Source organism: Kribbella orskensis, from assembly GCF_004342085.1.
Lineage (GTDB): Bacteria > Actinomycetota > Actinomycetes > Propionibacteriales > Kribbellaceae > Kribbella > Kribbella orskensis.
The window spans coordinates 1-113,034 of sequence record NZ_SLWM01000010.1 but is presented as its reverse complement, the minus strand read 5'-3'; the positions used below and the strand labels follow the sequence as shown (position 1 = coordinate 113,034).

At 68.5% G+C, this 113,034-nt stretch carries 102 protein-coding genes, 7 tRNA genes, 2 pseudogenes and 1 riboswitch (1 of these 112 only partly in view); of the genes and pseudogenes, 49 read left to right on the top strand and 62 right to left on the bottom strand.

Annotation, left to right across the window (positions count from 1 at the left end):
- Positions 1–261 carry the end of a hypothetical protein gene (locus EV644_RS25340; RefSeq protein ID WP_132191219.1) on the top strand. It extends 2,733 nt beyond the left edge of the window, so 261 of the gene's 2,994 nt are visible here — the last part of the coding sequence; its start codon lies beyond the left edge, outside the window; the stop codon is at positions 259–261.
- Positions 262–335: 74 nt separating this feature from the next.
- On the opposite strand, the gene ypfJ is transcribed toward EV644_RS25340, so the two are convergent.
- The gene (ypfJ, locus tag EV644_RS25335; protein ID WP_132191218.1) at positions 336–1,238 is read right to left on the bottom strand and encodes a KPN_02809 family neutral zinc metallopeptidase; all 903 of its coding nucleotides are present in this window, start codon (positions 1,236–1,238) and stop codon (positions 336–338) included.
- Positions 1,239–1,346: 108 nt separating this feature from the next.
- Between ypfJ and abc-f the strand changes: the two genes are divergently transcribed.
- From abc-f to EV644_RS44690, 4 genes are all read left to right on the top strand, one after another.
- The gene (abc-f, locus tag EV644_RS25330; RefSeq protein ID WP_132191217.1) at positions 1,347–2,945 is read left to right on the top strand and encodes a ribosomal protection-like ABC-F family protein; all 1,599 of its coding nucleotides are present in this window, start codon (positions 1,347–1,349) and stop codon (positions 2,943–2,945) included.
- A gap of 64 nt (positions 2,946–3,009) precedes the next feature.
- The gene (locus EV644_RS25325; RefSeq protein ID WP_241998744.1) at positions 3,010–3,780 is read left to right on the top strand and encodes an enoyl-CoA hydratase/isomerase family protein; all 771 of its coding nucleotides are present in this window, start codon (positions 3,010–3,012) and stop codon (positions 3,778–3,780) included.
- Between the two features lie 129 nt (positions 3,781–3,909).
- A complete protein-coding gene (locus EV644_RS25320; protein WP_241998742.1) occupies positions 3,910–5,805 on the top strand; it encodes an ABC transporter ATP-binding protein in 1,896 nt (631 codons plus the stop codon).
- Positions 5,806–5,893: 88 nt separating this feature from the next.
- A complete protein-coding gene (locus EV644_RS44690) occupies positions 5,894–6,070 on the top strand; it encodes a hypothetical protein (RefSeq protein ID WP_158292923.1) in 177 nt (58 codons plus the stop codon).
- A gap of 132 nt (positions 6,071–6,202) precedes the next feature.
- On the opposite strand, the gene EV644_RS25315 is transcribed toward EV644_RS44690, so the two are convergent.
- A complete protein-coding gene (locus tag EV644_RS25315) occupies positions 6,203–6,703 on the bottom strand; it encodes a hypothetical protein (RefSeq protein WP_132191215.1) in 501 nt (166 codons plus the stop codon).
- A gap of 68 nt (positions 6,704–6,771) precedes the next feature.
- Here EV644_RS25315 and EV644_RS25310 point away from each other — a divergent pair, with 68 nt between their 5' ends.
- On the top strand, positions 6,772–7,845 hold the full coding sequence (locus EV644_RS25310) for an ATP-dependent DNA ligase (protein ID WP_132191214.1): 1,074 nt from the start codon (positions 6,772–6,774) through the stop codon (positions 7,843–7,845).
- Positions 7,846–8,050: 205 nt separating this feature from the next.
- Entirely contained in the window at positions 8,051–8,584 is a 534-nt protein-coding gene (locus EV644_RS25305) for an FHA domain-containing protein (RefSeq protein ID WP_132191213.1), read from the top strand.
- Between the two features lie 27 nt (positions 8,585–8,611).
- On the opposite strand, the gene EV644_RS25300 is transcribed toward EV644_RS25305, so the two are convergent.
- Positions 8,612–9,331 carry a PIN domain-containing protein gene (locus tag EV644_RS25300; RefSeq protein WP_132191212.1) on the bottom strand — a complete coding sequence of 240 codons (720 nt, stop codon included), beginning with the start codon at positions 9,329–9,331 and terminating at the stop codon, positions 8,612–8,614.
- 6 nt (positions 9,332–9,337) lie between these two features.
- The gene (locus EV644_RS25295; protein WP_158292922.1) at positions 9,338–9,703 is read right to left on the bottom strand and encodes a hypothetical protein; all 366 of its coding nucleotides are present in this window, start codon (positions 9,701–9,703) and stop codon (positions 9,338–9,340) included.
- A 388-nt stretch (positions 9,704–10,091) separates the two neighbouring features.
- On the opposite strand from EV644_RS25295, the pseudogene EV644_RS47855 reads away from it, so the two are divergent.
- Positions 10,092–10,370: pseudogene (locus EV644_RS47855) on the top strand (hypothetical protein); the annotation flags it as partial.
- 119 nt (positions 10,371–10,489) lie between these two features.
- Here the strand turns inward: EV644_RS47855 and EV644_RS25280 are convergent.
- Positions 10,490–11,464 (bottom strand): zinc-binding dehydrogenase, encoded by a 975-nt coding sequence (locus EV644_RS25280; protein ID WP_132191210.1) that lies wholly within the window; start codon positions 11,462–11,464, stop codon positions 10,490–10,492.
- 138 nt (positions 11,465–11,602) lie between these two features.
- Here EV644_RS25280 and EV644_RS25275 point away from each other — a divergent pair, with 138 nt between their 5' ends.
- Positions 11,603–12,835: an ROK family transcriptional regulator gene (locus EV644_RS25275; RefSeq protein ID WP_132191209.1), complete on the top strand. Its 1,233-nt coding sequence runs from the start codon at positions 11,603–11,605 to the stop codon at positions 12,833–12,835.
- A 64-nt stretch (positions 12,836–12,899) separates the two neighbouring features.
- Here the strand turns inward: EV644_RS25275 and EV644_RS25270 are convergent, their stop codons facing one another.
- The 6 genes from EV644_RS25270 to EV644_RS25245 form a co-directional block, all read right to left on the bottom strand.
- Positions 12,900–14,249 carry a GH1 family beta-glucosidase gene (locus EV644_RS25270; RefSeq protein WP_241998740.1) on the bottom strand — a complete coding sequence of 450 codons (1,350 nt, stop codon included), beginning with the start codon at positions 14,247–14,249 and terminating at the stop codon, positions 12,900–12,902.
- A complete protein-coding gene (locus tag EV644_RS25265; protein WP_132191208.1) occupies positions 14,246–15,199 on the bottom strand; it encodes an aldo/keto reductase in 954 nt (317 codons plus the stop codon). Before EV644_RS25265 ends, EV644_RS25270 begins: the two co-directional genes overlap by 4 nt.
- A 43-nt stretch (positions 15,200–15,242) precedes the next feature.
- Positions 15,243–16,022, bottom strand: a complete 780-nt coding sequence (locus EV644_RS25260) for a VOC family protein (protein WP_132191207.1) — start codon at positions 16,020–16,022, stop codon at positions 15,243–15,245.
- 30 nt (positions 16,023–16,052) lie between these two features.
- Entirely contained in the window at positions 16,053–16,934 is an 882-nt protein-coding gene (locus EV644_RS25255) for a carbohydrate ABC transporter permease (protein ID WP_132191206.1), read from the bottom strand.
- A complete protein-coding gene (locus EV644_RS25250; RefSeq protein WP_132191205.1) occupies positions 16,931–17,800 on the bottom strand; it encodes a carbohydrate ABC transporter permease in 870 nt (289 codons plus the stop codon). Before EV644_RS25250 ends, EV644_RS25255 begins: the two co-directional genes overlap by 4 nt.
- 103 nt (positions 17,801–17,903) lie before the next feature.
- Entirely contained in the window at positions 17,904–19,238 is a 1,335-nt protein-coding gene (locus EV644_RS25245) for an ABC transporter substrate-binding protein (RefSeq protein ID WP_132191204.1), read from the bottom strand.
- Between the two features lie 161 nt (positions 19,239–19,399).
- Here EV644_RS25245 and zapE point away from each other — a divergent pair, with 161 nt between their 5' ends.
- Positions 19,400–20,428, top strand: coding sequence for a cell division protein ZapE (gene zapE / locus EV644_RS25240; RefSeq protein WP_132191203.1), 1,029 nt, complete (start codon positions 19,400–19,402; stop codon positions 20,426–20,428).
- Positions 20,429–20,599: 171 nt separating this feature from the next.
- Positions 20,600–21,469, top strand: a complete 870-nt coding sequence (locus EV644_RS25235; RefSeq protein ID WP_132191202.1) for a polyphosphate kinase 2 family protein — start codon at positions 20,600–20,602, stop codon at positions 21,467–21,469.
- Positions 21,470–21,526: 57 nt separating this feature from the next.
- Here the strand turns inward: EV644_RS25235 and EV644_RS46530 are convergent, their stop codons facing one another.
- From EV644_RS46530 to EV644_RS25200, 8 genes are all read right to left on the bottom strand, one after another.
- Entirely contained in the window at positions 21,527–22,582 is a 1,056-nt protein-coding gene (locus EV644_RS46530) for a Clp protease N-terminal domain-containing protein (protein WP_132191201.1), read from the bottom strand.
- The gene (locus EV644_RS25225; protein ID WP_132191200.1) at positions 22,582–22,812 is read right to left on the bottom strand and encodes a ribbon-helix-helix protein, CopG family; all 231 of its coding nucleotides are present in this window, start codon (positions 22,810–22,812) and stop codon (positions 22,582–22,584) included. The genes EV644_RS46530 and EV644_RS25225 overlap by 1 nt, the downstream gene beginning before the upstream one ends.
- 123 nt (positions 22,813–22,935) lie before the next feature.
- Positions 22,936–23,730 (bottom strand): sirohydrochlorin chelatase, encoded by a 795-nt coding sequence (locus tag EV644_RS25220; RefSeq protein WP_132191199.1) that lies wholly within the window; start codon positions 23,728–23,730, stop codon positions 22,936–22,938.
- A complete protein-coding gene (locus EV644_RS25215; protein ID WP_132191198.1) occupies positions 23,727–25,016 on the bottom strand; it encodes a sulfate adenylyltransferase subunit 1 in 1,290 nt (429 codons plus the stop codon). The genes EV644_RS25220 and EV644_RS25215 overlap by 4 nt, the downstream gene beginning before the upstream one ends.
- A complete protein-coding gene (gene cysD / locus EV644_RS25210; protein ID WP_132191197.1) occupies positions 25,016–25,951 on the bottom strand; it encodes a sulfate adenylyltransferase subunit CysD in 936 nt (311 codons plus the stop codon). Before cysD ends, EV644_RS25215 begins: the two co-directional genes overlap by 1 nt.
- A complete protein-coding gene (locus EV644_RS25205) occupies positions 25,948–26,634 on the bottom strand; it encodes a phosphoadenylyl-sulfate reductase (RefSeq protein WP_132191196.1) in 687 nt (228 codons plus the stop codon). The genes cysD and EV644_RS25205 overlap by 4 nt, the downstream gene beginning before the upstream one ends.
- On the bottom strand, positions 26,631–26,780 hold the full coding sequence (locus EV644_RS45530; protein ID WP_166665480.1) for a hypothetical protein: 150 nt from the start codon (positions 26,778–26,780) through the stop codon (positions 26,631–26,633). Before EV644_RS45530 ends, EV644_RS25205 begins: the two co-directional genes overlap by 4 nt.
- A 76-nt stretch (positions 26,781–26,856) precedes the next feature.
- On the bottom strand, positions 26,857–28,545 hold the full coding sequence (locus EV644_RS25200; protein ID WP_132191195.1) for a nitrite/sulfite reductase: 1,689 nt from the start codon (positions 28,543–28,545) through the stop codon (positions 26,857–26,859).
- Between the two features lie 408 nt (positions 28,546–28,953).
- Here EV644_RS25200 and EV644_RS25195 point away from each other — a divergent pair, with 408 nt between their 5' ends.
- From EV644_RS25195 to EV644_RS25185, 3 genes are all read left to right on the top strand, one after another.
- A complete protein-coding gene (locus EV644_RS25195; protein ID WP_132191194.1) occupies positions 28,954–29,520 on the top strand; it encodes a winged helix-turn-helix domain-containing protein in 567 nt (188 codons plus the stop codon).
- 223 nt (positions 29,521–29,743) lie between these two features.
- Positions 29,744–30,319, top strand: coding sequence for an MEDS domain-containing protein (locus EV644_RS25190; protein ID WP_241998738.1), 576 nt, complete (start codon positions 29,744–29,746; stop codon positions 30,317–30,319).
- Entirely contained in the window at positions 30,316–32,013 is a 1,698-nt protein-coding gene (locus EV644_RS25185; protein ID WP_241998736.1) for a PucR family transcriptional regulator, read from the top strand. The genes EV644_RS25190 and EV644_RS25185 overlap by 4 nt, the downstream gene beginning before the upstream one ends.
- Positions 32,014–32,040: 27 nt before the next feature.
- Here EV644_RS25185 and EV644_RS25180 read toward each other — a convergent pair whose 3' ends face one another.
- Positions 32,041–33,456 (bottom strand): aldehyde dehydrogenase family protein, encoded by a 1,416-nt coding sequence (locus tag EV644_RS25180; protein ID WP_132191193.1) that lies wholly within the window; start codon positions 33,454–33,456, stop codon positions 32,041–32,043.
- Between the two features lie 33 nt (positions 33,457–33,489).
- Between EV644_RS25180 and EV644_RS25175 the strand changes: the two genes are divergently transcribed.
- The 5 genes from EV644_RS25175 (at position 33,490) to EV644_RS25155 (ending at position 39,472) form a co-directional block, all read left to right on the top strand.
- The gene (locus EV644_RS25175; protein WP_241998734.1) at positions 33,490–35,157 is read left to right on the top strand and encodes an FAD-dependent oxidoreductase; all 1,668 of its coding nucleotides are present in this window, start codon (positions 33,490–33,492) and stop codon (positions 35,155–35,157) included.
- A gap of 366 nt (positions 35,158–35,523) precedes the next feature.
- Positions 35,524–36,543 carry a ferritin family protein gene (locus EV644_RS25170; protein WP_158292921.1) on the top strand — a complete coding sequence of 340 codons (1,020 nt, stop codon included), beginning with the start codon at positions 35,524–35,526 and terminating at the stop codon, positions 36,541–36,543.
- A 14-nt stretch (positions 36,544–36,557) separates the two neighbouring features.
- Positions 36,558–36,887: an MmoB/DmpM family protein gene (locus EV644_RS25165; RefSeq protein WP_241998732.1), complete on the top strand. Its 330-nt coding sequence runs from the start codon at positions 36,558–36,560 to the stop codon at positions 36,885–36,887.
- Between the two features lie 18 nt (positions 36,888–36,905).
- A complete protein-coding gene (locus tag EV644_RS25160) occupies positions 36,906–38,405 on the top strand; it encodes a ferritin family protein (RefSeq protein WP_132191191.1) in 1,500 nt (499 codons plus the stop codon).
- A complete protein-coding gene (locus tag EV644_RS25155) occupies positions 38,402–39,472 on the top strand; it encodes an NADH:ubiquinone reductase (Na(+)-transporting) subunit F (RefSeq protein ID WP_132191190.1) in 1,071 nt (356 codons plus the stop codon). Before EV644_RS25160 ends, EV644_RS25155 begins: the two co-directional genes overlap by 4 nt.
- A 121-nt stretch (positions 39,473–39,593) precedes the next feature.
- Here the strand turns inward: EV644_RS25155 and EV644_RS45525 are convergent, their stop codons facing one another.
- The 9 genes and pseudogenes from EV644_RS45525 to EV644_RS25110 all read right to left on the bottom strand — a co-directional run bounded on the left by EV644_RS45525 (position 39,594) and on the right by EV644_RS25110 (position 49,228).
- The gene (locus EV644_RS45525; protein ID WP_199239993.1) at positions 39,594–40,151 is read right to left on the bottom strand and encodes a DUF4440 domain-containing protein; all 558 of its coding nucleotides are present in this window, start codon (positions 40,149–40,151) and stop codon (positions 39,594–39,596) included.
- A gap of 10 nt (positions 40,152–40,161) precedes the next feature.
- Positions 40,162–40,482, bottom strand: coding sequence for a helix-turn-helix transcriptional regulator (locus EV644_RS45520; protein ID WP_199239992.1), 321 nt, complete (start codon positions 40,480–40,482; stop codon positions 40,162–40,164).
- A 176-nt stretch (positions 40,483–40,658) separates the two neighbouring features.
- Positions 40,659–40,997: pseudogene (locus EV644_RS47850) on the bottom strand (DUF6597 domain-containing transcriptional factor); the annotation flags it as partial.
- Between the two features lie 173 nt (positions 40,998–41,170).
- A complete protein-coding gene (locus EV644_RS25135; protein ID WP_132191189.1) occupies positions 41,171–43,306 on the bottom strand; it encodes an MMPL family transporter in 2,136 nt (711 codons plus the stop codon).
- 387 nt (positions 43,307–43,693) lie between these two features.
- Positions 43,694–45,211 (bottom strand): lyase family protein, encoded by a 1,518-nt coding sequence (locus tag EV644_RS25130; protein WP_132191188.1) that lies wholly within the window; start codon positions 45,209–45,211, stop codon positions 43,694–43,696.
- Positions 45,208–46,182: a 1-aminocyclopropane-1-carboxylate deaminase/D-cysteine desulfhydrase gene (locus tag EV644_RS25125; protein ID WP_132191187.1), complete on the bottom strand. Its 975-nt coding sequence runs from the start codon at positions 46,180–46,182 to the stop codon at positions 45,208–45,210. Before EV644_RS25125 ends, EV644_RS25130 begins: the two co-directional genes overlap by 4 nt.
- Entirely contained in the window at positions 46,179–47,540 is a 1,362-nt protein-coding gene (gene xcbD, locus EV644_RS25120; protein WP_132191186.1) for a 3-sulfopropionylcysteine synthase XcbD, read from the bottom strand. Before xcbD ends, EV644_RS25125 begins: the two co-directional genes overlap by 4 nt.
- A complete protein-coding gene (locus EV644_RS25115) occupies positions 47,541–48,440 on the bottom strand; it encodes an XcbA family protein (RefSeq protein WP_132191185.1) in 900 nt (299 codons plus the stop codon).
- Entirely contained in the window at positions 48,437–49,228 is a 792-nt protein-coding gene (locus EV644_RS25110; RefSeq protein ID WP_242001026.1) for a phosphosulfolactate synthase, read from the bottom strand. The genes EV644_RS25115 and EV644_RS25110 overlap by 4 nt, the downstream gene beginning before the upstream one ends.
- Positions 49,229–49,370: 142 nt before the next feature.
- Between EV644_RS25110 and EV644_RS25105 the strand changes: the two genes are divergently transcribed.
- Genes EV644_RS25105 through EV644_RS25075 form a run of 7 tightly spaced genes read left to right on the top strand, consistent with a single transcriptional unit; the run spans position 49,371 to position 57,343 of the window.
- Positions 49,371–50,729: an FAD-dependent oxidoreductase gene (locus EV644_RS25105; protein ID WP_132191184.1), complete on the top strand. Its 1,359-nt coding sequence runs from the start codon at positions 49,371–49,373 to the stop codon at positions 50,727–50,729.
- A gap of 2 nt (positions 50,730–50,731) precedes the next feature.
- Positions 50,732–51,481 (top strand): SDR family NAD(P)-dependent oxidoreductase, encoded by a 750-nt coding sequence (locus EV644_RS25100; protein WP_132191183.1) that lies wholly within the window; start codon positions 50,732–50,734, stop codon positions 51,479–51,481.
- Positions 51,482–51,513: 32 nt separating this feature from the next.
- Positions 51,514–52,287: an SDR family NAD(P)-dependent oxidoreductase gene (locus EV644_RS25095; RefSeq protein WP_132191182.1), complete on the top strand. Its 774-nt coding sequence runs from the start codon at positions 51,514–51,516 to the stop codon at positions 52,285–52,287.
- A 9-nt stretch (positions 52,288–52,296) separates the two neighbouring features.
- Positions 52,297–53,217: a CoA transferase subunit A gene (locus tag EV644_RS25090; RefSeq protein WP_132191181.1), complete on the top strand. Its 921-nt coding sequence runs from the start codon at positions 52,297–52,299 to the stop codon at positions 53,215–53,217.
- Positions 53,214–54,044 (top strand): CoA-transferase subunit beta, encoded by an 831-nt coding sequence (locus EV644_RS25085; protein WP_132191180.1) that lies wholly within the window; start codon positions 53,214–53,216, stop codon positions 54,042–54,044. The genes EV644_RS25090 and EV644_RS25085 overlap by 4 nt, the downstream gene beginning before the upstream one ends.
- Complete coding sequence (locus EV644_RS25080; protein WP_132191179.1) at positions 54,032–56,170, top strand: acetate--CoA ligase family protein; 2,139 nt, start codon at positions 54,032–54,034, stop codon at positions 56,168–56,170. The genes EV644_RS25085 and EV644_RS25080 overlap by 13 nt, the downstream gene beginning before the upstream one ends.
- Before the next feature lie 60 nt (positions 56,171–56,230).
- The gene (locus tag EV644_RS25075) at positions 56,231–57,343 is read left to right on the top strand and encodes a cobalamin-independent methionine synthase II family protein (RefSeq protein ID WP_132191178.1); all 1,113 of its coding nucleotides are present in this window, start codon (positions 56,231–56,233) and stop codon (positions 57,341–57,343) included.
- Positions 57,344–57,416: 73 nt separating this feature from the next.
- Here the strand turns inward: EV644_RS25075 and EV644_RS25070 are convergent, their stop codons facing one another.
- Positions 57,417–57,893, bottom strand: a complete 477-nt coding sequence (locus EV644_RS25070; RefSeq protein ID WP_132191177.1) for a GbsR/MarR family transcriptional regulator — start codon at positions 57,891–57,893, stop codon at positions 57,417–57,419.
- 89 nt (positions 57,894–57,982) lie between these two features.
- Between EV644_RS25070 and EV644_RS25065 the strand changes: the two genes are divergently transcribed.
- Positions 57,983–58,381: a hypothetical protein gene (locus tag EV644_RS25065; RefSeq protein ID WP_132191176.1), complete on the top strand. Its 399-nt coding sequence runs from the start codon at positions 57,983–57,985 to the stop codon at positions 58,379–58,381.
- 51 nt (positions 58,382–58,432) lie between these two features.
- On the opposite strand, the gene EV644_RS25060 is transcribed toward EV644_RS25065, so the two are convergent.
- Complete coding sequence (locus EV644_RS25060; RefSeq protein WP_132191175.1) at positions 58,433–59,881, bottom strand: glycine hydroxymethyltransferase; 1,449 nt, start codon at positions 59,879–59,881, stop codon at positions 58,433–58,435.
- Between the two features lie 43 nt (positions 59,882–59,924).
- A riboswitch (ZMP/ZTP riboswitch) is annotated at positions 59,925–60,006 on the bottom strand.
- An 83-nt stretch (positions 60,007–60,089) separates the two neighbouring features.
- On the bottom strand, positions 60,090–61,715 hold the full coding sequence (locus EV644_RS25055) for an acyl-CoA dehydrogenase family protein (RefSeq protein WP_132191174.1): 1,626 nt from the start codon (positions 61,713–61,715) through the stop codon (positions 60,090–60,092).
- 18 nt (positions 61,716–61,733) lie between these two features.
- Between EV644_RS25055 and EV644_RS25050 the strand changes: the two genes are divergently transcribed.
- The 3 genes from EV644_RS25050 to EV644_RS25040 all read left to right on the top strand — a co-directional run bounded on the left by EV644_RS25050 (position 61,734) and on the right by EV644_RS25040 (position 65,051).
- Positions 61,734–63,023: a YihY/virulence factor BrkB family protein gene (locus tag EV644_RS25050; protein ID WP_132191173.1), complete on the top strand. Its 1,290-nt coding sequence runs from the start codon at positions 61,734–61,736 to the stop codon at positions 63,021–63,023.
- A gap of 162 nt (positions 63,024–63,185) precedes the next feature.
- The gene (gene rsgA / locus EV644_RS25045; protein ID WP_132191172.1) at positions 63,186–64,259 is read left to right on the top strand and encodes a ribosome small subunit-dependent GTPase A; all 1,074 of its coding nucleotides are present in this window, start codon (positions 63,186–63,188) and stop codon (positions 64,257–64,259) included.
- 48 nt (positions 64,260–64,307) lie between these two features.
- A complete protein-coding gene (locus tag EV644_RS25040) occupies positions 64,308–65,051 on the top strand; it encodes an SDR family NAD(P)-dependent oxidoreductase (RefSeq protein WP_132191171.1) in 744 nt (247 codons plus the stop codon).
- Here EV644_RS25040 and EV644_RS25035 read toward each other — a convergent pair.
- The 5 genes from EV644_RS25035 to EV644_RS25015 form a co-directional block, all read right to left on the bottom strand.
- Positions 65,036–65,560, bottom strand: a complete 525-nt coding sequence (locus EV644_RS25035; protein WP_199239991.1) for a GNAT family N-acetyltransferase — start codon at positions 65,558–65,560, stop codon at positions 65,036–65,038. The genes EV644_RS25040 and EV644_RS25035 overlap by 16 nt on opposite strands.
- Positions 65,561–65,968: 408 nt before the next feature.
- A tRNA-Val gene (locus EV644_RS25030) sits at positions 65,969–66,040 on the bottom strand.
- A 19-nt stretch (positions 66,041–66,059) separates the two neighbouring features.
- Positions 66,060–66,130: transfer RNA gene (locus tag EV644_RS25025), tRNA-Cys, on the bottom strand.
- 29 nt (positions 66,131–66,159) lie between these two features.
- Positions 66,160–66,232: transfer RNA gene (locus EV644_RS25020), tRNA-Gly, on the bottom strand.
- Positions 66,233–66,486: 254 nt separating this feature from the next.
- Positions 66,487–67,356: a sigma-70 family RNA polymerase sigma factor gene (locus EV644_RS25015; protein WP_132191169.1), complete on the bottom strand. Its 870-nt coding sequence runs from the start codon at positions 67,354–67,356 to the stop codon at positions 66,487–66,489.
- Positions 67,357–67,473: 117 nt separating this feature from the next.
- Here EV644_RS25015 and EV644_RS25010 point away from each other — a divergent pair, with 117 nt between their 5' ends.
- Complete coding sequence (locus EV644_RS25010) at positions 67,474–67,929, top strand: pyridoxamine 5'-phosphate oxidase family protein (RefSeq protein ID WP_132191168.1); 456 nt, start codon at positions 67,474–67,476, stop codon at positions 67,927–67,929.
- Between the two features lie 348 nt (positions 67,930–68,277).
- Here EV644_RS25010 and EV644_RS25005 read toward each other — a convergent pair.
- From EV644_RS25005 to EV644_RS24995, 3 genes are all read right to left on the bottom strand, one after another.
- Positions 68,278–68,349, bottom strand: a tRNA-Val gene (locus EV644_RS25005).
- Between the two features lie 19 nt (positions 68,350–68,368).
- Positions 68,369–68,439: transfer RNA gene (locus tag EV644_RS25000), tRNA-Cys, on the bottom strand.
- Positions 68,440–68,472: 33 nt separating this feature from the next.
- Positions 68,473–68,545: transfer RNA gene (locus EV644_RS24995), tRNA-Gly, on the bottom strand.
- A 212-nt stretch (positions 68,546–68,757) separates the two neighbouring features.
- On the opposite strand from EV644_RS24995, the gene EV644_RS24990 reads away from it, so the two are divergent.
- Positions 68,758–69,576 carry an aminotransferase class IV gene (locus EV644_RS24990; protein WP_132191167.1) on the top strand — a complete coding sequence of 273 codons (819 nt, stop codon included), beginning with the start codon at positions 68,758–68,760 and terminating at the stop codon, positions 69,574–69,576.
- Positions 69,577–69,700: 124 nt separating this feature from the next.
- Here EV644_RS24990 and EV644_RS24985 read toward each other — a convergent pair whose 3' ends face one another.
- Positions 69,701–70,267, bottom strand: coding sequence for a CGNR zinc finger domain-containing protein (locus EV644_RS24985; protein ID WP_132191166.1), 567 nt, complete (start codon positions 70,265–70,267; stop codon positions 69,701–69,703).
- 126 nt (positions 70,268–70,393) lie between these two features.
- Between EV644_RS24985 and EV644_RS24980 the strand changes: the two genes are divergently transcribed.
- A tRNA-Val gene (locus EV644_RS24980) sits at positions 70,394–70,465 on the top strand.
- A gap of 180 nt (positions 70,466–70,645) precedes the next feature.
- Here EV644_RS24980 and EV644_RS24975 read toward each other — a convergent pair.
- The 3 genes from EV644_RS24975 to EV644_RS24965 form a co-directional block, all read right to left on the bottom strand.
- Positions 70,646–73,015, bottom strand: a complete 2,370-nt coding sequence (locus EV644_RS24975; RefSeq protein ID WP_132191165.1) for an arylsulfatase — start codon at positions 73,013–73,015, stop codon at positions 70,646–70,648.
- Positions 73,016–73,240: 225 nt separating this feature from the next.
- Positions 73,241–74,041, bottom strand: coding sequence for an alpha/beta fold hydrolase (locus EV644_RS24970; RefSeq protein ID WP_132191164.1), 801 nt, complete (start codon positions 74,039–74,041; stop codon positions 73,241–73,243).
- Between the two features lie 26 nt (positions 74,042–74,067).
- Positions 74,068–75,555, bottom strand: a complete 1,488-nt coding sequence (locus tag EV644_RS24965) for an ArnT family glycosyltransferase (RefSeq protein ID WP_132191163.1) — start codon at positions 75,553–75,555, stop codon at positions 74,068–74,070.
- Between the two features lie 117 nt (positions 75,556–75,672).
- Here EV644_RS24965 and EV644_RS24960 point away from each other — a divergent pair, with 117 nt between their 5' ends.
- From EV644_RS24960 to EV644_RS24935, 6 genes are all read left to right on the top strand, one after another.
- On the top strand, positions 75,673–77,274 hold the full coding sequence (locus EV644_RS24960) for a LuxR family transcriptional regulator (RefSeq protein WP_132191162.1): 1,602 nt from the start codon (positions 75,673–75,675) through the stop codon (positions 77,272–77,274).
- 114 nt (positions 77,275–77,388) lie between these two features.
- Positions 77,389–78,516 (top strand): flavin-containing monooxygenase, encoded by a 1,128-nt coding sequence (locus EV644_RS24955; RefSeq protein ID WP_132191161.1) that lies wholly within the window; start codon positions 77,389–77,391, stop codon positions 78,514–78,516.
- Between the two features lie 178 nt (positions 78,517–78,694).
- Positions 78,695–79,825, top strand: a complete 1,131-nt coding sequence (locus tag EV644_RS24950; protein ID WP_132191160.1) for a GntR family transcriptional regulator — start codon at positions 78,695–78,697, stop codon at positions 79,823–79,825.
- 86 nt (positions 79,826–79,911) lie between these two features.
- Positions 79,912–81,504: a sensor histidine kinase gene (locus EV644_RS24945; protein WP_132191159.1), complete on the top strand. Its 1,593-nt coding sequence runs from the start codon at positions 79,912–79,914 to the stop codon at positions 81,502–81,504.
- The gene (locus EV644_RS24940) at positions 81,501–82,166 is read left to right on the top strand and encodes a response regulator (protein ID WP_132191158.1); all 666 of its coding nucleotides are present in this window, start codon (positions 81,501–81,503) and stop codon (positions 82,164–82,166) included. The genes EV644_RS24945 and EV644_RS24940 overlap by 4 nt, the downstream gene beginning before the upstream one ends.
- A gap of 221 nt (positions 82,167–82,387) precedes the next feature.
- Positions 82,388–83,746 carry a MinD/ParA family ATP-binding protein gene (locus tag EV644_RS24935; protein WP_132191157.1) on the top strand — a complete coding sequence of 453 codons (1,359 nt, stop codon included), beginning with the start codon at positions 82,388–82,390 and terminating at the stop codon, positions 83,744–83,746.
- A gap of 62 nt (positions 83,747–83,808) precedes the next feature.
- Here the strand turns inward: EV644_RS24935 and EV644_RS24930 are convergent, their stop codons facing one another.
- Genes EV644_RS24930 through EV644_RS24920 form a run of 3 tightly spaced genes read right to left on the bottom strand, consistent with a single transcriptional unit; the run spans position 83,809 to position 86,197 of the window.
- Positions 83,809–84,612, bottom strand: a complete 804-nt coding sequence (locus EV644_RS24930) for an ABC transporter permease (RefSeq protein WP_132191156.1) — start codon at positions 84,610–84,612, stop codon at positions 83,809–83,811.
- On the bottom strand, positions 84,609–85,262 hold the full coding sequence (locus tag EV644_RS24925; RefSeq protein ID WP_132191155.1) for a DedA family protein: 654 nt from the start codon (positions 85,260–85,262) through the stop codon (positions 84,609–84,611). The genes EV644_RS24930 and EV644_RS24925 overlap by 4 nt, the downstream gene beginning before the upstream one ends.
- Positions 85,259–86,197, bottom strand: a complete 939-nt coding sequence (locus tag EV644_RS24920; RefSeq protein ID WP_132191154.1) for an ABC transporter ATP-binding protein — start codon at positions 86,195–86,197, stop codon at positions 85,259–85,261. The genes EV644_RS24925 and EV644_RS24920 overlap by 4 nt, the downstream gene beginning before the upstream one ends.
- A gap of 263 nt (positions 86,198–86,460) precedes the next feature.
- On the opposite strand from EV644_RS24920, the gene thrS reads away from it, so the two are divergent.
- Positions 86,461–88,485, top strand: coding sequence for a threonine--tRNA ligase (thrS, locus tag EV644_RS24915; RefSeq protein WP_132191153.1), 2,025 nt, complete (start codon positions 86,461–86,463; stop codon positions 88,483–88,485).
- 149 nt (positions 88,486–88,634) lie between these two features.
- Positions 88,635–89,153 carry an HIT family protein gene (locus EV644_RS24910; protein WP_132191343.1) on the top strand — a complete coding sequence of 173 codons (519 nt, stop codon included), beginning with the start codon at positions 88,635–88,637 and terminating at the stop codon, positions 89,151–89,153.
- A 60-nt stretch (positions 89,154–89,213) separates the two neighbouring features.
- Here EV644_RS24910 and EV644_RS24905 read toward each other — a convergent pair whose 3' ends face one another.
- Both EV644_RS24905 and EV644_RS24900 read right to left on the bottom strand, forming a co-directional pair.
- Positions 89,214–89,534, bottom strand: a complete 321-nt coding sequence (locus tag EV644_RS24905; protein WP_132191152.1) for a hypothetical protein — start codon at positions 89,532–89,534, stop codon at positions 89,214–89,216.
- A gap of 22 nt (positions 89,535–89,556) precedes the next feature.
- Positions 89,557–90,717, bottom strand: coding sequence for a hypothetical protein (locus EV644_RS24900; protein ID WP_241998728.1), 1,161 nt, complete (start codon positions 90,715–90,717; stop codon positions 89,557–89,559).
- A gap of 130 nt (positions 90,718–90,847) precedes the next feature.
- Between EV644_RS24900 and pgsA the strand changes: the two genes are divergently transcribed.
- Genes pgsA through EV644_RS24885 form a run of 3 tightly spaced genes read left to right on the top strand, consistent with a single transcriptional unit; the run spans position 90,848 to position 93,597 of the window.
- Positions 90,848–91,630, top strand: a complete 783-nt coding sequence (gene pgsA, locus EV644_RS24895; protein WP_369410523.1) for a phosphatidylinositol phosphate synthase — start codon at positions 90,848–90,850, stop codon at positions 91,628–91,630.
- 3 nt (positions 91,631–91,633) lie between these two features.
- A complete protein-coding gene (locus tag EV644_RS24890) occupies positions 91,634–92,500 on the top strand; it encodes a phosphatidylinositol mannoside acyltransferase (protein ID WP_132191151.1) in 867 nt (288 codons plus the stop codon).
- Complete coding sequence (locus EV644_RS24885) at positions 92,500–93,597, top strand: glycosyltransferase family 4 protein (RefSeq protein ID WP_132191150.1); 1,098 nt, start codon at positions 92,500–92,502, stop codon at positions 93,595–93,597. Before EV644_RS24890 ends, EV644_RS24885 begins: the two co-directional genes overlap by 1 nt.
- A 3-nt stretch (positions 93,598–93,600) precedes the next feature.
- Here EV644_RS24885 and EV644_RS24880 read toward each other — a convergent pair whose 3' ends face one another.
- From EV644_RS24880 to EV644_RS24865, 4 genes are all read right to left on the bottom strand, one after another.
- The gene (locus tag EV644_RS24880; protein WP_132191149.1) at positions 93,601–93,834 is read right to left on the bottom strand and encodes an anti-sigma factor family protein; all 234 of its coding nucleotides are present in this window, start codon (positions 93,832–93,834) and stop codon (positions 93,601–93,603) included.
- Complete coding sequence (locus tag EV644_RS24875) at positions 93,831–94,460, bottom strand: RNA polymerase sigma factor (RefSeq protein WP_132191148.1); 630 nt, start codon at positions 94,458–94,460, stop codon at positions 93,831–93,833. The genes EV644_RS24880 and EV644_RS24875 overlap by 4 nt, the downstream gene beginning before the upstream one ends.
- Before the next feature lie 92 nt (positions 94,461–94,552).
- The gene (locus EV644_RS24870) at positions 94,553–95,887 is read right to left on the bottom strand and encodes an MFS transporter (protein WP_132191147.1); all 1,335 of its coding nucleotides are present in this window, start codon (positions 95,885–95,887) and stop codon (positions 94,553–94,555) included.
- A gap of 134 nt (positions 95,888–96,021) precedes the next feature.
- Positions 96,022–96,426, bottom strand: a complete 405-nt coding sequence (locus EV644_RS24865; RefSeq protein ID WP_132191146.1) for an HIT family protein — start codon at positions 96,424–96,426, stop codon at positions 96,022–96,024.
- Between the two features lie 202 nt (positions 96,427–96,628).
- Here EV644_RS24865 and EV644_RS24860 point away from each other — a divergent pair, with 202 nt between their 5' ends.
- From EV644_RS24860 to EV644_RS24850, 3 genes are read left to right on the top strand one after another with little or no spacing between them, the layout of a single operon-like run.
- Positions 96,629–97,078 carry a hypothetical protein gene (locus EV644_RS24860; RefSeq protein WP_132191145.1) on the top strand — a complete coding sequence of 150 codons (450 nt, stop codon included), beginning with the start codon at positions 96,629–96,631 and terminating at the stop codon, positions 97,076–97,078.
- Positions 97,075–97,950 (top strand): tetratricopeptide repeat protein, encoded by an 876-nt coding sequence (locus tag EV644_RS24855; RefSeq protein WP_132191144.1) that lies wholly within the window; start codon positions 97,075–97,077, stop codon positions 97,948–97,950. The genes EV644_RS24860 and EV644_RS24855 overlap by 4 nt, the downstream gene beginning before the upstream one ends.
- Complete coding sequence (locus tag EV644_RS24850) at positions 97,947–99,191, top strand: tetratricopeptide repeat protein (RefSeq protein WP_132191143.1); 1,245 nt, start codon at positions 97,947–97,949, stop codon at positions 99,189–99,191. Before EV644_RS24855 ends, EV644_RS24850 begins: the two co-directional genes overlap by 4 nt.
- Here the strand turns inward: EV644_RS24850 and ubiG are convergent.
- The 5 genes from ubiG to EV644_RS24825 all read right to left on the bottom strand — a co-directional run bounded on the left by ubiG (position 99,184) and on the right by EV644_RS24825 (position 104,999).
- Positions 99,184–100,050: a bifunctional 2-polyprenyl-6-hydroxyphenol methylase/3-demethylubiquinol 3-O-methyltransferase UbiG gene (gene ubiG, locus EV644_RS24845; RefSeq protein ID WP_132191142.1), complete on the bottom strand. Its 867-nt coding sequence runs from the start codon at positions 100,048–100,050 to the stop codon at positions 99,184–99,186. The two genes, EV644_RS24850 and ubiG, sit on opposite strands and share 8 nt — an antisense overlap.
- A 36-nt stretch (positions 100,051–100,086) precedes the next feature.
- Positions 100,087–102,222: an elongation factor G-like protein EF-G2 gene (locus EV644_RS24840; RefSeq protein WP_132191141.1), complete on the bottom strand. Its 2,136-nt coding sequence runs from the start codon at positions 102,220–102,222 to the stop codon at positions 100,087–100,089.
- Between the two features lie 397 nt (positions 102,223–102,619).
- The gene (locus tag EV644_RS24835; RefSeq protein WP_132191140.1) at positions 102,620–103,723 is read right to left on the bottom strand and encodes a response regulator receiver protein; all 1,104 of its coding nucleotides are present in this window, start codon (positions 103,721–103,723) and stop codon (positions 102,620–102,622) included.
- 160 nt (positions 103,724–103,883) lie between these two features.
- The gene (locus tag EV644_RS24830) at positions 103,884–104,378 is read right to left on the bottom strand and encodes a DUF1707 SHOCT-like domain-containing protein (RefSeq protein ID WP_132191139.1); all 495 of its coding nucleotides are present in this window, start codon (positions 104,376–104,378) and stop codon (positions 103,884–103,886) included.
- 36 nt (positions 104,379–104,414) lie between these two features.
- A complete protein-coding gene (locus EV644_RS24825; RefSeq protein WP_158292920.1) occupies positions 104,415–104,999 on the bottom strand; it encodes a winged helix-turn-helix domain-containing protein in 585 nt (194 codons plus the stop codon).
- 885 nt (positions 105,000–105,884) lie between these two features.
- On the opposite strand from EV644_RS24825, the gene EV644_RS24820 reads away from it, so the two are divergent.
- Complete coding sequence (locus EV644_RS24820; RefSeq protein ID WP_241998727.1) at positions 105,885–106,733, top strand: tyrosine-type recombinase/integrase; 849 nt, start codon at positions 105,885–105,887, stop codon at positions 106,731–106,733.
- Positions 106,734–106,768: 35 nt separating this feature from the next.
- Positions 106,769–108,664 (top strand): DUF2207 domain-containing protein, encoded by a 1,896-nt coding sequence (locus EV644_RS24815; protein ID WP_132191137.1) that lies wholly within the window; start codon positions 106,769–106,771, stop codon positions 108,662–108,664.
- A gap of 140 nt (positions 108,665–108,804) precedes the next feature.
- Here EV644_RS24815 and EV644_RS24810 read toward each other — a convergent pair whose 3' ends face one another.
- From EV644_RS24810 to EV644_RS24795, 4 genes are all read right to left on the bottom strand, one after another.
- Positions 108,805–109,332 carry a ferritin gene (locus EV644_RS24810; protein ID WP_132191136.1) on the bottom strand — a complete coding sequence of 176 codons (528 nt, stop codon included), beginning with the start codon at positions 109,330–109,332 and terminating at the stop codon, positions 108,805–108,807.
- Between the two features lie 62 nt (positions 109,333–109,394).
- On the bottom strand, positions 109,395–109,817 hold the full coding sequence (locus EV644_RS24805) for a hypothetical protein (protein ID WP_132191135.1): 423 nt from the start codon (positions 109,815–109,817) through the stop codon (positions 109,395–109,397).
- A 2-nt stretch (positions 109,818–109,819) separates the two neighbouring features.
- Positions 109,820–111,538: a DUF2264 domain-containing protein gene (locus EV644_RS24800; protein WP_241998725.1), complete on the bottom strand. Its 1,719-nt coding sequence runs from the start codon at positions 111,536–111,538 to the stop codon at positions 109,820–109,822.
- A 202-nt stretch (positions 111,539–111,740) separates the two neighbouring features.
- Entirely contained in the window at positions 111,741–112,757 is a 1,017-nt protein-coding gene (locus EV644_RS24795) for a hydroxyacid dehydrogenase (protein ID WP_132191340.1), read from the bottom strand.
- Positions 112,758–113,034 lie beyond the last annotated feature (277 nt).

Genomic DNA, 113,034 nt, shown 5'->3' with positions numbered 1-113,034 from the left:
AGCCTGCGCCACAACGACGGCAACATGGCCCGTACGGCGCTGCAGACCGGGCTGAACTTCTCCCCGGCCTCTGAGGACCTCTGGCGGGCCACGCTGCGACTGGCGGCCCACTTCGGTGTCGCCAATGACGTCACGAACGTGGCGCGCCAGATGTACGCAGCCCTCACCAAGCACGGCGGCCCCCGCGGCCCCGAGGCGGAGACCGACGCCCTGGTCGACGAACTCCTCCCCGGCTACCATCGCCCAGCCGCCGTAGCCTGATCCACACCATGAAGCGCCCGGGAGATCCATCTCCCGGGCGCCTCGTCGTCAGTACAGGTTGACTCTCGGTGACCTCAGAGAGATCTGGCTGACCAGGTGTCGCAGCTGGTCATGTCGCCTGAGTCGAGGCCGGTCTTGAACCACCTCATGCGCTGCTCGGCGGTGCCGTGGCTGAAGCTCTCGGGGTTCACCTGCCCCTGCGTCTTCTCCTGGATCCGGTCGTCACCGACGGATGCGGCGGCGTCGAGGCCGCGTGCGATGTCGTCCTCGGTCAGGCCGGTGATGAAGGTCTTGCCGCTCCTGTCCGGGACCGTCGTGGCGTGGTTGGTCCAGATGCCAGCCAGGCAGTCGGCCTGTAGCTCCGACCGCACCGAATCGGAAGTAGGGCCTTCACGGCTCTCGATCCGGCCGAGGATGCCGTACAGGTTCTGGATGTGGTGCCCGTACTCGTGGGCCACGACGTACGCTTCGGCGAAGTCGCCGCCCCTGGCGCCGAGATCGGTCTGCAGCGTCTCGAAGAAGCCCAGCTCAAGATAGACGCGCTTGTCCGGTGGGCAGTAGAACGGCCCGACCGCGGCGGTCGCGGGGCCGCAACCGGTGTTGACCGAGTTGCTGAAGACGCGCATGGGCGCCCGGGTGTACTTCTTGCCGCGTCGAGGCAGTTCGGCGGCCCAGAAGCTCTCGATCGAGTTCTGGTAGAAGACGAACCGGCAGTCCTTGTTCGCGGCGAGATCCTTGCCGGTCTCGCAGGAGCTCAGGTTGCCCGGGGCCGTGTTCTGAGCGACCGGCTCGTCACTGCCGCCTCCGCCCGGCAGGCCGCCGTTCAGCAACAGGATGACCACCAGCAGGATGATGCCGCCGATGCCGCCGCCCACCGGGATCATCCCGCCGGGGAGCAGTCCACCGCCGCCGCCACCGCTGCCACGGGTGTCTTCGACACCGCTGGTATCCAAGTCGGCGTCTGGGTTGAATTTCACAGCACATACACTAGACCGCGGTGCGGGTACAGGCCGTCTTGTGACGTGGCGTCGCCGACCCGCCCTTTTTGTTGCTCAACCCGCCGACCCTGAGGACCCCGCTCCGCCATGATCACTGTCTCCAACCTCGAGGTACGCGTCGGTGCCAGGCAACTGCTCGCGCCCGCATCCTTCCGGGTCGGTCCCGGGGACAAGGTCGGTCTGGTGGGACGGAACGGCGCCGGCAAGACGACCCTGACCAAGATCCTGGCCGGTGAGGGGCTGCCCGCGTCCGGTTCGGTCACCTCGTCGGGCGAGATCGGCTATCTCCCGCAGGATCCCCGCACCGGCGACCTCGAAATGCTGGCCCGGGACCGGATCCTGGCCGCCCGCGGCCTGGACGAGGTGGTCCGGCGGATGCGCAACGCCGAGAAGTCGATGGCCAGCGCCGACGAGAAGACCCGCGAGAAGGGCATGCGCCGGTACGAGCGGGCCGAATCGGATCTGCACGCCGCCGGTGGCTACGCGGCCGAGTCCGAGGCGGCCCGGATCGCGGCCAACCTCGGTCTGCCCGATCGGGTGCTGGGGCAACCACTGGGCACCCTGTCCGGTGGTCAGCGGCGCCGGGTCGAGCTGGCCCGGATCCTGTTCGCGCAGGCCGAGACGCTGCTGCTGGACGAGCCGACCAACCACCTGGACGCCGACTCGATCGTCTGGCTGCGGGACTTCCTCAAGGGCTATCCCGGTGGCGTGATCATGATCAGCCACGACGTGAGCCTGCTGGAGGAAACCGTCACCCGGGTCTTCCACCTGGACGCGAACCGGGCCGAGATCGACGTCTACAACGTCGGCTGGAAGGCGTACCTGACGCAGCGCGAGACCGACGAGCGGCGCCGCAAGCGCGAGCGGGCGAACGCGGAGAAGAAGGCGTCGCAACTGGTCGACCAGGCGAACAAGATGCGCGCCAAGGCGACCAAGGCGACCGCCGCCCAGCAGATGCTGAAGCGCGCCGAGAAGCTGATGGCGTCGCTCGAGGACGAGCGCGCCTCGGATCGCGTGGCGAAGATCGCCTTCCCGACTCCTGCGCCTTGTGGCAAGACTCCGCTGATGGCCAAGGAGCTGTCGAAGTCCTATGGCTCGCTGGAGATCTTCACCGACGTGGACCTGGCGATCGACCGCGGCTCGCGGGTCGTAGTACTGGGCCTGAACGGTGCCGGCAAGACCACGCTGCTGCGGGTGTTGTCGGGGATCGAGAAGTCGGACACCGGTGAGGTGATCGACGGGCACGGGCTCAAGCTCGGGTACTACGCGCAGGAGCACGAGACGCTCGACGTGAACCGGACCGTGCTGGAGAACATGAAGACCGCCGCTCCGGACCTGAACGAGACGCAGGCCCGGTCGGTGCTCGGATCGTTCCTGTTCACCGGGGACGACGCGGACAAACCGGCCCGGGTGCTCTCCGGTGGCGAGAAGACGCGGCTGGCGCTGGCGACGCTGGTCGTCTCCGCCGCGAACGTGTTGCTCCTCGACGAGCCCACCAACAACCTCGATCCCGCTTCCCGCACCGAGGTGCTGAACGCGATCCGCTCGTACGCAGGTGCGATCGTGCTGGTGACCCACGACGAGGGCGCGGTGGAGGCGCTGGAACCCGAGCGGGTGCTGCTTCTCCCGGACGGTGTCGAGGACCTGTGGACCAACGACTACGCCGACCTCGTGTCACTCGCCTGAGTGGTTTTCCACAGGTGACGATGGCCGCACGGAAAGTGGTGGCCGGTCGCGTATGTTCACTGGCATGACGGATCTTGGACTGCGGTTGACGGTGGACGGGCCGGTGGCCCGGGTGGTGCTGGACCGGCCGGAGGTGCGCAACGCGCAGACTCCCGCGATGTGGCGAGCACTGGCTGACTTCGGTACGGCGTTGCCTGCCGAGGTGCGGGTGGTCGTGGTGTCGGGGGAGGGTCCCTCGTTCTCCGCCGGGCTGGATCGCAAGCTGATCATGGGCGAGCCGGTGGACGGTGAGGAGCCGCTGCTCACCTTGGGCGCGAAGCCCGCGGCGGAGGTGCACGAGACCATCGCGGGGTTCCAGGCCGGGTTCTCCTGGCTCCGGCGGCCGGAGATCGTGAGTATCGCGGCTGTCCAGGGACACGCTGTGGGAGCGGGGTTCCAGTTGGCGCTGGCGTGCGACCTGCGGGTGGTCACGCCGGATGCGAAGTTCAGCATGCGGGAGCCCGCCTTGGGGCTGGTGCCGGACCTGGGTGGGACGCAGCCGCTGGTGCAACTCGTGGGGTACTCACGAGCGTTGGAGATCTGCGCGACGTCGCGTTGGGTCGAGGCGGACGAGGCACTGCAGTTGGGGTTGGCCAACATCGTGGTGCCGGCCGAGGAGTTGGCGGACACAGTGAAGGACCTGTCCGAGGCCCTGCTCACGCCGTTGGCTGGTGCTGTCCGGGAGACGAAGGCGCTGCTGCTCGGGGCTGCCGACCGCTCATACGAGGAGCAGTTGAAGGCCGAGCGGGAGGCTCAGACGCGGCGGCTGAGCGAACTGCTGGCGGCCTTCGGGTAGGCCATCTTCAGGCCATTTGTAAGCCCCCTGAACCCCGGTCCGGCCGGTTTTGGTCGAGGGGTGGCGGGAAGAAATGGCTGACCTCAAGTGTTGTCAAGGTTGGCGAGTTGATTGCGGGGAGGGGACTGGATGTCTTCAGGGATGCGGATGGGCGGCGGTAGCGGCGGCGCCATGAGTTGGCGACGGCAGGACGCGTCGGTCGTCGATCGGAAGCTGGCCAAAGGCACGCTGAAGCGGATCCTCCGGTTCGCCAAGCCGTTCAAGTGGCACATCTCGATCTTCTTGCTGCTGGTGGTGATCTCGGCGTTCCTGGTGATCGCCTCGCCGCTGCTGTTCAAGAAGATCGTCGACGACGGGATCTCGAAGGGAAATGCCGGTCTGGTGACCGCGCTGGCCCTGGTCGTGGCCCTGCTCGCGGTGGTCGAGGCGGCACTCGGACTGATGCAGCGCTGGTTCTCCGCGCGGATCGGTGAGGGCCTGATCTACGACCTGCGGACCAAGGTGTTCGCGCACGTCCAGCAGATGCCGGTCGCGTTCTTCACCCGCACCCAGACGGGCGCCCTCGTGTCCCGCCTCAACAACGACGTCATCGGCGCGCAGCAGGCCTTCACCTCGACGCTCTCGGGCGTCGTCTCGAACGTCATCAGCCTGATCCTCGTGGTCGGCGCGATGCTGCTGCTCAGCTGGCAGTTGACCGTGGTCGCGATCCTGCTGCTGCCGGTCTTCCTGCTTCCGGCGCGGTATCTGGGCCGGCGGCTCGCCGCTATGACCCGCGAGCAGATGCAACTCAACGCCGACATGTCCACCGCGATGACCGAGCGGTTCAGCGTCGGCGGCGCGCTGCTGGTGACTCTCTTCGGTGCCCCGGAGATCGAGAACCGTGAATTCGGCGAGCGCTCCGGCCGGGTCCGCGACCTGGGCATCCGGATCGCGATGCTGGGCCGCGTGTTCTTCACCGCGCTCACCTTGGTCGCCGCCCTGGCGACTGCCCTCGTGTACGGCGTCGGCGGCAACCTGGCCGTCCGCGAGACCCTGACGATCGGAACTCTGCTCGCGCTGGTCGCGTTGCTCGGCCGGCTGTACGGTCCGCTGACCGCGCTCTCCAACGTGCGCGTCGACGTGATGACCGCACTGGTCTCGTTCGAGCGCGTCTTCGAGGTGCTCGACCTGGAGCCGATGATCAAGGACGCTCCCGACGCCCGCGACCTTCCGCCGAACGCTTCCACCGTGACGTTCGACCACGTGTCGTTCGCGTACCCCACCGCTGAGGAGGTCTCGCTGGCGAGCCTGGAGTCGGTGGCGGTGCTGGACAAGCGAGCCTCCTCCCAGGTGCTCGAGGACATCACCTTCTCCGTGGAACCGGGCCAGATGGTTGCCCTCGTCGGCCCGTCCGGCGCCGGCAAGACCACCATCACGAACCTGGTCGCGCGGCTTTACGACGTCACTGGTGGCGGCGTACGGATCGGTGGTCAGGACGTCCGCGAGGTGACCCTCCAGTCGCTGCACGACACGATCGGGTACGTGACGCAGGACGCGCACATGTTCCACGACACGATCCGGGCGAACCTGGTCTACGCCAAGCCCGACGCCACGGACGAGGAGATGATCGAGGCGCTCCGCTCCGCACAGGTGTGGGACCTGGTCTCCTCCTTGCCGGACGGCCTCGAGACCGTCGTGGGCGACCGCGGCCACCGCCTCTCCGGCGGAGAACGCCAGCGCCTGGCCATCGCCCGGTTGCTCCTGAAGGCGCCGCGCATCGTCGTACTGGACGAGGCGACGGCCCACCTGGACTCGGAGTCCGAGGTCGCGGTACAGCGGGCGCTCGACACGGCCCTCGAAGGACGCACCTCGCTGGTCATTGCACACCGCCTCTCGACGGTCCGCAGCGCCGACCAGATCCTGGTGGTCGACCACGGCAATATCGTCGAGCGAGGCACCCACGACCAGCTCCTCGCCCTCGGCGGCGAGTACGCGGACCTCTACCACACCCAGTTCAAGGAGTCCGGCACAGCCGCGGGCGTCTAGTGCCGCTGCTTGCGCATCGACACCGCCTATCACGGGCACCTGTTTCCCATAGGCGTAGCTTTGTATTGATGTGAGGGGAGGCCCTGCCATGCTGAAGTTCGCCCTGGTCCTGGGCGCCGGCTACGGCGCCTTCAAGCTCGCCTACCACTCCGAAGACGGCACCCACTACGGCAAAGTAGGCGAACAAGGCATCCGAACCACCCTCTCCCTCCTCTTCGCCGCCCTGGCCGCCGGCATCACCTACGCCTTCCTGATCCTTCGCTAACCGGGGCCGGGTACTGGGTGCCGACGTGTTCTGCTCACGTGCTCGGGCAGGCAGGTGGGGGCTCCGGGCAACGGCTTGTACTTGGCGCTTCCGGCGGGCTTGGCGGCGGTTCAGGGGAGTGAGTGGGTGCGGTTACCTGTCGGCTTTTTGGTCGTCGTGTTCTAGGAGGTGGAGGATTGGGACGCCCAGGTGGCGGCGAGCTGAGTTGGTCCAGTCGAGGTGGAAGAACTCGGCGACGATGTGCGGTCGGGTCAGGATGATGACCTCCTGGCCGCCGACCTTCGAGACCGTCGCGGTGAGGGCGTCGATCGGGCGGTCGTGGGAGATCCCGCCCTCGGCCTGCTGACCAAGATCGCGCAGTCTCTGGATGCTCCGCCCGGTGCAGTCCTTCGCCTCGCTGTCGATCGCCTTCTGCGCCTCGGCGAGCTCGTCGCGCTGGTCGACGATCCCCGGCCCGTACAGGTCCGCGGTACCGAGTGCGCTGATCGATGCCTCGACGCCGGCTTCGGCGTTGTGGCACGGCACGAGCACGTGGTACCTGACCTGCTCCGGCATGTCCTGGTGCAGCTCGACGACGCGCTTGGCGTCGGGTTCGGTCAGTTCCTGCTCCACGAGCAGTACGACGTCATACATCTCGGTACCTCCGGTTCCTACCAGTCGGTATGCCTCCATCATGCCCCCGCGACGGGCAGAATGGCGGCATGCAGCTACCCGTGATGCCGCCGGTCAAGCCGATGCTGGCCAAGCCGGTCAAACAGATCCCGGAGGGGAACGTCAGCTTCGAGCCGAAATGGGACGGCTTCCGCTCCATCATCTTCCGCGACGGCGACGATGTGGAGATCGGCAGCCGCAACGAGAAGCCGATGACGCGCTACTTCCCCGAACTGGTCGAGGCGATCAAGGCCAACCTGCCCGAGCGCTGTGTGATCGACGGCGAGATCGTGCTGGTAGGCGAAACCGGCGACCGGCTCGACTTCGAGATGCTGCAGCAGCGGATCCACCCCGCCGCGTCGCGGGTGAAGATGCTCTCCGAGACGGTCCCTGCACGCTTCGTCGCGTTCGACCTGCTCGCGCTCGGCGACACCGACTATACGGATCGTCCGTTCTCGGAGCGCCGCGCCGCCCTGGAGAAGGCGCTGGCTCCGGCGAAGGCGCCGATCCACCTCACCCGTACGACGACCGACAACGCCACCGCGACCGAGTGGTTCCACCAGTTCGAGGGTGCCGGGCTGGACGGGGTGATCGCGAAGCCGCTGGATGGGTTGTACGAGCCGGACAAGCGGACCATGTTCAAGATCAAGCACGAGCGCACCGCGGACTGCGTGGTCGCGGGGTACCGCGTGCACAAGAGCGGCCCGAACCGGATCGGCTCGTTGCTGCTCGGCCTGTACAACGCGGAAGGCGTGCTCGCGAGCGTCGGTGTGATCGGCGCGTTCCCGCTGGCGCGCCGCGAGGAACTCTTCGAGGAGATGCAGGAACTCGTCACCGACTTCGACGACCACCCGTGGGCCTGGGCGAAACAGGAGGAGGGCAACCGCACCCCCCGCAACGCCGAAGGCAGCCGGTGGCAGGCAGGCAAGGACCTGTCCTTCATCCCGCTCCGCCCCGAGCGCGTCGTCGAGGTCCGCTACGACCATATGGAAGGTGTCCGCTTCCGCCACACCGCCCAGTTCGTCCGCTGGCGCGAGGACCGCACCCCCGAGTCCTGCACCTACGAACAACTCGAGGAACCGGTCAAGTTCGACCTCGCAGACGTCCTCTCCGCCAAATCCTGACCACTCGCTCCTTGGCGGGGATGGCCTCGGCGGCAATCCCTACGCTGCTTCGGCCTTCGCGGTGGCCGCGTCAGGGTCGCCCGGCGCCCTGCCGTGATGCTGCTCCTGGTACGTCGGACGCCCGGGGCGCGACGGCACGGAGTACGGGTGGGTTGATGACTGGCTGTGCTGGACAGTGGACCTGGGGGGAGCTGACAATCCAGGCATGACATCGACGCGGCTCGAGTTCGGGCGCCCGTCGGATGCCGAACGGGATCGGGCGCTGGCGATCCTGCGGGACGGCGCCGGCTCCGGGCGTCTCTCGCACGACACCTTTGTCCGTCGGATGAACTTCGTACTCCGCGCGCAGAGCCGCCGTGAACTCGCAGACGTCACCAACGACCTCCCGCGAGACGAACCACGCGTCGTCCAGCTCTTCCGTCAGCTGGTGGCCCGCCTTCCGCGCCTGACCACCCGAGCCCCAGCGGTACAGCTCCCCGGCCTGGTCCTGCCGCCACCCGGCTCACCCACGGTACGAATCGGCCGCGGCCCCGGCGCAACCCTCCGCCTGGCGGACCTCTCCGTCTCCCGCTTCCACGCCGAGCTCCGCCACGTCGACGACGGCTGGCTGGTCCGGGACCTGGGCTCCATGAACGGCACCCACCTCAACGGCCTCCGCCTCACCACCCCCACCCAAGTCCGCCCCGGCGACCACCTCCGCTTCGGCTCAGTCACCTACATCCTGACCGTCCCTCACTAGACCCAGCCTGGGGAGCGCCTCAGGTTTCTAGAGCTCCCTTTCGGCACCCTTGTCCTGGGCCTGCGCCGACTTGCGGGACTCCGACGCCAAGGCGGACTTGGCGGCAACCTCGCCGGGTGGCGCGATGCCGTCCAGCGCGACCTTCGCCGATCGGCTGGCCTGGAGGCTGGGGTGGGTACCGCGCTGATCGGCCGGTACCGCCTCGTTCAGGTCGTGGGCGAACCCTTTGAGGTCCTCTTGGACCGCCATCTTGTCAATCAGTTCGCGGATCGAGTTGGGCGCCCGGTCGGTCCGCGAGACCACCTCGTTCATCGCGGCGAGAACCTCGGCGGGGTCGTCGTCGAGCAAGCGGTTGAGGAACGCCGAGACCTTCTCGACGTGCATGGCGTGCTTTCCGCTGTTCGGCGGGTCGAAGTCCTTCACGTTCTCGGTCACCAGGACGACCGAGTTCGAGTGGACGGCGGCAGCCAGTACGTGTTTGTCCTTGGCATCGGCCCGCATCTCGGGCATCAGATGCTTGTATCCCGAGGTCATCGCAGGAGGGAAGGCTCTGTTCATCGTGGCCAGCCGCTTGTCGATGGCAGCCTCGGGGAGGCCTGGCGGGCGGTTCCTGCGAACTTCGTCGAGCACGTCCTGACTCCAGCGGGGCTCGAACTGCTCGCGGTAGGCGAGGGTGAGCAGGATGTCCGTGGTCAGCTGGCCACGGAGGACGTTCGCGTCGAGGAATGCCCTGCGTTTGATGGCCATCTGAGCTCAGCCGTCCGACCGGGAGCCGTCCGTGCCGTCGTCATCCCACAAGGGTTCGCTCAGCAGTTCATCCAGAGCAGCGCCGGACTGTGCTTTGAGGCGTTTCTTCAGCTCGATGGCGTCCGCGAGCAGCACCCAGTCGACGTACTGCGTGGAGCGGAACGGAATCTCACCAGCCGCGACGTACGAGCGGAAGTCGTCTCTGGCCATATCGATCGCGTCGGCGGCCTCGTCGACCGGTAACTCGGTCCGATAAGGCGTGACCTTCACCGCCAGCCCTTGCGCACGGAGTTCCTCGACGAACGCTTTCGCCTCAGCATCAGTGGTCGAGTCCGGCTGAAAGATCCGTGGTCGGCTCGGCTTGTCGTCCATGCGGGGATTCTAGGCGTTGGCGATGTCAGGGCGGCGTTGGTTGTCCACAGGGGTAGGACTGTGGGGTGGGCGGCGGGGTGGGTGTGCCACCAGGGGCGGGCGGCGGCGTTTTCGGCGATGGTCTGGGTGTAGACGTCGATGAAGGCCTGGTGGATGAGGTCGATCTCTTCCTGCGGGGTGGAGTCGGCTCGCCAGCGGAGGGCACGGCGCCAGAGGAGTGGTTGGCCGGCCAGGGGCAGGACGATCGTGCGGGGGATCGGGCGGACCGTGGGGGCGCAGAGGCTGATGCCACGGCCCGCGCCGATCAGTTGCTCGATCTCCGACGTGTCCAGGTTGGCGTAGCGGAATTCAGGACGCCGGGAGTTCATCCACCTGCCCAACGGATTCGGTGGGCGCCGAGCCACAGCAAGGCGCACCGCCAGGCCTCCTCGCCCCCGCCATCCGCCGGCCGGTCTGCAGCCCCCGGCCGGTGGCGGGGGCTCCGCCCCATCAAGTGAGGAAGTGTCCCGTGAAGAGCACAGCCGTGCGCATCGTCGCAGGTGACCAGTTCGTCCGTCGGCAGGACATCAGTGCGCCGTGGATTCTGCAGTACGTGTCCTACCAGCGCACGTACTACGACCTGCCGGTGATCGGCGGCGACTTCGTCGTCACGACCGATGCCGAGGGCAACGCCAAGAGCCTGCGGGTCGCCCAGCAGGACGTGATCAGCGTCAACCGGCACCCGGCCGGAGTGGTGTTCGGTACCCAGACCAGCCGGCTCCTACACGGCGACAGTGACTGTATTTGTCAGGGGATCAGGACGACCTTGCCGATGGTCTCGCGGTTCTCCAGGGCTCGGTGGGCGTCGGCGGCCTTCGCCAGCGGGAAGCGGGTGACCACTGGCGCCCAACGACCCTCCACCGACTCCTGGAGGGCCGCTGTCTCCAGTGCGCGGAGCTTGCGCATCAGCTTGGGGCCGATCGCCCAGGTCGCGGTGAGACCGCGGTCCATCAGGTCCTCGGTCGTCACCTGGACCGGACCGCCACCTGACCAGCCGAACATCAGGATCCGGCCGCCGACTCCCAGCAGGTCGAACGCCTTCTGCCCGTTCTCTCCGCCCACGCCGTCCAGTACTACGGTGAGCTCCCGCTCGGCCAGGTGCTCCTTGACCTGTTCAGTCCAGTCGCCGGCGGTGTAGTCGATCGCGTACTGCGCGCCGAGGTCCCGCACCTGCCTGACCTTCTCCGGGCCACCGGCGAGTCCGACAACAGTGGCTCCGACGTTGCGAGCGCTCTGGACGAAGAGGCTGCCCATCCCACCTGCGGCAGCAGTCACCAGTACTACGTCGTCCGCGCTGAGTGCGGCTTGCTCCAGAATGCCTGCGGCCGTTCTGCCGGTTCCGATGGTGGCCACCGCTGTCGCCCCGTCGAGGTGGTCCGGGATCTCGTGGAGGGACTCCACCTTCGCCACGGCCTGCTCGGCGTACCCGCCGGGGACCGGGCCGAGGTGCACCACGACGCGCTTGCCGAGCCACGCCTGATCCACGTCGGGTCCCACGGCGTCGACCGTGCCGGCGACCTCGCGGCCGGGAATCGTGGGCAACTGCGGGGGAGCGACCGGTCCACCGCCCGCAGTACCGGCGCGGAGAGCGGTGTCCAGCAGATGCACCCCGGCGGCCTCCACCGCGATCCGCACCTGCCCGGCACCGGGGACAGGGTCGAGAACCTGTTCGTACGACAGGTTCTCGGCGGGACCGAACTCGTGCAACCGCACCGCGTGCATCAGACCTCCTGCTTGATCATCGTGTCTGTAGGATGCTCGTCACGCTACGACCTCAACTTCTGTTGAGGTCAAACCTGACGTGAGCCATCCCCACTTCCTTACGTTGTGTACTAAAGTGCGGGCGGGAGGGAGTTTGCCGTGGCGAAGATCTTGAAAGGTGCGACAGCGCAGGAGACGCACAGCGCGATCCTGGACCTGATCCGGTCGAGCGGTGTGGTGACCCGGGTCGACCTGGCGGACCGGTCGGGGCTGACCGGCGCCTCGATCTCCCGGGTGGTGAAGCAGTTGCTGGCCGACGGGCTGATCATCGAGACCGGGCTGGGCGACCCCACGGGCGGTAAACGGGCCACCCTGCTGCAGTTCAACCCGCGCGCCCGGCACGCCGTGGGCATCTCGATCGACACTCCGAGCACCACCTACGTCGTCACGGACATGAACGGCCGGGTGATCGAGCAATTGTCCGCCAAGGGCATCGGCCGCGACACCCCGGCGACCGTGATCAAGAGACTGACCGCCGAGCTCGAGGACCTGATCGTCAAGACCAGCATCGAGCCCGCGACGCTCGTCGGGGTCGGCGTCGCACTGGCCGGCCGGCAGGGCGGGGGAGACCAGTTGCTGCGGGCGAACGCGAACAAGTACGCCTGGGAGCCGTTCGCCGTCCGCGACACCCTGAGCGCCGCGATCGACCACCCGATCGTCGTGGAGAACGACTCGACCTGCGCCGCGATCGGCGAGTTCTGGACCGGCCGGATCCCGTCGGCCAACGACTTCGCCACCGTCTACATGGCGGCCGGTTTCGGGCTCGGCCTGGTCACCAACGGCGACGTCTACCGCGGCTCCTCGTCGAACGTCGGGGAGATCGGGCACATGGTGCTCGACGTGAACGGCCCGGACTGCTGGTGCGGCGGCCGCGGTTGCCTGGAGGGCCTGGCCGCGCCGGCGCGGGTGGTGAGCCTGGCGGAGCAGGACAAGTCGCTGACAGCCGATCTCGGGCTGCGCGGCAGGCGTTCGGCGATCCGGTCGGACTTCGCGAGGATCGCCCGGGCGGCGGCGTCCGGGGAGCCGAGGTGTCTGGCCCTGATCGAGGAGTCGGCGACCTATCTGGCCAAGGCGCTGCTGTCGATCACCAACCTGCTGGACCTGGATCAGATCATCCTGGCCGGGCCTGGCTTCAGCGAGGCGGGCGAGATCTACGTCCGGGTGGCGTCCGCGGAGATCAACCGGCTGTCGTTCGTCCGGGCGATGCATCCGACCCGGGTGGAGCTGTCCAAGCTCGGCCCCAGCGCCGCGGCCCTCGGCGCCGCCTCACTCGTCCTGCACAGCCAACTGACCCCCCACCAGACCGCCAACCGAGGAGCCCTGAGCGGCTGACTGCGCGACCACTTCGAGTGGCCCTCAGCGGTTGATGATCCATCGCTGAGGGCCGACGCCCGAGCTAGGCCTCGAGGAAGTCGCGGAGCCAGAGTGCGCTGTTCTTGAGCTTGCGTTCCTGCGTGCTGTAGTCGACGTGGATCAGCCCGAACCGCCGGCTGAACCCCCACGACCACTCGAAGTTGTCGATCAGCGACCAGGCGAAGTAGCCCTTCAGCGGAAGGCCTTCCTCGACGACCTGCCGGGTGACCTCGAGGTGCTGTTCGAGGTACTGCTGCCGCTCGGTGTCCTCGATCCGCCCGTCCGCGGTCACCTCGTCCGGGTACGCGGACCCGTTCTCCGTGACGTACAGCGGCAACGTCGGCGCGAGGTCGTTGATCATCTTCAGCGTGTCCCGCAGGCCGCCCGGCTCGATCGGCCAGCCCATCTGCGTCTTGTCCAGCCCGGTGTCGACGGTGACGAGATTCTCGCTGCCCGGCAGGGTGCTCGGTGTCCCCGGCGCGGAGATCGGCCCGTCCGGCGCGGCCACGGTCTGCGGGCAGTAGTAGTTCACGCCGATGAAGTCCAGCGGCGACGAGATCACCGGCAGATCAGCTTCGTACTGCGCGAACCACTCCGTCATGCCGGTGTCTTCCAGCACATCCGCCGGGTACTTTCCGAGCAGCAGCGGATCCAGGAACATCCGGTTCCGGAGGCCGTCGGCTCGCCGGGCGGCATCGCGGTCGGCCTCGGAGTCCGACGCCGCGTGCACAGGCGCCGGGTTGAGCGCAATCCCCACGGTCGTCTCGGGCGAGCGGATCGCCTGGAGCGCGAGTCCGTGGCCGAGCATCAGGTGATGCACGGCCTTCAGCGCGTCGGCGCCCTCGGTCCGTCCGGGAGCGTGTTCTCCGTTCCCGTAGCCGAGGAATGCCGAGCACCACGGCTCGTTCAGCGTCATCCAGTGCTTGACCACGTCGGAGAGCGCGGCGTGCGTGATCGCCGCGTAGTCCCGGAACCGCTCGGCCGTGTCGCGGACGAGCCACCCGCCGGCGTCCTCCAGCGACTGCGGCAGATCCCAGTGATAGAGCGTCGCGTACGGCGTGACGCCGTTCTCCAGGCACGTCTCGGCCAGGCGACGGTAGAAGTCGAGTCCGGCCGGATTGGCGGCTCCGCTGCCCATCGGGATCACCCGCGGCCATGCGATGGAGAACCGGTACGCCTTCAACCCGAGGTCGGCGAGCAGCCGGATGTCCTCGGCGTACCGGTGGTAGTGGTCGTCGGCGACGTCTCCGTTCTCGCCGTCCGCGATCCGGCCCGGCGTGTGCGCGAAGGTGTCCCAGATGCTCGGCCCGCGGCCGTCCTCGGAGACCGCTCCCTCGACCTGGTACGACGCGGTGGCCGCGCCCCAGACGAATCCGTCCGGAAAGTTCGTCACGGTGTCTCCTCCAGCCAGTACTGCTTGTCGGGCATCAGTTCGGCGAGCCGGTCCGACAGGTCTGCCGGGATCTCCGTCTCCAGGGACGCGATCAGCTGGTCCACCCGCGCGGGCTTGCTGAACCCGATCACTGTGGCGCTGATGCGGGGGTTGTTCACGGAGTGCTGCAGCGCGGCGGTGACCAGGTCGATGCCGTGGTCGCGGCACGCCTTGTCCATCTCCGCGACCGCTTCGAGCAGAGCCGCGGGTGCCTCGCGGTAGCCGTACTTGGCCAAGCCGCCGGACGGGTTCGCCAGGATGCCGCCGCCGTAGATCGCGGCGTTCACCACCGCGATCCCGTCGGAGACCGCTCTCTCGATCAGCGCACCGGCACTGTGGTCGACCAGGCTCCACCGGTTGTGCACGAGCACGGCCTCGAAGCCGCCCAGGTCGAGGTACCGGGTCAGCTCCTTCGTGTTGCCGCCGGCCAGGCCGACGTGCCCGATCTCGCCCTCGTCGCGGAGCTTCATCAGGGTGTCGACCGCGTCCCGCATGCTGTCGAAGTCGTGGAACTCGGGATCGTGCAGATACACCAGCGGCAACTGGTCGAGCCCGAGCCGCTGCTTGCTCTCGGCAACACTCGCGCGGACCCGGGCGCCGGAGTAGTCCTTGCCATCGGCATCCACCTTGGTGGCGACCAGGAAGTCGTCCGGCAGCCCACCGTGCTCGGCGATCGCCTGGCCGATCCGGAGCTCGCTCTCGCCGTCGCCGTACCCGTTGGAGGTGTCGATCCACCGCAGCGGGCTGTCCAGTACCCGCCGTACGACGGCGACCGCCTCGGCCCGGGTGACGTCGTACCCGAAGACCTCGGGCATGCCGGCCAGCAGCGCGCCACCGGCGCAGACGGCGGACACCGTCAGGCCGGTGGAACCCAGCGGCCGGAGCCAGTCGTCGGTGGACGGACTCGTCATGCGCACCCCTCGCTATCGCCCTGCTGCCGCGGTGGTGCGACGTTCATACGGTAGGCCTGGCGGAGAAGGCGAACCCGTCCGGGTCGACGTATACGGTGGTGCCGTCGGGGGCGGTGGCCGCGGTCAGGTCCGGCGGCGGGTCACCGGCGAGCTCGGCGTACGCGAAACCGGCGACGTCGAGCTGCGGCGCACGCGACGACTTCTCCGCGTTGTAGGTGAAGACCTCGAGCACGGTGTCGCCGGACTTGAGGTAGCCGATGCTGAAACCGCGGGGGTCGTGCGGCTGCTCGATCGTGCCGATGAAGGAGAAGCCGAAGTTGTCCCGGTAGTACTTGTCCGTGGTCGGGCGGTCCTCGATAGTGACGGCGACGTGGTCGAACCGCGGCCGTCCGGGAACGCCGAGAGCGCGCTCCGCGGCCACTCCGTCCGGGTCCAGCACCTCGGCGTACTGCAGGTCGCCCTGGATCATCTCCAGCAGGGTGCCGTCCGGGTCGTAGAAGAAGCAGATCCGGACCTTGCCCTCGGCGTCGAGCGGGTCCAGCTTGAACTCCACTCCGCCCGCCTTGAGCACGTTGGCGCGCTCGTCGAGCCGGTCGACCTTGAAGCCGATGTGCCGGAAGCCCTTCTGCAGGTCGTCACCCACCCAGGTGCTCTGGTCCCGGCCCGCGGCGACCGCCCGGAGCTCGATGGTCGCCGTCACCGCGTCCAGGAGCGCGCTCCGCGGCGTCGCCTCGCTGACCAGCCGGAGCTCGAGGAACTTCGTGTAGTACTCGACCGAGCGCTGCACGTCGGTGCAGTTGACGACGACGTTCTTGATGGGCATGGATTCTCCGTTTCACTCAGGGGAGCGGGGTCAGCTCTTGACGGCGCCGAGCATCATCCCGGCGACGAACTGCCGCTGCATCCGGACGTAGACCACGACGACCGGGATGACGGACAGGGTGAGGCCGGCGGTGAGGGCCGGCCAGTCGGTCGAGTACTGGCCCATCAGGCTGAAGAGGACGGGCTGCAGCGGGAGCGAGTCGGTGTTGCGCAGCACGGTGTCCGCGATCAGGAACTCGTTCCAGGTCTGCAGGAACTGGAAGATCACCACCGTGGCGATTCCGGGTCGGGTGAGCGGCAGGATCACCCGGCGGAAGATGGTGAACTCGCTTCCGCCGTCGACCCGGGCGGCCTCGATCAGCTCGTCCGGCAACGTCTGGAAGAACGCCCGCATCAGGAACATCGCGAACGGCGCCGAGCCCGAGATGTACAGGATCAGCAGGCCGACCTGGGTGTCCAGCAGCCCGAACGCCTTGAGCTGCAGGTAGAGCGGGATGATCAGCGCCGTCGACGGCATCATCAGCGTCAGCAGCAACAACACGAACAGCGTGTTGCGGAACGGGAAGTCCAGCTTCGCGAAGGCGTAGCCGCTCAGGGTGGCGAAGACGAGCACGCCGATCACCGTGACCGAGGTGATCCAGACGCTGTTCCAGAAGTGCAGCGGGAACTGGATCGACGTCCACGCGGTCGAGTAGCCGGCGAAGGTGAACTTCCGCGGGAAGAACGTGCCGCCGAAGATCGTGTTCGCCTCGCGCATCGAGGTGAGCAGCATCCACACGAACGGGAACGCCATCAGCACGCAGAACGGCAGCAGCACGAACGTCGCGAAGCTCTTGCCGAGCAAGAACCTGAACGGTTTGTGGCCCACCGGCTCGGTCGGCGTCGCAGTACGAATGGTTTCTGTCGTCGTCATCGGTCCGCCCTCCTGGTCAGCCAGAGCTGGGCGATGACGGCGATCGTGCAGAGCACCATCGTCACCACACTGAACGCGCTGGCGTAGCCGAGCTGCGGGATCGACCCGGAGGTGGACCCGAACGCCAGCGAGTACAGATAAGTGCCCAGTACTTCGCTGCCGTGGTTGGGGCCGCCACCCGTCATCACGAAGATGATGTCGAACGCCTTGAACCCGTTGAGCAGCCCGAGACTGACCACCAGCCCGGTCACCACCCGCAGGCTCGGCACGGTGACGTTCCAGAACTGCTGGGACTTGTTCGCGCCGTCCACCTCGGCCGCCTCGTACAGGCTGGGATCGATGCCCTGGATGCCGGCGAAGAAGATCAGCATGTTGAAGCCGAGGCCGCCCCAGATCGACACCACGATGATGGCCGGCAGCACCGTCTTCTGGTCGGCCAGCCAGGGATGCTGCAGGGAGTCCAGCCCGATCGCGCCGAGGATCTGGTTGAGGGTGCCGATGTTCGGGTCGTAGATCAGCTTCCAGAGCACGCCGGACACGACGAACGAGACGATCCCGGGGATGAACAGGATCGTCCGCACCAGTACGCCGACGTGCTTCCAGACTGAGTTGACCAGCACCGCGATGAACAGGCCGAGGAAGGTCAGCACCACGGTGGTGACGGCGGTGTAGACCAGCGTCACGATCATCGCCCGGCGCGCCACCGGGTCGCCGAGCATCCGGCTGTAGTTGTCGAAGCCGACGAACCGCGGCGCCCCGAAGCCGCCCCAAGCGGTCAGGCTCAGGTAGGCCGTGTAGACGATCGGCCAGAGCACGAAGCCCACGAACAACGCGAACGTGGGCAGCACGAACAGGTACCCCGCCACCCGCTGCGACCTCCGCAGCGGCGACCCGAAGCGGTGAGGCTTCGTACTCCGGGGCGCCGGTGCGGGGGAGCTCGGGCGAGCGGTCAAGGTGGTCGCCACTGAATCAGCCGCCCTTCGCGTTCAGCACGGCCTGCTGCATCTCCTTCGCAACGGCCTCGGGCTGCCCGGTGCTGTCGAAGATCTTCGACAGCGGGTCGCCGGCCGCGACCGAGCCCGGCCCGAAGGGGATGTGCGGGCACCCGTCGCCGTCGAGCAGCCACGAGGTCATCTGCTTCATCACCGGCAGCTCGATCCGGCCCGCGGCGCTCTTCGTGGCCGGCATCGAGTTCGAGTCGTTCATGGTGGGGGAGTACTGGTCCGCGGAGTACAGGAACTTCAGGAACTCCAGCGCGGCGTCCTTGTTCTTGCTCGTCTCCGAGACCGCCCAGCCGGCGCCGGCCTGGTTCGCGCACCAGTGCCGCTTGCCCGCCGCGATGGCCGGCGTCTTCATCACCTTGTAGCTCTTCGCGAACGCCGCGGGGGCGTCCTTGGACAGGCCCTGCGGGGTCCACGAGCCGTTGAACAGCATCGCGGACTTGCCGGTGTAGAAGATCTGCGGAACCTGGTCGCCGCTGGTGCCCGTGGTGCCGGGCTGGAAGACGCCGCCCTTGACGATCTTCTGGTTCAGCTCGAGCGCCTGGACGACCTTGGGGTCCTCGTAGGTCAGGCCGTCCTGGAGCTGGTCGAGCTTGAGGTAGAAGGTCGGGTCGTCGGCGACCTGAGTGAGCAGCGGCAGGAAGAAGTCCAGCGAGCTGGTCGTCGGGTTGCAGCTGAGCGCCACCGGGTGTTTGCCGATGGCACGGATCTTCGCCGCCGCCGCGATCAGGTCGTCCCAGGTCTCGATCTCGTCCTCGCCGACACCGGCCTGCTTCAGCATCGCGGGGTTGTAGAACAGGCCGAACGTCTGCGCCATCCAGCCGACCGCGTACTGCTTGCCGTCCAGGGTGTACTCCTGGTTGGCGGAGTCGAAGAAGTCCTTCAGGAAGTCGTCACCGAGATCCTTCTTCAGGTCGGCCGAGATGCCGCCGGTGCCGTAGGTCAGCGCGCGCGTGTGCGGCGCGAAGATCTCCGGTACGTCGCCGCCCGCGACCGCGGCCTGCAGGGCCGGCAGGTACTGGTCGGGGGTGCCGAAGATCCGGTTCTCGATCTTGATGTTGCTGTTGGCCGCCTCGAACTTCTCGATCAGTTTGGGGAACTGATCCTCCTGGTCGCTGTACCAGGACCACATTCGGACGACGGCCTTGCCGCCGCTCGTCGTACCTCCACCGCTGTCGCTCCCTCCGCACGCCGCGAGCACCGGGCCGAGCCCGAGGGCGGCGGCCCCGCCGAGCGCCCCCTTGAGCAGGCTGCGCCGTCGGAACGGTGTGGCGGACAGGGTTGGGACTTGCCGATCACCCATGCTGACTCCTCGGTCATTCCAGCCGGCTGTGGACCCCGATAACAACTTCCTAACTGAAAGTAAGAAAGCGGTCAAGGTCACAGCGTTGTTTCCCTGTTGTTTCCATGCCTTGTCTCACTCCTCCGCGGCCGTCGGGGTCGGCGGGCTCGTAGGGTGTGGGGGTGCCGATTCGTCTGACTGAGCGCCGGCCGGAGGTCAGTCCGGATCGGTTGCTGTCGGAATGCGTACCGCCGCCGCGGTTCTCCGACGTGCGGTTCGGGACGTACCGGCCGGATCCCTCGGAGCCGAGCCAGTCGGAGGCCCTCGCAGTACTGCGGGAGCGTGGCGCGGTGCTCGCCGAACCCCGGCGAGAGCGTTCTCTGTGGTCCCGCCTGCGCGGCTCGCGTCCTGAGCCCACCGGGAAGCCCGGTCTGTACCTGGACGGTGGGTTCGGAGTGGGCAAGACGCACCTGCTGGCGTCGTTGTGGCACGAGTCGACCGGGCCGAAGATGTACTGCACCTTTGTCGAGCTGACGAACCTGGTCGGCGCGCTGGGGATGCGCCCGGCGGTCGAGGCGCTGTCGGCGTACCGGTTGATCTGTATCGACGAGTTCGAGCTCGACGATCCCGGCGACACCGTCCTGATCTCGCGGCTGCTCGGGCAGTTGGTGGAGGCCGGCGTCCAGTTGGCGGCGACCTCGAACACCCTGCCGGACAAGCTCGGCGAGGGACGGTTCCAGGCGATCGACTTCCTCCGCGAGATCCAGGGCCTCGCCGCGCACTTCGACGCACGGCGGATCGACGGGCCGGACTACCGCCATCGAGGGCTGCCGGTGGCTCCGGAGCCGTTGACCGACGAACGGGTCGAGCAGGTGACCGCGGAACTGCCCGGGGCCTCGTGTGATCACTTCGTGGATCTCTATCGGCATCTCGCGGAGTTGCACCCGAGCAAGTACGGCGCGCTGCTGGATGGGGTCGAGGCGGTCGGGATCACCGACATCCGCGAGCTGACCGACGAGAACGTCGCCCTCCGGCTGGTGGTGCTCGCCGACCGGTTGTACGACCGGGACATCCCGCTGCTGGCCGGGGGAGTGCCGCTCGATCGGATGTTCTCGCCCGACATGCTGAAGGGCGGCTACCGGAAGAAGTACCTGCGCGCTGTCTCGCGCCTGATCGCGCTGGCTCGCGAAGGGGCCGGCCAGCCGAACTGAGTGCGAGCTCGCCGGTCTCGAAGGGCTTGTGTGGGGTGTGATCGCCCTACCCGCCGGCCTTGTCGGCGCGCTGGTGATCGAGCTGGTGCTGTGGAGGCGCCGAAGGCAGCGCGTGTCGCAGTACCGGCGAACCTGCCCCGATCGGAGACCCGGATGCGGCAGGATGGGGGAATGGCGAAGAACGAGGGGTCGGACGAGGCGCGGTCGGGGAAGCTGCTGGACGAGCTCCGGGTGCCGCCCGGACCGGTCGACCTGAGCAAGTGGGACAGCCGCGCGACCACCGGATTCTCCGGCTCGAAGGACGAGGGCAAGGTCGCCCTCGACGAGCTCGGGCCCAAGATCTCGGACTACCAGGAACGCCTGTACGCCGAGGGGCGCACGGACGGTCAGCGGAGCATCCTCCTGGTCCTGCAGGGCATGGACACGTCCGGCAAGGGCGGCGTCATCCGGCACGGCGCCGGGCTGATGGATCCCCAGGGTCTGCGGATCACCTCGTTCAAGGCGCCGACTCCGGCCGAGAAGCGGCGCGGGTTCCTCTGGCGGATCAAGCAGGCTCTGCCCGAGGCGGGCTACATCGGGATCTTCGACCGCTCGCACTACGAGGACGTTCTGATCGCCCGGGTCCGCAACCTGGTCGCGCCGCCGGTGTGGAACCGCCGGTACGGGCAGATCAACGAGTTCGAGGCCGAGCTCGGGGAGTCGGGCATCACCGTGGTGAAGTGCTTCCTGCACATCTCGGCCGACGAGCAGAGGGCCCGCCTGGACGCCCGGCTGGACGACCCGACGAAGCACTGGAAGTACAACCCCAGCGACGTCGACGAGCGTGAACTCTGGCCCGCCTACAGCGAGGCCTACCAAGGCGCCCTCGAGAACTGCAACACTCCCGAGGCCCCGTGGTACGTCATCCCCAGCGACCGCAAGTGGTACCGCAACTGGGCCGTCACCAGCCTGCTCCTGGAGACCCTCCAGAACCTCGACCCGCAATGGCCCAAGGCGGACTTCGACGTCGACGGCGAGAAGGCCCGCCTCGCCGCCACCTGACCCAGTTGCAGCCGGGCACCAGTCGGCCGGTACGCCCTACTGGGGTGGCCGCGGCCTTCAGTCGTCGGGGTCGATGTCGTGGGCGCGGAGTTTCTGGCGCAGGCGGGTGATCTCCTCGTGGAGGCGTTCGTTCTCGTCGAGGATGGTGTTGAGCTCGCCGACGAGGTGGCGTCCGCGGTCGTGAGTGACCCACGTGCCGCTGTGCTGGGCGCCTTCGGTGAGGAAGCCCTGGACGGCGGCCTCGGCGCGCTTGCGCTGCTCGATCGTCTGCATCAGTTGACGTTTGAGGTGCGACAGATCCGTACCGCCTTTGACGATCGCCTGTGCCGCGAGGCCGCCACCTTCCTGGAGCAGGCCGAGGAGCAGATGCTCGGTGCCGATGCGGTCACTGCCGAGCTGGAGCGACACCTTGTGGCTCAGCTCCAGCACCTTCTTAGCCCGCGGCGTGAACGGCACGAACCCTGACGACTCGTCCTGCCCCCGCCCGACGGTCTCCTCGACGAACGTGCGCACCGCCGGCGCACTGACCCCGCAGCCGGCCAGCACCTGCGCGGCAACCCCCGTGTTCTCCTCGAGCAGACCGAGCAGCAGATGCTCGGTGCCGATGTACTGATGGTGAAGGTCCCTCGCCTGCTCCTGTGCCAGTGCGACGACCTGCCTGGCTGCGTCGCTGAACTTCTCGTACATGACGGTCTCCTCCCAGGTAGGCCCTTCCAGCGCGAAGGACGCCAACGACGCGAAGGCGAGTGGGCTGTTCAGCCGCGCTCGCAACAGCTCGGCGACTGCCGAGGATGAGGCTTCGCCGGCCCCGATCCGATCCAGCAGGTCGTCGAGCTCCTCGACCGGCTCCAATCGCAGATCGCACCCGTTCAGCGCGAGGAGCTGCAGCGTCACCGCGACGCTGACCCGGCGGTTCCACCCGCTGAACGGACACCCTCGAACCAGCCCCGACAGGAGGAGCGCCGCCGCGTCGACCAAGTCGTCCAGCTCCGCGACCTCCCGCAGTACGGCGTCCACCACATCCAGTTCCGTACTACGGATCGCCGCGGCCGGGTCGCACTCGAGCACCCGGGCCGCGACGGCCAGTACGTCGTACAGATCGAGGTGTTTCATCAGTCGTCTTCGCGGAGGCGGCGCAGTGAGCGCTCGTGCCGGGCGAGGTTCTCCTCCAGCAGCCGGCTGAATCGCTGGTCGCCGCGGCGCTGGTCGACCAGGGACGCGATCGCCTCCCGCGCCACGTCGGACACCGAACGTCCCTCGACTTCAGCCACCGTCTGCAGCCGCTCGGCCAGCTCCGGGTCCAGCCGTAACAGGATGTTCTTCGTGCCTACGTCCTTGGCCATAGATATCAAGCTATCACGCTAGCTCCACGACTGAAGCTGTCGTAAGGAGCCCGGTCAGGGCCGGAGACGCGAGAACCCCGCCGGGTCGCGTGCCGGCGGGGTTCTGCGGGTTGGTGGTGCTGGTCAGGCTGTGCGGACCAGTTCCGGGCGGAGCAGGGTGGGCCGCGGGGCGGGAGCCAGGGTGAGGAGGTCCAGGCCGGCCACGCCGTAGCGGAGCAGGACCAGGCGGGCCACCTCAGCGCTCACCCCGAGCGGGCAGGACACCGCGACAGCTCCGGCCTTGCGAGCCGTCTGCTCGGCGCGGTCCGGCAACACGCCCGGTGCCAGGAAGAACGAGCCGACAGCGACGTGACGACGCCCCTCGAGCCTCCACTGGAGAACAGCTTCGGCCGGGCTCGGCGACGCCGCGGTCGTGAAGGCGGCGGTCACCGGCAGCTTGTGCCGCTGACCCCAGAGCCGCGCGAGCCGGGTGACGGCCGCGTTCGCCTGGGTGTCGCTGGAGCCGGCGCATGCGAGCACCAGCGCGTCCAGTTCGCGAACTCGCCCGTCCTTGAGCTCGGCCCGCATCCGGCGGTCGAGCACGTCGAGCAGGGAGTCGTCGTACCCGAGGACGTCGGAGGCGATGATCCGCAAGTCCGGGAAGCGGCTGCGCGCCTCGTCGACCACGGCCGGTACGTCGACCCGGGCGTGGAAGGCGGTCGACAGCAGCAGCGGGAGGATGACGATCTCCTCGACGCCTTCCGAACTGAGCTTGTCGATCACCTGGAACGGCGTGGGCGGGCAGTGGTCGAGGAAGGAGGCTTCGATCCGCAGGTCGTCCCGCATCTCGCGCAGGCAGCTGACCAGCGAGTGGACGGTGGCGGCCGAACGCGGATCGCGGCTGCCGTGGGCGAGGATCACGAGCGCTGGAGCAGTCACAGCAGTTCCCCTTCTTCGTCGTCGATCATGCCCGCCGCCAGCGTCCACCCGTCGTGGGCGTCGATCAGCAGGAACGATCCGGTGATGTTGTTGCTGGAGTACGGATCGGCGGCCAGCGGTGCGGCGATCTTCAGTTGCACCTTGCCGATGTCGTTCAGACCGAGCCCGGTGGCGTCGATGACTCCGAGCGTGTCCAGGTCCAGGACGCCGTTGATCTTGGTGACGATGGCCTGGGCGGTAGTGGTGGTGTGCTTGATCAGCAGCCGGGCGCCGATCGCGAGCGGGCGGTCCGACAGCCAGCACACGGTGGCCGACAGCTCCCGGCGGGTGCCGGGGGAGGAGTCGGCCGCGACGATGACCGAGCCGCGGGCGACGTCGAGGTTGTCCGCGAGCCGGACCGTGACCGCCTCACCGGCGACCGCGGACGGCCGCTCGGCGACCGCGGTACCGGTCGCGCTGATGACGGCCCGATCGATACCCGCCACCGACGTACGGCGGCCGGCGGGCAGGACGATCACGTCGTCCCCGACCGAAACGGTGCCAGAGGCAACCGTCCCGGTGTAGCCGCGGTAGTCGCGGTACTCGTCATCGGTCTGCGGGCGGATCACGTACTGCACCGGGAAGCGCAGCGGCCGGGCCGAGATGTCGTCGCGGCCGGTCGCGTTCTCCAGGTACTCCAGCAGCGTCGGCCCGTCGTACCAGGAGGTGGCCGCGGAGCGCTCCACGACGTTGTCGCCGACCAGCGCGGAGACAGGGATCGCCTGGACATCTGCGATCCCGAGTTGGTCAGCGAGCTGGGAGACGTCCTTGCCGATGCCCTTGAAGACGGCCTCATCGTAGCCGACCAGGTCGATCTTGTTCACCGCCAGGACCACGTGCGGCACCCGGAGGAGACCGGCGACGGCTAGGTGCCGCCGGGTCTGCTCCAGTACTCCGTGCCGCGCGTCGACCAGGATGATCACGACGTCCGCGGTGGACGCCCCGGTCACCGTGTTCCGGGTGTACTGCACATGGCCCGGGCAGTCGGCCAGGATGAACGAGCGCTTGTCGGTCGCGAAGTACCGGTAGGCGACGTCGATCGTGATGCCCTGCTCGCGTTCGGCGCGCAGGCCGTCGGTCAGCAGGGCGAAGTCGAAGTCACCGGACCCACGGCTGGAGGAGACGTGCTGCACGTGCGCGATCTGGTCGGCGAGGATCGCCTTGCAGTCGTGCAGCAACCGGCCCACCAGAGTGGACTTGCCGTCGTCGACCGAGCCTGCTGTAGCGAGCCGCAGAAGAGTGCTCATCAGAAGTACCCCTCTCGCTTGCGGTCTTCCATCGCTGCCTCGCTGACCCGGTCGTCCGCGCGGGTGGCGCCGCGCTCGGTGAGCTCGCTGGCCGCCACCTCGACGACGACCTCGGCCGCCGACGACGCAGTACTGGCGACCGCTCCCGTGCAGGACATGTCGCCGACGGTCCGGTAGCGAACCGTCCGGCTCGTCACCGTCTCGCCCTCGCGCGGCTGCGAGTAGGGGCCGACGGCAAGCAACATGCCGTCGCGCTCGAACACGTCCCGCTCGTGCGCGTAGTAGATGCTGGGGAGAGCGATCTCCTCGCGCTCGATGTAGTTCCAGACGTCCAGCTCGGTCCAGTTCGACAGCGGGAAGACCCGGACGTGCTCGCCCGGCTTGTGCTTGCCGTTGTAGAGCGACCACAGCTCGGGGCGCTGGTTGCGCGGGTCCCACTGGCCGAACTCGTCCCGCAGGCTGAAGATCCGCTCCTTGGCGCGAGCGCGCTCCTCGTCTCGGCGGCCACCACCGAACACCGCGTCGAACCGGTGCCCGTTGATTGCGTCAAGCAACGGAACGGTCTGAAGCGGGTTGCGCGTCCCGTCGGCGCGCTCCCGCAGACGTCCGTCCGCGAGGTAGTCCTCGACCTTCGCGACCTCGAGCCGGAGCCCGAGCGCGTTGACGGTCGCGTCACGGTAGTCGAGAACCTCGGTGAAGTTGTGCCCGGTGTCGACGTGCAGCAGTGTGAACGGCACCGGCGCCGGCGCGAACGCCTTGCGGGCCAGGTGCAGCATCACGATGGAGTCCTTGCCGCCCGAGAACAGGATCACCGGCCGCTCGAACTCGGCGGCCACCTCACGAAAGACGAAGATGGACTCGCTCTCGAGGGCGTCCAGTTCGGTCACGATCGACTGGGGCGGTCGGGTGGGGGAGGAATCGAACACAGTGGTCATGTGTGCAACCCGCATTCGATCTTGCCCTGGCCGGCCCAGCGCCCACTGCGCGGGTCCTCGCCGGGAGCCACCTGCTTGGTGCACGGCTGGCACCCGATCGACGGGTAGCCGTCGTACTGCAGCAGGTTCACCAGCACGCCGTTGTCGGCGATGTAGGTGTCCAGGTCCGCCTGGGTCCAGGGGGCGATCGGGTTCAGCTTCACCATGTCGCGCTTCTCGTCGTACTCGACGACCTGGGTGTTCGCCCGGGTCGGCGCCTCCTCGCGGCGTACACCGGTGACCCAGGCCTTGTAGCCGGACAGCACCCGGTTCAGGGGCTCGACCTTGCGTAGCGCGCAGCACTGGTCGGGGTTGCTGGCGAACAGATCCTTGCCGTACTCCGCGTCCTGCTCGGCGACGGTCTGCTTCGGGGTGGCGTTGATCAGGTTGATCGGCAGCGTGGCGGCGACGGCGTCGCGGGTGCCGATGGTCTCGGCGAAGTGGTAGCCCGTGTCGAGGAAGAGAACGTCGACCCCTGGAGCCGCCTCGGCCGCCAGGTGGGGGAGTGCCCCGTCTGCCATCGATGCGGTCACCACCAGCTCGTCGCCGAAGGTCTCCCGCGCCCACGCCAGCACTTCCAGCGCCGAGGCGTCGGCTAGTCGTTCGTTCGCCTCTTCGGCGACCGTCTTCAAGTCCGTACTCATTCCACCGTCACCCGCAGTCCGATCATCTTCAGCTGGAACACCCGTGCACAGGGCCGGCACTCCCACGCGCCATGCCCCTCCTCGGAAGGACGAAGGTCCTCATCACCGCAGTACGGGCAGTACAACGGAGCGGCTCTTTCGCTCATCGGCGTCCTCCCTTCGGTCCGGGCGCCGATGAGGCACCAGATGCGCTGTACCTTCCGGTGAACTCGCTTCGCTCCTTCACTGCAAAGCTCCTTCCTCGGCACGGACGACCCATTGGGCGAACCGCTCGCCCTCGGACCGCTCTTTCAGGTAGTTCTGGGTGACGCGCTCGACGTAGTCGGCCAGCCCGTCGGAGGTGACCTTGTGGCCGCGCAGCTTGCGGCCGAAGCCGGCGTCCAGGCCGAGCCCACCGCCGAGATGGACCTGGTACCCCGGCACCTGGTTGCCGTCGGCATCGAGGACCAGCTGGCCCTTCAGGCCGATGTCGGCGACCTGGATCCGGGCGCAGGAGTTCGGGCAGCCGTTCACGTTGACGGTGATCGGCACGTCGAGCTCGGGGATGCGCTGCTCGAGCTCGTCGATCAGCTGGGCCGCGCGGGCCTTCGTCTCGACGATCGCCAGCTTGCAGAACTCGATCCCGGTGCAGGCCATCGTGTTGCGCCGCCAGGCCGACGGCCGCGCCTGGAAGCCGAGGTCGTTGAGCTCCTGGACCAGCGACTCGACCCGGGACTCCTCGACGTCGAGCACGATCAGCTTCTGTTGCGCGGTGGTCCGGATCCGGTCCGAGCCGTGCGCGGCGACCACGTCGGCCACCTTCGCCAGGGTGCTGCCGGCCACTCGGCCGACGACGGGGGCCACGCCCACGTAGTACCGGCCGTCCTTCTGCTTGTGTACGCCGACGTGATCGCCTTGTACTGCGGGGATCTCGGGCGCGGGTCCGTCGATCAGCTTGCGGCCGAGGTACTTGTCGCTCTCCAGGACCTCGCGGAACTTGTCGATGCCCCAGTCGGCCACCAGGTACTTCAGCCGGGCGCGGTTCCGCAGGCGGCGGTACCCGTAGTCCCGGAAGATGCTGACGACGCCCTTCCAGGCCAGGTGGACCTCGTCCAGCGGGATCCAGGCGCCGACGCGCTGCGCGAGCATCGGCGTGGTCGACAGGCCGCCACCGACCCAGAGATCGAATCCGGGGCCGTGCTCGGGGTGGACCACTCCGACGAAGCTGATGTCGTTGACCTCGGGCACCACGTCGTGGGACGGGTGACCGGTCATCGCGGTCTTGAACTTGCGCGGCAGGTTGGAAAACTCGGTGCTGCCGATGTACTTCTCGACGATGTCGTCGATGGCCGGCGTCGGGTCGATGATCTCGTCCGCCGCGATCCCGGCGACCGGGCTGGAGATGATGACACGCGGGACGTCACCGCAGGCCTCGGTGGTGTAGAGGCCGACGGCCTCCAGCTTCTGCCAGATCGCGGGCACGTCCTCGACTCGGATCCAGTGCAGCTGGATGTTCTGCCGGTCGGTGATGTCCGCGGTGTCGCGCGCGTAGGTGCTGGACACCTCGGCGATCACCCGCAACTGCTCGGCGCTCAGCTGGCCGCCCTCGATCCGGACCCGGAGCATGAAGTACCTGTCGTCCAGCTCCTCCGGCTCCAGCGTCGCGGTCTTGCCGCCGTCGATACCGGGCTTGCGCTGGGTGTAGAGCCCCCACCAGCGGAACCGGCCGCGCAGGTCGGCGGGGTCGATCGAGTCGAACCCCCGGTGGGCATAGATGTTCTCGATCCGGGCCCGGACGTTCAGGCCGTCGTCGTTCTTCTTGTTCTCTTCGTTCTTGTTGAGCGGCTCGCGGTAGCCGAGCGCCCACTGCCCTTCACCCTTGCCCTTGCGGGGGCGGGCGGGCTTGCGGGGAACGGAGGTGACGCCAGTCATCGGGGGCGTGTCCTTGTCCTCGAGACAGGTGCGTCCGCGTGAGGCGAGCTCGAAGCGTCGTCGATTCGATCTGGTCTGCGCGGTGCGCACCCAGCGGTGATCAGGTGATCAAGGGGCCGTCGTGCGGCCCGGCGGGGTGGCTGTCAGAACATCGAAGGACAACAGATGGCGCTGCGCATGCGACCGAGGTCGACGTGAATCCGACCTACGAGATGTGTCGAGCGGGCAGCGAGCATGGTGATAAGACTCAGCGCGATCGGCTGACAAATCAACTGCCATTCCTACATCGTGAGACGCGATCTCACGATATGGTTATGTCTACCAGTCTGCTGCTGATTCGTTCAGGCGTGATCCGTAATCGACAAGAAGTCTTGTGCAAGAATTCTTGTGAAAGCTATCGTCGCAGCCATGGCACCTGCGAACAGGCGGTCGGCGGACGCGTCCGTGGTCGCCGCGATCCATCATCCGTTGCGCCGCCGGCTGATCGACCTGCTCGGCCTCGGTGGCCCGTCGACCGCGTCCCGGCTGGCCGAGGCGACCGGCGAACTGGTCGGAAATGTGAGTCACCATCTCAAGGTTCTGGCTGCCGCGGGCGTGATCGAGGAGGCGCCCGAGCTGGCGAAGAACCGCCGCGAACGGTGGTGGCGCAGCGCCAAGGCGTCGTACTCCCGGTCTTTCGCGGACGCCGCTGGTGATCCGGCCGGTGAGCTCGTCGCGGCCACGGCCGAGGAGGCGAACCTCGCGCATCACGCGGCGAAAGTCCGCCGCTGGTTCGAGGACCGGCAGGAGTATGACGAGGCTTGGATCAGGGCCGCCTTCTCGACCGAGAGTTTGGTCACATTGATACCTTCGCGGCTCGAGGAGCTCGCTTCCCGGATCGATGAACTGATCCACGAGTACGTCGAGAGTCCCGATCAGGGGCCTGCCGCCGAGTCTGTCTTCGTCTTCGCCCACGGCGTCCCGGCCCGGCCATGAGCACCCCGGTCACCGGCAGCCGACGACTTCGCCACCTACGCCCTGACCAGCCAAACCACAGTCACCCCACCCCAGCTACGTAGAGCTGTCCTCGCAGGGCGATCTCGCACGCGTGATTCGTCCTGCGAGGTCTAGGAACCAGGTCGGCAGCTGCCTATGCTGCTGTGTCAGAGAGGCGGCGATGTCGATGATGCCCAGCTCCGTAGCTCTCGGTGTCCCCGGTGTGCAAATCGCTCCGGGCGACCACATCTGCGCCTTCTATCCGAGTCTGGCGGACCGGGACGAGATCCTCGTCCCGTACCTCAAGGAGGGCCTCAAGGCCGGAGACAAATGCGTCTGTGTGGTCGACGCCTCCGACCCCGAGCACGTGCTCGCCGCGCTGGGAGCCGACGTCGATCTGGGACCGTATCTCGGGCAGCATCAGCTCGAGGTGCAGCGATCCGACGAGACCTACCTCCAAGGTGGAGCCTTCTCCGCCGACGCGATGCTGGAATTCTGGAACCGGTCGGTCGGCGGCGCGGTGGCGGCCGGGTTCGGCTTTGCCCGCGCGGTGGGGGAGATGACCTGGGCGCTGCGGCAGATGCCGGGGGTGGAGGAGCTGGTCGGGTACGAGGCGCGGCTGAACCGCTTCCTGCCGCGGTACCCGCAGGTGATCCTGTGTCTCTACGAGCTCGACCAGTTCAGCGGCGAGGTGCTGGTCGACGTACTCAAGACGCATCCCAAGGTGCTGCTCGGGGGCATGGTGCTCGACAACCCGTACTACCTCGAGCCCGACGAGTTCCTGGCTACGCGAGCATGATGATGGAAGTTGTCGACTTCCCTCCGGTGGCCGGACCCGACGCCGAGTTGCGCGACCAGCTGTCCAATCTGCAGGGCCTGCTGATGCTCTCCATGCTGATGACGGAGAGCGGCGACGAGGACAAGATCGTGCACCTCGCGGGTTCGTCGGTGCCGTCGTTCGGCTACTCCCACCTGGTCGGCGTCTATTTCCCCGAGCGCGGCTGGGTCGCGGCGACCCAGTCGATCGCCGGCCCGACCGTTCGGGCTGGTGTGGAGAGCCAGCTCGCCGCCCTGGGCCGAAGCGGTGGCGCCGTCGCGATCCCTGGCGTTCCCTGGGCGTGGGCGTTGCCGATGCGCGGGGTGGCAGGCCACGTTGGCTACTTCGTGACCGCGGCGGCGAACGAACCCTCTACGCACGCACAGTTCCTGTGCCGGGTGCTCGCGCAGCAGACCGGGGTGGCGCTGGCGAATGCCCGCCTGCATGCCAAGGAACGGGCCACCGCCGAGGAGCTCCGGGCCGCGAACACGGCGCTCGCCGAGACGGTGCGTGCCTTGGAGCAGACCACCCAGATCCACGATCGGTTCACCCGGGTCGCGGTCGCAGGTGAGGGTCAGGAGGGCATCGCGCGGGCGGTTCACGAGCTCACCGGATTCCCCGTCGCGGTCGAGGACCGCTACGGGAATCTGCGGGCGTGGGCCGGTCCGAACCGCCCGGACCCGTATCCGAAGGATCCCCGGGCCCGCCGTGAGCAGATGCTGCGTCGCGCGCTCCGCGAGGGCGGCCCGGTTCGCGAGGGAGGTCGGCTGGTGGCGATCGCCAGCCCTGGCGCCGACGTACTCGGTGTGCTGGCGCTGGTGGACCCGGCGGGTGCGGCCGGAGATCAGGAACAGATCGCGATCGAGCACGGCGCGACGGTCCTGGCGATGGAACTGGCCCGGCTGCGAAGCCTCGCCGAAGCGGAGCTGCGGGTACGCCGGGACCTGGTGGAGGAGCTGCTCTCCGGGACGGACGAGGAGAGCGCGCTCGGCCGGGCCCAGGCGCTGGGCTACGACCTGGAGCGCCGGCACCGGGTCGTGGTGGTCGAGGGGCGTGCGCGCACCCAGCACGAGGACACGTTCTTCCATGCCGTCCGTCGTGCTGCCCGCGACGCGCACGTCGGCTCGTTGCTGGTCGCCCGGGGCGGAGCCGTCGTGGTGCTCTCGGACACGGATGTCTCCTGGGAGCGGTTCAGGACGGCCGTCCTGACCGAACTCGGTGGCGGTCGCTGCCGTGTCGGCGTGGGCGGCTGGTGCGAGAAGCCGCGCGACTTCCCGCGCTCGTACCGCGAGGCGCAGCTGGCGTTGAAGATGCAACAGAGCGCGCGGGGAGCCGATCGGGCAACGTGCTACGAGGACCTCGGCGTGTATCGGATCCTCTGCGAGGTGGAGGATCCCGACGCCATCGAACGCTTCGTCAGCCACTGGCTGGGCTCGCTGTTGCAGTATGACGCGCGGAAACATTCGGAGCTGGTGGATACCTTGTGCCGGTACCTGGAGTGCGGTGGCAGTTACGACGCCACGGCGGCCGCGCTGTCGGTGCACCGCAGCACCCTCAAGTACCGGTTGCAGCGGATCCGCGAGATCTCGGGGCACGATCTCACGGACCCGGGGACCAACTTCAACCTCCAACTCGCCACGCGCGCCTGGCAGACACTCCAGAGCCTTCGGGCCTAGGCCAGAGCCTTCGAGCTAGGCGGCGCGTCAGCGCCCGTACCGCTCCCAGTGCGCCGCGAACAACTCCTCTTCGCTGACCGGGTGCGGGGCCACCGGGCGGGAGACCCAGGTGAGGTTGACGAAGTGGCGGGCATTGACGTTCTCGGTGGTGACGTTTCCACCCCACGTACCGCAGCTGAGGCTGAGCGTGAACGGCAGGCCGTTGCGGGGACTGCCTGCCCCCTCGTTGAGGTTCTGGTTGACCAGCACGCGCGCCGTCCGGGTCCCGTTCGCGAGCGCATCGACGTGCTCGTCGCGGGTTGTCTGAATGCCGCAGGTGTGCCCGAGCCCCTGGTAACCGGTGATGGCGTTGACGAGGTCAACAGCTTTTTCGATGCCGCCGGCGTACCGGTAGGCCGCCAGTACGACTGAGAGTTTCTCTCCTGAGAACGGGTGGTCGGGTCCCGCACCGTCCTCTTCGACGATCAGGAACGTGCGGTCGGCGGGGATCGTGAAGCCGGCGAGCTCGGCGATCGTGGCTGCGGGCTTGGCGATGACATCAGGCGAGGGGATGTGCCCGCCGTTCGGCCACATCCGCTTCCGCAGCGCAGCCTTCTCCGACGGGTTGCAAAGGTAACCGCCGCCGGCGACCAGGCGGTCCAGCAAGCCGTCGTACACGCCGGCCTCGGCGACGAGTGCGTTGTCGGCGAGGCAGCTGGTGGCGTAGTCGAAGGTCTTCGCTGTCACGACGGCGGTTGCGGCGTCATCCAGGTCTGCGGTTTCGTCGACGACGTGCACCGTGTTGCCCACGCCGACGCCGTACGCCGGGGTCCCGGAGCTGTAGGCGGCCTTGACCATGGCAGCACCGCCGGTGGCAACGATGAGATCTGCCTGCCTCATCAGCTCCTGCGTCTTGGCGATCGACGGCGCAGGGAGCAGTTGCACGAGATCGGCCGGAGCGCCGACCTGAGTGCATGCCTCGCGCATGTAGTCCACGACAGCGGCCGTGGTTTCCACCGTCCGTGGATGCGGGGCGACGACGATCGCATTGCGGCCCTTGAGCGCGAGCAAGGCCTTGACCGGTGGCGTTGCGTCCGGGCCGGTGGTCGGGATGAGCGCTGCCACCACGCCGACAGGTTTGGCGATCTTCACCAGGCCGCGCTCGGGGTCCTCGGCCACGACGCCCACCGTGCGCAAGGTTCGCATGTCGGCGAGTACGCCGAGTACTCGCTTGTTGATCTTGGTGACCTTGTCGGCATAGTTGCCGAAGCCGCCCTCGTCGACCGCAAGCTTGGCCAAGGCATCCGCCCGATCGGGGCGAGCCACTGCCCAGGCCACCGCGGTGCACAGTTCGTCGACCTGCTCCTGCGTGTAGTCCGCGATCGCAGCCTGCGCGGCCCTCGCCCGGGCTACGACCAGCTCGACCTCACGCCGGATCGCTTCCTCTTTCGCCGTGTCGCTCATGGCTCAACCGTGCCGGGCGTTCGGCTCAGGCGCATGGTCCCGTGGGGTCGGGAGTGGGGCAGTAGTTCGGCTCCCGAGGACGTACCGGCGGCCGTCGGCGTCTCGCATGCTGTCGACGAAGCCGGCGAGGAGGAGAACACCATGGACCTGCACGACACCGTGCTGAGCATGGGGGAGTGGCAACGGCTGATCCACCGGGCCGAGGCGGGCGAGATCGCCGAACCGTTGGAGAACGTGCGCTACCACGACCCCACGCCGTACGACGCGATCTTTGTCGGAGGCGGTGCCGGCGGGCGCTTCGGGTCCGCTTACCTGCAGGCCCGGGGTGGTCGCCAGCTGGTGGTGGACAAGTGGCCTTTCCTGGGCGGCTCCTGCCCGCACCAGGCCTGCGTGCCGCACCATCTGTTCTCGGAGGCAGCGCGGGAGATGGACTACATGCGCTGGAACTCCGGCACGCTGTGGTTCGGCGAGTTCGACGAGAAGCGCGCCTCGATCCGGGATCTGGTCGAGTTGTTCAAGGCCGGCCGCAACAACCCGCACGCGTTCATGAACTGGCAGAGCAAGGAGCAGTTGGGGATGGAGTACATCCTCAATGCCGAGGCCGAGGTGATCGACGCCAACACCGTGGAGGTCGCAGGACGGCGCTTCACCGCTCGCAACCTGGTGCTCGGCACCGGGGCGAGCACCTACGTTCCCGACGTCCCGGGCATCGATCTGCACGGGGTGTACGACTTCGCCAGTCTGATCGAGGAACTCGACTACGAGCCGTCCCGCTGCGTGATCATCGGCGGTTCGAAGATCGCCCTCGAGTACGGCTCGTTCTTCCAGGCCGCGGGCTGCCCCACGACGATCGTCTCGCGGAGCCCGCTGATGCGCACCGCCAGCCTGCACCACGTCGACGAGGACCTGCGGACTTACGTCATCGACGGGATGCGGAAGCGCGGGATGGACATCTTCGAGGGTGCCGAGCCGCTCGAGGTGCTCGGGAACGGCAAGGTGACCGGGGTCCGGGTGCGGAGGGCCGACGGCACCGAGGTGACGCTCGACACGGATTTCGTCTTCATCGGCACGGGCGAGCGCCCCGACACAACGGCCTACGTCGATGTGCTCGGGGTGGAGGTGGACGACCGGGGCTTCATCACGGTCGACTCGCGGATGCGGACCTCGGTACCGGGGGTGTACGCGATCGGCGACCTGATCGGCGCACCGATGGAGATGTTCAAGGCGCGCAAGTGCGGCATGACCGCCGCGCGCAACATCATGGGTGAGCCGTACGAGTTCGACTTCTCCGAATACCCCGACTTCCTGCACACGACGTACGAGGTCACGTGGGTCGGCCTCACCGAGGCGGAGGCTCGGGAGCGCTACGACGATGTGGTCGTCATTCAGATGCCGCCCAAGGGCATCCGCGACGACGAGCTCGCGCTTCCCTGCGCCGAGGGGTCGATGCTGTATGCGTTCACCCGGCCCGAGCTCACCGGAATGCAGAAGTGCGTGTACGACGGCAAGACGCGTCTGCTGCTGGGCGCTCACCATGTCGGCTTCGGCGCCAAGGACGCGTTCCAGTACCTCGATCACCTGATCAGGAAGGGCATCACCATCGACGAGATGGGCGAGATGAACGAGTTGTTCCTGAACCCGGACCACTTCATCCAGCTCTCCCGGCTACGCGCCGGAAACAGCAACCTGGTCGATCTGTAGACGCCTCGGAAGGAGGCCGGTCTGCGCAGCGTGCTCGAGGCCCGGACCGGGTTGAGCCTCGCCGGTCTCGCACACCAGGGTATGCACGTGGCACCCGAGTGACGTGGACGACGACCCTCGGGTTTTGCGCGCCACCGCGCGCGGTGTGCGGTCATCGCGGCGCAGCGATTGCCGAAGCGTCATTGGCCGGTTTCCAAGAGATCAACCGTCGCCCTGAACGGACAAGGACCCGCGACGGTTTTGTCCTCACGGGACGGTGCCCGGATCCGCGAGGAAGCCTAGCGTCCAGAGTCCAGGCTTCGGGGCCTCCGTCTCGAGGCCTCCGTGGAGTCCGGCCTTCTCGGAGTGGCAGAGAGGATGCAGTCGATGACGTTGCAGACACCTCCGCTCCAGGGCAACCGTCGGTTCGTCTGGTTCACACCGGCCGGCCGGCTCCCCACCGAGTACGAGATGTTCACGATAGGCCAGCAGTCCAGCCCGTCGCAGTGGCTTCACGTCGACTGGCCGTTGCGCTTCGACGACGGTCGTCCGCCGTACACCGAGCTCTCGACGGAGGTCCGCAGCTCGGACTGGGAGGGTTTTCGCGATCCCGCCCAACTGTGGTACCGCCCCTACGTGTCCGGCACCAACCACGAGGAACAGACACTGGAGCGGCTGGTCGGCGAGGCCCTGTCCGGAGGTGTTGCGGGGGGAATCCGGACGGCGTGGGTGCAGCAGGTGCTGGAGAAGTACTACGCCGCCTGGCCGTTCGTCGAATACGGCCTGTTCATGGCCCTCTGCCACCCGATCCGGCAGGCATTGGGGGACTCGGTGATGTTCACCCTGACCTTCCAGGCCTCCGACAAGATGCGGCACCTCCAGGACATCGTCCACCTTTCCTTCGACCTCAAGGACGCTTTGCCGAGCTTCGACGACAGCGGTGCGCGCGGGGCCTGGATGACCGACCCGGCACTGGTCCCCACCCGGGAAGTGCTGGAGAAGATCATCACCACAGATGACTGGATGGAGATCGTGACCGTCATCAACCTGATCTTCGAGCCGCTCGTCGGGGACCTGATGACCACCGAGTTCCTGGCCAGATCGGCGCCCCGCAACGGAGACCCGGTCACTCCGATCATCCTCGCCGGTACCCGTCGGAACACCGCCCGGCACCGCACCGCGGCCAAGGAGTTGACCCTCGCCCTGCTCAACGACCCCGAGCACGGGACCGCGAACCGTCAGGTGTTCACCCAATGGCTCGACGCCTGGACGCCTCCTGTTGACGCCGCGGCGGAGGCCCTCTCCATAGTCTTCGACCTCCCCGGCATCGATGCCCCCGACGCCAACGAGGCACTGAAGGCGGTCCGCCAGGAGGCCGCCGAGATGCGCGCCGAGCTCGCTATCTGATCTGGAGAACCACCGTGGCTGCCACCCAAGACTTGCACGAAGCCAGAGACCGCGGCCGGGAGATGATCGGCATCACCCTGATGACCAGCGCTGACACGGAGGCGGCGGTAGCGCTGATCCGCGAGGAGCAGCCCGACGCGCGAGTTCGCTTCCGGGGGGTCTCCTACAAGATCGAGGCCGAAGGCGTGCTCGAGTTCGACATGGAGAAGCTGAGTGAGCGCCTCGGGCGCCCCATCGACACCGACATCTTCCTGGTGAACATGAGCACCTACTACGGACGCATGGACGTCTCCAACGGCAAGGTAAGCATCTACTCCGACATCCAGCCAGAGCGATTCAAGTAGCGGTTGAACGGACTCGCCATGCCCAAGAGCCTTGTGGAAGTGCACGAGAAGTCGAAGAGCTACGACTGGGAGTTCCCCGACCCGCGGCCCAAGTACCCGACCCGCTTCATCGTCCCCAAGACCGGCAAGGACCCTTTCCGGATGCTGGTGCGCGACTACGTGAAGATGGAGGAGGAGAAGGACGCCCGGACCTACGGGTTTCTCGACGGCGCCCTCCGGATGGGCGTGGCCGAGAGGACGGAGCCTCGATTCATGGAGGCGCTCAAGCTCACCCTGCCCGATCTCACCAACGCAGAGTTCCAGGCGGTCGCGGGCGTCGGCATGATCGCTCTGGGCATCCGCAACCAAGAACTTCGGCAGGGCTATTACGCACAGATGCTCGATGAGGTGCGGCACACCCAACTCGAGATGGGTCTCCGCCGCTACTACGTCGAGCACGCGCCCGACCCGGCCGGTTGGGACATCGCCCAGAGGGCCCTGTACCAGCACCCCGGTGGGCACGTGTCGTTGGCGCTGTTCCAGAACTTCAACACCGGTGACGTCATCGACTCGGTGATCAACCTCAACATCGTCGTGGAGACGGCGTACACCAACATCCTGCTGGTCGCGACGCCCGAGACCGCGGTCGCGAACGGCGACGACGCGCTGGCCACGACGTTCCTGTCCATTCAGTCCGACGAGGCCCGGCACATGGCGAACGGCTACGGCACCCTGTTCGCCGTCCTGCAGGACGAGAACAACGTGCCGCTGATCAACGAGGCTCTCGAGCGGCACTTTTGGCACACCCACCGCGGTCTGGACGCCCTGGTCGGGTGGCAGTCCGAGTACGGCGCGGTGGTGCGCCCGTGGTGTTACAAGGACATGTGGCAGGAGTGGGTGGCCGACGATTTCATCGGCTCCTACATCGACAAGCTCACCGACTTCGGCGTGGAGCCACCGACGCGGTTGGGCAAGGTAGCCGAGGATGTGCCGTGGATCCACCACAGCACGGCGCTCGCCCTGGCTGCGATCTGGCCGCTGAACTTCTGGCGGTCCGACGTGATGGGGGCCGCCGATACGGAGTGGTTCGACTCCCACTACCCCGGCTGGGCCGAGGTGTACGGTCCGTTCTGGGAAGGGCACGCCGCTATGGCGGACCCGTCCTCGGGACGGTTGATGCTCCAGGAACTCCCGTCGCTGCCTCCGTTCTGCCAGGTCTGCCAGCTGCCCTGCATCATGCCGCGACCGGACAAAAGCGAGATCCGGGTCTTCGAGTACGACGGTCGGCAGTTGGCCGTGTGCAGCGAGGGCTGCTTCTGGGCCTTCCACCGCTGGCCGCAGGCCTACTCCGGCCGCCGGAGCTTCTGGGAGCGATACCACGGCTGGGACCTCGCCGACGTCATCTTGGACCTCGGCTACGTCCGTCCGGACGGCAAGACACTGATCGGCCAGCCAAGCGTCTCGCTCGAGCGGCTCTGGACGATCGATGACATCAGGCGGATCGGCTACGAGGTGAAGGACCCGCTGGCCGCCTCATGACCTCGCTCCAGACTGCAGGCGGGCTCCCCGCCGCCGAGGAGACCGTGACGCACAGTGTGACGGTGCAGCCGTTCGCGCAGGAGATCGCGTGCGAGGAGGGCGAGACGGTCCTCGAGGCGGCCGTGCGTCAGGGGCTGTTCCTCCGTTACGGGTGCCGTCACGGCGGGTGCGGCACGTGCAAGGCTCTTCTCGCCGACGGTGAGGTGGCTACCAGCGGCTCGTCTTTCGCCCTCTCGTCTGGCGAGCGCGCCGAGGGATGGGTGCTGCTGTGCTCGTCGCGACCGGTCGCCGACTGCGTCGTCGACGTGACGTCGATGGAGCTGACAGAGGACGAGTTCCGGGCCGGTGACCAGGTCGGGACGTTCGAGGCCGAGGTCGTCGAGGTGGACGCGCTCACCCACGACATCCGCGGTCTGACCCTGCTGCTACGGGAGCCGCCGTCGATGACGTTTCGCGCGGGGCAGTTCGTCAACGTCGAGGTCCCCGGCACCACCCAGGTGCGCAGCTACTCGATCGCGAACGCCCCGCAGGACGACGGGCGGGTCGAACTGGTCATCAAGCTACTGCCCGGCGGCAGCTTCTCGGCGTATCTCGAGTCCGCGGTCGCGGTGGGGGACCGGCTGCGGTTGCACGGTCCGCTGGGCGAACTCAAGCTCCGCCTGTCGCACCGCAAGGTACTGATGGTCGCCGGCGGGTCGGGGCTGGCGCCGTTCTTGTCCATACTCCGCGACATGGAGCGTCGAGGTCGGCCCCGGGACGTGGAACTGCTGTACGGGGCGCGCCGGCGGCGAGACCTGTACCGGCTCGAAGAGATCGAGAGGTTGGCGGCGGCGATCCCCAGCCTCGTCTTCACCCCGGTCCTGTCCGACGCCGACGGGGAGGACTGGTCGGGAGAGACTGGTCTGGTCACCGAGCTGATCGCTCGCCGCTTCCCCACCATCGAGGGCTACGACGCCTACCTCGCCGGTCCCCCCGCGATGATCGAGGCGACTGTCCCACTGCTGACCGACCGCGGCGTGCGACCCGCCAACGTCAAGTTCGACGCATTCGTCCCATCTGTGCCCTGAAGACCCCAGGTCGGTTCAGCGAGTGCAGCCGGGATGAGCTACGGCCCCGAACCCGCAATTGCCCCTGATCAGGGTCGTCAAGGTGACGCTCCGGACGCCGACCACCCCACCATCGGTGGACTCATCGCGCGGCGGAGGTGAGTTGCGTCAGGATGCACCGCCAACTGCCGTCACGGCGGACGAAGACGTCGGTCGACCACTCGTCGAGCTGGAATGGGTTGCCGTCGAAGGTGCCGCTGTTGCGCACGCGTGCGATGACGACCGCGACGTCGCCGAGGACACGCGCAGAGTGCAGGTCGGAGGTCATGAAGTCGTGGGTGAGGCGGCCGGTGGCGACCGACTCGAGGAACTGCGCGCCGGGAACCACACCGTCGGCGCCGACGAAGACCCAGTCCGGGTCTGCGAAGCGGCCGATTGCGTCGGGGTCGTTGGCGACGATGGCGTCGTTCCAGTCGTCGAGCAGGGTGGCGAACGTGTCGTCATTGCCGCCGACGTGCGTCTGTCGGGTGCCTCCGGCGTTGCTCGCGGTCTCTCCGGCATAAGTTCCGAAGCTCCAGAGGTTGCCCTCGGAGTCTCGGGCGGTGAAGCCTCTCGATCCGTAGTCCTCGTCCGCCAGGCCGCGGACGATCTCGGCGTGGCCCGCGGTGGCACGCTGGAACAACGCGTCGGGGTCGGTCATGGCACCAGCGTCACCCGCGGGGGACCGCATCGTCTTGGAAAGATGGAAGCTCCTCCCCGAGCAGCTGCGACGGGGTGCAGCCGGCCAGTTCGACGAAGTCCCGGTTCAGGTGCGCTTGGTCGAAGTAGCCGCATGCGGCCGCCACCTGAGCGATGGAGATGAACGACGGCGTGGATCGAAGCATGGCCTGGGCTCGTTCGAACCTCACGACGCGCGCGGCCAGCTTCGGGCCGAGACCGAACTCGTTCCCGAACCGCCGGGCCAGGTGCTGCCGGCTCCAGCCCACCTCCTCGGCGAGCTCGCCGACCGCCGCGGTGCCCCCCGATCGCACCAACGTGCGCCACGCGTGGCGCAGCTCGGCGGCATCCGAACCTCGGTGTCGGCCCAGCGGAGCAGGACGTCGTCACACACCGCGAACCGGCCCGACCACTCCGGGACACCCTGAAGACGCTCCCATAGCTCCCAGCCGCGTCCGCCCACGACATCGACGCACTCGAGGGAGGTATCCCACAGCACCCCAGACGGCATGCCGAAAAGCGCTCGCGCACCCAGCGGGCTGAGCTCGATCGCCACGCCCTCCTGGTGGGCGCCGTAGCTGATCGTCGCGGAGCGGTCCTGGAGGCCGCTGACCACGCAGCGGTAACTGGCCGGATCCTGATGTGGGTCGGTCTGACGGATGACATCGATGGCCGGTCCGACGCTGACGATGAAGGTGAGATGCCGGGACGGCAGCCCGCGATGGGCGCCCGGCGGGAACCCGCTCAACCGGTAGCCGACGTAGCGGTCAATGAACGCGCGCAACGGTGCCGCCGGGAGCGCCGCCGCCCAATCGGAATGCCCCTGCACGACATCAGGCTACGACGCCAGGTTGCGAGCGGCAGATCGGCGAACCGGGCGGGCTGCGGCTCTCCCGGGCAGCACTCGCCGACTTCCTTCCCCATCAACGAAGCTGCAGACGGCACCTGGAGGGGCCGGGCTCCCCGCCTCGCCGACCGCTCCCCAGAGCGACCCCGGTCGGATCAGCTCTCCAGGACACGCTCCTCGTCGGGCTCCTCGACTGTGGCGGTGGCCCGGTCCCCGTGGCCGGGCCACCACGCGGCGTGCCCGATGAGTGCGGTTAGCGCCGGGGTCAAGAAGAGCGCCATCACGAACGCGGCCATGGCGATGCCGACGGAGAACGAGAAGCCCAAAGACTTGAAGAACGTGCCCTCGGCGAACATCAGCGAGGCGAAGGTGCCGGCGAGGATCAGGCCGGCGGCCGCGACCGTCGGACCGGCATGCTCGATCGCCTTGGCCGCCGCGGGCCGTGGCTCGAGCCCTCCCCGTGCCTCTTCCCGCAGGCGCGCCACCATCAAGATGTTGTAGTCGGTGCCCAACGCCACCACGAAGAGGTAGATGTAGATCGGCAGGATGAAGATCAGCCCCTGCTCTCCCAGCAGGCCTTGGAAGACCAGCACGGTCGCGCCCAGGCTGGCGGTGAAGCCGAGGCCCACCGAGACGATGAGGTAGAGCGGCGCGACGAGGCTGCGCAGCAGCAACGCCAGGATGATCATGATCAGCACTGCCGCGACCGGGAACACGACCGAGTAGTCGCGCGCCATCGCGTCGTCGAGGTCGACGAAGATCGATGTGGTGCCGCCGACGAAAGCCTCGGTCCCGTCCGGCGCGGCCGAATGCGCGGTGTCGCGCACGGGACCCTCGACGTTAGCCATCGCCGCGTCGGACGAGGGGTCGTCGGAGAGGACGACGGTGAACACCGCGACGCGGTCGGTGCGGGCGGTCAGCGCCGCCGATGCGACGCCCTCTGCGGTGCCTAGCTCGCCGGCGTACGCGCTGAGCTCGGCGTCGTCGAGCGGCTGGCCGCCTGTCGAGCGCAACAGCACCGTCGTGGGGTCGGCGGCACCACTGGGCTGGCCCTTCTGGAAGGTGATCAGCGCCTGACCCGACTCCGTCTTCTCGGTGCTGCTGTCGGAGAAGTTGAAGGTCGGGTTGAACCCGATGGCGAACAACGACAGGACGGCGAGCGACCCCGCCGAGACGACGGCGTAGCGGACCGGGTGCGCGGCAACCGACCGCCCGATGGCGCGGAACCGGGTGGCCTCGGGCTCGACCATCCACTTCTTCGACGGCCAGGAGACAACCCTTGGCCCAAGGACTGCGACGACCGCGGGAACCAGCGTCAACGCCGCGAGCACGGCCAGCGCGACCGCGATCGCCAGCGCCGGCCCGATCGAGCGGAAGATGCTCAGGGACGACAGCACCATCGCCATGAAGGCGATGATGACCGCCCCGCCGGCCGAGGCGATCGCCTCACCGGCCCGCTCGACCGAGTGGGACACCGCACCTCGACCGTCGAAGCCCAGCCGCAGGGCCTCCCTGTAACGGAAAAGGAAGAACAGGATGTAGTCGGTCCCGATGCCGAACAGCACAATGAACAAGATCACCGAAATGGAACTGTCGGCCTTGAGGTCGAACGCCTCGTTCGCCACCGCGATGAGCCCGGTGGCGGTCGTCCCGACCAGGGCGACGGTCACGATAGGCAGGGCGCACGCGATGACGCTACGGAAGATCAGCGCGAGCAGGACCACGATGAGCAACAGGGTCACGACGCTGACCACGACGAGCGCCCGCTCGGACGACTCCTGGGAGTCCAGCGACTGGGCCGCCGGGCCCGTCACGCCCGAGCGGAGGTCGGTCCCCTCAACCAGTGGCTCGAGGTCGGCGCGCAGGCTCCGGGCGTCCTCGATAGCAGCCGGGTCGAAGGCGTTCTTGCCCGGCTTGACCTGCACGAAGATCGCCTGCACCAACCCGTTGTCCGAAGCCGGGGCAGCGGCCGCAGTGCCCAGGTTGTCGTAGCCCTTGGTGTTGAGCTGCTCGGCGATGGAGGACACCTTGGCCTGGTCGTCCTCGGTCAGCTTGCTGCCATCCTCGCGGTCGAAGACCACGATCGCGCCGATCTCACCGCGCTCGGGAAAGGCTTCCTGCTGAACGGTGAGCGCCTTGACGGACTCGTAGTGCCCGGGCAGGAACTCCGACTGGTCCTGCGTGGACTGCAGGGCGGGGGCTGTCATCGCGATGACCACGGCGGCCACGATCCAGGCGGCGATGACCCACCAGCGGGCGCGGACCACGAGCTTTCCCAGAGCAGCGAACATAGTCCGAACCCTACTCATCTGATCGGCCCCGCGGACCGGAACGACACCGTGCGCGCTCGCGAACGACTCGGAGCCGCCGACTCTCCTAGCGGCGGAGGTGAGGCTGCACCACAGCCGGCACAATGCGTCAGCTGGCGCCGTACCCGTCGGGTCCGCGGTGGCGGGTATGTGCATCCGATTGAAAGTGCTCGGAACCGCCGTGGGTGTGCTCCAAGGCATGCGGGTCAGAAGTGGATGCGGCCCCACCCCACGAGCGGTGGGCCGCACCCAGGGCCCCCTCGAGGGCTGACTCGGCTCAGTAAGTCGAACTTGGTGAGGTTCGCGCCCGCTCCGTACGGCAGTGACCGCACCGCCTTCGGGTGCGAGCTCGACCCCGACGGACGGTCCTCATCGACGTCCGGCCGGAGTAGCCACCGCGAGGGCGGTGGCGATCAGGTGTGCCTCGGTCTCGCGGGCGTGGATTCGACGGATCTGCCGCCAAGCGGCGGCCTCGGCATGTCGGTGGGTCAGGGAGCGGGAGTGCTCGCGGACGCGGTCCGGGGCGCTGCCGCCGAGCACCGTGCGTCCCGCCACGATCTGCGCCGGGTCGAGGGCGTCGTGGAGGATCCGGGGATCCAGGTTCAGCGGATGGCCTAATACGTCGGTCGCGGCGCAGGTGAGGTCGTCGATGGTGAGTGTGGTGCGGTTCGAGTTGGTGGCCGTGGCCACTGCTCGGCCGACGACGCGGTAGGCGGAGCGGTAGTCGAGGGCGTGGCGGAGGACGAGTTCTTCGGCGAGGTCGGTTGCGCCGGTGAAGTGTGCGGCGGCCGCTGCGGCGAGAGCGTCTCGGTCCACCGAGAGCGTGCGCACAACCTCGGCGCCGAGGGCAACTACTCGTCGGGCGAGTTCGAGAGCTCCTGCTACCTCGCCGTACGCGTGCAGCCAGTTGTCGGTGCGGGCCGACGGGGTGAGCTGGGTGACCAGGAGGCCGGTCGCGCGGCCCACGAGGGTGCCTGCTCCGGCCCGGATCACCGCGAGCGCGTACGGGTTGCGCTTCTGCGGCATCAGCACTGAGGCGCGGCACAGTGACGCGTCCAACGTGACGTAACCGAAGCCGGGGCTGGCGAAGATCTCGAGGTCCTCGGCCAGCCTGTCGACGGTGGTCGCGGCCTGCGCCGCGGCGACCACCGCATCGGCGAGGCCGTCGGCCGCCCACATGATGTCGCGGGTATGTGCGCCCGGGCACTCGAAGCCGAGTACCTCGGCGAGACGCGAACGGTTCATCGGAACGCGGCTGCCGCCCACGCCGCCGACGCCGGCGGGGGAGCGGTCAGCCCACCGATAGGCGAGCTGCAGCCGGTCGAGGTGTCGAGCGGCCTCCTCGCCGAAGCCGCCCAGGTAGTGGCCGAAAGTCGACGACTGTGCCGGCTGAAGGTAAGTGGTGTCCGCCCAGACCGAGTCTGCGTGCGCGGCAGACTGGGCGCACACTGAATCGAGGAACCCGCCGACCGCCTCGTGCAGGTCGAGAAGGCGGTTTCGCAGGGCGAGCCGGAAGGCGATGCGCCCGGCCTCTCGCCGGGTGCGACCGGTGTGCAACCACCCGGCGACGCTTCCCAGCCGACGTTCCAGTTCACGTTCGCGGCTGTTGTACGCGTCGCCGTAAACCGGGTCGTACGGAAAGGCCTCCGCCGGCACGTCGCGCAGTTCCAGCAGAGCTGCGAGCAGGACACCCGCATCAGCAGCGGGGATGACTCCAGCCTCGTGAAGTGCGAGGACGTGGGCGAGGTCGGCCAGACCGAGCCCGTGGTGCAGGAGCGGCGCGTCAGCTGTCTCCAGTGCATAGCCGGCCTCGACCAGCTCGGGGGCAGGCCCGCTGCTGATCCGCGCCTCGGCCCCCAGATATCCGTCCGGCACAGGGCGGCTCACAGGGATCCCCTCGGTCCGGCGAACAGCGTCGGGGCGCCGCCTGTCACCAGGAACACGACCGGACCGTCGACCCTGCCTGCCCGCGCCGCGTCCACGAGGGCCGCCATGGCCTTCGCCCCGAACACCGGGTCGAGGAACACGCCCTCCGTGCGGGCGACCAGCCGGGCCGCGGCGTCACCTTCTGGCGAAGCCTGTCCGTAGCCTGGCCCCAGATACCCGCCGAGCACGGTCACACCATCGGCATCGGCGTACGGGAGGTCGAGCACCCGGGTTGCACCGTCGGCGAGCGACGTGACACGGGCGACGCACTCGTCGCCTGGACGGCTCACGCTCACCCCGACCACCTCGTACGGGCTGCGCAGCCACCGTGATGCGGCGACGAGTCCAGCCTGTGTTGCGCACGAGCCGGTGGCTAACCACAGCTGCGACGGGCTCAGGCCGTCGGCCATGAGCTGGTCGGCCAGTTCCATGCTCGCGCGCACGTAGCCAGCGGCGCCCAGTGGTGTGGCACCGCCGCGCGGCACGAGGTACGGCCGTCGCCCTGTCGCTGACAGCTCCGCCCCGAGCTTCTCGATCGCGGTGTCGACCGAGGCTCGATCGTGCTCGCCGGTGAACCGCACGTCCGCCTCCGAGAGCTCGCTGAGCAGCAAGTTTCCGGTCGGTCGGGTCGGCGATCCGTAGAAGACGAGGTACGGCGTCAGGCCGGAGCGGCGTGCCGCGAGCGCGGCGAGCATGGCCCAGTTCGACTGTGGCCCGGCCCCGGTGACGAGGCAGTCACACCCCTGGGCGAGGGCGTCGCCGAGCAGGTACTCGAGGCCGCGAACCTTGTTGCCGCCGAGTCCCAGGCCGGTCAGGTCGTCTCGCTTGAGCCACACATCGGCGCCGACCTCCGCCGACAGGCGTGGCGCGGGCAGGAGCGGCGTGGGCGCTGCGACCAGCGGTACTCGCGGCAGCGACAGGAGCTGCTTCATCGGCCAAGGCCTTTGTTGCAGGCGGCAACCACCCGATCAACGAACGCGGGTGCGACCCCAAGCGCAGCCTGCACGTCGAGGCAGCGGGCGATTTCGTCAGGGCTGAGGTGTTCGGCGATCCGGTGATCAGCGAGCAGGGCGGTCCGCAGATCGACGCCACGATTCATACCAGCGAGAGTCGCCTCATAGACGACGGTGTGGGCAGAGTGCTTGCCGATCCGATCGGCCAACGCACGCATCACCGGCTCGGACAGCACGTAGCCACCGCGTGCCCCGAGGTTCTCTCGCATCCGGTCGGTGTCTACCTCCAGCCCATCGAGGAGGCGGCACGCGAAGGCCAGGGCAGCGCCGGTGAGCAGGCATGCCTCGGGCAGGACCACCCACTCGGCCTTCCACGCCCGCCCGTCGCGCTCATGCTCGTGGACCATGCCCTCGACGGCGACCGCGGCATCGGCCCGGACGATCCGGGCCAGCGTGACAAGGTGTTCGGAGAGCTCGGGGTTGCGCTTGTGCGGCATGGTGATGCTGCCGACCTGGCCTGGGGTGAACGGCTCGCGCACCTCACCGATCTCGGGACGCTGCAGCTCGTACACCTCCTGGCCGATCTTCGCGAGGGTCCCCGTCACCATGGCCAGCAGACCGACGAACTCGGCGATGCCGTCGCGAGCGGTGATCCACGGGATATCGGGGGTGCCCAGCTCAAGCCGGCGGGCGAACTCCCCGAGCAGCGGGAGCGCGCGATCACCCCAGAACTCCATCGTTCCCAGCGCTCCGCCGAGCTGGACGACCTCGCGGCGGCCGCGGCCCTCGGCCAGCCGAACCCGATGGCGGCGCAGCTCCGCCGCCCATACCGCGGCCTTGAACCCGAAGGTGATCGGCAGCCCGGGCTGCCCGTGCGTCCGCCCGCACATCTCGGTATCGCGATGCCGCTTCGCCAGCGCCAGCGCCGCCGCCTCCGCGTGCGCGAGGTCGCGCTCGAGGATGTCGGCGACCTGTCGCATGACGAGTGCGGTCCAGGTGTCCGACACGTCCTGCACAGTGGCGCCGTAGTACACCCACTCCCGTGCTTCTTCCGGGAGGATGTTCTGGAGGCAGCGGATCAGGCCGAGCGTCGAGTGGCCGGTGGCGCGGGTCTGCTCGGCCACCTCAGCGAGGTCGAGCAGCTCGGCATCGGCATGTTTCCTGATCGCGCGTGCGGCGTCGGCGGGAACGAGGCCGACGTCAGCCTGCGCTTCGGCCAGCGCGGCCAGGATATTCAGCCAGGCCTGTATCCGCCCTTCGTCATCCAGCAGGCGATGCATCTCCGGCGTGGTCCACAGATGGCCGTACAAGACGGAGTCGACGAGGTGCGCACCCATCTAGCTCACCGTGGCCTCATCGAGCCGCGCCACCCCGGTGAGGCGGCGCAGCGCGCTCCTGATCTCGTCGAGATTCGACCCCCACGGAACGACGGCAGTGCTCCCGTCGAGCTCCATACCGCGTTCGAGCAGACAGCACTTGGCCAAGGTCGGCCCGGCATCCGACGCTCGCCGGCGAGGGCAGATGTCCACGCGCGGGGGCTCGTCGCCGTAGAAGTGGCGGTGGAACTGCAGGGATCGTTCGCACCCGATCATCAACCAGTCCTCCCGCCGCGCCGGGCGGGTGTCGAGGAACGCCACCTCGCCGCCCAGGTCCACACTCGAGCCGCGACATGGCAGCAAGTACCGCCCGGCCGGGTTGGCTGCCGCCAGGTCGCGGATGTCCACCGCGTCGAGGACGAGCTCGATCGGCGGCAGGTCCTCGTCGAAGGCAACCACCTGCTCGGCCATGGCGAACAGCTTCGGTGGTTTCGGCGGTACCACCTCGGTGACCCGGATCCGCACCGGCGCCGGCTCCCAGATGAAGTTCACGTGCTCATAGCGCCCCTGCACCACATAAGCTCGCGCGCCCGCCCGACGATGGGCGTGCGCCGCCCGAGCCAGCGCGGTGGCGTTTCCCACGTCGGTTTCCGGTGAGCTGATCGAGACCACCTGCTCCGGTACTGCGAGCACGCGCGCCTCGACCACAGGGGAGAACAGGGGATCGATGGATGCCTTGCGCACTGCGACGACAGCGGTCTCGGAGCCCTTGCGCAGGACGAGGTAGTCGGTCCGGCGGTACACCTCCCGACCCAGCAGGAACGGCACCAGATCCAGTTCGGTGAGCGGGACCTCGACCTCCTGGACGGACAAGCCGCGGTAGGGCCTGGTGATGGTGTTCGGCGCCGGGTCGGGAATCACCGCAGCGTCACCTGTCCCGTCACGGCGGTGTCCGCGCGCAGGCCGAGCCGCAAAGTCTCCAAGGGGAGTACCTCGTCGAGCGGCACGTTGCCGACGTTCACGCCCGCCCCGAGCCGACGGATCAGCCAGGTCTGCTGCGCTTTGCGGGGTGCCTCGAAGATCACCCGATCGAGTGGGAGGCGGGCGGCGATCGCGTCGACCAGTTCGGCACGCACACTGCCGTCGTCGTGGTAGAGCCCGACCGTGCCGCTCTCGCGACCTTCGGCGATCACCCAGCTGGCCCCGGCAGCCAGATCCGCCTCCATCTCGGCCAACCATTTCTCGGTCACGACCGGAGCGTGGCCGTCCTTCGCGCCGGTCTCGGCGAAGACGGTGAAGTCGTTGGCCAGCGATCGCACCAGCCCGGTCTTCTGGTCGAGTGTCATGGCCTGCAGGCCGTCGGACACCTCGATCGCGCCGACACCGATGCCCGCCGCCCAGTGGCGCAGTTCGTCGACCCGGCCCTGGGCGGCGCACACCTCGAGCAGGGTCCCGCCGAGGGACACCAGGACACCGGCCGCGTTGCACAGCGCGACGCGCTCCTTGACTGCCGGGTCTACGTAAGCGATACCCCAGCCGATCTTGAGCACGTCGATGAAGTCGCCGGCTTGGGTGAGCAGGGCCTCGAGCGCCGGCGGGGTGATGCCCTTGTCGAGTACATGCGTGAGCCCGACGCGCCGGGGTTTCTGGTCACGTTCGGGCAGATCGAGGAAGTCCGGACAGTCCCACACGGCCATACCTCCAGTCATCGGGTTCGGCTCGAAGCTAGTCCCGGGCCCGGTCGCAGTCTGTGTCCCAACCGGTCGAACTCCGCGCGATCCTTCACCCCGCCGGGCCATGGAGGCACCGGCATCCCGTCTCTAGCGTTCGAGCCAGGCAGGGAGGTGCTTGATGAGCCAGCGGCTGATAGTGGTCGGCGGCGGTGCGGCCGGGATGTCCGCCGCGTCCGCTGCCCGGCGGGTCGACCCCGCCCTGGAGATCGTGGTGCTCGAGGCGAGCGGCTACTCGGCGTACGGCATGTGTGGCCTGCCCTACTACCTGAGTGGCACGGTCGCCAGGGCGGACGCGCTGCTGGCCTACCCACCCGCGTTCTTCCGCGACGAGCGCCGGATCGACCTGCGCCTGCAAACCCGGGCGACGAGGTTGGAGCCGGACAAGCACCTCGTCCACTACCGCGAGGACGGGCATGAGCATCGGCTCGGCTATCACCGGCTGATCGTGGCGGCCGGAGGAGCCCCGTCGATCCCTCCGGTTCCGGGCCTCGGCAACAACCATGTGTTCACGGTGCGCACCCTGGAGGATGCGATCAGCCTCCGCAGTCTTCTCGACGCCGGACACGTCGGCCGGGCCCTCGTGATAGGTGCCGGCTACATCGGTCTGGAGATGGCCGAGGCACTCGCCGAGCGCGGTGTGGCCGTGACTCTGGCGGAGGCACTGCCGCGCGTGATGTCCAACCTCGATCCGCCGATCGCCGCGCTGGTCGAGGAGGAGGTACGCCGCCACGGTGTGGACCTGCGCCTCGGCGCCCGCGTCGACGCGATCCGCACCACCCCAGACGGACTCGACGCGTTGATCGACGGCAAGGTTGTCACGGTCGATGTCGTCGTGGTCGCGGCGGGCGTGCGGCCGGCGGCCGGCATCGCCGGCGACGCGGGAGCGCTCACCGGTCCGGGTGGCGCGCTCCTGGTGGACGACCGGATGGGTACCTCCCTTCCGGACGTCCTCGCCGCCGGCGACTGCATTGCGCCGTACCACCACGTGATCGGCCGACCGGCCTTCGTTCCGCTGGGACCTGCGGCGAACAAGACCGGACGGGTGGCCGGCACCGTGGCCGCGGGCGGCGACGCCCGCTTCCCCGGGATCGTGGGAACAGCGGTCGTGAAGGTGTTCGACCTCGCCGTGGCCCGCACCGGGCTGACGCTGGCTGAGGCAGAGGCTGAGAGACTGCCCGCGGTCGCCACGGATGCGCTTGGCAGATCCCGAGCCAAGTACTACCCGGGCGCCGAGGCCGTCAGCGTCCGGCTGGTGCACGAGAGTGGGGGCCGATTGCTCGGAGCACAACTCGTCGGCAGCGGAGAGGGTGTGGCCAAGCGCGTCGACGTCGTGGCCGTCGCCCTGCAGGCGGGCTTCGCCGTCGAGGACCTGCTCGCGCTCGACCTGTCCTACGCCCCACCATATGCGCCCGTCTACGAACCGATTCTGCTCGCCGCCCAGGCCGCAACGGCCCGTGGTGCGGCGGTTCCGGCCTGATCATGGCTGCCGAACAGCGGGATGCAGCAAGCGAGAGCCGGGTCGCTGTCGTCACCGGGGGCGGGTCAGGGATCGGCCGGGCCACCGCGGCGCGACTGGTGGCCGAGGGCATCCGCGTTGCCGTGCTCGACATCGGCGACGTGACGGCTGGGGACGCCAAGCTGGTACTGCGCGCCGACGTGACCGACCCGTACTCCGTGCAGTCGGCGTTCACGCAGATCGTTGACACCTTCGGCCGGATCGACGTCCTGGTGAACAACGCCGGCATCACCGGATCGGCCGAGGCGACCGTCTGCCATCAGACGCCGATCGAGGAGTGGGACCGCGTCCAGGCGGTCAACGTCCGCGGGCCGTTCCTCTGTACCCGCGCGGCGTTGCCGACGATGCTTGCCCAGGGCACCGGCCACGTGATCACCGTCGCGTCGGTGGCCGGGCTGATCGCCTTTCCGGGCCGCTGTGCGTACACCGCTTCCAAGGGCGCGGCGGTGATGTTCACCAGATCCGTCGCGGTCGATTACGCGAGCTCGGGCATCCGGGCGAACGCGGTCTGTCCCGGCATGGTCGAGACACCCATGACGAAGTGGCGCCTCGACCAGCCGGAACTGCGCGCCCAGGTGGAGTCGAAGATCCCGATGGGCCGGGTGGCACAACCCGATGAGATCGCGGACGCGATAGCGCTGCTCGCCTCGGACCGGCTCGCCTACCTGACCGGTCACACCCTCGTCCTCGACGGGGGCTGGAGTGCTCTCTGACCACCCGCTCGGACACGAAGGGACATCCGCAGATGACAGGAAGACTGGACGGCAGGGTGGCGCTGATCACCGGCGCCGGCTCGGGGATCGGCCGGGCCGCGGCCGAGCTGTTCGCCGCCGAGGGTGCAGCGGTGGCGGTGGTCGACCTGATCGCCGACGCCGCCGAGGAGACGGTAGCCAAGATCGGCGCCGACGGTGGTCGGGCCGTGGCGCTCGCGGCGAACGTGGCAGTTGCCACCGAGGTGGAGTCGGCGGTCGCCCGCGCTGTGGGTGAGTTCGGGCGGCTCGACGTGCTCTACAACAACGCGGGCGTGAATAGCGCGGGTTCGGTCGCCGATGCGACCGAGGACGACTGGGACCGCTGCTTCGCGGTCAACGCCAAGGGCACCTTCCTGTGCTCGCGCGCGGCGGTTCCGCAGCTCGAGAAGACCGGCGGTGGCGCGATCGTCAACCAGGGCTCGGTGGCCGGGCTGGTCGGCGTGCCCAACTTCGCCGCCTACTGCGCGGCGAAAGGAGCGGTTGTGGCGCTGACTCGCTCGATGGCGATCGACCTCGCGGCCCGTCGGATCCGGGTGAATGCCATCTGCCCAGGCACGGTGTTCACCCCGCTGATGGAGCCCATGCTTCGCGCCCGAGGTGACGGTGATCTTGAAGCGGGCCTGGCCAAGACGGTCGTCAAGTACCCGATCGGCCGCCTCGGTACGCCGGAGGAGATCGCCCGGGTCGCGTTGTTCCTGGCCAGTGACGACGCGTCGTTCCTGACCGGCTCGATCGTGACTGCCGACGGCGGCATGACGGCTCAGTAGGAGACCGCGATGTCATTCCATCTCGACCCCGACAAGCTGGCCGACCTCGACCGGGCGGCAGGAATGGTGGCGGACGGATCGCTTGTCGCGCTCGGCGGCGGACTGTCGGCCAGGTTACCGATGGCGCTGGTCCGCGAGCTGATCAGGCAGGGCCGGCGCGACCTGCACGTCGTCGGCTCGGCGCACGGCATCGACGTCGACCTGCTCGTGGCGGCCGGCTCGATCGCGATCTGCGAGGAGAGCTACGTCGGCTTCGAGCAGGACTTCGGGCTTGCGCCGGCCTACCGGCGGGCGGCGCAGACAGGGGCGATCGAGGTTCGCGAGAGCTGCTGCGGGACCGTGCTCGCACAGCTGCGGGCCGCGGAGTTCGGCCTGCCGTTCCTCCCGGTGCGCGGTGTGAAGGGCTCTGACATCCGGCGCCTGCACCCTGAGTACGGGGAGGTGACCTGCCCCTTCACCGGCGAGACCCTGGTGGTCGTGCCACCGCTGCGACCCGACTTCGCGCTGATCCACGCGCCGCTCGGGGATCGGCGGGGCAACCTCCACCTTGACCAGCCCTACGTGCTCGACGAGCGTTTCGCCGCCGCTTCCCGCGCCGTTGTCGCGACAGTCGAACGCATCGCCTCCAGCGAAGAGGTAGCCGCTGCAGGGGTGACCATCCCCGGGCACCTGGTAGCCGCAATTGCCGAGGTGCCGTACGGCGCACACCCGACGTCCTGCTATCCGGCCTACGCCTATGACCGTCCGCATCTCGCGCAGTACGTCGGTGCGGCCACCGCAGGGGGCGACGAACTGGCCGGCTACCTGGACCGATATGTCACCGGCGCGCCGACCGAGGACGCCTATCGCAAAGTCATCGGCGAGGAACGGCTGGCAGAGATCGGCGGTTGGTCGGCGTCCACCGAGGCGTGGAAGGAGCTGTTCCGATGAGCTTCTCGATCGACGAGTGGTTCGTTGTCTTGCTGGCCCGGACGATCCGCGACAGCGAGGTGGTCTTTCACGGCTTCGGCAGTCCGTGCGCCCAGGTGGCCATGCACGTGGCCCGGCACACCTCCGCCCGCAACATGCTGCTGGTCGAGGGCGCCACGTACGCTGTCAATCCGGATCCGCCGTTCATCCCGCCGACCGGGAACGACCTCAGCCTGCAGCGCGGAGCGTCGTACCGGATGCGCTTCGAGGAGTTCTTCGACGCCGCTCTCCGCGGTGACGTCGACCGGATGTTCCTGTCCGGCGGCCAGATCGATGCCTACGGCAACACCAACGTGACGGCGATCGGCCCGCTCGAGGCGCCGAAGGTGAAGCTCGGGGGTGGTGGTGGCGGCTGTAACCTCGCCGCCACGATCCAGCACCTGACGCTGTGGACCACCCGGCATCGCTCGGGGCGCGCGCTCGTCGAGCACTGCGACTTCGTCACGGACATGGGCCATCGCACCCCCGACGGTTCTCGCACCGAGCTCGGATACGCGGGTGCCGGGCCGGAGTGGCTGATCACCGAGCTCGGGGTCTTCGACTATGACGAGGGCGGTCGGGCCCGGCTGCGGCAGGTGTTCCCGGACGTCAGCGTCGAGCAGGTCCGGGCCGCGACCGGTTTCGAGCTGGTCGTGGCCGCGGATCTGCGGCCGGTACCGCTGCCCAGCGCGGCCGAGATCGCTGCGCTTCGAGGCGTCGACCCGCTCGGGGTACGCCGGTCGGAGTTCTCGCCCGCAGAGCTGCGGCGTACGTTCACCCATGGCGAGGGAGCCGGATGCCTGTGCTGAGAGACGGCCTGACCGCGGTTTTCGAGCCGCGGCGGGTCGCGCTGGTCGGAGCGTCCGACCAGCCAGGTAAGACCGGCGAGGTCTTCTGGCGCAATCTGTCGAGCTTTCCCGGCGAGATTGTTCCGGTCACTTCCTCGGCCGGGGCGGTCGGCGGGCAGAAGGCCTACCCGACGTTGACGGCCGTCGAGGGCGACATCGACCTGGCGGTGATCGTCGTCCCTGCCGCCGCGGTCCCCGCGGTCATCCGCGACGCGGGAGCCAAAGGGGTGTCGGCCGCGATCGTCATCAGCGGTGGGTTCGCCGAGGCCGGGCCGGAGGGGATCCGCCTCCACTATCAGCTGATGACCGCGGCGCACGCGGGCGGCGTACGGATCGTCGGGCCCAACTGCTTCGGAGTGCAGAACTGCGACCTTCCGCTCAACGCGTCGCTGGCCGCAGGCACTCCCCGAGGTGGGGGAGGGATCAGCCTCGTCACCCAGTCCGGTGCGTACGGCATGGCTATCCACTCGCTCGGTCTGGATGAGCAGATCCGCTTCGCCAAGGTTTACGCCGCCGGGAACAAGGCGGACATCGGTGATGCCGAGTTGTTGCGTTACCTCGCCGACGACCCGGCCAGCCGGACGCTCTGCTTCTTCCTCGAGTCGCTGCCTGACGGCCGCGCGTTCTTCGAGGCGGCCCGCCGCGTCACGCCCCGCAAACCGGTGATCGTCGCGAAGACCGGCCGCTCGGTCGCCGGGGTTCGCGCGGCGTGGTCGCATACCGCTGGGCTGGCCGGCAGCGAGCGCGTGTGGCGGGCCGCGTTCGAGCAGGCCGGGGTGATCCTGGCTCATTCGGGGCTGGAGATGATGGACGTCGCGCGTGCCCTCGACGCTCAGCCGCCACCCGCAGGCCGCAGGGTCGCCGTCATCACGAACTCGGGTGGCACCGGAGTCGAGCTGGCCGATCTGCTGGCCGACGAGGGACTCGAGGTGCCAGAGCTCTCAGCGATGGTGCAGGACGAGTTGCGCCCACTGCTCCCGCCGTTCGCCAGTCCGTCGAACCCGGTGGACATCACGCCGGTGTGGAGCCGGTTCGCCGAGCTGTATCCGCTGCTGGTTGATCGGCTCGCCCGTTCTGGTGAGGTCGACGCGGTGGTGCCCGTGCTGCTCCACCGTTCGGCGAGCGACGAGCGGGTCGCGGCCGGCGTGCGTAATGCGGTGGCCCGGCTGCGAGCTGATGGGGTGCTTGTACCGGTCTATGTGTGTTGGGTCGCGCCACGGGCCTCCCGCCCGAACGCCGACCTGCTCCAGTCGGGGGGAGTGCCGTGCTTCGAGTGGCCGGAACGCACGGCCCGGGCACTCGGCCACGCCGCCCGGTACGGCGAGGCTCGTGCGCGGGTCCGCTGGTCAGTTCAGGCGAAAGCTCGGGCACGGACCAGGCTGCCGCCAGGCTGGCTCGACGCCGTGGCGGGCGCGCAAGTGCTTGCTGACGCGGGGATTCCTCTGGTCGCAGGGAAGACCTGCACGAATGCCGACGAGGCCAGGGCAGCCGCCGAAGACCTCGGCTATCCCGTGGTTGCGAAGGTGCTCCACCCAGCCATCGTGCACAAGACCGAGGCGGGCGGGATTCGTACCGGCTTGCGTGATGGACAGGCGGTACAGATGGCCGCCACCGAACTGCTTGCCCTGGCTCCCGGCGCGGCGGTGCTCGTACAGCGACAAGCCACCGGCATCGAGGTCGTCATGGGCGGCCTTCGCGACCCGCAGTTCGGCCCGGTCGTGGTGGTCGGCCTCGGCGGGATCTTCGTCGAGGTGATCGACGACGTCGCCCTCTGCCTCGCTCCGATCGACGACGAAGATGCACGACATCTCCTCAGCGACTTGCGCGGCTACCCCTTGCTCACCGGGACCCGTGGCACCAGGCCCGTCGATCTCGACGCCCTCGCCGCGGTGATCCGCGCAGTCGGCGACCTGCTGGTAGCGGCACCGGAGATCGCGGAGCTCGACCTCAACCCGGTACTGGCTACGGACGGTGGCTGCGTTGCCGTGGACTGGCGAATCCTGGTCGAGAATCCGCCCGCCCAGGACGAGGAACGGGTCGGGTTTTCGCCCCGCCACGCCGGAGAATCGGCACTCCGCCCGTCGTAGCGTTCGAGCCAACCGTCACCGAGACGACCGGAGGTCGGGCTTCCGGCGAAAGGGGCAAAGATGCTAGTCGGATCGCAGGACCTGCTGCTCCCCACCACCATGGTGGGCAACTACCCGAACCCCCGCTGGTACGACGGGCACGCGTACGCCGTGTACCCCAAGGGCGAGTTCGTCTACGACGCCATCAGCCGCGAGGCCTTCGAGGACGCGGTCGGCGCCATCGTGCACGACCAGGAGGCCGCCGGGATCGATGTGATCAGCGACGGGAAGGTGTACGGCGGCGACTCGCCGTACGGCCAGATCCTCTATCACTACGTGGAACGCATGACCGGCTACAAGCTGTCGGGTCCGCCGATCGGGCTGCCGATCTACTCAACGCTCTACGCGCCGACCTGTGTCGGTGAGGTACGCCGGGAGTACCCGTTCCACCTGGCCACCCTGCGAGCGGTGCGGAAGGCAACGAAGAAGCCGGTCAAGATCTCGTACACCGGTATCCAGGTGCTCGCCGCCGCAACCAACAACCAGTACTACAAGGAGACCAAGGAGCTCGCGCTCGCCATCGCCAAGTCGTTCAACGAGGACTTCAAGGAGCTTGCCGACGCGGGCTGCGACATCATCCAGGTGGACGAGTTCGTCTGGCCCTACGGGATGGGCGACTGGGAGGTCGAAGTACTCAACACCGCTATGGAGGGTGCCGGCTGCCAGTTCTGGGTGCACACCTGCTGGGGCAACTACTCGGGCACGCCCGGGTACTTCCCCGACGACGAGGAGCGGGAGTTCGGCGCCTGGGTGCTCGACCACCGGCCGACTGCGGCGTCGGCGCCCGAGCGGGCCCACGCGATCTTTCCGAAGGTGCTCGGCGCCAACATCGACGCGCTGAACTACGAGGTCGGCCGCACCGGTCCGGACGATCTGAAACCGCTGGCGGACAACGAGTGGTCCAAGGCCTTCGTGGCCGGTGTCGTGGATGTCAAGAGCACCGTGACCGAGACCGCCGACGAGGTGGCCGACCGGATCCGCTTGGTGCTCGAGTTCGTTCCCGCCGAGCGGGTCGGCCTGACCACGGACTGCGGTCTGATCAACCTGCCCAGGATGATCGCGGCGAGCAAGCTGCGGGCGTTGGTCGACGGCGCGGCCATCGTGCGGGAGGAGTTGGCTGAGAGGGGCATGTAACTACTACGGGCGGTGACAGGGCCCGGCGAGACCGACCGCCGGGCCCGTTCGGCTGCGGTGCCGCCGATGAGGATCAGGTTTTGGCCGAGTGCTCGGCGCGCCAGTTCTTGATCATTTGGGTGAGGTCTTCTCGGATGAAGGCGAAGAAGTCGGCGGCTTCGGCGAGGCGGGCGCCGATGGGGGTTTCGGGGCCGAAGAGGTCGGCGCCGGAGCGGGTGCTGGACTCCCATTCGCCGAGGGCGTCGTTGCGGCGTTCGAGGATGGTGGCGAAGACGTCGTCGCGGATGCGGTAGTGGTCCTTGCGGGAGCCAGGGACGCGTTCGCGGGAGATGAAGGAGACCTGGAGGAGCTGGCGGACGGCGCCGGAGACGGCGGGCTGGCTGATCTGGAGGGATTCGGCGAGCTCCGCGGCGGTCATCGTGCCGGTGGGGCTGACGAGCATCCGGCCCATCACGCGGGCTGACATCGACGGGACGCCGCTGTTCACCAGGACGCCGGCGAAGCGTTCGACGAACCGGCTGACCTCCGCAGGGGTCGGATCGGGCGACATGACAGAACACTACAGGAATCAGATCTATCCCAATTATCACAGAGTTTTGATAATTTGAATTCGGCCTCGGCTGCTCGATGCCGCAGGCAATGAACGCGGGCCTCGGCGTGCTCGACCCGGATCGCGTCGGGACCGGCTCCGCCCTGCTCCAGACGTTCCGACAGGTCGGCGGCACGGTCGGGGTCGCAGTACTGGGGACCGTGCTGAACTCGGTCTACCGCAGCAACGTCGACACGGAGGGGTTGCCGGCACAGGCCGCGGACGCGGTCGACAAGGGCGTCGGCGGCGGCCTCGCGGTCGCGGAGAGGACCGGCTCGGCGGATCTGCTCGACTCGGTCCGCGACGCGTTCCTGACCAGCCTGAACACCACGATGTGGGTGTCCGCCGCAATCGCGATCGTCGGCGCAGCGCTGGCCGCGGCACTGATGCCGAAGCGGGCTGCGAAGGCTTCAGAGGAAGCCCTGATGGGGATTCCGCAGGACCGCTGAACGACGAAGCGCCCGCTCCCACGACTCGTGGAGCGGGCGCATCGCGTGCGATCAGTTCAGGTCGAGACCTGGGTACAGTGGGTGCTTGTCGAGCATTTCGGCGGAGGCGGCGTGGACCTTGTCGGCGACGCCGTCGGCGAGGACGTACTTCGCCTTCGACGCGGCGCCGGCCGACGTCGTCGTCGGGGTGACGCTCGACAGCACGTCGACCATCAGCTCGGCGACGCGGTCGAACTCGTCACCGCCGAAGCCACGGGTGGTCAGCGCCGGGGTGCCGATCCGGACGCCCGAGGTGTACCAGGCGCCGTTCGGGTCGCGGGGGATCGCGTTCCGGTTGGTGACGATGCCCGCGTCCAGCAGCGCCGACTCGGCCTGCCGGCCGGTGATGCCGTACGACGAGACGTCCAGCAGCACGAGGTGGTTCTCGGTGCCATCGGTGACGAGCTTGACGCCGCGCTTCATCAGGCCCTCCGCCAGAGTCACCGCGTTGTCCGCGACGTTCTGCGCGTAGGTCTGGAAGGACGGCTGGCGCGCCTCGGCCAGGGCGACCGCCTTCGCTGCCATCACCTGCCCGAGCGGGCCACCGAGCACCATCGGGCACCCGCGGTCGACGGCGTCGGCGTACTCCGGCTGGCACAGCACCATGCCGCCGCGCGGGCCGCGGAGCGACTTGTGCGTGGTGGTCGTGGTGACGTGGGCGTGGGGGACCGGGTCGAAGTTGCCGGTGAAGACCTTGCCCGCGACCAGGCCGGCAAAGTGCGCCATGTCGACCATCAGGGTGGCGCCGACCTCGTCCGCGATCTCCCGCATCTTGGCGAAGTCGATCTTGCGCGGGTAGGCGGAGTAGCCGGCGATCAGGATCAGCGGCTTGAACGCGCGGGCCTGCTCGGCGACCTTGTCGTAGTCCAGCAGACCGGTCTCCGGGTTGGTGCCGTACGAGCTCTGGTGGAACATCTTGCCGGAGATGTTCGGCCGGAAACCGTGCGTCAGGTGACCGCCGGCGTCCAGCGACATGCCGAGCATCTTCTGGTCGCCGAGCGCCTTGCGGAGCTTGGCCCAGTCCTCGTCGGACAGGTCGTTGACGTGCTTCGCGCCGGCCTCGGCCAGCGCCGGGGACTCGATCCGCTGGGCCAGGATCGCCCAGAACGCGACCAGGTTGGCGTCGATCCCGGAGTGTGGCTGGACGTAGGCGTGCGGCGCGTCGAAGAGCGCTTTCGCGTGATCCGCCGCGGCCTGCTCGACGGTGTCGATGTTCTGGCAGCCGGCGTAGAAGCGGTGCCCGATGGTGCCCTCGGCGTACTTGTCCGACAGCCAGTTGCCCATCGTCAGCAAGGTGGCGGGGGACGCGTAGTTCTCACTCGCGATCAGCTTCAGCGAGGAACGCTGGTCGGCCAGCTCGGCCTTGATCGCGCCGGCGATCGTGGGTTCCACCGCGCCGATCACCTCGAGCGCGTTGCGGTACGCGGCCGATGCGGCGGCGGCGTCGAAGGGTTGAGTCATCGTTGTCTCTCCTGAGGTCGCACAGGGTTTTCCTGTTACAGGGTCGTGGCACCCAGGCGCACGGTGCCGACGTCTTCTCGCTCCCCGGTGGTTGTCCACCTCACGCGCCAGTCGCGACGTCGTTCACCCTAGCGTGTCCGCGGGCCGGGTCCGGTGACGCGTCCGAGGATTCGGAGGTCCTGTCGGGCAGCCCTCCGCGTGCAAGCGTTTACAGGATGCGATCGACGATGGAAGTGAAGGGAGTTGTCCGCGGTAACGTGCCGAACACCCCGCCCCAGTCGGCGCCCAGGCGGGATGCCACGAACGCGTCCGCGACCTCGGGCGTGGAGTAGCGGACGAGCAGCGAGGCCTGCAGACAGACAGCCATCCGGGCCGCGAGCCGTCGCGCCCCGGCCTCCGCGTCACTGAGGTCGGCCAACGACTCCAGTACTCCGGTGATCGCCGCGTCCAGCCGGCGGTCGGCACCCCGGGCGGCTCCGACCTCGGTCAGCCAGGCGTCCAGGGACTCCGGCCGCCGGAGCGCGCGGAGTACGTCGAGGGCGTTGACCGTGCCGGAGCCTTCCCAGATCGAGTTCAGCGGGGACTCGCGGAACAGCAGCGGGAGGCCGGACTCCTCGACGTACCCGTTGCCGCCCAGGCACTCCAGAGCCTCGGCCACGGTCATCGAGGTGCGCTTGCAGACCCAGAACTTCGCCAGCGGCAAGGCGATCCGGCGGAACGCCGCGGCCTGCTCGTCACCTCCGAGCGAGGCGTCCACCGCGGCGGCGAGACGCATCGAGAGAGCGGTTGCCGCCTCGCTCTCGAGGGCGAGATCGGCCAGCACGTTCTGCATCGCCGGCTTGTCCCGCAGCAGCCCGCCGAAGGCGCTCCGGTGGGACGTGTGCCAGGTCGCCTCGACCAGCGCCCGGCGCATCAACGCGGACGAGCCGAGCACGCAGTCGAGCCGGGTCGCCGCCACCATCTCGATGATGGTCCGCACGCCGGCGCCCTCGTCGCCGAGCCGATAGCCGATCGTGCCGTGGAACTCGACCTCGCTGGAGGCGTTGGAGCGGTTGCCGAGCTTCTCCTTCAACCGCTGCAGGGCGAACGCGTTCCGGTTGCCGTCAGCAAGGACGCGCGGTACCACGAAGCAGGTCAGCCCGTCCGGTGCCTGGGCGAGCACGAGGAACACGTCGACCTGCGGGGCCGAGCAGAACCACTTGTGCCCGTTCAGCAGGTATTCGCCATCGCTCCCAGAAGGCGTCGCGGTAGTGAGGTTGGCGCGGACGTCCGAGCCGCCCTGCTTCTCGGTCATGCCCATGCCCGCGAGCGCCCCGGCCTTGTCACCCGCACGCAGCCGGCGAGCGTCGTACGAGGTGGCGGCGAGGCTGGGGATCCACTCGGCCGCGAGTTCTTCGGACGCCCTGAGCGCCGGGACCGCGGCGTACGTCATGGAGATCGGGCAGCCGTGACCGGGCTCGACCTGGGACCACAGGTAGAAGCCCGCCGCGCGGGTCAGGTGGGGTGCTGGGCGATCGCTCGTCCAAGGGGCCGCCTGGAGTCCGAAGCCGACCGCCTTCTCCATCAGCCAGTGCCACGACGGGTGGAACTCGACCTCGTCGATGCGGTTGCCGTAGCGGTCGTGGGTCCGCAGTACGGGTGGGTTCTGATTGGCCGGGAGCGCGTGCGAGAGCGCTTCCTGTGTTCCCGCGAGATCTCCGATCGCGGTCAGGCCGGGATCGTCGTCGAGAGCGGCAAACGGACGCAGAGCGTCACCGAGTGCCCGGTCCCGCGTGAAGAAGTTCACCCCTTGGAGTGGGGGAGCCTGGTTCGTTACCGCGAAAGGGTCCGCCATGTCAGTACGGTAAGCGGTATGGCACGCTCTGGGTCCGGGACCTCCGTCTCACTGGCATGGGCCCGTCGAATCCCCGGTACGGTCTGGAAGCTGATCACCCAGACCGTCGGCACCTGTTTGCGCTACCGGGTCACCGGACTGGCCGCGGAGGCGGCGTTCTTCGCGATCCTCTCGCTGCCGCCGCTGATCTTCGGACTGGCCGGCAGTATCGGCTTCATCGCCAGCCGGTACTTCGAGGTCGAGACGATCGAGGACATCAAGATCCAGATCGCCGACCTGGCCGCCCGGGCGCTCACCGACGACTCGGTCAAGACCGTGATCGTGCCGACCCTGGACCAGGTGCTCGACGGTGGCCGCCCCGACGTGATCTCGATCGGTTTCGTACTGGCCCTGTGGTCCGGCAGTCGTGCGCTCAACGTCTTCGTGGACACCATCACGATCATGTACGGGATGGGTGGCAAGCGCGGCATCATCGGCACCCGCGCCCTGTCCTTCAGCCTGTACTGCGCCGCGCTGGTGATCGGCGTCATCGTGCTTCCGCTGGTGCTGGCCGGTCCGGACGCGGTGAACGCCGTGCTGCCGCAGCGGGTCGACTTCCTGAACCAGCTCTACTGGCCCGTCGTGACGATCCTGTCGGCGGGCTTCCTGAACACCCTGTACCACCTCTCGGTGCCGGTCCGGACGCCTTGGGTCTCCGACCTGCCCGGGTCCTTCCTCGCCCTGTCGATCTGGATCCTCGGCAGCTTCGTGCTGCGGTGGATCCTGCAGAGCACCGTCGGCGGGACGTCGATCTACGGGCCGCTAGCGGCGCCGATCGCGGTGCTGCTGTGGCTCTACATGACAGCGATCGCGGTGCTGATCGGGGCCGCGCTGAACGCCGTGGTGGACCGGTTGTGGCCGCATAAGGCGCGGAAGGACCAGCAGGAGGAAGTGCCCGAGCCCGCGATGAAGGCGGAGACGGAGCTCAAGCACGCGGACCTGGTCACCCCGGCCCAGCAGCGTCCCGAGATCAAGATGGCCGAGGCGGTGGAGGCTCTTGCCGCGCCGATAGAGGAAGACACCCCGGGCTCCGCTCCGGAAGGACCTGCTCCAGAGGCGCCGGCTCCGGAGACACCCCCTCCACCGGTGCCGCCTGCACTCGTGCCGCCTCCCTCCGCGCCGCCTCCCTCCGCGCCGGCGCCCGTAGTACCGGTGGTCGGGGCGGAGGCTGACGGCGAGGTCGACGGCAAGGTTGACGGGGACGCGGAGCGGAAGCCGGCGTCGGTGGGAAAACCCAGTGCGCCCGTCAAGCCTGACGACCTACGCTGATCGCGTCGCGACAGACCGTCCCAGCAGCCCGCGGGACAGCACCAAATGGAAGGAGATGATGCCGCCATGTATGCGCAACAGGCCGATCCGGCCGTCATCTCCAGCACTGTCCGTCCGCTGACCTGATCCCGCGGCCGGACCTCCCGAAAGGTTCGCCGCAAGATGTCAGCACAACTGCAAGCCCTCGGTCTCGACACCGTCACGACCGACTACCTGAACTCGCTTCCCGGTTCGGCGGAGCTGGTGCCGGGGCGCGTGGTCCGCGTGGACAAGGGGATGTCCACGGTTCTCACCGAGGACGGTCCGGTCCGGGCTACCTGGTCTGGTGGAGTCCTCGCCGCGAGCGCCGCCGATTCCCAGGCGACCCCGTGTACCGGGGACTGGGTCCTGCTGCGCGACTGGCCGGACGAGCGGATCACCGTCGAGGCCGTGGCACCACGCCGTACGGCGATCGTCCGGGCTGATGTCGGCGGCACCTCACAGGGCCAGGTGCTCGCGTCCAACATGGACGTGATCGCGATCGTCGTCGGACTCGTACCGGAGCCGAACATCAGTCGGATCGAGCGGTTCCTCGCGCTGGCCTGGGAGAGCGGCGCGCGGCCGGTCGTAGTACTGACCAAGGCTGACCTCGTCGTCGACGCCGATTCTTTTGCGGAGGACGTGGCGACGGCAGCGCCCGGCGCCGACGTACTGGTCTGCAGTGCGACCACAGGCGACGGTCTTGAGGCCGTGAGGGCGCTCCTGGACGACAACGCCACCATGGCCCTGTTGGGAGCCAGTGGGGCGGGCAAATCGTCGCTGGTGAACGCTCTGGCCGGTGTGGAGCTCCTGGACGTGCAAGCGATCCGCGAGGACGGTAAGGGACGGCACACGTCGGTACGGCGCGAGCTGATCGTGCTGCCGGCCGGTGGTGTCGTCATAGACACGCCTGGGCTGAGGGGAGTCGGTCTGCAGGAGTCCGGCGAGGGCATGGCCGCGGCATTCCCGGACGTGACGGCTCTGGCCGAGCAGTGCAAGTTCAAGGACTGCGTGCACCTCACGGAGCCCGGCTGCGCAGTACAGGCGGCTCTGGAGGACGGCAGCCTGTCCGTACGCCGGTACGAGAGCTGGCAGAAGCTGCAGCGCGAGGCGGCGTACATGGCCCGGCGTTCCGACCTCCGGTTGCGCAGCGAGGCCAGGAAGAACTGGGCCCGCCAGACCAAGGAGAACCGCCGGGACCTCAAGCCGCGGCACTGAGGACTGCCGCGACCAGCAACGCCGGGTGGTGGATGGAAGACTCGGGGCATGGATCGTTCTGTGCTGGTGACCGGGGCTTCGCGGGGGATCGGCGCGGCAGTGGCTCGGGCCTTTGCCGCGGCCGGTGATCGGGTCGCCGTCCACTACGGGTCGTCCGAGGCGGATGCCGAAGCCGTGATGGAAGACCTGCCGGGGGAGGGGCATGTGCTGGCGCAGGCCGATCTCGCCGATCCGGGGGCGATCCTCGAGATGGTGGACGGTGCCGCGTCGGTGCTCGGCAGCATCGACGTGCTCGTGAACAACGCCGGGGTCTATCACCCGCACCCGATCCGCAAGACGTCGTACGACGAGTGGCAGCAGGCATGGGCCGGCACGCTCGGGGTGAACCTGGTCGGCGCGGCCAACGTCACCTGGTGCGCAGTCCGCCACATGGGCCGCGGCGGGCGGATCGTGAACGTGTCGTCGCGTGGTGCGTTCCGTGGCGAGCCGAACCAGCCTGCGTACGGCGCGAGCAAGGCGGGTCTGGTGTCATTCAGCCAGTCACTGGCGCGGGCGCTCGGGCCGGAGGGGATCGCCGTGACGACGATCGCGCCCGGCTGGACCACGACCGACATGGCGGCCGAGGCACTCTCGGGCGAGGGCTATGACCGCCGCCGGCTGGAAAGCCCGCTGGAACGGGTGGCGTCACCCGCTGAGGTGGCCGCGGCCGTTGTCTACCTCGCGTCGCCCGAGGCCGAGTTCGCCACCGGCACGGTCCTCGACTTCAACGGCGGGTCTCACCTGCGCATGTGACGCGCGGAGAACTCCTCAGCGGTGATCCCCATCAACACCATGTCCTGGTAGGCGCCGTCGAGGAACTCGTGGTCCCGCAGTATGCCCTCGTGGGTGAAGCCGAGGCTCTCGTGGAGCGCGATCGAGGCCTGGTTGTAGCCGTAGATCCCGGCCTCGGCCTTGTGGTACCGCCGCTCCGCGAACATGAAGCGCAGCAGGATCACCAGCGCGTCGCTGGCATAACCCCGGCGATGGAAGTTCCGCCCGATCGCGATCCCGAAACTGAACCGCCCGGCGCGCCGCGACGTCCCGTTCGTCGACAACGCCCCCACGAGCGTGTCGTTCTCCAGAGCCTCGATCGCCAACTGGAACTCGTCGTTCTCCGGCTTGCGCAGCGACTGCTCCTCGGCCCACCGCACGTACCCCGCATCCGATCGAGCCACGTGCACCATGTCCGCGTTCCGCTGCACCTCGCTGTCCTGGTCGAACCGCTTGAACTCCTCCCAGTCCTCCGGCTCAACCCCCCGCAATCGAACCCGCTCCCCAACCCAAACAGACCCCATCCCCCGATCCAACCATCGCCCCCGGCCCCAGCCACGCAATAACCACCCGAGCCGCCGCAAAACCCAAGCAACAAAAACCAGCCAGAGCCGAAAGCCGACCGACAACACCAGCCAAAGCAGAAGCTTGGGCGCGACATCAGCCAGAGCAGAACCGTGGGCACAACCTCAGCCAGAGGGGAAGGCCGGGCGACGGCACAGCCACAGCAGAAAGCTGGGAGGCGGCATCAGCCAGAGGGAATAGCCGGGCGACGGCACCAGCCACAGACAAGGGGGTGCGGGTGGCGAAGCCCCCGCTACGCGCGGCGAAGCCGCGCACAAATGACGTAGGCGAGACGGCTCACGCTATCCGTGAGCACACCTCGCCTATCGACTACGTGGACGATACTGGGATCGAACCAGTGACCTCTTCCGTGTCAGGGAAGCGCGCTACCGCTGCGCCAATCGTCCTAGATCAAAAGGGTTTTCGAGGTGGAGACGGGATTCGAACCCGTGTACACGGCTTTGCAGGCCGTTGCCTCGCCTCTCGGCCACTCCACCACAGAGTCTCAGCCTACCGACCTGTTCCGAGCGGACGACCGGGTTCGAACCGGCGACCTCAACCTTGGCAAGGTTGCGCTCTACCAACTGAGCTACGTCCGCATCGCTGCCAGTCGCAGTCCGAACTTCCGGCCCGCTTGGTGCGAGAGCAGAACAGTAGCGCACTTTCCCGGGCTGTGAAAACTCGGTATCCGGGGTGTCGCACGAACTCTTCCGCGGGCGGGAAAAGTGCCACAGACGTCACACCAGCACCACTGCAAACCTGCGTGTCGGACCCGCTCGAACCATCCGCGATCCAGTAATGCGAATGCCTCTGATGCCCGAGTTTCCGGACCCATCGCTGCACCGGCAGCGCACTACTTCTCGATGATCGTGAGCTCTGCCTGCTCCAGGTAGTCGTCGTCGCCGAGCATTTCGATCTCGGCGATCCGGCCTTCGGAGATCGTGAACGCGAACACCACCTGCGGTACGCCGCGATGCGCCCACACAGCACCAGCGAGTCCGTCGACCAGCGCGAGCCTCGCCGCCAGGGCTCGACCCGAGAAGTGCTCGGCGACCGCCGCGGCGCCACGAACGAGCGACGCCGCACCCCGGGCTGCAACCGCCTCGTCCGCCCGCACAACCACCTCGGGATCGAGCATCTCCAGCAATGCCTCGAAATCCCCGCTGCGCGAGGCGGCCAGGAACGCGCTGACGATCTCCCGCTGCCGGCTGGAATCGGCCTCGGGGATGTCCGGATTTCCCTGCACGCGCCGGCGAGCCCGGCTCGCCAACTGCCGCGCGGCGGCGGGGGAACGCCCGACGATCGGCGCGATGTCGTCGAACGGCATCGCGAACATGTCGTGCAGGACGAACGCGAGCCGCTCGGCCGGCGTGAGCGTCTCCAGTACTACGAGCAGAGCGAGCCCGACGGAGTCGGCCTGTACCGCTTCGAGCTCAGGATCCGGTACTTCGTGGTCGGCGAGCACGGGGGAGTGCTCCCCGACGGCCTGCTCGGGGCGCGACCGGCGCAGGCGGAGCATGTCCAGGCAGATCCGCCCGACGACGGTGGTCAGCCAGCCGCCGAGGTTGTCGATCGAGGCCGGGTCGGACCGGCTGAGCCGGATCCACGATTCCTGGACCGCGTCCTCGGCCTCCTGCTGCGATCCGAGCATCCGGTAGGCCACTGCCCGCAGGTGATCCCGGTTCTCCTCGAAACGGGCCGCGAGCCAGTCGTCTTCGCGCATGGCAATCACTCTTTCATCCGGCGACGGTCACACCTTCGGTTCGGCATCCGTCATGGGGGTGACGGAGCGAACCCCGCAGATGTGACACTGCAGAACCACACCCCGAGGAGAGCACTCGTGACAGACCCCGCGCCCCGGAGCCTCGAGGCTCGCCGGCAGGACACCCTGAATCGCCTGGAGACCGACGTCGACGCCTGGGTGTCGACCGCCTCAGCCGACGGTACGCCGTACCTGATGCCCCTGTCGTTCCTCTGGGACAACGGCACCCTCCTGCTCTCCACGGCCAAGAACAACCCCACCAGCCGCAACCTCCAGGCCAACCCCCTGGTGCACCTGTCCATCGGCGAAACCCGAGACGTAGTCCTCATCACCGGCACCGTCGAAGTCCTGAACCCCGAAGCTCTGACCCAGGAAACCGGCGACGCCTTCGCCACCAAGTCCGGCTTCGACCCCAGAGCCCTGAAGAGCCCATACCTGTACTTCCGTGTGACCCCGGACCGCATCCAAGCCTGGCGCGAGGTCAACGAGATCCCGAACCGAGACGTGATGGTCAACGGCACCTGGCTCACCTGATAGGCGAATCACCAGCCAGAAGCCGGCAACACCACCAGCCGCGCCCGTGCAGTTGTGGGGACCGGGGGACGGTTGTGGGGACCTGGGACGAGCTATTTCGTGTCCGAGGTCCCGACTTGGTGTTCGAGCCCCCACCTTGTGCACGAAACCGAGGGCGGGGCGTCCGTCAGCCACAGTAGAAACCCCGGGCGACGGCACCAGCCAGAGGGGATAGCCGGGCGACGGCACCAGCCACAGACAAGGGGGTGCGGGTGGCGAAGCCCCCGCTACGCGCGGCGAAGCCGCGCACAAATGACGTAGGCGAGACGGCTCACGCTATCCGTGAGCACACCTCGCCTATCGACTACGTGGACGATACTGGGATCGAACCAGTGACCTCTTCCGTGTCAGGGAAGCGCGCTACCGCTGCGCCAATCGTCCTAGATCAAAAGGGTTTTCGAGGTGGAGACGGGATTCGAACCCGTGTACACGGCTTTGCAGGCCGTTGCCTCGCCTCTCGGCCACTCCACCAAGTGAGAAAGCTGGCCTGCCGAACCCTCTCCGAGCGGACGACCGGGTTCGAACCGGCGACCTCAACCTTGGCAAGGTTGCGCTCTACCAACTGAGCTACGTCCGCGTTGCGACCGGGTTTTCGTTCCCCTCGGCGCGAGAAGAACATTAGCCCATCCTCGCTGGAGTTCAAAAACGGGGGTCACCTTTCGTCCCACCGATGGTCATCAACCCGTCACGCAACGCCTGCACCACAAGGCCTCCGAGAGCGAGGTGGGCCTGCGGCGACGGATCTGCGGGGTGGCGGCATAGGGTGTCTCCCGGTTGGAAGGAGTACTGATGATCATCTGGCTGAACGGCGCCCTGCGGGACGAGTCGGCTGCCATCTCGCCGCTGGACCACGGGCTGACCACCGGTGACGGGGTCTTCGAGACGCTGAAGATCGTGGACGGGCAACCGTTCGCGGTGAGCAAGCACCTCGACCGGCTGGTCGTCTCGGCCACCGGGCTGGGACTGCCGGCGCCGGACCTGGCGCAGGTGCGCGACGCGATCGCCACTGTCGTGAAGGCGGATCCGGACATCTCGTTCGGCCGCCTGCGGATCACGTACACCGGCGGAGTCTCGCCGCTGTCCTCCGATCGCGGCAAGGCCGGTCCGACGCTGATCGTCGCGTCCCAGGCGATCGAGAAGCCCGCGTCGAGCTCGGCGATCGTGACGGTCCCGTGGGTCCGCAACGAGCGAAGCGCCGTCGCCGGCCTCAAGACAACCTCGTACGCCGAGAACGTCCGCGCGCTCGCGTATGCGAAGGCGCGCGGCGGGAGCGAGGCGATCTTCGCGAACACCGTCGGCAACCTCTGCGAGGGGACCGGCTCGAACATCTTCTGCGTCTTCGACGGCGAACTGGTCACGCCGACCCTCGAGTCGGGCGCCCTCGCCGGAGTCACCCGGAATCTGGTCATCGCCTGGTTCGGCGCGGTTGAGCGGGACGTGCCGCTGAGCCGCCTGGCCGAGGCGGATGAGATCTTCCTCACCTCCACCACCCGCGACGTCCAGGCCATCCACCGGGCCGACGACCGGGACCTGGCCGCCCCGGGCGAAGTCACCGCGGCCGTGGCCAAGGTTTTCGCGGCACGCTCCGCCGAGGACCTCGACCCGTAACCCACCGAAGCGGCGACCGCACCACGAGCGCCCCACGCGGCAGCGCACAGTACGAGATCACCCCGCGGCGCGTAGTACGGCAGCAGTACGCCGAGCGGTGGGGGCGCTCGGCGTACCTGGTCGGCTACTCGCCGGCGGACTTGCGGCGTTCGCGGTAGGCGGCGACGTGCAAGCGGTTGCCGCAGGTCCGGGCGTCGCAGTACCGCTTGGACCGGTTGCGTGACAGGTCGATCAGCGCGTCGTCGCAGTCCGGCGCCTCGCAGCGGCGCAGGCGCTCGCGCTCACCGGCCGAGATCACCTGGGCGAGCGCGATCCCGCACTCGACGGTGATCCGGCAGGTCAGCGACGCGCCGTCCCGGGAGTAGTGGATGTGCCAAGGGTGCCCGTCGTGGTTGGTGAGCCGTGGCGTGGTGGTCCCGCGGGCGACGATCGCGTTGATCATCGCGGCGGCCTCGGCGTCGGAGTCGGTGGTGAAGACCGGGGCGAACAGCGGCCGCAGGTCGCGGACGTCCTGCAGATCGGTGTCCGTCAGGTTCCCGACCGCGCTGAACTCCCGCTCGTGGACGAATTTCTCCAGGTCCTCGAGCGTCTCCATGGTGTCGACCTGGCTACTGGGTCCGGGCAGGGTGTTGACGAGTCGGACCAGCGTGGCGAGCGCGTGCTCGGTGTCGTGCGAGAAAGTCACAGTCATGTCTCCAACGCGACGGGGTCTCCGTCTTGCAGACAGAGTAGCCCGGCCCGATTCGTACGTCGCGGATCAATGCGCTATGGTTTCACCCGCACGGCAACACAGTGCAACATCGAGAACAACAGATCCGGGCGATTGGCGCAGTGGTAGCGCGCTTCGTTCACACCGAAGAGGTCACTGGTTCGAACCCAGTATCGCCCACGGAATCGACAGGCGGCTTGTGCTCACGGACAGCGTGAGCCTGGCCGCTTCCTTATTTTGTGCGGGGGCTTCGCCCCGCCGAGCGGGGGCTTCGCCACCCGCACCCCCTGGAATCTGCACCTCAGAGCGGAACCCGGCACCTGCCGAGTCCCGCTCTCGTCGTTTTCAGCCCTTGTTCGCCTATTGGCGGGCCATGGCGACTTTCAGGTCGGTCTCGCTGTCGGGGATGAGGTCTTCGCCGGAGAGGTCGATCGTCACCCGCTTGAGGGTGCCGGTGAAGGCGAAGTCATCGTGGTAGAAGTCCGGCGCGACGCGGCTGCCGCCGTCGTGACCGCAGGTGAGGCCCTCGGAGCTGAAGATGTTCGGGACCGTGTGCGGCATGTCGACCGCCCCGACGAGCTTGTCGTTGATGTACAGCTGGCCGATCGCGGGTACGCCCTTTCCGACCGTGAAGTCGGGTTTGCCGGTGGGTTCGAACTCGTAGCGCAGGGACGCCTCACCCACGGGCACTTCCGTGTCGGAGCTGATGGTGAAGAAGTCGCGTCCGAGGAAGTTGTAGACGAAGTGCAGCCTGTTGTCCTTCACGAAGAGGGAGTAGCCACCTACTCGGCCACCGTGGGCAACGAGGACGCCCTCGGCGCCGGCCTCGGTGATCTGCACGTCGGCGCTGATGCTGAAGGCCCGGTTGTAGGCCTTCGGCGCTGCGGAGAACGGCACCGGCGATCCCCCGGGGTAGTACACGAAGCGGTCACGTGGCTTGGCGATGGTGGGACGTTCGACGTTGATCCGTTGCAGCATCGAGCCGTCGATCGGCATCACGTTGTACTTGCCCGCCTCGGCCCACCAGCGACCGATCATCTCGACCACCTTGTCGCGGTGGTCGGCCGCCACGTTCCTGGTCTCCGAGTAGTCGGTGGTGAGGTCGTACAGCTCCCAGCTGTTGGCCTCGATGTCGGCGAGCACCTTTGCGTCGATCGGGCTGCCGTAGTGGCGTCCCTTCTGAGCGGCCTCGGTAAAGGTCGGGCCGGGCCAGGGACAGACCGCGCGCCAGCCGTCATGGTAGATGGACCGGTGGCCGAACATTTCGTAGTACTGCGTGTGGTGCAGGGTCGGGGCCTCGGCCTCGTTGAAGGTGTGGGCGAAACTCACGCCTTCGATCGGTGCCTGCGTGACGCCGCGAATCGTGGCCGGCGGTGTGATCCCGAGGGCGTCGAGCACGGTCGGCACCAGGTCGATGATGTGCCCGTACTGGGTGCGGATCTCACCGCGGGCGGTGATCTTGTCGGGCCACGAGATGATGCACGGGTCGGTGGTGCCGCCCCGGTACGTCTCCCGCTTCCAGCGCCGGAACGGCGTGTTGCCGGCGTTGGTCCATCCCCAGGCGTAGTGGTTGAAGACGTTGGGGCCACCCAGCTCGTCGATTCGCCGCAGGTTCTCCTCCATCGACTCCGGAACGTTGTTGAAGAACATCATCTCGTTGAGCGATCCGACCGGTCCGCCCTCCGAGCTCGCGCCGTTGTCGGAGATGAGCAGGAACAAGGTGTTGTCGAGCTCGCCGATCTCCTCCAGGAAACTGACGACCCGTCCGAACTCGTGATCGGTGTAGCTCAGGAACCCGGCGTACACCTCCATCATCCGCGCGAACACCTTCCGCGCATCCTCCGAAAGCGTCTCCCACTCGGGAACGTCGGGGTCGTGCGCGGACAACTCGGTCCCGGCCGGGAGGATGCCCATGGCCAGCTGGCGCTCGTGGACCACCCGGCGGTACTCGTCCCAGCCGCCGTCGAACTTGCCCTTGTACTTGTCGGCCCACTCCTTGGAGACATGGTGCGGCGCGTGGCCGGCTCCGGTGCAGTAGTGCAGGTAGAACGGCTTGTCCGGCGCGTTGACGTGGGCGTCCTGGATGAACTCGATCGCCCTGTCGGCCAGGTCGGCGCTCAGGTGGTAGCCGTCCTCCGGTTGGGCGGGCTGCTCGATCGAGTGGTTGTCGTACACGAGCTCGGGGTACCACTGGTTCGTGTCGCCGCCCAGGAAGCCGTAGAAACGCTCGAACCCTCGGCCGAGCGGCCAACGCTCGTAGGGCCCGGCCGGCGTCTCGTGCTCCGGCGGCGACAGGTGCCACTTGCCGACCAGGAACGTGTTGTAGCCGTGCGGCAGGAGCATCTCGCTCAACATGCCCTTGTCGAACGGCAGGATGGCGTTGTAGCCCGGATACCCGGTGGACGTCTCCGCGATCGTGGCCAACCCCAGGGAATGGTGGTTCCGCCCCGTCAGGATGGCGCCGCGCGAGGGCGAGCAAAGGGCCGTTGTGTGCATGTTGGTGTAGCGCAGCCCGTTGTCGGCGAACCGGTCCAGGACGGGAGTCTCGACCAGACCGCCGAAACTCGACAACTGCCCGAACCCGACGTCGTCGAGCACGAACATCAACACGTTGGGTGCTCCCTCGGGCGCCCGAGGGGGCGTCGGCCAGGCGGGGCTCGACTCATCCGCCGTCCGCCCGATCACCCCTGGAAACGGCTGCCCATCGCTGTAGGTGACTACGTCGCTCATCCGCCGACCCCTCCCGATCCGAAACAAACCGATGTGTGCGCCCGAACGGCAGCCCCCTGCGTGATCTCGACCCGGGTACCCGAAATGGTTCGACCAGGCCAGCCGCACCCTTACACGCGGCCAACAGTTCCAGCCTCGATCAGCCATGTCGTCATCCCGAGTGGGTGAGCCCTCCGCTCTCGTGCGGGCAGGCCTGGACCTACCGGTCAGCTGGGTCAGCGGGCGCTACTGGGCGTGGTCGGGATCGTTGGGTGGCTGGGTCCAGAGGGTCAGGAGGAGGGGGTTCACCTGGTCGGGGCGTTGCTGGTGGGGAGAGTGGTCCGCGCCGGGTATCTGGGTGAACTGGGCGCCGGTTTGGATGGCGACGTACTTCGAGGTCGCGATGAGGGCTTCGCCGGTGGCGGCGCGGTAGTCCGGTGGGGCTGTCTCCCAGGTGCCGGCCAGGACCAGCTTCGGGTAGGACGCGGAGCGGATGGGGTCGAGCGGGACGTCGGCTTCCCAGCAGGGGCGTTCGTGGAGGGCTGTGTGGGCCGCTCGGAGGGCGAACTCGTACGGCGAAGGGATTGGGTGGTCGCCATGGACCACGTGGAGATAGTCCTCCGCCGACATCGACTGCGAGGCGGCACCCATGTAGCGGCGGTTGCCTTCGAGGGCTGTGGCTACGACGGGGACCGAGCTTGCGACGGCAAGCGCTGCCGGCTCGATCAGGGCCAGCGAGGCGACTTTGTCCGGGCAGCGCGCTGCGGCCAGCAGGGCCACCACGCCGCCGTACGAGTGGCCGACCAGGTGGCTGGGCCTGTCCATCAGGGCGATGATGTCGGCAGCGTCGACGTCGTAGTCGCTCATTGCGGTGTCGGGGCTGTTCCCGAAGCCCCTCCGGTCCACGACCAGCAACGGGCGATGCTGAGCCAGCGGCCGCTGCTGCGCGAACGACTGCGACCCCCAGGACAACGTGCCGTGGACCAGGATGACCTGGTCAGCCGAGGCATCACCGTCATCCCACACCGTCACATGTATCGGCAGCATGGCGTCGATCGTAGGTAGGGCTGAGATCAGTAGAACTGGCGGAGGTTGGGCCAGAGTTGGGACCAGGGGGATTTGGGGGAGGCGCAGAGGACGAGGGAGGTGCCTTGTTCCTCGTTGTCGACTCCCTTGCGGTTGTCGACGGTGCCTACCTGGTTGCAGTCGTTGAAGTTGCTCTCGTAGCCGGGGTTGCGTCCGAGTTCGACCAGAAGCACCGGGCCGGTCTGGGTGTCGGCGGGGCGGGACCAGTCGTAGAAGCTCATGTGGCCGGAAGCGGGGGCCGGGAGGCCGTGGGCGGGGCCATACTTCACCAGGGCGCCGGCTTCGCCGTAATTGCCGGCGAAGATGACTGCGCGGGATCGCTGGTCCTCGGGGATCTGCTGCCAGGCATTGGCGACGTCGTCGACGAGTTCGGGCCAGCCGATCTGTTCGCCTTGCTCCTGGTTGACGGGGAGGACGAAGTTGACGGCCGATGCGGGGAGCACCGGCAGGGTGAAGAGCGCCGAGGTGAGGGCGGTGAGGACAAGCCCGACGGCGAGGAAGGTGCGTCGGCGGGTGGCGGTCACCCAGTCGACCGTGGGCTGGCAGCCCGCTGCGACGAGTACCAGCAGCAGCGGCAGGGCGTAGTACGACTTGCCGCCCAGGGCCAGTACGAGGACGCAGAGCACGGGGTACGTCAGGGCGACGGGTTTTGCCCAACGCAGGGCCGGGGTGCGCCAGAGGCGGAGGAAGCCGGCGATCCAGATGGGCACCAGGAACGGTGACAACTGCAGTATCTGCAGGGGGATGAACATGATCCGGTTCTCGGTGCCGTCGTCCTCGCTGATCCCACCGGCGACGGTGAGCTGCGGCCAGTCGTGCGCGGCCTGCCACCACAGGTTCGGGGCGGCGATCGCCGCGGCCACCAGAACGCCGACGACCAGCCACCAGCTCCGCAGTACGGACCGAGGCCCCAGGATCAGTACTGCGATCAGGAGTGCGGCGAGGGGCAGTACGACGAGGTACTTGTTCTGCAGGGCGATGCCGGTCGCCAGGCCGAGGGCGATCCACCAGCGTCCGTCGCCGGTGCGGAGAAGCTTGATCGCGAACAGGCTGATGACCATCCAGGCGAGCAGGTCGTAGGTCGCGGTCGACGCCATGTGACCGACCCCCAGCACGAACCCCGACACCGCGGCACAGACCGCGGCCAGGATCTGCGCGCGCCGCTCGCTGCCGAACTCCCGGGCGATCAGGGCGACGACCACGACGGTGGCGGCGCCGGTGATCGTGGAGATCACCCGCAGGCCCATCGGAGTACTGCCGAAGATCTCCGTCGAGATCCTGGCCAGCAGGGGAGTCAGCGGCGGTTGGTCGACGTAACCCCAGGCCAGGTGGTCGCCGGCGACGAGGAAGTACAACTCGTCCCGATGGAACCCGTAGCGCCCGGAGAGGGCGGTGAGCACAGCGGCCAGGGCAACAGCCACCGCAGCCACAGGAGCAGCAGCGAACGCGGGGACCGCCGGGCGAGTCAGACTCATGCGCGAATGCTGGCAGCACCACAGGGTCCTCGGACAGCTTTGCCCGCCAACTCGTCCGGAACTAGCCGGCAAAGAGCGCTTCACTGGGGCCGGGTGGTGCGGATACTGAGAAGGGTCATGGATCAGGTCGCAGTGGGTCGCGAGTCGTTCATTCGGCAGGAGTGGACGGACTGCTTCCTCGCGCTGTCGGCCGCCGACCGCAACAGTCCGCTCACGGCCGAGGACCTGGAGCGACTGGGCTCTACGGCGCACCTGCTCGGGCGGGAGGCGGAGAGCCTCGATGCTTGGACCCGGGCGTACGGCGCATCGCTGGAGGCGGGTGATTCCGCGCGGGCCGCCAGGTGCGCGCTATGGCTCGGGTTCCAGCTGTTCAACGCCGGAGAGCATGCTCGCGGCGGCGGGTGGCTGGCACGGGCTCAACGGCTGGTGGCTGGCCTGGACTGCGTTGAGGGCGGGTACGTGCTCGCCGCCACAGCGCAGCAGTCGATGGGGCTCGGCGACCCGGCCGGAGGGTACGGCATGTCGCTGGAAGCGGCGCAGGTCGGGCAGCGGTTCGAGGATCCCACCTTGGTCGCCCTGGCGACGCTCGGTCAGGCACAGGCCAGCTGGATGCTCGGCGAGCCCAGCAGGGCGATCGCGCTGCTGGACGAGGTGATGGTCGCGGTCACCGCTGACGAAGTGGCTCCGGTCATCGCGGGGCTCGCGTACTGCGCGGTGATCTGGGCTTGTCAGGAGGCCTTCGACATCCAGCGGGCGCAGGAGTGGACGGCTGCGCTGAGCCAGTGGTGCGAGCTGCGGCCGGACGTGGTCCCGTACCGCGGGCAGTGCCTCGTGCACCGCGCCGAGTTGCTGCAGTTCCACGGTGCCTGGGCCGACGCGATCGAGCAGGCGCAGCGTGCTTCGGAGCGGCTGTCGGATCCACCCGGTCAGGACGCCGTCGGTATGGCGCACTACGTGCTCGCCGAACTGCATCGCCTCCGGGGCGAGTGGACCGAGGCCGAGGATCTCTACCGGCTCGCGAACAAATGCGGTCGGCAACCACATCCCGGGCTCGCTCTGCTCCGGCTCGCCCAAGGGCGCCAGGATGCGGCGGCAACGGGGATCAGGCGAGCGATCGACGAGGCAGCGGACCAGCTGGAGCGAGCGCGGTTGCTTCCCGCGGCCGTGGAGATTGTGCTGGCCGGCGGTGACGCCGCGTCCGGACGCGTATTCGCCGACGAGTTCGCGGGGATCGCCGCTGTGGTGGACAAGCCGTTCCTGCACGCCGTCTCCGCACAGTGCGCCGGTGCCGTTCTCCTTGCTGAAGGCAACGGCCGGGAAGCGCTCACCCACCTGCGGACGGCCTTGACGGGCTGGCAACAACTCGACGCACCGTACGACGCGGCTCGGGTCCGGGTCCTCCTCGCGCTGGCCTGCCGCGAGCTCGGTGATGACGAGGGCTCGGAGCTCGAGCTGGATGCGGCCCGGGAGATCTTCCAACAGCTCGGGGCGGAGCTGTCGGGCCTACCGGCCGTTTCTCCCGGTCATTACGGGCTGAGCGCGCGGGAGATCGAAGTACTGGTGCTGCTCGCGACTGGTGCAACCAACCGCGCGATCGCCGCGAAGCTCGTGATCAGCGAGAAGACCGTCGCCCGGCATGTCAGCAACATCTTCGCCAAGCTCGACCTGACCTCGCGGGCCGCGGCGACGGCCTACGCGTACGAGCACGACCTGGTCTGACCGCGGTGGGCAGGATTACCCATGCCAGCCTGAGCGAATTTGGGTAGTTCGGTCGACGCGGTGGGTGGCGGTTCGCTCCTACGGTCGGTGTCATCCGCACAAGGGGGAGACACCATGAGCAACCAATCGGGCGACCGAGAGCACATCGACACCGTCGTGATCGGGGCAGGGCAGACCGGACTCGCACTCGGCTACCACCTAGCCCGGCGTGGCCAGAGCTTCGTCATCCTGGACGAGAACAGCCGGGTCGGGGACGGCTGGCGCCGACGCTACGACTCGCTGCGCCTGTACACGCCGGCCAAGTACGACGCGTTGCCCGGCGGGCGATTCCCTGCGAAGCCGTTCGAATTCCCCACCGGCAGACAGGTGGCGGACTACCTGGAGGGGTACGTCGCGGAGCACCGGCTGCCGGTGCGACCGCGCGTGTATGTGGACGGCGTTCGCAGGGAGGCCGGTCGGTTCGTGGTGTCCGCGGGGGAGCAGGAGTTCGAGGCAGGCCAGGTTGTCGTGGCGACGGGTGGCCAGCACCTGCCGTACACGCCCGACTTCGCCGCGGAGCTGGATCCGGGCATCCGGCAGCTCCACTCGTCGGAGTACCGGAATCCGTCGCAGCTGCTGCCCTGCGGCGTTCTCCTGGTCGGCGCGAGCCATTCCGGCGCGGACCTCGCCCACGAGATCGTCCGTGCGGGCCACCGCACCACGTTGTGCGGGCCGTCCCGGGGGGAGATCCCGTTCAAGCTCGAGGGAAAGCCGGCCCACCAGATCATGAAGGTGCTCTGGTTCGCCGCCAACCACGTGCTGACCGAGCGGACCCCGATCGGCCGGAAGATGCAGCCCGAAGTACGCAACGAGGGTGGTCCGTTGCTGCGGGTGAAGTCCGCCGATCTGGCCGCGGCCGGCGTGGAGCGCATCGAGGGCAAGATGGCCGGCGTCCGGGACGGGCTGCCGCTGATGGCCGACGGCAAGGTTATGGACGTGGAGAACGTGATCTGGTGCACCGGATTCCGGCGGGACTTCAACTGGATCGAAGGACCAGTTGTCGGCGAGGACGGCTGGCCCGCCCAGCGACGCGGCGTCTCAACGACGATCCCGGGCCTGTATTTCATGGGTCTGCTCTTCCAATACGCATTCGCGTCGATGCTGACCGGAGGCGCCGGCCGCGACGCGAAGTACGTCGCCGACCGGATCGCCGCCAGGACAGCAGACGCGAGGACAACGGCAAGGAAGACAGCCGCCGTGTAGGCCGTCCCGCTGTGGAACCCAGGTTGATGATCGCGCCACCACCGGCCGCACGCATGCCGTCGGTCGCGCTCGCCGATGGACGGTTGATATAGGTCAACATGCCGGAGCCTCCTCTTGCCCTCAGGGGAGCGGGCTGGGACGGTATATCAACCTGTCCCCGCCAGGAAGGCGATCGCCCGTGGCTCTGCTGTACGAACGGATCAGCACGCACGTGCTCGAGGAGATCCGCCGCGGCGCCCTCGGACCTGGTGACCGGGTGCCGTCCGAGATGGAACTCGCCGCGCAGTTCGAGGTCAGCCGGATCACCTCCAAGCGCGCCCTCGAGGTACTGCGGGAGGCCGGGTTGATCGATCGGATCCGCGGCAAGGGCTCGTTCGTGGTCCAGCACCTGCCCGATCTGGACGGGGTGACCGCGCCGCTGAAGGGGTCCCTCCGCCCGGCCCGGCGGAGCCAGCTGCCCGGGTCGATCGCGCTTGTCATACCGGATGTGTCGGAGGCGTACGGGCTGGAGTTGCTCTGCGCGATCGAGGAGCGCTGCGCCGAGCAAGGCGCGAACCTGATCGTACGGCGGACGCGGGGCCGGCAGAGCGACGAGGAACAGGCGGTGACGTCGCTGGTGGGATCCGGCGAGGTGGACGGGCTGATCGTCTTCCCGGTGCACGGCGACTTCTACAACGCGAGCCTGCTGCGGCAGGTGCTCGACGGGTATCCGGTGGTCCTGGTCGACCGGCACCTGTCGGGGATCCCGGTGTCGGCCGTGCACACGGACAACGTCGCGGCCTCCCGGGCGCTGACCGAGCGGCTGCTCGATCTCGGGCACCGGCACATCGCGTTCGTCTCGCCACCGCCGCTCAACACGTCGAGCATCGAGGACCGGCTGGAGGGATTCCGGGCGGCGTTCGCCGAGCGTGAGCCGGGGAACTACCAGGCGCACCAGTTGACGGAGCTGCGCAGTACGCTGCCCGGCTCGTTCACCCCGGAGAGCGTTCTCAGCGATCTCGAGAAGATCCGGGCGTTCCGGGATCGCGTTCCCGAGGTGACCGCGTTCGTCGCCTGCGAGTACAACCTGGCCAGGATGCTGGACCGGGCGCTCGGTCAGCCGCGGGACCAGGTGATCAGCTGCTTCGACTCACCGGGCGACCCGATCTCGGGGGCGCCGTACCTGCACGTCCGGCAGAACCAGCGCGAGATGGGCCGTCAGGCGGTCGACCTGCTGCTCGCCCAGCTCCGCGGCGAGTCGGTGCCGAAGCTCTCGATCGTGCCGTTCGAGGTCGTCGATCCCGCCCCGGTCGATGCCCACCGCAATTGATCACCGCGGCCGATCACCCCGTCGGGCGGCCGATTCCTGACTTTCGGCAGTACGCGGTGGTGCACCGGCCTGTGTAGCGTCGTGCTGTGAACTGGCAGCGTGCTGGAGACCTCGGACTGTGGAGTTCGCTCGCCCTGTTCGTGATCATCGAGAGCGGTGCCCGCAGCGATCCCTACTGGATGCAGGCGATCTTCCTGGCCGTCCTCGCGGCGGCCGTGCTGCTGCGCCGTTCGTGGCCGATCATCGGGCTGAGCCTGGTGATCGCGACCCAGGTGGTGATCATCGCGGTCAGCCTCGACACCACGAACGGGGTCCAGATCGCGCTGATCCCCGCGATCTCCGCGTTGAGTTATCTGTCCGGCCGCCGCGAGACACAACTGCGGCATTTCGTGCTGATGGCGAGCGGTGAGCTGGTCGGACTGCTCGTGCTGGCGTTCCTCTTCCATCCAGAGGTCTCGGCCGGCGAGGTGATCCTCAACTGGCTGGTCATCCTGCTGCTGTCCCTGCTGCTCGTCGTGATGCCGTGGCTGATCGGACGGTACCGCGCCCAGCAGGCGTTGCTCGCCTCGGCGGGCTGGGATCGCGCGGAACGGATCGAGCGTCAGCACCGGCTCGAGATCGACCAGGAGAGACTCAGAGAGCGCTCCCGGATCGCCGAGGACATGCACGACTCGGTCGGTCACGAGCTCAGCCTGATCGCCTTGCGTGCGGCCGCATTGGAGGTCGACACGGACCTCCCCGAACGGCACCGCCGCGCGGCCACGGAACTACGCGAGGCCGCGGCCACGGCGACGGAACGCCTCGGCGAGATCATCGGCGTACTGCGGGACGGCGACGCCGAGGCGCCGGTGATTCCGAGCCAGGAGACGGTGGGGGAGTTGGTCGATCGGGCCGCCGCGTCCGGGCTGGCAGTGCGGCTCGTCCAGGAATTCAGCGGCGAACTCTCGCCGATGGTGGACCGCGCGATCCACCGCGTCGTCCAGGAGTCCCTGACCAACGCCAGCAAGCATGCGCCTGGCGCCGAGGTCACCGTGACGGTCTCCTACCTCGACGATCACGTGCTGGTGCGGATCGTCGACACAGGCGCCACCCGGCCGCTGCCCACCGCGATCCCGTCCACCGGGCGAGGACTTGCCGGGCTGACCGAGCGGGTCCGCCTGGTCGGTGGCACCTTGACGGCCCGGCCACGAGCTACCGATGGCGGCGGCTTCGAGGTGTCCGCGCGGATCCCGCGGACCGGCGGCCGCCCGGAGCCCGAAGTACCGGCCGAGTCGGCCACCGCGGACGAACGAGCCACCGTACGCCGGAACGCGCGGCGCGGGTTGATCACCGTGATCGCGGCACCGGTGCTGCTCGGAGGGGTGGTCGGTGTGGTTGCCCTCGGCTACTACCTGCTGGTCGGCTACAACTCGATCCTGCGGCCGTCGGAGTACGAGCAAGTCCGGCTCGGGCAATCGGTCGCGGAGGTCGAGGCGCTCCTGCCGGCGATGCAGATGCTGGACGCACCCAGTGACAGACTGCCGGCGGCTGACAGTTGGTCCTGCCACTACTACCGGCCGGACGCGCCGTTCTCGACCAACTATGCCTATCGGTTGTGCTTCGCGGACGGCGTACTGGTGGCGAAGGACGTCGTCCAGACGGGTTCGGTCGAGCCGACGGAAGAGGGAACGCCGCGATGATCAGAGTGTTGCTGGCCGACGACGAGGCGATGGTCCGGGCCGGGGTCCGCGCGATCCTCGGCTCGGACGACGTGATCGAGGTCGTTGCCGAGGCAGCCGACGGGCAGGAGGCCGTCGAGGCGGCCCAGCGGCACCGGCCGGACGTCGCGGTACTGGACATCCGGATGCCGCGGCTGGACGGGCTGGCAGCCGGCGCCGAGATCAGGCGGACCGTGCCGGAGACGGCGGTGGTGATGCTGACGACCTTCTCCGAGGACGCGTACATCGCGAAGGCGCTGGGCGACGGGGCGAGCGGATTCCTGCTGAAGTCGGGGGATCCGCGGGAGTTGATCGCGGGGCTGAAGGCTGTCGCCGACGGTGCCGCCTATCTGTCCCCGAAGATCGCCCAGCGGGTGATCGCGGAGCTCGGCGCGGGCTCCGGAGGTGGACGGATGTCGCGGGCCGCGGCGGCCAAGGAGCAGGTCGACGCGCTCACTCCCCGGGAGCTGGAAGTGCTCTCGCTGGTCGGGGCCGGGTTGTCGAACGCGGAGATCGCGCGGCGGCTGTTCCTGGTCGAGGGAACGGTCAAGGCGTACGTGAGTGCGATCCTGACCCGGCTCCAGGTGAAGAACCGGGTGCAGGCCGCGATCGTCGCCTACGAAGCCGGCCTGGTCACGCACTGATGGCCTGGGAGCACCCGCTGGCCGGTTGCTGTCAGTCATGGGCCGGTCGTCCGGCAGGCAGGATTCCGGTGACCGGACGACGCTCCGGCGGGTGACGTCGCGTGGACACCGGGTCATGGGATAGTGGTGCCTTCCCGGGCGGAGTGTGCCTGGGATGTATCCAGCAAACCCCAGGGGAGCGGCAGCCCCGCCCCCTCTCACAGAATCGGGGGATCTAGGTCGTGACCGACTCGCACAACTCCGGACAGCACAAGGACCGGGAAGCGGCGGCCGCCGAGGTCCGGAGGATGTGGCAGCCGACCCCGTCCTGGACCCAGCCGGATCCCAATGGCCAGCCTCCCGCGCCCAGTCACGCGGCGCCACCGCCGCCACCGCCGAGCAGCCGGGCCACGCACGACCCCGAGCCCGAAGAAGACCATGACGTCTCCGAGGAAGCTCAGCCTGACGCTCTGTCGGAGGACTTCCCCGATGACTCATGGTCACAGCCGGCTCCTGCCCAGCAGGCGGCCGCCGACCCGTGGATCCAAGAGGCTCCCGAGCCCGAGCGGGCCGAGTCGCACGGCACGGCGCAGCAGCTGTCGCCGGCCGCCCAGCACTTCTTCCCGCAGGGCATCCCGGGCCAGCATGCGCCGCAGCCCGACCGACAGGTGTCCTACCGAGCCGACGAGCTGCTGCAGGCCCTGCCGTTGCCTCGAGAAGCTCCGGCCGAGAAGGGTGTCCGCGGTGTCCTGCGGTTGCGCCCGGGCACGGCCGAGCGGCTCGAGAGGATCGCCCGGGCGACTGCGGCGACTGCCTTCCGGCGTCCGGTGACGATCACCATCGCCAACCCCAAGGGTGGTTCGGGCAAGACGCCGACCACGCTGCTGCTCGCCGGTGCGCTCGGTCAGGCCCGCGGTGGCGGGGTAGTGGCCTGGGACAACAACGAGCTGCGCGGCAACATGCACCTGCGCACACACGACACGAACAGCCGGTCCACCGTGACGGATCTGCTGCAGGCCATGCAGATGCTCACCCAGCCGGATGCCCGTCTCGGTGACGTCGGCGCGTACCTGCGGCACCAGGTCTCGGGTCAGTACGACGTGCTGACGTCGGCGACCACGACGTACGCGCAGATCGAGGCCAGGGACTTCGATCAGATCCACCGCCTGCTGAGCCGCTTCTACAAGGTGCTGGTGATCGACACCGGCAACAACGAGGGCTCCAGCAACTGGCGCGAGGCGATGAAGGCCTCGGACGTTCTGGTCATCCCGCTCAAGTGGAAGAGCCTGTCCTGCGCTGCCGCCGTGCAGATGCTGGAAGAGCTCGACCACCAGGGTCCGGACGCGCAGCGCTTGATCAGGCGTGCGGTGATCGCCGTGAGCAACGGTCCGGGCGATGTGAACAAGGAGGTCGAGAAGCAGCTCCGCCCGTACTTCGAGTCGCGGGCCGCCGCCGTCGTCGACATCCCGACCGATCCCCACATCGCCGCCGAGGGCCCGCTCGACCACCAGGCCCTGCTGCCCGCCACCCGTCGTGCGGCTCTGGAACTGGCCGCCAAGGTCGCCGAACAGGTGACCATCGCCCTGAACGTCCCTCGCTGACCTGGCGCACAAGTCCCCGGCCTCGACATCTCGAGGCCGGGGACTTCTTTGTGCGGCGAGGATCAGGCGTCGCGGCGTTGAAGGATCCTGAGGCCGAGGGCCAGTCCACCGACGGCCCAGGCGATGAGCACGATGAAGCTGAGCGTCGGGGACAGCAGGTCGGACGACCCGGACAGGAAGTTCTGGCCGGCTCCACCGGGGAGCAGCGCCGCCAGCCAGACCAGCGCGCGCAGACTGCTCTGCCCGAGCATCATCGGCAGCACCAGCAGCATCAGGAACGCCGCCGTCAGCGTTCCCGCCGTACTCCGGATGACGAACGCGATCCCGAGGGTGAACAAACCGCCGAGCGTGAGGTAGGCGGCGATCGAGACCAGGTCGACCACCAGCGTGACGAGGTCCCAGTCGGCCCATTCGTCCATCGCGAGTCCGCCGCTCACCGCCGCGATCGCCCCGAGCAGCAACCCGTAGGCGAACAACACCGGCCCGAGCACGACGGCTTTGCCGAGCACCACGTTCCGACGTACCGGGGTCCATTGCAGCGTGGAGCGGATGCTGCCGGTCGAGTACTCCGACGTCACCTGGAGTAGCGCGAAGGCCGCGACCACCACCTGCACGATGATCAGCGCGCTCACGCCGACACTGCCGACGGCAGTCTGCTCGGCAACGTGTCCTGGCCGGAGGTGGGTGTTGTCGTAGGCGGTGCTGAAGCCGAACTGCACTCCGAGCAACGCTGTCAGCAGAGCCGCTGCGACGATGTTCAGCCAGCTGGAGCGGATCGACCACACCTTGGTCCACTCCGACGCGATCGCCCCCGCGAGTCCGCCGTGGCTCGACCTCTGCCCGACCGTGATGGTTGCCGTGGTCATCTTTCTCCTGCCTTCATCAGTTCGGCCTCAGCCTCGAGCTGAGGTTCAGGGGTACGGCGTTTGCGGCGCTGGTGCCGGACGACCTCGACGATCAACGTCACGGTGAGCGCGAGACCGATGCCGAGCGCGACGCCCTTGAGCGGGTTGTCCTCGAACGCCTTGCCGCCGAGGTAGCCGACGAGGGAGCAGTAGAGGCCCCAGGAGATGGCCGCGAGTCCGGCGAAGAGGGAGAAGTTGCGCGCCGGGTAGCGAACCGCGCCCATCGTGAGCGTCACCGCGGTACGGCCGCCGGGGATGTAGCGGGCGACCACCAGGACGAGGCCGCCTCGTTCGGCGAGGGCCTTGCGGGCCCAGACGGTCATGGCGTGCCGCTTGGTTCCCGGCTCGAAGCGGTCGAGCAGGCGACCGCCCGCACCTCGGCCGAGTACGTAGGAGACGTGGTCCCCGACGAAGGCGCCGGCCGCGGCGATCGCGATCACGCCGTACAGGTTGGGCTCGCCCGTCGCGGCGAACACACCGGCCGTGACGACGAGGGTCTCGCTCGGGACCGCCGGGAAGAATCCGTCGAGCGCTGCGAACCCGAAGAGGGCGAGATAGACCCACCACGACGACATGAGTTCCTGGGTGAGGTGCAGGATCGCCTCGCTCATGAGGCTGCCGCCACGCCGTACTGGACGCTGTCCGCGGTGAGCTCCATGTACGCCTCTTCGAGCGACGGCCGCTCGGTGTAGAGCTCATGCAGCCGTACTCCGAGCTCGTGCGCGAGGTCGCCGACCCGCTCGGCCGATACCCCGGTCACGATCAGCTGGTCCGGACCGGGTGTGGCCGGCGCCGACACTGACTCGACCTGCTCGGCCTCCTCCGCAAGCCGCTCCCGCAGTACTGCGAGGTCGGCGCGCACGGGGACTCGTACGCGGACGGTGGTGCGGGACGAGCCGGCGATCACCTCCGCGATCGGGGCGTCGGCGATCAGCTTGCCGCGGCCGATCACCACGAGTTGGTCGGCGGTCAGCTGCATCTCACTCATCAGGTGACTCGACACGAACACCGTGCGCCCCTCCGCCGCCAGGGAGCGCATCAACTGACGGACCCAGCGGACGCCGTCGGGGTCGAGGCCGTTCACGGGCTCGTCGAACATCAGCACCTCGGGATCACCGAGCAGTGCGCCCGCGATGCCGAGCCGTTGACCCATGCCGAGGGAGAACTGGCCGGCCTTCTTCTGGCGGACCGTGTCCAGCCCGACGATCGCGAGCACCTCGCCGACCCGGCTGACGGGGATCCCGTTGCTGCGAGCCATCGCGATCAGGTGGTTACGCGCCGTCCTGCGCGGGTGGAGCGCCTTCGCGTCGAGCAGCGCTCCGACCTTGGCGAGCGGGACGGGCCACGCGGAGTACGGGCGTCCGTCGACGAGCGCGGAGCCCCCGGTCGGGGTGTCGAGGCCGAGGATCATCCGCATGGTGGTGGATTTGCCGGCGCCGTTCGGGCCGAGGAAGCCCGTCACCCGGCCGGGGGAGACGGTCAGGTCGAGCGCGTCGACGGCACGGGTCTCGCCGTAGCGCTTGCTGAGTCCTTCGAGGGTGATCACACGGAGCCTTCCTGGTTCGGAGCGTGACTACGAACCTAGGAATCCGCGCGGTGCGGCACATCGGACTTCCGGCGTCACCGACCCCCGACTTTCGTCAGGTTCTCCGTCCCTCCGGCGGACCAGTGATCAGGTTCGTCCGCGGGGCGGCGAGGCGGCTCGGGGGGTTGGCCTGTGGATGGGCCGGACCGGCGCCGGGGCCGAGTCGATACCATCTGCGGTGTGATGGCCCGCGCACGGCGGGTCGGCGTACTCGAGGAGTGAACGTGTCGGAAGTCAAGGTCCATCTGATCGGCGTCGAGGGCGAGGCTGAGCGGAGTGTGACCGAGACGACGACCGTCGGGGAGCTGTTCGCCGAGATCTTCGGTCAGGACCGATCCGCGATCGCCGCCAGGGTCAACGGAGAGCTGCGCGACCTGGCCCGGGTGGTGTCCGACGGCGACGAGATCGAGCCGGTGAAGGCATCGTCCCTGGACGGGCTGGCGATCATCCGGCACTCGACCGCGCACGTCCTCGCGCAGGCGGTGCAGGACCTGTTCCCCGACGCCAGGCTGGGCATCGGCCCGCCGGTCGAGAACGGCTTCTACTACGACTTCGATGTGGCGACTCCGTTCACCCCCGAGGACCTGACGAAGATCGAGAAGAAGATGCAGCAGATCATCAAGGAGCGGCAGCGGTTCAGCCGCCGGGTGGTCTCGGACGACGACGCCCGTGCGGAGCTGGCTTCCGAGCCGTACAAGCTCGAGCTGATCGGGATCAAGGGATCGGCCTCGGCTGACGCGGCGGAGGGCGCCTCGGTCGAGGTCGGCGCCGGTGAGCTGACGATCTACGACAACATCCGGCGCGACGACTCGGTCGCCTGGAAGGACCTGTGCCGCGGGCCGCACGTGCCCGCCACCGGGTATCTGGGCAGCTTCAAGCTGATGCGGGTCGCCGCGGCGTACTGGCGGGGGAGCGAGAAGAACCCGCAGCTGCAGCGGATCTACGGGACGGCCTGGGACACCCGCGACGCGCTGAAGGCGTACCTGACCCGGCTCGAGGAGGCCGCCAAGCGCGACCACCGCAAGCTCGGCACCGAGCTCGACCTGTTCAGCTTCCCCGACGAGATCGGCTCCGGCCTCGCGGTCTTCCACCCCAAGGGCGGCGTGCTCCGCAAGGTGATGGAGGACTACTCGCGCCAGCGCCACGTCGAGGACGGGTACGAGTTCGTCTACACCCCGCACATCACCAAGGCGCACCTGTTCGAGACCTCGGGCCACCTGGACTGGTACGCCGACGGCATGTACCCGCCCATGCACCTGGACGAGGAGCGCGGGCCGGACGGGGAGCTCCGCAAGCAGGGCCAGGACTACTACCTGAAGCCGATGAACTGCCCGATGCACAATCTGATCTTCGACGCGCGCGGTAGGTCTTATCGGGAGCTGCCGCTGCGGTTGTTCGAGTTCGGCACGGTGTACCGGCTGGAGAAGTCCGGCGTCATTCACGGCATGACCCGGGCCCGCGGCTTCACCCAGGACGACGCACACATCTACTGCACCCGCGAGCAGATGCGCGACGAGCTGCGCGACCTGCTCAACTTCGTGCTCGGCCTGCTCGCCGACTACGGGCTGGACGACTTCTACCTCGAGCTCTCCACCAAGAACCCGGACAAGTTCGTCGGGTCGGACGAGGTCTGGGAGGAGGCCACCGAGATCCTGCGCGAGGTGGCCGAGGGCTCAGGGCTGGAGCTCGTGCCGGATCCGGGCGGCGCGGCCTTCTACGGACCGAAGATCTCGGTGCAGACGCGCGACGCGATCGGCCGGACCTGGCAGATGTCGACGATCCAGCTGGACTTCAACCTGCCGGAGCGGTTCGAGCTGGAGTACACCGCGTCCGACGGCTCCCGGCAGCGTCCGGTGATGATCCACCGCGCACTGTTCGGCTCGATCGAGCGGTTCGTCGCGGTCCTGACCGAGCACTACGCCGGCGCCTTCCCGCCCTGGCTCGCGCCGGTCCAGGTGATCGGCATCCCGATCACCGACGGCCACGTGAACTACCTGTACGAGGTCGCCGCGCAGCTCAAGGCGCAGGGGATCCGGGTGGAGATCGACTCGTCCGACGACCGGATGCAGAAGAAGATCCGCAACGCCCAGAAGTCGAAGGTGCCGTACATGCTGATCGCCGGCGACGAGGACATGGCCGCCGGCTCGGTCTCCTTCCGCTACCGCGACGGCACCCAGAAGAACGGCATCCCGATCGCCGAAGCCGTCGCCGAGATCGTCGACACAGTCCAGAAGCGCGCCCAGGTATGACCGACCTCCCCGGCGACAACCCGCCCGGCCCGGGCGAATCTGCCGACGCAGGCAGTGCAGCCGGTGGTTCGGCGGGTGCGGCCGGCGGGGCGGGCTCGGCGTCGGCGGGTTCGCCGTACGAGCCGGAGGAACTGGTGCAGCAGGACGGGATGGGCGTGCCCGACCCGTTCCTGCGGCTCTGGACCCCACACCGGATGGCGTACATCGCCGGGGAGAACAAGCCGACCAGCACGTCATCGGGTGACGACTGCCCGTTCTGCCGGATCCCGAGCCTGCCCGACGCCGACGGCCTGATCGTCCACCGCGGCCCGGCGGCGTACGCAGTACTGAACCTGTACCCGTACAACCCGGGTCACCTGATGATCGTCCCGTACCGCCACGTCGCCGACTACACGGACCTCACCCCCGAGGAAGTCTCCGACGTAGCCACCCTCACGCGGCAGGCGATGCAGGCTGTACGGATCGCCTCAGCGGCCCACGGCTTCAACATCGGCATGAACCAGGGCGAAATAGCCGGCGCAGGCATAGCCGCGCACCTCCACCAACACGTAGTCCCCCGCTGGGGCGGCGACACCAACTTCATGCCCGTAGTAGCCCAAACCAAAGTCCTCCCCCAACTCCTGACAGACACCCGAGCCCTCCTCACCAAATCCTGGCCAACCCCCTAACCGAAGCCACCAACTGCTACCTCAACAACTAGTGCGGTCGGTCGTGGCTTCTTCAGGCAGCTAGACCTGCGGGCTGATGCGGGGTTTCTGGGCTGTGCGTTGCCAGCTGTCGTGCCAGTGGGTGCCGGCTTGGGTGCTGAGGCCGGCTGGCAGGGGAGCGGCCGGGCCGCGGGGGTCGACACCGCAGGCGGTGCAGGAGGCGTCGACCGGCCGGGGTGTTCCGCAGGTCGGTTGGGGCTGCGGGTTGGAGAGATTGGCGTCGACCAGGCGATGGAGCACGGTGACCAGCCGCTCCTCGGGATGACGCTGCGGATCGGGGCAGTAGGCAAGCGTCTGCTCGGTCAGCCAACGGTCGGCAAGAGTTGGTTGCCGTTGGCCCACAGCCCTTTGATGAAGCGGCGGGCTATCTGATGAACAGGGGAAGCATCGGCTCGACGATGTCCAGGAGGGTTTCCATCGGGACCACGCGGGCCGGGTTCGTCAGACCTGTCACGCGGACTACTCGGCGGCCTTTGCGGAAGACGAGTTCGCCCTGGTCGGGGAGGTAGTAGCCGGGGCTGCCGATCGGGGCCGGCTTGGCCGCGGGGGACTGCTTCGCCTCCGGGATGGTGTCCGTGTGGAAGGACTCGACGATCGAGACGGTCGCGTCGAAGGTCCCCCAGATGCAGGTCAGCGCCCCGTTCACCCGGTAGTCCCGCCGCAGTTGCACGAGCGCCCCGACGAACCGCTCGGCCGCCGAGGTGGACAGCTGGCACGCCGCATCAGACTGCCGCGAGTTGCGCACAGCCCTCGGTACTACGTCGCGCACGGCCCGGCTGATCGCAACGGCCTTGATCCGGTCGATGCCATCGGGATAGCCGAGGTTGATGCCGCCTGCCGAGCTGACCCGGACGACTCGGTCGTCCACAGGGAACACGACGCGCGAAGTACTGAGCCTTGCTTCGGGGCCGAGTTCGGGGAGGAGCTCGATCTGGCCGGAACCGGCGATCAGCCGATCCAGGGAGTCTGGCTCCTTGGGGAGTGCGGTGACGCCGACGACGACCGGGCGATCGTCGAGGACCAACGTGCACAGGTCGAGCACGGGCAGGCCGCCGTCGCTCCAGGAGTTCGGCTTGGCCCTGACGGTGAACCCGAGCTCCTTGCTCAGCCGGGCCGTCACCAGTGAACACACCTGCGGCCCGGGCGCTCCCGCAGTACCGTCCAGCCCTTCCGCCTGAGGAGGCGCCACCGCGGTAGGCATCACCGCGGGCGGCGCCGGCGGCGTCGGCCGAGCCTCGTTCGCCTTCCGCGCCACCGAACACCCCGCCACCAACGAAACCACCAGCACCCCACCCACCACCGTCCGAAACCCCGCGCGTGCCCACTCGAGGAGGGGCGGACGTCCAGCACTCATCAACTGCTGCCGGTTGGGGCTCACCAGGCGTAGCGAGCGGCGGCGGCCGCTGGAATCCGCGGGTTGGTGAGTGGTGGCGGTCCGGATGATCAGCCGACGGACGTTACTGGTGGCGGTCCGGTGGGCGAGCGCGGCGAGGTGGGGGCGGAGGGTGGTCCGGGGGGTGGTCATTGGACCTCCCTTCGGCGATGGGTAGACCGGATCGGTGAGGCCATGGTGCGGCACCGGCGGGGGCACGCGGAACCCTTCCGGGTGGCGCTGTCACCCGATGGTGACCCGGCTGGACTACGATCGCGTCGCCATGCTTAACAGATTCCGGCAGTTCTGGACCAAGGTGATCTCGCCGATCGCCAACCTCCTGCTCAGGCTCGGTGTGAGCGCCGACGCCGTCACGCTGGTCGGCACCATCGGCGTCTGCGCCGGTGCGCTGATCTTCTTCCCGCGCGGCCACATCTGGCTCGGCGTGGTCGTGATCACGTGCTTCGTCTTCTCCGACCTGATCGACGGCTACATGGCCCGTACCTCGGGCACGTCGTCGAAGTGGGGTTCCTACCTGGATTCCACCCTGGACCGCCTCGGCGACGGCGCGATCTTCGGCGGCCTCGTCCTGTACTACGCGGGCAGCGCGGGCGACACCCCGTGGATGGCGGCCGTGACGTTGTGGGCGCTGGTGATGGGCGCGACCACGTCGTACGCGCGGGCGAAGGCGGAGAGCCTCGGCCTGCACGCGAGCGGCGGTATCGCGGAACGCTCGGACCGGCTGGTTTCGGTGCTGGTCATCGGCTTCTTCTCCGACGTGCTGAACCTCCCGATCCTGCTGAAGATCGTGCTCTGCGCGCTCGCCGTCGCCAGCACCATCACGGTCGTCCAGCGCACCCTCTCCGTCCGCAAGCAGGTCCTCGCCGACCCCGCCAACGCCGGCCTCACCCCACCGTCCACCTCCGGTACGGCGACCCCCGGAGCGGCGACCCCGCCCACTTCGGAAACCCCGGGAGCGGGCACGACCGGCACGGGCACGACTGGGACCAGTACGACCGGGCCGGACTCATCGGGCGGGGCTGACCTACCGCCCGCCACGTCCTGAGTCGTGGAGGGTCTGCGGCAGCGGGCGGTTGATCTGGCGTTCGCGGCCGCCTGGGCGCTGGTACGACGGTTGCCGGAGCGGGTGGTCACGTGGATCTTCCAGCACGCGGCCGACTTCGTCGTACGGCGGAACGGGCGCGGGGTACAACGCCTGCGCTCCAACCTGGCGGTGGTCCGCCCGACGGCCAGCCCTGCCGAACTCGACGCGCTGACGCGAGCGGGCCTGCGGTCGTACCTGCGCTACTGGCAGGAGGCGTTCCGGCTGCCCGAGTGGGACGACGAGCGGATCGTCGGCCGGGTGCGGACGGTCAACGAGGAGGTACTGCGCGACGCCCACGGCGCGGGCAAGGGTGTGATCTGTGCCCTCCCACACCTGGCGAACTACGACCACGCGGGCGCCTGGGCGGGCCGGACCGGGATGCCGGTGTCGACCGTGGCGGAGCGACTGCGCCCCGAATCCTTGTTCGACCGATTCGTGGCCTATCGTGCGAAACTCGGCATGGAGGTGCTTCCACTCACCGGAAGCGACGAGCACGTGTTCGGAGTACTGGCAGAGCGGCTCCGGGCGGGCGGATTCGTCTGCCTGGTCGCGGACCGGGACCTGTCGGAGCGAGGCGTGCCGGTGAAGTTCTTCGACCGGCACTCCCGGATGCCGGCCGGCCCCGCGGCTCTCAGCGTCCGCACCGGAGCGCCGCTGATCCCCACCACGCTGCACTACGACGGTCCCGATCTGGTGATCACGTTCCATCAGCCGATCGATCGGGCCGGGGGACCGGCGCAGATGACGCAGCGCTGCGCCGACGCCTTCGCCCTGGGCATCGCGGAACACCCGCAGGACTGGCACATGCTGCAGCGAATCTTCCTGGACTGATGAAGATCGGCTTGGTCTGCCCGTACTCGCTGGGCACCCCCGGCGGGGTCCAGAACCACGTCCGCGACCTCGCCGAGGCACTGCTGGCCCGCGGCCACCAGGTCTCGGTCCTTGCCCCGGTCGACGACAACGAGGCCCCGCCGTACGTCGTTTCGGCCGGTCACGCCGTCGGGGTTCCCTACAACGGTTCGGTAGCCCGGGTGACGTTCGGGCCGCGGACGGCTGCTCGGGTGAGGTCCTGGCTCGCAGAAGGCGCCTTCGACGTGGTCCACGTGCACGAGCCGATGACCCCGAGTGCCTCGATCATCGCGCTGTGGGCGGGTGACGGGCCTTTCGTGGCGACCTTCCACACCTGGCAGGTCCGCTCGCGGGCGATGAGCGCCGCGGCCGGTCTCCTGCGACCTGCGCTCGAGAAGCTCGACGCGCGCATCGCCGTCTCGGAGAACGCGCGCTCGATGATGGTCCAGCACATCGGCGGCGAGGCTGTTGTGATCCCGAACGGCCTCTACACGAAGCGCTGCCAGTCCGGCCGGATCCGTCCGGAGTGGCAGGGCAACGACGGCACGATCAGCTTCCTCGGCCGGATGGACGAGCCGCGCAAGGGTCTCGGCGTACTGCTCTCCGCCGTGCCGCGACTGGTCGCCGAAAGGCCTGGTCTGAAGGTGCTCGTGGCAGGCACCGGTCAAGCGGACGACGCACGCCGGTCGTTGCCCTCGTCGTGCCGGGACAACGTACTGTTCCTGGGCGCGATCGACGATGCTGCGCGGGCGGACATGCTCGCCGGTTCAGACGTGTACGTCGCACCGCATCTGGGCGGCGAGAGCTTCGGCATCGTCCTGCTGGAAGCGATGGCCGCGGGCGCCCCGGTGCTCGCGAGCGACCTGGCAGCGTTCCGACAGGTGCTCGACGGTGGGCGGCTGGGGGAACTCTTCGAGCCCGGCAATGCGACGGCGCTCGCCGACCAGGCTCTGCGGCTTCTCGGCTCGATCGACGAGCGCGGCAAACTGCGTGCGGCAGGGCTCAGCGCAGTACTGCGGTATGACTGGGACGCCCTCATCGACGAGATCCTGGCCGTCTACGACCTGGTCGCGCGCTGAGAGTCAGGTCTGCGAGCGGAAGGCGTCGAGGAGGGCGGTGCGGGTGGTGGGGGAGATGGAGTCGGCCGGAAGCCCCTCGAGGGCCTGCACTGTCTGGCGGACCTGGTCGAGGTAGCGGTCGCAGCCATCGCACAGCGCGAGGTGGTCGATGAAGCTTTGCTCGGCGTCGGGGCCGAGGTCGCCCTCGAGGAAGGACGTCACCTGCTCGACGAACTGCTGGCAGTCGAGATCGTTCACGGGGTCGCCTCCTGGGTGTAGTACTCCTCCAGTTTGCCTCGGACGAACGCCCGGGCGCGGTGCAGCAGCACCCGCTGGTTCGCCGCCGAGATTTCGAGCAGCTCGCAGACCTCCTCGGCCGCGTAGCCCTCGACGTCGCGCAGCGTGATCACCAGCCGCTGCCGATCAGGCAGAGCAGCGAGCGCCTCGGCCAGCAACGCCCGTACTTCGGTGCCGAGCAGGCCTTGCTCCGGGTTCGGCCAGGCCGGCGGGAACTCCCACCAGTGGCCGGGATACGGATCTCCCGCCGGGCGGAACCGGGCCGGGTCCACCGTCGGCCCGGTGTCGTCCACGCTGCTCAGCGGTACGACGCGATGCTCGCGGGTGCCCCGGCGCTTGGCGGTGTTGGTGAGGATCCGGTAGACCCAGGTCTTCAGCGAGGACCGCCCCTCGAACCGCCCGATGCCCTCGATCACCGCGAGCCAGGTCTCCTGGACCACCTCGGCGGCGGACTCCTCGGTCGACACGAACGACCTCGCCAGCCGCAGCATGCCGCCGGACCAGCCGTCCAGGAGCAGCGCGAACGCGGTCTCGTCACCCTGTCGCAGCCGAGCGGTGAGCACCTCGTCCGGCGGGAGCCCCTCCATCGGCTCAGAGTAGTCACGGAGCGGGCCGTGCGCCGTGCAGGCTCGCAGTCCGTCGCTGCCGGTACGTCGGGTCGGCACGAGCAGGCCGCTCGTCATTTCCGGACCGGGCGGAGGACGACCCACAGCAGCGCGGCTCCGGCGAGCGCGGTGGCGGCGGTGATCATCCAGCCGGAGACGTAGACGCCGGACTGCTTGCTCACGGCACCGAAACCCAGCGCGAACGGCAGGAAGAGCATCCACGACACCGCGCTGATCCCGGAGGCGACGCCGGTCCGGATCGTCGACGGCACCGCGTCGTGCATGAGCTTGCTGACGTGGATCCCGGCGACCAGGACGAGCAGGGTGAGCAGGATCATCGCGATCGTCACCACCAGCAGGTTGTGGCTGGTGGTCAGCGTGAAGCAGGCGCCGAGCATCACGATCACGACGGCCACGACGGTGATCGGCCGGTCCAGCCGGAGCCTGCCCGCGAGCAGTCCGCCGAGGCCGAGTGTCGAGACCAGGCCGGCCCAGAACGGTCCGTAGAGCACCGCGGACGCAGAGAGCGCGATCAGCCAGAGCGGCCCGAACTCGAAGACCGTCTGCACGATCATCGCGGACATGATCGAGGCGGCCGCGATCGGGATCAGCCGGCCACGGTGCACGATCGCGCCGTACGTCGTCCTGAGGTGGTCCCACAGCGGAGAGCGCTCACTCGTTTCGTGCAGGCGCGGTTCGCGGAAGCGGCTGAGGACGATCAGCGAGACCACGATGAACGGCACGGTCAGGAAGTAGGTCAGGCGGGTCGACGTCGCGCCGGCGATCCAGCCGCCGGCCAACGCGCTGAGGACCAGGGCGACCGCCTCGATCGAGCGGACGCGGCCGATCTGGCGCTCGTACGCGTCGCTGCCGCCAGTCTCCTCGAGCACGGTGTCGTAGACGATCGCCTCGACCGTGCCGGAGTACATCGCGAAATAGATCCCGAGGATCAGCGCCGCCGCGATGTAGGTGATGACGTTGTGGCTGAAGCCGCCGATCAGGACGCTGACGAGCATCGCGAGACAGGCGGTCATCAGGACGCCGCGCCTCGACCAGCGATCCGCCAGCACGCCGGAGACGACCTCGACCAGCGGTACCAGCGCGGCGTACGCGGCGGCCATGATGCCGATGGTGGCGGCGTCGAAACCGATCTCGGTCATGAACAGCTTCTCGATCGGCACCCAGAAGCCGACCCCCTGCAGGAAGATCCCCACTTGCAACGGCAGCAACCGCCGCCCCAACGCCCGCCGTGCTCCGGCTGGCAGCGGGTGCCCGTTCCCGGTACCGCGAGCGTCGGTCTCGGGACAGTCGGTCTCGGGCCTGAGATCCGTCCCGCAGGTGGGCCCGGCGGCCGGGACAGCCGCGGTGGCGGTCTGCTCGCTGGCGGGTGCGGCTGTGGCGTTCGGCATGACAACCCCAGGTGCTCTCGGCGAAATCCTTCCGCCCCTGCAGTGTCACGAGCCCTCGCGGCGTTACACCGCCGAGCTCATTCCAGCGCTCCGGTCACTCCCGCGGCCCGGTCGCTCTCGGCGACGCGGCGCGATCAGCGGAGTTCGGCCGCGGTGGCGGTGATGGCGTCGGCGTCGCCCGAGGTGGGGTGCCAGGGGAGTCGGAGCGGGTCGTCCTTGTAGCGGGGGATGACGTGCAGGTGAGTGTGGAAGACGCTCTGCCAGGCGTCGGCGCCGATGCAGCTGAGCAGGTTCGCGCCGTCGGCGTCCAGGCGCTCGATCACGCGGCCGACCAGGGACTGGGCCAGCAGGGTCGCGGCGATCAGATCCTCGGGGGCGCTCTCCCGCAGATCCGTCGCGTGCTCGCGGGGAACAACCAGCAGGTGTCCGCGGGTGGCCGGGTTGATGTCCATGAAGGCGATCGCCCGCTCGTTCGAGGCGACCTGCTGCGACGGAATGGTGCCGGCCACGATCCCGCAGAACAGGCAGTTCTCAGTCATCACCCCACCCTAGTGCTCCCCCTCGCCCACCCTCCGCCACCTTCCACCGGCCCGCGCCATCCGTTGCGTCCGAAGAACTGAGGCCCCTGACCCACAGTTCTTCGGACGCAAGCGGTGGCAGAGCTGGGGATCGGGGCAGGCAGGGACAAGGGGGTGGGGGCTGGCCTACACTTCGCGGGCCGGACGAATCCGAGGGAGCCACATGCCGGACGAACTGCTGCGCCCGACCATCGGCGCCGGCGTCGACATGTCCGCGCGGCCCTGGCGGCTGATGTCCCAGACGTACGTCGCGTTCTTCGGCGGCGTGATCGCCTCCACGGTGATCGCGTTCCTGAACGCCCGACGCCTCGGAGTCCCGACCGACAAACGCAGGCTGATCCTGGTCATCGGCGCGGCCGGCCTGGTCCTGGCCGCCGTCGTGATCACGTTGCTCGCCGACGACACCTCCACCTCCTCCGGCATCCGAGTGGCGGTCCGCTTGGTCGCGGTGGTCGCGTGCCTCGCCCAACTGCGGATCCAGCAGCCGATGGACCGGGCGTTCCAGTTGCGCGGCAGCGAGTACGGCTCGCTCTGGGGTCCGGGGATCGCCGCGGTGATCGGACTCGGCCTGCTCGAAGCGCTCCTGCTCGCGCTCGTGGTGGTGGCACTGTGACCGAGCCAGCCGATGCCAGACTGCAGATGGCCGGTCACTGGCTGCAGATCGGACACCCCGAGCGCACCCTCGACGAACTCCAGGGCCTTTGGGGCGACGCCGCCCTCGACTACCGGGCGTACCTGTTCCGCGGTGCCGCCCTCCACGCGCTCAACCGCCACGCAGAAGCAGCCGACGTACTGCGGGACGGCTTGTCCCACCACGGCCCGTTCCTCCCGCTGCTCCAGGTCCTGGGCTCGAGTCTTCGCGCGGAGGGGAATCTTCCCGACGCCGAGGCGGCGTACCTGCAAGGCCTCAGCCTCGACCCGAACGACCCGGACCTGCTGATCGGCTACGCGATGGTGTGCCTCGCGGCGGGGCAGACCGACAAGGCCGCCGCTCTCGTCGAGCGCGCCGCCTCCCACGCTCCGGAGAGCGCCGCTGTCTCCGCGGCCCGGGCGCAGGTCGCGTTCGCCCAGGGCCGGCACAAGGACATGCACCGGCACAGCCAGGAAGCGCTCTCTTATGATCCCGAGGATCCCGGCGCGCGGGCGCTGCACGGAGCGTCGTCGATGCTGACAGGCGACTCCAAGTCGGGATACCGCTCTCTCGCGTCCGCGGCGTCCTCGCATCCGGGCGACCAGGACCTGCGCGAGGCCGCACGCGAGGCGAAGCTGATCAACCACCCGTTGCTGCGGCCGCTCCGCCCGTTCCAGCGATTCAACCCGCTCGTGATCTGGGTCTGCGCGGTAGCCGTGATCTACGGCCTCCGTATCGGAGGGCTCGGCCCGTTGGCGGCGGTGGTGGCCGTCGGCTGGTTCGCGTTCTGTGTGTACTCGTGGGTGGCACCGCCCCTGCTCCGCCGCTGGATCAACCGGAAGTGGGGTTCATGAGCAACGACCGGATCTCCGCGCTGCGCAAGGCGGTCGAGGCCAGCCCGGACGACGTACTGCTCCGGCTCGTGCTGGCCGAGTCACTCGTTGCCGCCGGTGAGACCGAGCCCGCGCTCGACCAGTACGTCGTACTGCTCGATCAGCAGGGGCTTCCGGATGATCAGCTGGTGGTCGTCGGTGAGCTGGCGGCGGCGAACGGCAGGCTCGCGTTGCTGCGGAGCTGCCTGGAGGCGGCGCGGCAGGCCGGCGTCGTCGAGGGCACCGGGCGGCTGCAGCAACTGGCGGACGACCTGATCGCCGAGCGCAGCGGCATCAAGATCAAGGTCGGGCCGGAGGACGAGGCTCCGTTCGAGTTCGACACCCCGAAGGAGTCGACCACCTTCGACCAGGTCGGCGGGATGGACGAGATCAAGCGGGTCATCCACCGGATGGTGATCCTGCCGCTGAGCCGCCCGGAGCTGTACCAGAAGTACGGGCGGAAGTCCGGCGGCGGCGTGATGCTCTATGGACCACCCGGCTGCGGCAAGACGCTGCTGGCTCGGGCGACCGCGGGAGAGTGCGGCCTGCCGTTCGTCAACGTGCGCATCGAAGACGTGATGGACCCGTACCTCGGGGTCTCCGAGCGCAACCTGCACGCCGCCTTCGAGCGAGCCCGAGCGAACGCGCCCTGCGTGCTGTTCCTCGACGAGCTCGACGCGCTGGCATTCGCCCGGCACAAACACGGCGGCTCGGAATCACGCCGGCTGGTCGACGTACTGCTGCAGGAGCTCGACGCGATCGGTTCCGAGAACGAGGGTCTGCTGGTCCTGGCGGCGACCAACGCGCCGTGGGACGTGGACGAGGCGATGCTGCGGCCCGGGCGGTTCGACCGGGTGATCTTCGTGCCGCCGCCGGACGAGCCGGCCCGCGCCGACATCCTCTCGGTGCTGGTGAAGGAGATGCCGTCCGCGGGGCTGGACCTCGAGGCGCTGGCGAACCAGACGCCGATGTTCAGCGGTGCGGATCTGCGCGCGCTGGTCGAGCGCGGGGTGGATCGGGTGATCGACGAGGCGCTAACGTCCGGCGGCGAGCCGCCGCTGTCGATGCAGCACCTGACGACGGCACTGCCGACGGTGAAGCCGTCCACGCTCGACTGGCTGCACCGGGTCCGCTCGTACATCGAGTTCGCCAACCAGTCTGAGCGGTACGACGACGTGGCGGCCTATCTCCGCAGCAAGGACATCCGCCGCCGGCTCAGCTAGAGGCTGGCGACGTCGGCGCCGATGTCGTGTCGGTGGCGGTCGCGGTGCTGATGTCGGTCGCGGTGCCGCGGTCGGTGTCTGTCACGTTCGCCTTCGTGGCGTAGCCCATGTAGGAGATGTCGGTGCGGTCCACCTGGCCGACGTTCATCCTTCGGCTCAGCTCGCCGAAGGTGATCCGGCCGCGGCGCTGCTGTACGTAGTACCGGAGCAGCCTCGCCAGACTCGCTCGGGGGCCGAGGCCGACGACCTCGTCGAGGCTCAGCCGATGCCGCCGCAGGTGGGCGCCGAGCTCGGACGGTGTGATGAACATGTCCCAGTTGTGCAGGTCGGTGTCGATGACCCGGGTCAGCCGCCACTTCTGCAGCAGGCTGATGGCGAAGATCTGGCTGGTGGCCGTGTGGTTGATCGTGTCGAACAGGTAGAGACCGCCCGGCTTGAGCACCCGGGCCGATTCGCGGATCACCAGCTCGACGTCCGCAACGTGCTCGAGGACGTCGCAGCAGTAGGCGAGATCGAAGAACGCGCTCTCCAGCGGGAGACACTCGCCTGACGCGACGATGTACTCGATCTTCAGACCGGACGACGTGGCGTGGCGCCGGGCGGTCGCGATGGACACTCGCGAGGGGTCGACCCCGACGACCTGGCAACCGAGCCTGGCGAACTCCTCGGCCAGGAAGCCACCGCCGCAACCGATGTCCAGGGCTCGCAGTCCGGCCGGGTCCCGCCCGGTACGTTCGAGCACCTCACGGAAATAGGCGAGCCGCCCGGGCGTGAAGCTTCCGTGCAGCACGTTGAGCGGGTTGTCCTCGTCCCACCAGGTGCCGCCGAGCCGGTCGTAGATCTCGTTGTCGATGGTCATTGCGGACACCTTCGGCCGGCACCGCAGTACGGAAGATCAGGCCGAGGACTTCATCCGGGCGGCGGCCGACTCGGGCATCGCCTCGTAGCGGGCGAAGCTGCGGGTGAAGGACGCGGCGCCGTGCGACAGCGAGCGCAGGTCGATCGCGTAGCGAGTGATCTCCACCTGCGGCACCTCCGCCTTCACCAGCGTGCGATCCTCGCCGACGCGCTCGGTGCCGAGCAGCCTGCCGCGGCGGCCGGACAGGTCACTCATCACCGCGCCGACCAGGTCGTCAGGCGTCAGCACGGAGACGAGATCGACCGGCTCGAGCAGGTTCACCTTGGTCGCGGTGGCGGCCTCGCGGAGAGCGAGTCCACCCGCCATCTGGAACGCCATGTCCGACGAGTCGACGCTGTGCGCCTTGCCGTCGAGCAGGGTCACGCGGATGTTCACCATCGGATAGCCCGCGCCGACCCCCTTCTCCATCTGCGCGCGGATCCCCTTCTCCACGCTCGGGATGAACTGCCGTGGCACCGCCCCGCCGACCACCTTGTCGACGAACTCGAACTCCATGCCCTCCGGCAGCGGTTCCACCTCGATGTCGCAGACGGCGTACTGGCCGTGGCCGCCGGACTGCTTCACGTGCCGGCCGTGCCCCTTCGCCTTGCCACCGAAGGTCTCCCGCAGCGGCACGCGCAGTTCCACGGTGTCCACGGTCACGCCGTACCGGTTCGCCAGCGCGTCGAGCACGACGTCGGAGTGTGCCTCGCCCATGCACCACAGGACGATCTGGTGGGTCTCGGGGTTCTGCTCGATCCGGAGCGTCGGGTCCTCGGCCGCCAGCCGCTGCAACCCGACCGACAGTTTGTCCTCGTCCGTCTTCGCATGAGCCTGTACTGCGACCGGAAGGAGCGGCTCGGGCATCGTCCAGGGCTTGAGCAGGAGTGGATCCATCTTGTCCGACAGCGTGTCGCCGGTCTCCGCGCGAGTGAGCCGCCCGATCGCGCACAGATCACCCGCGACGACCGTGGTGGCGGGTCGCTGTTGCCGGCCCAGGGGGAACGACAGCGTGCCGATGCGCTCGTCCTCGTCGTGGTCCGCGTGGCTGTTGGCCTCACCGAAGAAGGACGTGAAATGGCCCGACACGTGAACCGTCGTGTCGGGCCTGATGGTGCCGGAGAACACCCGCACCAGGCTGACCCTGCCGACGTACGGGTCCGACGTCGTCTTCACCACCTCGGCGAGCAGTGGGCCCGAGGGGTCGGTGGCCAGCTTCTTGCGCGGTACGCCGTGGGGGGTGAACACCTCGGGCAGCGGGTGCTCAAGTGGCGACGGGAATCCGCTGGTCGCGACCTCGAGCAGTTCGTGGGTGCCGAGGCCGGTGCCGCTGCAGACCGGGATCACCGGGAAGAAGGAACCCCGGGCAACCGCTCTCTCCAGGTCCTCGATCAGCACCGCCTGGTCGATCTCCTCGCCGCCGAGATAGCGCTCCATCAGCGACTCGTCCTCGGACTCCTCGATGATCCCCTCGATCAGGATGCCGCGGAGTTCCTCGATCTGATCGGCGTACTGCGGGTCCGGGGCGTGCGTGCTGCGCGCGCCGTCGTCGTACTCGTAGTAGGTCTGGGAAAGCAGGCCGATCAGCCCCTTGCCGGCCGGGAGGTAGAGCGGCAGGACCTTGTCGCCGAATGCGTTCTGCGCCGTGGAGAGCGCGTTCTCGTAGTTCGCGCGGGCGTGGTCCAGCTTGGTGATCACAACGGCCCGGGGCATCCCGACCTGGTCGCACTCCTGCCACAACGCCTTGGTCGGCTCGTCCACGGCCTCGTTCGCCGCGACCACGAAGAGAGCGCAGTCCGCGGCGCGCAGGCCGGCCCGGAGCTCGCCGACGAAGTCCACGTACCCGGGGGTGTCGATCAGGTTCACCTTGATGCCGTCGTGCTGCAGAGGGGCCAGCGCCAGTCCGACCGAGCGTTGCTGCCGGATCTCCGCGTCGTCGCAGTCGCACACCGTCGTACCGTCCACGACGCTGCCCGGTCTGGTGAGCACGCCGGAGGCGACCAGCAAGGCCTCGACGAGGGTGGTCTTGCCCGCACCCGACGGGCCGACGAGCACCACGTTACGGATGGCGGCCGGGCTCTCCGCGACAGGAGCAGCACCGGCGCCCTGGGAAGTATTCGTCTTGTCTGCCATGACGTTCCTCCTGGTTAAGCCACCATTCCCCCAACCCCCGCCCCAGCACAACCCCAACCCGCCCAGAACCCACCCGCCGACCAGCCCACGAAGGTCCTCGACGTACCGCTGGTGGAGGTTGTCTTGTGGGGTTCGCCCCTCTTGTCGGGGTTCGCCCCTTGCTCTGCCAGTGGGTGAACCCGTCGCCGAGGAGGTAAGCCGCCTGTTCGCGGGTCCGTGCGGGTTGGGGTGGAGAGGTGGGGCGGTGTTGCCGGGTGGGCGCTGCCCTGGTCGTGCGGGCTGGGCCTCGTCGGGCTGGGGTGGGCCGAAGGGCAGCGCCGGAGGGGTGGCTAGGCGTGGAGGTCGTCGGGTCCGGCTAGGGGTGGAGGTTGTTGGTGTGGAGGTGGCCGGGGTGTGGCTAGGGGGAGGTCGCCGGGATGGTGATGGCGGCCGGGGTGGGGTTGGTGGTGAGGGCAGTTAGTACTGCGTCGAGGTCGTCGGGATGGAGGCGCCGGTCACGGGCCCGCTCTGCGGCCAATTCAGCGCGCAGTACTTCGATCTCGGCCCGTCGCTCACCTTCAGCCGCCCGAGCCGCATCCCGCTCAACCGCGGCGAGCTGAACCGCACCCGCCATCCTCCGGCCCTCGATCTCAGCACGATCCGCAACCTTGCGAGCCTCACCCTCAGCAGCCGCAATCGCCTCAGCCGCTTCTGCTTTCACAGCGACCAGACTCTCCTGAGCTTTCTGCTCAGCAGCGGCCAGCGCGACCTGCCTCTCGTGATCCGCAGCGGCCAGCGCAACCCGCCCCTCGTGCTCGGCGGCAGCGACGGCCTCCTGCTTCTCGCGGTCGGCGGTCGTCAGTGCTTCCCGGGTCAGCTGTTCCGCGGCGGCCAGGGCCTGGCGTGCGTGGTCTTCGACGGCTGTGGCGCGTTCTGCTTCACGGGTCAGCTGTACTTCGGCGGCTTGGCGTGCGGCGATCGCGTCCTGAGCCTGTTGCCGGGCGGCTCCCAGAGCTTCGGTGGCTTCCAGGGCTTGGCGCGCAGCTGCATTCGCCCGCTCGACAGCCTCGGCGCGCTCCTTGGCAGCACGCTCAGCGGCGGTGACGCCCTGCCGGGTCCGGTGTTCAGCGCTCGCCCGGGCTTCCTCGGCAGCGACCCGGGCTCTCTCAGCCTCGGCAACCTGGGTGTGAGCAGCCTCGACAGCTCCCACAGCAGCCGCCTCAACCTGATCCAGTCGCGTCGTCACAGCATCGAGTGCAGCCGTCAGTGCGTCTACCGGCCCGCGGACCGTGTCCAGGTGCTCCCGCAGCCGCTCCGCATCCAGCCGGAAGGTGCTGCTTCCGGCGTCGAGCCCGAGCGCTCCCAACGCCTCCCGCTCAGCCCGCGCCATCTGCGCACAGGTCCGCCCGCCCTCCCACCGCGTATCCCGGCAGAAACTCCGCGGCCGCCCGCCCTGCAGTCCAGGCCCCGGCAACTCCGCGCGGCACTTGCTGTATCCGCACCGTCCAGCGTCCTCACTCATGCCCGTGAGCGTAGAAGTTAGCGGTTGCGAAACCTGGTAACTGATTCGGCGTTTCCAAAACCAAACCAAAACCCCACGAAACCTGTGTTTTGTTGGCTGCGCCCGCCGAAGACCGCCCCTGAGGAACGTGGTTGCCCTTGGGCGCCGCGATGACCTTGCCTTAGAGGTTCTTCTCTCGGATGTAGTAGATGAGCCAGTAGACGAGCGCCGCGGGAGGCGAGGTGCACAGCAGGATGATCAGTAGGCGGGAGTCGATCTCATAAGTGGGTGACGGGGCTTCTTCCGCCTCGCCCGGCAGATCCCTGACGAGGGCATCGAGTTGCTCCCGGGTTCGTGCTTCATGCGCCCCGGCCACGCGTTCTTCGAGCTCGGGCAGTGTCAGCCGGCCAACCGCGTAGTGGTGTTGCAGCTGCGCCGCGACCTGGTCGCGCTCGGCGTCCGAGGCTCGTAGCGCGGGGCTGGTCGCGCGCTCGTCGCTGTCATTCAAGACGATCTCACTGCTGATCGCGCCGACCTCGCCGTCATTCACGACGACCTCGCTGCTGTTCGTGCCGACCTCGCCGTCATTCACGACGACCTCGCTGCTGTTCGTGCCGACCTCGCCGTCATTCACGACGACGTCGCTGCTGTTCGTGCCGACCTCGCCGTCATTCACGACGACGTCGCTGTTGTTCGTGCCGCTCTCTGTTGTTCATGGCGACCTCTCAGACTCGGGTGTGACGGCGTCCGCGGACGGGCGGTCTTGCAGGTCGACTACCGCGACGACCAGTCGCGTCCAGACGCCCGGGGCGTCCTGGTCCGCGAACCGGGTGGTGAGCCGTTCGACGTCGTCGCGCAGTTCGGCGAGCGCCTCCTCGGTCAGCCGCAGCACACCGCGGTGCAGGTCGACCTCCCGACGGCCACCGGCCTGCTTGGACCGGTAGGCGGCGTTGATGTCGGCCCGGGTGGCATCCAGCATCGAGCCGAGGAACTCGGCCATCTCTTCCGCGCTCACGGCATCGTCGGGGGGTTCTGTGACCGCGGGGGCGTAGACGCGCTCGACCTTGCCACGGGCCAGCGGCCGGTATTCGGCGATTTCGATCAGCCCGGCCTTCTCAAGCTGACCTAGGTGGTAGTAGAGCCGGTCAGCCGGAACCTCGGCGCGTTCGGCGAGCTCGCGTGCGGACCGCGGCAGTTCCCACAGCGCCTCCAGGAGCTGGATGCGCAGGGGATCGGCGAGCGCCCTGTGCACGCCCTGCCACCGCGGCGCCGAGGAACCGGAGTCCTGTGTACTCATCGACCGACCACCATTCATTGCACTGATTTCCGTTGGTTGGAAGATTTTACAATCAATGCAGGCACGCGGCTGGTTGGACCAGGGTGCGCATTCGGCTGGACGCCTTCGCGCGTTCCGTCTGTCAAGACCCATCGAGCGGCACCCACGACGAGTGGGTTGCCGTGTACTTGTGGATCCAGCCCTGGGCGTGCCGGGTGGCAGGTGCGACGTCGGCCCGGGCCCGCAAGCGCGGCGTGGGAGTCTCAGTGCTCCAGCCGAGTGGACGAAAATCATCAGATGCCGCCCTCGGAACCGCCGCCCTCGGAGACGCCGCCCTCTGCACTGCCACCCGTGGAGAAGGCGCCCGCGGAGTTGGCCGACTCGTCAGAGCGAGTGCCCGCCTACACCTCCGACGCGCTAGCAGTCCTGGAGGCCGCGCGAGCAGCAATCACAAGCTCACGAGTTCCCGCGATCGCTGGCCCAACACGTGGCCGCCGCCCAGGCACGGCACCTGGCACTGCCTACGGACCTGGCACGGCCGACGGACCCGGCACGGCCGACGGACCCGGCGCGGATGAGGGGTCGTGGCCGGGGGTTGCGGATCCGGAGGGGTTGCGAGCGCAGCTTGCTGACTGGCTCAGCCAGTACGCGAACGCCGGCACCCGCCGGACGTACGCCTACGCGCTCGGCCTCCCCGTCGAGTGGGTCGACTCCCTGGGACTCGCCGGCAGCGCCGAGCGGACGCCTGGCCATGCATCTGGCCCGCCAGCCCCAGTACCTGGCGATGCACCCGGCCAACCGCCAGGTCAAGTGCCGGTCGGCAGGACCGGTCCGCTGCACCAGCTGGCGTGGTTCAGGTGGTGTGCGGGCCGGGGCCTGGATCCGCGGGAGGCTACCGGCACAGAGGTGAAGGCCTGGCTCCATCAACTGGACGCAGCAGGAGCAGAGAAGCGGACCAGGCAGCGGATGCTGTCCACCCTCTCCGCCTTCTACGGCCACCTCACCGAGGTCGGCGTCGTCCCAGCCAACCCGGCCGCGCTCAACCGGAGCCGACTCGGCCTCAGCAGCACCGCCCGGGACGCCTCGCCGACCATCCGGCTCACAGCGAGCCAACTGCGTGCACTCCTAGACGCAGCAGCCCGACTGCCCAACCGCACGCGCCACCGCGACCTGTACTCCGCCCGCGCGGTGGCCGTTGTCGCCCTGCTGACCCTTGGCCTCCGAGTCTCCGAACTGGTCGGCCTAGACCGCGACAGCCTCGTCGTATCCGGGGGAGAGCCGATGCTGCGAGTACTAGGCAAGGGCGGCATCCACCGCGAGGTCTACCTAACCCAGCTAGCAGCCAACGCACTCCGCGACTACCTGACCGAGGGAGACCGCACCAGCAAAGCATCCACCCCAGCCCTCCGAGGCCGAACCAGCGCCGGACGAACACCCCTGATCGCCACGCGCGACGGAGGACGCTGCTCCCGCTTCGACGTCAACGCCCTGCTCCGGCGGATCGCAGTACAGGCCGGTCCTGCGCTAGCCGACGTCGCCGACCGAGTGCATCCCCACGCCCTCCGGCACGCTTACGTGACCATCGCCCTCGAGCAGGACGCCCGCATCCAGCACGTCCAGGCGGACGTCGGCCACGCCACCATCTCCACCACCCAGTACTACGACCGCGGCCGCCGCACCCGGGACACCACAGCGGCGGATCTGGTCGAAGCCGCCATCAACGCGGCCGGCGACGTACGGCGGACGTCAGGTTGATCGCCGCGGACCCCCGGCATCGGTACATTCGCCGCATGCGCAGGGGATTCTTCACCGCCGTCGTCTCGATCTTCGTCGGGTTCGTGCTGGCCGGGTTCGCGGTACCGGCGGTCGCCGCCTCGTCGCTCAGCGGCGACGTGATCGATTCGATGCAGTTCACCTACGAGGTGACTCCGGACGGCGTGCTGCAGGTGCGCGAGGAGATCGTCTACCGCTTCGGGCCGAGCTCCGGCCGGCACGGCATCGTCCGGGATCTCGTCATCCGCGAGCCGTACGTCGACGACGACTCGAAGGACCAGCGCTACGACATCTCGAACGTCAGTGTGTCCAGCCCGTCCGGTGACAGCGCCGAGTTCACCGAGACCGTGAACAAGGCGAACAACGACCGCGACCAGACCCTGCAGCTGAAGATCGGTTCGGCGAACCGGACGGTCACCAACCCGACGGCGACGTACGTGATCGAGTACGAGGTGCGCGGGTCGTTGCGGCACTTCGACGACCACAGCGAGCTGTACTGGGACGCCACCGGCACGCTCACCGAGGCGGTCACCAAGAACGTCTCAGTCAGCGTGACTGTCCCCCAGGGCGTGCAGGCGGCCACCTGCTTCGCCGGTCCGCAGGGATCGACGACAGCTTGCGACAGCGCGACGGTGTCGGGTGGAGTCGGTCAGTACAGGCAGGCATTGCTGGATTCGTTCAACGGGCTGACGGTCGTCGCGTCGATTACTGCCGGTGCGGTCACCAACGACACCCCGCTCCTGTCCGACGCGCCAGGGTTGCTCGAACGCCAAGGGCTCACGGTCGGCGGGCTCATCGCCTCCGGCGTCGTCACCATCGGGGCGATCATCGCGGCGGTGCTCTACGGCAGGAACGGCAACAAGGACCAGCGCTTCGCAGGTATGCCGCCGGGCACCTTCCCGCCCGACGGGATGGCTGCGCAGGTGGTCAAGGACGACCTGAGGGAGGACCAGATCCCGGTGGCATTCTCGCCGCCGCGCATCCCGGTCGCCGAAGGTGGTCTGCTGATCGACGCGAAGGCGAACACGACGGAGACCGCCGCGACGCTGATCGATCTCGCGGTCCGTGGCGCCGTCCGGATCGACAACAACGGCCCGGAGCAGAAGGCCGTACTGCTGAACCCGGCCGCCGCCACCATCCCGCACGAGCAGGTCCTGATGCAGGGGCTGTTCCCGACCCTGCAGCCGGGGTCGGAGATCGTCCTCGAGCGCAGGCCGACCGGCGACACCTCCATGCGCCAGGCCCACGACGCGATGATCGGCCAGTTGCGTCAGCAGATCCAGCAGCGTCAGTGGTACCTGCGGATGCCTCGCGCAGGCGGTGGTTCCAGCTTCGCCAGCGGCGCTCGCTGCGCCTGTATCGCGATGGTCGGCTTCTGGGTGTTCGGAGCGGGCTTCGCCGGTACTGCGATCGCGGCCGCCACGGGTGGTCTGGGTCGTGCCGCGAGCATCGCGATCCCGGTGCTGGCGGTGATCGTCGCCATCGGGCTGTGGATCGGCAAGCGGTCGCAGGGCCAGCGCAACCCGGCCGGCCGGGCGGTGACGGACCAGTTGATCGGGTTCCGGACCTATCTCGCCACGGCCGAGGCCGACCAGCTCCGGTTCGAGGAGGGCGAGGACATCTTCAGCAAGTACTTGCCCTGGGCAATCGCCTTCGGGCTGGCGGACCGCTGGCAGCGGGTCTGCGCCCAGCTGGTCGCCGCCGGACGGATCACGCCGGATCCCTACTGGTACTCCGGTCCCGCGTACTACAGCTCGGGTTTCGCCGCTGGAAGCATCAGCCAGACCGTGGCGAACACCTTCGACCCACCCCCGGCACCGGCCGGCAGCGGCGGGGGAGGCGGCAGCTCGTCCGGCTTCAGCGGCGGATCCTCCGGCGGAGGCGGCGGAGGCGGCGGCACCAGCTCCTGGTAACCGCCAGAGGTCAGCCGGGCTCGCCGTACACAGGACGCGCCAGTTCGTGGTGACCGTTGTAGGGCGGCCGGGCCGCCGCGCGCATCGCGGCGGCCCGGAGTACGGCGGTGGCGCCGATCAGACGGCGCTGGTGGTGCGGGTCAGACGGAGCCGCCGGCCGCGGTGGGGGCGGTGGGGTCGGCGCCGTTGTCGCCCACCGTCTCGCGGGCGAGGAAGTCCTCCAGGTGGAAGAGGTTGTCGCCGGCGCGCTTGGCGACGTTGACGAGGGTCGTCATCGCGGCGACCTCCTCGACCTGCTCCTTGAGGAACCACTGCATGAACTGCTCGCCGACGTAGTCGCTGTCGTCGCGCGCGGTCCGGGCCAGCGTCTCGATCTGCTTGGTGACGGTGATCTCCTGCTGCAGCGCGAGTTCGAGCGGCTCCAGCGCGGTGTCGAAGTCGTTCACCACGTCGCCGACACCCGGGATGTGCGGCCGGATGTCCATGTCGAGCAGGTACTGAACCATCATCATCGCGTGGTTGCGCTCTTCCAGGGACTGCTTGTAGAAGTGCGACGCGAGTTGGGGCAGATCCTGATCGTCGAACCAGACAGCCACTGCCGTGTACTGCTGTGCCGCCGTGAATTCGTTGCGAATCTGTTCTTGAAGGAGTTTCTGGTACGTGCTCATCAAGTCAATGTAGTGGTCGACCGCCCCGATAACATCGTTGGTCAGCCTGACCTAACCGTGTGTCACCGACCACCCTGCACATGCGAACGGATCGCGGGCAGGTTGCCGAGCGGAGCGAAATAGCCGGCCACTCCGTGGTCGAAGGTGATCGCCGCGATGCCCTGCTGCAACCACACCGGCGCCTGGGCGACCGCGTCCTCGGGAGCCAGTGCGAGCACCTGGACCTCGGCGTCCGCGGGCACCAGCCCGTTGTCGATCGCGAACCCCCGGGCCCGTTGCGCGGAGGTGAAGGCCATCAGGAACGGCTGGTCCTGGTGCACTCCGACGAACGGCTGCGGGTTACCCGGCTCACCGCGCTGGACGAAGTACCAGCGGTCCAGCAAGAACGTTGCCTCCCACAACTTCTCCTGGTTCTCTTTGCTGGGATCGGCCGCCACCGCCTGGGCCAGGGCGTCGGTGACACTGGGTTCGAGTGCTTCGGTCATACCTAGACCGTACGAGATCGGTGGTCCCCGAGGCGCACTGTCTCAGTGTCGTCACCGGGCAATGTGATGGTGATCTCGTGCCCGGCGACGGCGACCTGGATTCCCTCGGCGAGTGCCTCGGGACGGATCGCGTCACGGGTCAGCAACACCACGTGCACGAGCACCAGCGGCTCACCTTCGTGGCTCACCGTCAGGTACGGCGTGGCGGAGTGCGGCCCGAACGGGTTCGCCCCGAGATCGCGGTGCAGGCCGGCCTCGTCGTACCCGTGCAGGTTGACGACGGCGGACATCAGCCCGTCCGAGTTCCGTGCCGCGGACCAGGCGGGCGCCTCGCCGACAGTTGCTGTAGGCAAGGAGTCACCGGCGACGGCGTACCCGCCGCTGCGGACCAGTGCGCCGGCCGGTCCTTCGACCAGCGAGCAGCGGATCTCCCAGCCGCCGTGCACGACCGAGGCGGTCTCGATCCGCCACGGTCCCTCGCTGCCGAGCCATGCCTTGTGCCAGGACGCCGCCGACCGCGTGCCGACCCCGAGGCGGCGGATCCGGCCGCGGTGGCTGGACCTGCCGTGCTGATCGACGAGCGAGGTGAGGTTGTCGACCCGCTGCAGTGACGCCGCGTCGGAGATCTCCGGCCCCGCATGGTTCGCGTACGCCAGCCGGTCGTAGTGCGGGTCAGCCGCAGGCTCCACACCCTCCGGCTCGGCGGGCGGTGCGTGGTCGGCGCCGTGGTTGATCAGCCGCACCACCTGGTCGTGCCGGCTCGCGTGCACGAGCCAGCCCGGCGCGGGCATCGCCCGGACCTGGTCCGCGTCGTCGAGCGGCACCGTCTCCTCGGGATCCGTCCACACCGCGTGCTCCGGCGGCAGCAGCAGCCCGATGAACCCCTTGCTGGCCCAGTACGGCGAACCAGGCCCGGAGTACGCCTGAGTCGTCGGCAGGAAGGTGTCATACCACCCGAGCGTCAGCAGCCCGCGCTCATCCGGTACGCCGTGCTGCACGAAGTGCCGCGCGATTCCCGAGCACAGCCGCCGAGTCTGCCCCGGGGAGAGGGGGGTGGCGTCGAGCACGGCCCCCATCCAGTACGGCGCGGCCGCGGCCATCCGGTACGTGAGCGACCTCCCCTGGTAGACGGGTGCGCCGTCGTTCCCGACCAGGTGCACCGCGTCCTCCAGGAACAGCCTCAGCCGCTCCCGGTAGGCCTTCAGTCGATCGTCGTACTCCGTGCCGGGGGTTGCGGCGGCCATCCGGGTCCACAGACCCGGGTAGAGGTGCATGGCCCAGCCGATGTAGTTGTCGAAGTTCTGCCCGTCGCCGTCGGAGTACCAGCCGTCACCGACGTACCAGTCCTCGATCCGGTCCAGGCCGCCCTCGATGTCGTCCTTGGAGTACGGCGCACCCACCGACGCCAGGAACTGCTCGCTGACGACCTGGAACAACCGCCAGTTGTTGTCGTGCGTGGTGGACCCGATGAACCCGCCCAGCCACTCCGCGACGTGCTCCTGGGCGCGGGTGTCCAGCCGGTCCCAGATCCACTCGCGGGACTCGTGCAGCGCGACCGCGATCGCGGCGGCCTCCACCATCTGCTGCGAGCGCGGGGTCAGCCGCAGCCACGCCTCGGGGTGGTCCGGGTTCGCGCCGTTGGCGACACCGCGGGCATACCGCTCGACCAGCTTCTCGCAGCCCTCGCCACGGACGCCCGCGATCCGGAAGGCGGCGAGCATGAAGGACCGTGCGAACCCTCGAGTTCGTCCGAATCGGTGCCGGACCGGCTCGGGCGTCCGGGCAGCACGACGCGGGCGGCGCCGGGGGAGAAGTACGGCACGAGGGAGTCGAGCAGGTGGTCGGCGAGCGCCTCCCAATGCCCACGAGTCCAGCCGGTCTGACGAGACAGCACGCGGTCGGTGTCGGGCAGGACGAGGCGGGTCATGCGATTCTCCCAAGCTCGGCGGCAGTGATGACGTGACGAAGAGGAGCGCCGGCGGCAAAACGTTCCATCTCGCCTACGGCCAATTCGCCCAATCTCGCGACCTCGTTGCCGACCGCGCCGGCCAAGTGCGGCGTGAGGAACACGTTGGGCAGTTCCAGCAGCGGTGAATCGGGGCGCAGCGGCTCCGGATCGGTCACGTCGAGCACCGCGTCGATGCGCCCCGAGCGGCATTCGGCAATCAGCGCGTCCGCGTCGACGATCCGGCCGCGGGCGGTGTTGATCAGGACCGAGCCGTCCCGCAGCAGTCCGAGCAGCCGCGCATCGACCAGGCCGACGGTCTCCGGCAGCAGCGGCGCGTGCACGCTCAGGATGTCGCTGCGGGTGAACAGCGTGTCCAGGTCGACCAGGCTCGCGCCCAGCTCAGCCGCCTGGGCCTCGGACAGATACGGATCACTGATCAGTACTTCGAGGTCGAACGCCCGTAGTCGCTCAGCCACCATCCGGCCGATCCGCGAGGCGCCCAGCAGCCCGACCGTGCTTCCGTAGTTTCCCGGCACGTTGCTCGGATCCGGCCGGTGCTTGCTCAGCTTGTACTCCGCGCTGAGGCGGAACGCCCGCTTTCCGCTCAGGATGATCGTGGCGACGGTGAACTCGGCGACGGGCAGCGCGTTCGCCACGACCGCCGAGGACACCTGGATCCCGCGCTCGAAGGCGGCCGGGTCGACGAAATGCTTGACCGAGCCTGCCGCGTGGATGATCGCCCGGAGCCTGGGGGCCGCGTCCAGCACCTCGGGGGTGATCGACGGGCAGCCCCAGCCGGTGAGTAGGGCATCGACCTCACCGAGCGCCTTCCGGACCTCGGGATCGGCGAGGAAGGCATCGCCGGGGCCGATCGGGAGCACGGTGGCGACGCGCTCGAGACGAGCGCGCACCTGGGGTACGAGTACCCGGGCCCGGCTGGACTCGTTCATCGCAAGCATCACGGTCGGCCGGGCGGCGGTGGTGGAGGCCATGCTGGAGCCTAGGGCGGTCGGTTCGGATTCGGTGCGCACAGGAGCACGCTAGCAAGCGCTTTCCGAATCCGCTCGTCCTCCCCGCGTCATGTCTGCATCCGGACACCCGCGGGGCCTGCCTGGAACTCACGCCGCGGTCCCGCGTGGACTCCACCCGGATGCCGGGCTGTCCGACGCCTGGTGGCTTGTAGAGCCTGTTGAGAAATGGGTGTGGCGGTGGTGTGGGTCACCGGGTGGGCGTTCGAGTATTGGGTATGGCGAATTCGTATCGGCCGGT

What these genes read in the sequence shown, in the direction of transcription:
- EV644_RS25325 (WP_241998744.1), top strand. Translation starts at nt 3,010, where the DNA reads ATGACGGATCTTGGACTGCGGTTGACGGTGGACGGGCCGGTGGCCCGG.
- EV644_RS24840 (WP_132191141.1), bottom strand. Translation starts at nt 102,222, where the DNA reads ATGGCAGACAAGACGAATACTTCCCAGGGCGCCGGTGCTGCTCCTGTC.
- EV644_RS24990 (WP_132191167.1), top strand. Translation starts at nt 68,758, where the DNA reads ATGATCATCTGGCTGAACGGCGCCCTGCGGGACGAGTCGGCTGCCATC.
- EV644_RS44690 (WP_158292923.1), top strand. Translation starts at nt 5,894, where the DNA reads ATGCTGAAGTTCGCCCTGGTCCTGGGCGCCGGCTACGGCGCCTTCAAG.
- EV644_RS24910 (WP_132191343.1), top strand. Translation starts at nt 88,635, where the DNA reads ATGGGCGTGCCCGACCCGTTCCTGCGGCTCTGGACCCCACACCGGATG.
- EV644_RS25175 (WP_241998734.1), top strand. Translation starts at nt 33,490, where the DNA reads ATGGTCCCGTGGGGTCGGGAGTGGGGCAGTAGTTCGGCTCCCGAGGAC.
- EV644_RS45525 (WP_199239993.1), bottom strand. Translation starts at nt 40,151, where the DNA reads ATGACCGACCCCGACGCGTTGTTCCAGCGTGCCACCGCGGGCCACGCC.
- EV644_RS24970 (WP_132191164.1), bottom strand. Translation starts at nt 74,041, where the DNA reads ATGCTGCCGATACATGTGACGGTGTGGGATGACGGTGATGCCTCGGCT.
- EV644_RS24865 (WP_132191146.1), bottom strand. Translation starts at nt 96,426, where the DNA reads ATGACTGAGAACTGCCTGTTCTGCGGGATCGTGGCCGGCACCATTCCG.
- EV644_RS25200 (WP_132191195.1), bottom strand. Translation starts at nt 28,545, where the DNA reads ATGACTGGCGTCACCTCCGTTCCCCGCAAGCCCGCCCGCCCCCGCAAG.
- EV644_RS25095 (WP_132191182.1), top strand. Translation starts at nt 51,514, where the DNA reads ATGACAGGAAGACTGGACGGCAGGGTGGCGCTGATCACCGGCGCCGGC.
- EV644_RS25260 (WP_132191207.1), bottom strand. Translation starts at nt 16,022, where the DNA reads ATGCCCATCAAGAACGTCGTCGTCAACTGCACCGACGTGCAGCGCTCG.
- EV644_RS25055 (WP_132191174.1), bottom strand. Translation starts at nt 61,715, where the DNA reads ATGGCGGACCCTTTCGCGGTAACGAACCAGGCTCCCCCACTCCAAGGG.
- EV644_RS24960 (WP_132191162.1), top strand. Translation starts at nt 75,673, where the DNA reads ATGGATCAGGTCGCAGTGGGTCGCGAGTCGTTCATTCGGCAGGAGTGG.
- EV644_RS45530 (WP_166665480.1), bottom strand. Translation starts at nt 26,780, where the DNA reads ATGAGCGAAAGAGCCGCTCCGTTGTACTGCCCGTACTGCGGTGATGAG.
- EV644_RS24850 (WP_132191143.1), top strand. Translation starts at nt 97,947, where the DNA reads ATGAGCAACGACCGGATCTCCGCGCTGCGCAAGGCGGTCGAGGCCAGC.
- EV644_RS25295 (WP_158292922.1), bottom strand. Translation starts at nt 9,703, where the DNA reads ATGGACGACAAGCCGAGCCGACCACGGATCTTTCAGCCGGACTCGACC.
- EV644_RS25205 (WP_132191196.1), bottom strand. Translation starts at nt 26,634, where the DNA reads ATGAGTACGGACTTGAAGACGGTCGCCGAAGAGGCGAACGAACGACTA.
- EV644_RS25065 (WP_132191176.1), top strand. Translation starts at nt 57,983, where the DNA reads ATGAACGCGGGCCTCGGCGTGCTCGACCCGGATCGCGTCGGGACCGGC.
- EV644_RS25070 (WP_132191177.1), bottom strand. Translation starts at nt 57,893, where the DNA reads ATGTCGCCCGATCCGACCCCTGCGGAGGTCAGCCGGTTCGTCGAACGC.
- EV644_RS24800 (WP_241998725.1), bottom strand. Translation starts at nt 111,538, where the DNA reads ATGCTCGCCGCCTTCCGGATCGCGGGCGTCCGTGGCGAGGGCTGCGAG.
- EV644_RS46530 (WP_132191201.1), bottom strand. Translation starts at nt 22,582, where the DNA reads ATGAAACACCTCGATCTGTACGACGTACTGGCCGTCGCGGCCCGGGTG.
- EV644_RS25160 (WP_132191191.1), top strand. Translation starts at nt 36,906, where the DNA reads ATGCCCAAGAGCCTTGTGGAAGTGCACGAGAAGTCGAAGAGCTACGAC.
- cysD (WP_132191197.1), bottom strand. Translation starts at nt 25,951, where the DNA reads ATGACCACTGTGTTCGATTCCTCCCCCACCCGACCGCCCCAGTCGATC.
- EV644_RS25085 (WP_132191180.1), top strand. Translation starts at nt 53,214, where the DNA reads ATGAGCTTCTCGATCGACGAGTGGTTCGTTGTCTTGCTGGCCCGGACG.
- EV644_RS25075 (WP_132191178.1), top strand. Translation starts at nt 56,231, where the DNA reads ATGCTAGTCGGATCGCAGGACCTGCTGCTCCCCACCACCATGGTGGGC.
- EV644_RS25135 (WP_132191189.1), bottom strand. Translation starts at nt 43,306, where the DNA reads ATGTTCGCTGCTCTGGGAAAGCTCGTGGTCCGCGCCCGCTGGTGGGTC.
- EV644_RS24810 (WP_132191136.1), bottom strand. Translation starts at nt 109,332, where the DNA reads ATGAGCACGTACCAGAAACTCCTTCAAGAACAGATTCGCAACGAATTC.
- EV644_RS25195 (WP_132191194.1), top strand. Translation starts at nt 28,954, where the DNA reads ATGGCACCTGCGAACAGGCGGTCGGCGGACGCGTCCGTGGTCGCCGCG.
- EV644_RS25305 (WP_132191213.1), top strand. Translation starts at nt 8,051, where the DNA reads ATGACATCGACGCGGCTCGAGTTCGGGCGCCCGTCGGATGCCGAACGG.
- EV644_RS24965 (WP_132191163.1), bottom strand. Translation starts at nt 75,555, where the DNA reads ATGAGTCTGACTCGCCCGGCGGTCCCCGCGTTCGCTGCTGCTCCTGTG.
- EV644_RS25215 (WP_132191198.1), bottom strand. Translation starts at nt 25,016, where the DNA reads ATGAGCACTCTTCTGCGGCTCGCTACAGCAGGCTCGGTCGACGACGGC.
- EV644_RS25125 (WP_132191187.1), bottom strand. Translation starts at nt 46,182, where the DNA reads ATGAAGCAGCTCCTGTCGCTGCCGCGAGTACCGCTGGTCGCAGCGCCC.
- EV644_RS24860 (WP_132191145.1), top strand. Translation starts at nt 96,629, where the DNA reads ATGCCGGACGAACTGCTGCGCCCGACCATCGGCGCCGGCGTCGACATG.
- EV644_RS24825 (WP_158292920.1), bottom strand. Translation starts at nt 104,999, where the DNA reads ATGAGTACACAGGACTCCGGTTCCTCGGCGCCGCGGTGGCAGGGCGTG.
- EV644_RS25170 (WP_158292921.1), top strand. Translation starts at nt 35,524, where the DNA reads ATGACGTTGCAGACACCTCCGCTCCAGGGCAACCGTCGGTTCGTCTGG.
- EV644_RS24930 (WP_132191156.1), bottom strand. Translation starts at nt 84,612, where the DNA reads ATGACCACGGCAACCATCACGGTCGGGCAGAGGTCGAGCCACGGCGGA.
- EV644_RS25255 (WP_132191206.1), bottom strand. Translation starts at nt 16,934, where the DNA reads ATGACGACGACAGAAACCATTCGTACTGCGACGCCGACCGAGCCGGTG.
- EV644_RS24925 (WP_132191155.1), bottom strand. Translation starts at nt 85,262, where the DNA reads ATGAGCGAGGCGATCCTGCACCTCACCCAGGAACTCATGTCGTCGTGG.
- ubiG (WP_132191142.1), bottom strand. Translation starts at nt 100,050, where the DNA reads ATGACCATCGACAACGAGATCTACGACCGGCTCGGCGGCACCTGGTGG.
- EV644_RS24885 (WP_132191150.1), top strand. Translation starts at nt 92,500, where the DNA reads ATGAAGATCGGCTTGGTCTGCCCGTACTCGCTGGGCACCCCCGGCGGG.
- EV644_RS24815 (WP_132191137.1), top strand. Translation starts at nt 106,769, where the DNA reads ATGCGCAGGGGATTCTTCACCGCCGTCGTCTCGATCTTCGTCGGGTTC.
- EV644_RS25060 (WP_132191175.1), bottom strand. Translation starts at nt 59,881, where the DNA reads ATGACTCAACCCTTCGACGCCGCCGCCGCATCGGCCGCGTACCGCAAC.
- EV644_RS25320 (WP_241998742.1), top strand. Translation starts at nt 3,910, where the DNA reads ATGTCTTCAGGGATGCGGATGGGCGGCGGTAGCGGCGGCGCCATGAGT.
- xcbD (WP_132191186.1), bottom strand. Translation starts at nt 47,540, where the DNA reads ATGGGTGCGCACCTCGTCGACTCCGTCTTGTACGGCCATCTGTGGACC.
- EV644_RS24870 (WP_132191147.1), bottom strand. Translation starts at nt 95,887, where the DNA reads ATGCCGAACGCCACAGCCGCACCCGCCAGCGAGCAGACCGCCACCGCG.
- EV644_RS25265 (WP_132191208.1), bottom strand. Translation starts at nt 15,199, where the DNA reads ATGACGAGTCCGTCCACCGACGACTGGCTCCGGCCGCTGGGTTCCACC.
- EV644_RS25110 (WP_242001026.1), bottom strand. Translation starts at nt 49,228, where the DNA reads ATGACTGGAGGTATGGCCGTGTGGGACTGTCCGGACTTCCTCGATCTG.
- EV644_RS25300 (WP_132191212.1), bottom strand. Translation starts at nt 9,331, where the DNA reads ATGGCCATCAAACGCAGGGCATTCCTCGACGCGAACGTCCTCCGTGGC.
- EV644_RS24795 (WP_132191340.1), bottom strand. Translation starts at nt 112,757, where the DNA reads ATGGCCTCCACCACCGCCGCCCGGCCGACCGTGATGCTTGCGATGAAC.
- EV644_RS24835 (WP_132191140.1), bottom strand. Translation starts at nt 103,723, where the DNA reads ATGAGTGAGGACGCTGGACGGTGCGGATACAGCAAGTGCCGCGCGGAG.
- EV644_RS24805 (WP_132191135.1), bottom strand. Translation starts at nt 109,817, where the DNA reads ATGACCGAAGCACTCGAACCCAGTGTCACCGACGCCCTGGCCCAGGCG.
- EV644_RS24985 (WP_132191166.1), bottom strand. Translation starts at nt 70,267, where the DNA reads ATGACTGTGACTTTCTCGCACGACACCGAGCACGCGCTCGCCACGCTG.
- EV644_RS25280 (WP_132191210.1), bottom strand. Translation starts at nt 11,464, where the DNA reads ATGCACGCGGTGCGGTTGCACGAGTTCGGTCCCGCCGAGAACCTGTCG.
- EV644_RS25155 (WP_132191190.1), top strand. Translation starts at nt 38,402, where the DNA reads ATGACCTCGCTCCAGACTGCAGGCGGGCTCCCCGCCGCCGAGGAGACC.
- rsgA (WP_132191172.1), top strand. Translation starts at nt 63,186, where the DNA reads ATGTCAGCACAACTGCAAGCCCTCGGTCTCGACACCGTCACGACCGAC.
- EV644_RS25040 (WP_132191171.1), top strand. Translation starts at nt 64,308, where the DNA reads ATGGATCGTTCTGTGCTGGTGACCGGGGCTTCGCGGGGGATCGGCGCG.
- EV644_RS25015 (WP_132191169.1), bottom strand. Translation starts at nt 67,356, where the DNA reads ATGCGCGAAGACGACTGGCTCGCGGCCCGTTTCGAGGAGAACCGGGAT.
- EV644_RS25310 (WP_132191214.1), top strand. Translation starts at nt 6,772, where the DNA reads ATGCAGCTACCCGTGATGCCGCCGGTCAAGCCGATGCTGGCCAAGCCG.
- EV644_RS25180 (WP_132191193.1), bottom strand. Translation starts at nt 33,456, where the DNA reads ATGAGCGACACGGCGAAAGAGGAAGCGATCCGGCGTGAGGTCGAGCTG.
- EV644_RS24975 (WP_132191165.1), bottom strand. Translation starts at nt 73,015, where the DNA reads ATGAGCGACGTAGTCACCTACAGCGATGGGCAGCCGTTTCCAGGGGTG.
- EV644_RS25245 (WP_132191204.1), bottom strand. Translation starts at nt 19,238, where the DNA reads ATGGGTGATCGGCAAGTCCCAACCCTGTCCGCCACACCGTTCCGACGG.
- abc-f (WP_132191217.1), top strand. Translation starts at nt 1,347, where the DNA reads ATGATCACTGTCTCCAACCTCGAGGTACGCGTCGGTGCCAGGCAACTG.
- EV644_RS25225 (WP_132191200.1), bottom strand. Translation starts at nt 22,812, where the DNA reads ATGGCCAAGGACGTAGGCACGAAGAACATCCTGTTACGGCTGGACCCG.
- pgsA (WP_369410523.1), top strand. Translation starts at nt 90,848, where the DNA reads ATGCTTAACAGATTCCGGCAGTTCTGGACCAAGGTGATCTCGCCGATC.
- EV644_RS24940 (WP_132191158.1), top strand. Translation starts at nt 81,501, where the DNA reads ATGATCAGAGTGTTGCTGGCCGACGACGAGGCGATGGTCCGGGCCGGG.
- EV644_RS25090 (WP_132191181.1), top strand. Translation starts at nt 52,297, where the DNA reads ATGTCATTCCATCTCGACCCCGACAAGCTGGCCGACCTCGACCGGGCG.
- EV644_RS25050 (WP_132191173.1), top strand. Translation starts at nt 61,734, where the DNA reads ATGGCACGCTCTGGGTCCGGGACCTCCGTCTCACTGGCATGGGCCCGT.
- EV644_RS25080 (WP_132191179.1), top strand. Translation starts at nt 54,032, where the DNA reads ATGCCTGTGCTGAGAGACGGCCTGACCGCGGTTTTCGAGCCGCGGCGG.
- EV644_RS25235 (WP_132191202.1), top strand. Translation starts at nt 20,600, where the DNA reads ATGGCGAAGAACGAGGGGTCGGACGAGGCGCGGTCGGGGAAGCTGCTG.
- EV644_RS25105 (WP_132191184.1), top strand. Translation starts at nt 49,371, where the DNA reads ATGAGCCAGCGGCTGATAGTGGTCGGCGGCGGTGCGGCCGGGATGTCC.
- EV644_RS24900 (WP_241998728.1), bottom strand. Translation starts at nt 90,717, where the DNA reads ATGACCACCCCCCGGACCACCCTCCGCCCCCACCTCGCCGCGCTCGCC.
- EV644_RS25100 (WP_132191183.1), top strand. Translation starts at nt 50,732, where the DNA reads ATGGCTGCCGAACAGCGGGATGCAGCAAGCGAGAGCCGGGTCGCTGTC.
- EV644_RS24875 (WP_132191148.1), bottom strand. Translation starts at nt 94,460, where the DNA reads ATGGAGGGGCTCCCGCCGGACGAGGTGCTCACCGCTCGGCTGCGACAG.
- EV644_RS24955 (WP_132191161.1), top strand. Translation starts at nt 77,389, where the DNA reads ATGAGCAACCAATCGGGCGACCGAGAGCACATCGACACCGTCGTGATC.
- EV644_RS25315 (WP_132191215.1), bottom strand. Translation starts at nt 6,703, where the DNA reads ATGTATGACGTCGTACTGCTCGTGGAGCAGGAACTGACCGAACCCGAC.
- EV644_RS25185 (WP_241998736.1), top strand. Translation starts at nt 30,316, where the DNA reads ATGATGATGGAAGTTGTCGACTTCCCTCCGGTGGCCGGACCCGACGCC.